The following is a 115,343-nucleotide window of genomic DNA, read 5'->3' on the forward strand; positions in this document are numbered from 1 at the left end:
ATTTTAGCGACTTGATGAACCGGATACGCTCCTTGACCGCCTCCTGCTGAAAAGGCTGAAGCCGTTCCCACCGGGCGAGATGGATGAGCGGGTACTTTTTGGCTTGGAGCTTCTCCTGCTGCCGGATATAAGCCATACCGTCCTCTTTCGGTACATACAAAGGACCCAGCACGCTCTGCAGCGATTCCTTCCGCCGGGGCGTCAGGCTGAGCCGCAGGTGATCCATCAGCGGTTTGATCAATGTCTGGTCGTAGAATACCGGTGCGCTGCCGAACTGGACAAAAGGAATCCCGCACAGCAGCAGCTGCTCCAGTACGGAACGGCTGCTGTCGGACGTCCGGTGCAAAATGGCGATATCGCCATAGTCCAGCCCATCCCGGCCGACATGCTCCTGGATATGCTGAACGACCCAGCGGGCCTCTTCATCCGGGGTTGCAGGGGTCAAGTACGCAGGCTTGAAGCCGCGCGCTCCCGCCGCGAGCAGCTCCTTGGGCCGGCGCTGCCGGTTATGCCGGACGAGGGCGCTCCCCAGGCCGAGAATCCGGCTGTCGCTCCGGTAATTGATGTTGAGATTCACGATTTTGGTGCCCGGATAGACGCGGTCGAACTCAAGAATCGATTCCTGCCGGGCCCCGTTGAACGAATAAATGGTCTGGTCATCGTCCCCGACGACCGCCAAATTGTGCCGGGGTTCGGCCAACCGCCGGACCAGGTCGTACTGGATTGCGTTGGTATCCTGAAATTCGTCGACCATCAAATAATGAAAGCGGTCCTGAAGCCGTTTCAGCGTAGCCGGGTTGTCGAGCAGCTTCCGGGCATGCAGGAGGATGTCGTCAAAATCCCACTGGTTCCGCTGTGCCTTCCAATCTTCATAACCGAGCAGAATGCGTTTGACGGCGGATTCTTCTTTGGTTGCCTCAGGCAGGTCAGCCGGCCATCCGCCCTGCATTTTCCAGGCGGACAGAGCCGCCAGCAGCGTCTCGGGCTGATAGGATCCGGTGTGATCCAGGCGGCGCAAAATCATTTTCATGATGGTGTGCTGGGCCGTGAATTCTCCAAAAATTTGCTCGGTATATCCGTGCTGGCGGAGCAGCAGCAGTCCGAAGGAATGGAACGTCCTCGCTTCTACGGCACGGGCCGCGGCTGCGGAAATGCCGGGCATGCGTCCGATTCTTTCCTTAATCTCCTTGGCGGCCTTGCTCGTAAACGTGACCAGCAAAATCCGGGAACCTGGGATGCCGCGGACCGCGATCAGGTAAGCCGTCCGGGCGGCCAGAACGGTCGTTTTGCCGCAGCCGGCGCCCGCCAGGGCGAGCATTGGCCCGTCGCCGTGGCGTACGGCATCGATCTGCGGTGCGTTCAGCAGGATGCCCATCCGCTCCAGTTCGCGAAAGAAAAACGCGTCCGCGTCGCCTGCGCCCACCAGCTCCCGGCTGGTGGAGAGGGATGCGGGGCGTGCTTGGGGAACCGGTGAGGAAGAGGGCACCTTCGCAGGCACGCTATGTATCGAAACATTCAGATGTATGGGGGGCTGAGCCATCGATAGGACCTCCTTTTATGGCTGTAAGGGATTGCCTTTTTCACAAGTGCACTGTAAATTTGGTATGATATATGCACATCCGGAAAGGATGCGCCTGCAGCCGCTCGATTTCAAGCTCCCAGATTCAAGGCCGTTTGACGGCAGGCCCGGATTTCACAGGAAAGCTCCGGCATGGTATCTTGGTAATAGGCAGCCCGGGCAGCGGCCTGGGCAGATGATATGAGCTCAAGGGCACAGATTACTATTGTAAATGATCATTTGGAATGAATAAATGGGATGACATGGAAACTGGAGGAGAGAACTCATGAACATTATTCAGCGCCTCAAAGAAGGGGCTAACCGCGCAACGGAAAAGGCTCAGGGAACGCTGGAGGTCAGCAAGCTGAACAGCCAGATTGCCGACATCGAACGGGAAATGGGCATTCACTACAGAGAGATGGGAAAAGTCTTCTACGAAGGCTACCGCATTGGCGATATGAGCAAGGCCGAGAAGGAAATGGTCGACCTGTGCAAATCCTGCGACCTGCTTCAGGAAGAAATCGATGAGCTGCGTACCCGGATTGCCGAGCTGAAAAACGAGCGGCTGTGCAAATGCGGATACGTCGCCACGCTGGATGCCAACTTCTGTCCGTCCTGCGGAAGAAAGCTGGCGGATGATGGGGTGAAGCCGAGCGAGCCCGCCAAACCGGTCGGTTTTGCTTTTGATGAAGAAGCGATTTTCGGGAGCAAGGCTCAAGATGAGCCATCCTACCGGGAAGAACCGGAGGAGCGGGAATATTCCGGCCAGCAGGAAGCCGCAGCCGCGGTGGAACAGGACTACGACTATGAGTTTCCGATGAGGGAAGCGTGGGATGATCTTGACCTTACCGACACCGACGAAAATGATCCGGAAGCGGAGCGGGAGCGTCGCCAGGCCGAGGAACTCGAACGCGAGCGGGAACGCCAGCTGGAGCTGGACCGCCGCATCCGCTATTGGAAGGAAAACAGCGGAGACGGCGATACGGGGGCGCGTGAAGAAGGTCCGCGCGATTCGGTGAAATGCCAGATTTGCCGTGCAGACCTGCCTAAGGGCTCGAAGTGGTGCCCGAGATGCGGTGCGGAACAGATTTAGGGGTGCGAGAAACAAATGATTGCGCTTAATAGAAGCTTTTTTGGCGGACAGCGGTTTTAGGCAGCTTTGGGAGGACAAAACGTAATGGAACAACTGCTACATCATCTGCGGAATCTGGGATTCACGGAGATGGAAGCGAAAATAATGGTGGAGCTGGCGGGCAAGGGCCCGTCCTCCGGATATGAGGTGGCCAAGGGGCTGGGCGTGTCCCGTTCCAATGTGTACTCTACGCTGCAGCGGTTATGCCAGCAGGGATATCTGCACCGCAGCGAAGGGGATCCGGTCCGCTACAGCATGCTGAAGACGGAGGAACTCACCCGGATGATCGCGGGGCAGATGAAGGAATCGCTTTCGTTCATCGAAAACCGGATGCCGCGGGTGGAGCCGGATCAGCAGCCCTTCTACAACGTGGAAGGGGACCGGAACGTCATGGAGGCGCTGGCCCGAGAGCTCGAGCGGGCGGAGCACGAGATCGTCGTCGACGTCTGGCGCGAGGAAGCGGCTTTGATGCGCAGCGAGCTGGAGCAGGCCGAGCAGCGGGGGGTGAAGCTGCTCTGGTCCTGTATCGGCAGCGATACGGGCATGGAGCGGCTGCTTCCCTGGCCGGCGTGGAATCAGGACGCAGGGGACCGGCACACCTTGAAAGGCCGCAAGTTCTCCTTTGTCATTGACCGCCGCTGGTGCATGCTGGGCATGCGCGGGGAGGACTGCGTGACGCAGGCGCTGGTCACCGAGCATCCCGTGATGGTGGAGCTGCTGCTTCACCATTTTACACAGGAAATGGTGCTCTACGAGGTGGAGCAGGACCTGGGCGGCGAGCTTGCGGAGCGGTACGGTCCGGCTTACGAGCGGATCTACCGCAAGTATGTGGAAGTCGATCCGCGTGAGGCTGACTCGGAAGCCATCGGGGATTTTGACGGTACTGAGGATTCGGAGGAAGTATAAAGCACGAAAACGGGTACCGTTGAGACGGGACCCGTTTTGTCTAATGAAATCCGGCGTTAGATGGTTCATGGCATGAACGATTCTCTGCGACGGATCGGCCGCACCGGGGTCTCGGGGTTTTGGGATGTGCTAATCCCGTTACAGTTCGCGCAGCTTCATAAAAACGGTGTGATAATAATCACTGTTATGCGGTACAAATTGCTGTAAGCTCACTGTACACGCAAAGGTTTCGGTGTCGGAAGCAGGCCGCGGTTCCGAAAGGATGCCGGTTGCCTGCATTTCCCAAATTCCGCCATTCGCCATTTTCAGGGCATCGTCCAGGCCGGCTTCGTAGAGACCAGTCAGTTCCTCGACCTGAAGCTTGTAGGCGGCTAACGGCAGATCCAGCTTGGCGCCGAAGATGAAGCATCTCTCCCTGTCGATAAAAGCTTTTCCCCCTGCTGTCCCCCGATTCTCGTAATCGGCGGTTCCGAGCGGGATCAGCTGGTCCAGGCTGACGGTGACGCCGAGTTCTTCCTCGAGCTCCCGGACTGCATCGGCGACGGTTTCTCCAGCCGCCAGATGTCCGGCTGCGGTAATATCGTAATAACCCGGGAAGGTGTCTTTGGACGTCTGGCGCTTCTGGAATAGAACCTTACGTCCATCCGGCGTATCGCGCACGATCCAGCAGTGGAACGTATGGTGGAGATAACCCTTGGCATGAACCTCTTCGCGCGGAGCGGTGCCGATCCATTCGTGGTCGTCGTTATAAATGTCGAAGAACTCTTTCTTCATGTGGCGAAAACCTCCATTCATATTTTTGAATTATGGAGGATTACCGGCAAAGTAGCAAGACTGGAGACAGGCTGCTGAAAATAAGCTTTTAAGTAGAGCGTTTTGATCATGAACAGAGAAAGGGGGGAGCATTGATGGAATGCATCGTACGGTTTGAGGTCAAATATCCGGAAGGGAACAAGCAGCTGCGAGGCTTGATCTGGACGGGGGAGGACGGACACCCCACCGAAGATCAGCTTATTCAAATGTTTAAGGACATGAAATATAACGTGAGGGCCTCCGAACGAGAACAGCTGCAATTTGTTCCGCTCGACCCGGGCGCGGGATATACGTCGATTCGGATCACGGAGCTGGACACCGGAAAAGAGAAGTACACGGAAGACCGTGATTTGAAAAACGTCATCAGCACGCTGATGCCAAAAGGACCGCTCGGCCTCTGATCCCGGAAGTGAATTCCGAAAGGGGCTGGCGGTCTTTTTTATAGGAAAGTATAACACCTGCAAACCATCAGGAGAGCAAGCTCTCCATCAAGTCCGCTCGGTCAGGTCTGTCTACTTGCTGGGACCCCTCAAGCCTGCTGCGGCTCAAGATCGGTATCCAGCACAGAGGTGCAGTGCGCACAGCGCGTAGCTGCTGCAGGAATTTCCGACAGGCAGTAAGGGCACTCTTTGGTCGTTTTCTCCGGCTCGGGCTTTTCGTGCTCCCGGTTTTTGATCCAATTGATGCCTTTAACGAGCAGGAAAATACAGAACGAGATGATCAGAAAATCGATCACCGTATTCAGAAACTGCCCGTAAGCAATGACGGGTGCTCCGACCTCTTTCGCCTCCGCTAGTGTGGTGACCTTGCTGCCGTCCTTCAAGGTTTTTCCGGTCAGGCGGATAATGAGATCGGAGAAGTTCACACCGCCAAGAAGCACCCCGATCGGCGGCATAATAATGTCGCTCACGATCGAGGAGACGATTTTCCCGAACGCTCCTCCTATTATGACCCCGACGGCCAGATCGATCACGTTGCCGCGCACTGCAAATTCTTTAAACTCATGAATAAATCCTTTCATTTCACCAAACCTCCTGAATGTCATGCATCTATTCTAGCAGATATTCTATAGGGCATTGTAACATTGAAACTGGTATTTGTTTCTGAAATGTTTTCAAATTGTCCATCAAATACCTCTTTATTTTTCAGCCTATTATGCGTTATACTTCATGCATTGTCATTTCATCAGTCTATGAATGAATATAGGTTTCTCGTATATGTGCAGGAATCGGCCTGCATGTCTCTACCCGATCACCGGAATGATCGGACTACGGGATGAACGATATTTTTCGGGCGCTTGTCCGGAATGTTTGAGTTTGTCCTGAGTCCGTCTGTTTCCGCCGATCAAGGCAGGGGATGAGATGGGCTTTTTTGTATTTTACAGAGGAATGGACGTCATCAAAGGGGGAAGCAAGTTGCAATTACTTAAGCAGAAAGTACTGGATGAAGGGATCGTGCTCAGCAATCAGGTGCTGAAGGTGGATTCGTTCCTGAACCATCAGATGGATCCTGTTCTGATGAAGGAAGTCGGCCGCGAGTTTACGCGCCGGTTTGCCGGGGAGGCCGTGAACCGGGTGCTTACGATCGAATCGTCCGGGATAGCCCCCGGAATTATGACCGCCTTGGAGCTGGAAGTGCCGATGATCTTTGCAAGAAAGCAGAAGTCATTGACGCTTCGTGACGATATTTTCGTGGAAAAAGTATATTCCTTCACCAAGCAGGAAACGAACGAAATTACGGTGGCCAAAAAGTTCATCCAGCCGGGGGACCGGGTGCTGATCATCGACGACTTTCTGGCGAACGGCGAAGCGGCCTTTGGACTGGCTCGGATCGTGGAGCAGGCAGGCGCGACCGTTGCCGGAATCGGCATCGTGATCGAGAAGGCGTTCCAGCCCGGCGGGCGGCTGCTGAAGGAAGCCGGCTACCGCGTTGAGTCACTGGTCCGCGTAGCGGCACTGGATGACGGCAAAGTGACTTTTGCGGATCAAGACTAGCTCATTTATAAACAATACACGGGAGGAATGAAACCGGCATGGAACAGAATCATCAGGCTGACACGACTCAATTTTCAGGCAAACGCCATCCGCTTAAAACCTTTTCGCTCGGGATTCAGCATGTGCTGGCGATGTACGCCGGTGCTGTTCTCGTCCCCCTGATTGTAGGAGGGGCCCTGGACTTTACGACCGAACAGTTGACCTATCTGATTTCGATCGACCTGCTGGCCTGCGGCGTGGCTACACTGCTTCAGGTATGGGGCAACCGGTTCTTCGGCATCGGGCTGCCGGTCATGCTGGGGTGTGCGTTCCAGGCGGTATCGCCGATGATCGCTATCGGTCTCAAGGACGGGGTCTCGGCCATTTACGGCGCGATCATCGCGTCGGGGATTTTCGTTGTTCTGTTCTCAGGGATATTCGGCAAGCTGATCAAGCTGTTCCCGCCGGTAGTCACCGGCTCGGTCGTCACGATTATCGGGGTGACGCTCATCCCGGTCGCGCTGAACGATCTTGGCGGCGGCCAGGGGGCCAAGGATTTCGGCAGTCCGCTGAATTTGTGCCTCGGCTTCGGCGTATTGATCTTTATCATTTTAATGAACCGTTTTGCTACCGGATTTCTGCGTTCCATCTCGGTGCTGATCGGCCTGATCGCCGGGACGGTCGCCGCGGCAATTTTCGGCCATGTGGATTTGGGGCCGCTGAAGGAAGCCGGCTGGTTCCATGCGGTCAAGCCGTTTAACTTTGGAAAGCCGACGTTCCATGCCTCCTCGATCCTGACCATGATTCTGGTGGCGATCGTCAGCGTGGCGGAGTCCACGGGCGTCTTTATGGCGCTCGGCAAAATCGTCGACAAAGACATTTCCTCCAAAGACCTGGCCCGCGGGTACCGCGCCGAAGGCTTGGCGATCGTGCTCGGCGGGATTTTCAATTCCTTCCCGTACACCACGTACTCGCAAAACGTCGGTCTGGTTCAAATGAGCCGCGTCAAAACGCGTGACGTCATTGTCGTGGCCGGCGGTCTGCTGATCGTGATCGGGTTTGTGCCGAAAATTGCGGCGCTGACCCAGCTGGTGCCGACATCCGTGCTCGGCGGGGCGATGGTCGCTCTGTTCGGGATGGTCGTCTCCTCTGGCATCCGCATGCTGGGCGGGCAGGTTGACCTGAACCGCTTTGAAAATCTGTTCGTTATCGCCTGCTCCGTCGGCATGGGGCTGGGCGTCAGCGTCGTGCCGGATCTGTTCAAGGCCATCCCGGAAGATCTCCGCATCCTCGTGGATAACGGCATCGTGGCCGGCAGCGTGACGGCGATTGTTCTGAATTTGATGTTCAACGGTTTTAAAGGCGGGGTCTCCTCAGCGGAAAAGGGAGAAGCCACCCGGAGTGAGCATGCTGCCTAATTCCTCAAAATAAAATAGAAGTTCAAAAGGCCCGCCCCGTGTTCTTACGGGGCGGGCCTTTGATTGTGCGTCGATAGACGGTTTTCTTTTAGATATCAGAAAGCGCCGAGAATACCCGGATGGCGCCAGGATCCGCCCGGAAATCCATCGGGAGGGCGGATACGTCTTCGCCGTCGCCCTGCGCCAGGCGTGGGCGGTCAAACCTGATGCCGACCGTGTCTCCGCGAAAGAGGGTCACGATCGGCAGCTTTACATGCGTTCCCTTCAGGACCGTCGGGAACAGGAACAGCAGATGCAGCCGGGAGCAGTCGTGGACTACGCAGACGTCCAGCATGCCGTCATCCGCCTTCGCCTGCGGATTGATGACCAGTCCGCCGCCGTAGCTGGGCACATTGCTGACAGCGGTCAGCCAGGCTGACGGATAGCTGACCGTCTGGCCGCCGCAGGTCACGCTTACGGGACCTGGTTTGAACGTGACCAGCGTATGCAGAACGCCGATGACGTAAGCGAGGCGCCCGGCACCGACGGCGTTGCAGATCTTTTTGTACCAGCTGCCGTTCACGTTCTCGCTCACCTGCGCATCGAAGCCGGCGGCCACCGCCGTCATGACGGGCACGCCCGCGACCGAGATGAGATCGGCTGCCTGGGCGCTGCCGGTTAGAATGAGCTCCAGCGCGGCGAGCGGATCGCGGGGGATGCCAAACCCCCGGGCGGTGTCGTTGCCCGAACCGGCGGGAATCACCCCAAGCGGGATGCCGGTCCGCTTCAATACCGGCAGGAGGCTGTGGATCGTGCCGTCGCCGCCGATGACGACGATAGCGTTCCAGCTGCCGTGCTGATCCAGCGTTTCCGTCACCATCGCATCAACTTCCTCCGCACTAGCAGTAAACAGCGATGCGTATGCAATCTTTTTCGAATCGAGAGCCTCGCGCACCCGTTTCCAGGTACGGAGGCTCCTGCCGTTGCCGGACTTTGGATTAATGATGAATAAGTACATTGCTTTTCCCCCAACGCCAACGTAAACCCTTCATTCTTATTGTAAGAAGTCCGGACCGAAAAGGGAACGGTTTAGTCGGGTCGTATCTATGCTGCATTAGACGGGGCATATTGATAGGGCTAGCTTAGCGATGGGGCATATTACAGGTGCCGCAGCTGCTTTTCTGCGATGTCACCGATCCAGGGGAGCTTCAGCCATTTTCCCTGCAAGGAGGTAAACAGCATAACCACCCACACGACGAGCGTCAGGATGGAGAGCAGGGCGGCAATGACCGGGCCGATCAGCGGAATCAGGCCGGACAGAATGTGGGCGATCATAATCGCGCCAAAAGTCAGAACGGACTGTAAGGCATGAAAGAGGACGAAGCGGCTGCGCTTCTCAACGGCAAGGAAGACGATGCCTCCGACAAAAGCGAACAGGTAGCAGAGCGTGGCGGCCATATTTTCCGGCAGACCGGTGGATGATTTGAAAGGGGACAAGATAGACCACTCCTTCTATACGGCAGGATTGTCTTCTATCATATGAACCCCGGAGACAAGTTATGAGCAGTGAAAAAGGCACCCGGCCGCCTGGGGTTCAGGTAGCGGGATGCCCTTAGTGATCCACTCTGTCCACTCAAGAGTCGGATCGGCTTAATAAAAGAGAGCATTAAACGAGTGGGGCTGCTCTCACGCCTGGCCTCCGTGGCCGCCTTGGCCGAACTGGCGCCGCGGGCCGACGATTTTCTCGCGTTTGTTGGTGTCGTTTTCTTTGGGAACCAGGCGCGGGTCCGTACGGCCCTCATGATGGTTATCGAATGTAAATTCGGTCAGCTTCCACTCCGTCGAACCCAAAATCAGGTCAGCCGGGAACTCGTCACCCCGGTGAAGCAATTCCTCTCTGCCCGATTCGTTGGTATATACGCCGTCGACCTCAACCTTATCGTGGGAAATCGGCAGCATGCGTTTATCTTCATTAGTCATGACAAGTAGTCCTCCTTCGTTCCATAGGAAATCCTTCAACGAACTGATTCTCATTTAAGTTACCCGGACCGGGAGCGGATTATCCCGCCGGGCCTAATCATTCCATACTGCCGAGAATATGCTGCTGAAGGAGGGACCGCGGGTTTCTCCAGCGGCTGACCTTGCTGTCCGCAGTGAACACCACTACCGCATCCAGCTCTGGAAAAAGGTAAATTTGCTGCCCACCGTGACCATGGGCACAGCTGAACGGCTGACCGCACATCCGGCCTGTCCACCACTGATATCCGTAGTCGCCAAAGGCAGGGTAACCGTCGAGCTGCCGGGTCAGCGCCTGTTCAAGCCATGCTTCGGGAATGACCGGGCGTTTCTGCCACCGGCCGTTATTCAGGCAGCACAGACCGAACTTGGCCATGTCACGGGCGGTCAGATACAAGCCGATATGGCCCATCGTATGGGCTTCGGGGCTGGAAGACCAGGCGGCATACTCGATCCCGAGCGGTCCGAACAGATGCTGGCGGGCGTAGCTGTATGCATCCGTGCCGCAGCATTCCGAGATCAGCACCGAGATCAGGTGCGAATCGATGCTTCTGTATTGGAAGACGCCGGCCATGTGCGCATCTATCGGCAGCGAGAGGGCGAACGATGTCCAGGCACGGCTGCGGTGAAATCGGTGGATCAACGGTTCGCCGAGCGTTTTGCCCGTCTGCCAGCGGAACCCCGTCGACATTGTAAGCAGGCGCCGAAGCGTCAGCACCTCCTCTAAGAGCGGGTCGGTCACTTTCCGCGCATAGTCCCGCAGATAAGGCATCAGCGGTTCGTCCAGGCCGGGAAGCTCTCGTCTGCTCACGGCAATCCCTGCGAGGGTGGACGTGATGCTCTTTGTCGCCGAGCGGAGATCATGCAGGGTGCCGGGTCCGGCTTCATTATAATACCGCTCATAAATAAGCCTGCCGTGCCTGACGACGAGAAAGCTGCGCATTTTCGGATAACGCCTCAAGATCTGGGCGTGTGCCTCTTCAAGCGGTTCAGGCCTGACGTCTTCCTGCTCCGGCGAGGAGGTGGGGAAGGCAGGCGTATGAAGCGGCGGGGAGGATAACAGCAGAACGGGACGATTCAATGGGACCGGCTCCTCTCTTCTGGATCGTTCTCCGGTACGGGCGATGGTTGACCGGTATCATTAACTTAACCCGAAATGCCGATATCCAAATAAACGGGCAGTCTGGAAAGTACTTTAATCCGGCAGGACTGCACTCGAAAAAAAGTAATTCCTTACATTTTTTTGGAAAGCTGTTTTCGCCATTAGAATATGATACAATGAAGGGAGTGATTCAATAACATCCTCTTAGGGTATTCTTAGTGTCAGATACCTTTAGCGGCAGCCGGGAGCGTTCAGCCCAAACCTATAACTGCAAATGACGACTTCACAGATGTCAGGTAAGGTCTTTTCGGCATTCTCAAACTGGAGCAATCCATTCAAGTGTTTTGGGAGGGAACTATCATGGCAACGAAAGGTCACAATGAAGTTAAAGAAAGTCTGCGCGAGATGACACGAATTTTCCGGCCCAAGGATCCGAAGAAGTTTGTTAAGGAGTACGTCCGGAAATATCATATTATGGGGGGATACGAAGAGGAATTAACCTCGGTTGTGGAACATGAGTTAGGGCGGATGAATTCGTCTGTTTCCTGACAAAGCTGGCCGTAACGAGCGTATCGCTTATTGAATTGCAGTTGAAGATTTGGACACGATTACGATGAAGCTGAAGAACAGCCTGATAACATGACCGTATTCCGCGGAAACTCGCGGGATACGGTTTTTTGTATTTCCTGTACCTGCCTGCATGGCTCCGGGCATATACTAAACCACGGTCTGATTCATCATTCTTTAGCATCGGAAAGGACGTGCGGCGCTTGGAGATTACGCTGAAGAGCAGAGAAGAGATCGGATACATGCAGGAAGCGGGACGTATCCTTTCGTCCTGTCATCGGGGAGTTGCGGACAAAATCACGCCCGGCTTAACGACAATGCAGATCAACGACTGGGTTGAGGAATATTTGGCCAGGCAGGGAGCCGTTCCTGAACAGAAGGGGTTTAAGGGATATCCTTATGCCACATGTGCTTCGGTGAACGATACCGTATGCCACGGCTTTCCGGACGAGGTTCCCTTGGCGGAAGGGGACGTGGTCACCATCGACATCGTAGTCAACAAAGACGGCTGGCTGGCCGACTCCGGATGGAGTTATCCCGTCGGCAGGGTCAGCAAACCGCTGGAGCGTTTGTTGAAGCGCACCGAAAAAGCGCTGTACAAAGGCATCGCGCAGGCCGTCGCGGGCAACACGATCGGAGATATCGGCTATGCGTTGGAGAAGGTGGCCAGGTGGGGCCGATACGGCATCGTCAAGCCATTGGTAGGCCACGGCATCGGCCGGTCGCTGCATGAGCCGCCGGACGTGCCGGCGTTTGGGAATCGTCGCGAGGGGCTGAAGCTTGTTGAGGGGCTGGTCATCACCATCGAGCCGATTTTTACCCTCGGGCCTTCGGGGGCGGTGCTCTGGAACGATGACGGCTGGAGCGTGCAAACGGCGGACGGAAGCAGGGGCGTGCAGTTTGAGCATACGGTTGCCGTTACCCGGGACGGCCCGTTGATATTAACGCAGCAGTGACCCGGAAGGATTCGCCACAATTTGTCATATTTCGATCGACAAAAAGAACCTGTCCCCAGGTTCTTTTTTGTTTGAATTTGACGATTCAAAAATTCCATAACAGGTAAAAATGAATGTAATCGTTGAAACTTGGGTATACGAAGGAGGATGAACCGGGTTGCACGTAAAGGGGCTGGCAAGCGGGATGTAAACCCACTGAAAACGATTGCAAAAGCTTTTGTGGCGCGACTTTCGGCACTTTTCGAACAATTTGTGAACTAGGTTGGAAACATTGACAAAATAGTACTGGAAACTTATATTTAATAGGTGATTGTTTTAATTGACAGTAGCAAATCATTCGTGATAGTGCAGGTGAATGGCCGTTGAATGTGCTTTCAGCGGAGCCTGCGAAAATGGAAAAAGTGGGGTAGATCAATGATGAAACGGTGGCAGGCTGTAAAGCGACTTCTTCCCTTGCTCGCAGTATTTTCTCTGCTTTTAGCCGGGTGCGGCCGCGAGGACTTGTCGGTTCTGAGACCACAGGGACCGGTGGCTCAAGAACAGCTGGGATTGATGAAGCTCGCAATCTCAATCATGATTGTGGTACTCGTAATCGTTTTCGCGATTGCGGCATACGTGCTTGTGAAGTTCCGCAGAAGAAAAGGGCAGAACGGTGTGCCTGAACAAGTTGAAGGCAACTTCAAGCTGGAAATCATCTGGACAGTGATTCCGCTCGTTCTGGTTATTATTTTGGCTGTTCCTACCGTACAGCAGATCTTTGCTTTCGGTGACGATCATTACAATGATAAGGACGCCGTACAGGTTAAGGTTACGTCGCACCAATACTGGTGGGAGTTCGAGTATCCGCAGTACGGTGTGAAAACAGCCCAAACCCTGGTCATTCCGACTGGGAAGAAGATTGCGTTTGAGCTGAAAACGGCGGATGTACTTCACTCGTTCTGGGTTCCTTCGCTCTCGGGTAAGATGGATACCAACCCGGATGGTACCATTAACAGATTCAGCTTCAGCGCCGATAAAGAAGGCGTTTACCGTGGTAAATGTGCGGAGCTCTGCGGACCTTCCCACGGTTTCATGGAATTCAAGGTTAAAGCGGTTAACGGAGATTCCTTCAATAACTGGGTAACTGCCATGAAGGCACCGGCTGTGCTTCCTGAAGATCCGGCTTTGGCAGAAACCTTCAAGAAACAATGCTTGTCCTGCCATGCTGTTGGCGACCAAGGCGGACCTGTAGGCCCTAACCTTACCGGCATCGGTTCCCGTGAATCGGTTGCAGGTATCTTGCTGAACGAAGGCCAAGATGGCGGGAAACCAGTCAAAGAGAACCTGAAAGAATGGCTGATGGATCCACAAGCCGTTAAGCCAGGCAACAAAATGCCTAATCCGAAGGATCTCGGTCTGACTGACGAACAAATCGATGGTATTGCCGATTACTTGGCCAACTATAAATTGAATTACTAGTAACAGCAAGATTGAATAAGAGGGGGTACCAACCTTGGCTCATGCTCACAGTGTCAAGCGTCATACGGGCTTGATGGACTGGCTCACCACCGTGGACCACAAGAAGATAGCCATCCTGTATTTGCTTGCAGGCGGCTTGTTCTTTGGATTCGGCGGCGTGGAAGCCTTGCTGATCCGTCTGCAATTGATTAAGCCTATGAATGATTTAGTATCAGCGCAAACCTTTAACGAATTGATCACGATGCACGGAACGACCATGATCTTCCTTGGTGTCATGCCAGTGATCTTTGCATTGATGAATGCGGTAATTCCGCTGCAAATCGGCGCCCGTGACGTCGCTTTCCCATTCGTCAACGCACTTGGCTTCTGGACGTTCCTGTTCGGCGGAATCCTGCTGAACCTGAGCTGGATTATGGGCGGCGCGCCTGACGCCGGCTGGACGGCCTATACGCCGTTATCGACTTCAACTTACAGTACAACGCACGGTGTCGACTTCTATACGGTCGGTCTCCAGATCGCCGGTCTCGGTACACTGATCGGCGGCATCAACTTCCTGGCGACGATCATTACGATGCGCGCACCGGGAATGTCTTTTATGCGGATGCCGATGTTCACATGGACATCTTTCATTACTTCCGCGATGATTCTGTTTGCTTTCCCTGCCATTACGGTAGGTCTGGTGCTGCTCTCATTTGACCGTATTTTGGGAGCGAATTTCTTTGAAGTATCCAATGGCGGTAACCCCGTTCTTTGGCAGCATATTTTCTGGATCTTTGGTCACCCTGAAGTATATATTCTCATTTTGCCTGCTTTCGGGGTTATTTCTGAAGTTATTCCGACTTTTGCACGCAAACGTCTTTTCGGATACAGCTCGATGGTGTTCGCGACCATCCTGATCGCCTTCCTGGGCTTCATGGTTTGGGCTCACCACATGTTCACAACCGGTCTCGGACCGATTGCGAACGCGCTGTTCTCGATCGCGACGATGCTGATCGCCGTTCCGACGGGGATCAAGATTTTCAACTGGCTCTTTACGATGTGGGGCGGACAGATCCGCTTTACGAGCGCGAACCTGTTTGCCATTGGTTTCGTTCCTACATTCGTTATGGGTGGTGTTACCGGGGTCATGCTGGCATCCGCGCCTGCGGACTACCAGTTCCATGATACTTACTTCGTCGTTGCCCACTTCCACTACGTAATCGTAGGTGGTCTGGTATTCGGTCTCTTTGCGGGTCTGCACTACTGGTGGCCTAAAATGTTCGGCCGCGTACTCAACGAAACGATTGGTAAATGGACGTTCTGGTTCTTTGCAATCGGCTTCCATTTGACATTCTTCGTACAGCATTTCCTCGGACTCATGGGGATGCAGCGCCGTATCTTTACGTATCTGCCTAACCAGGACTTCGATACATTGAACTTGGTAAGTACGGTCGGGGCGTTCCTGATGGCCGTCGGCGTTCTGCTGTTCTTGTTCAACTGCTTTATGACAGCCGCCAAGCCAAAAGGCGTGGCCAACGATCCTTGGGAAGACGGACGTACGCTCGAGTGGGCGATTCCATCGCCGCCTCCTGAGTACAACTTTAAACAAATCCCGCTTGTACGCGGACTTGACGCTTACTGGAAAGAAAAAATGGCAGGCAACAAAGAGATGACTCCTGCAGAACCGCTGGGATCCATCCATATGCCTTCGCCAACGATTTTGCCTTTTGTAATGTCCGTCGGTATTTTCATCGCCGGTCTCGGACTGATGTTCAGCAGTGAGAAATTCAACAATTCCTTTATGAGCATGATCTTCAACAACTGGATCGTCGTCATTATCGGACTTGTCATTACGTTCGGATCGATGCTGCTTCGTTCGCTGTTTGACGATCATGGCTGGCATATCGAACCGGAAGAACTGGAAGAAGAGGGGGTTAAAGCATGACATCGGCACACGCAGAATCGGTAAACGGCTCATTGCCGCATGAACCGGAGAAAGCAACCCTGGAAGGCCGCAACAAAGTGCTTGGCTTCTGGCTCTTCCTTGGCGGAGAGTCCGTGCTCTTCGGTACCCTGTTCGCCACGTTCTTGGCGCTTCGCAACCAGACCAATGACGGCCCGACAGCCCATGAGCTCTTCTCGCTGCCAACGACGGCTGCAGCCACGTTGATCCTGCTTGTCAGCAGTTTGACGAGTGTATTCGCCGTACAGGCGTTGCACCGTCATAAAGCAGCTGCACTCAGATTGTGGTTGATCATTACGGTTATTCTGGGCCTTGGCTTCCTTGGCCTCGAGATTTACGAGTTCCACGAGTATGTCACCGCCGAGAAATTCGGCATGACGACAAGTGCCTTCAGTTCGGCGTTCTACACGCTGGTCGGTTTCCACGGAGCTCACGTTGCATTCGGTGTATGCTGGATCGGTATTCTGATCGGCCAGCTGTACAAAAAGGGGTTAACGGTCGTAACGGCTCCGAAGGTTTACGTGTCGGCCATGTACTGGCACTTTATCGACGTCGTATGGGTCTTCATCTTCTCGGTCGTTTACCTGCTTGGAAAGGTGGGCTAAGATTATGACTACGGTTGAACAGCATCAAGATGATACGGTAAAACACGGTCATCGTCATGAAGGACCGCAAAAGCATGTCATCGTATTTATTTTCTCCATTATCCTGACCGCCATCGCTTTTGCTTCGGTTATGGCTGGCGGGGTGAACGTCGCCTTCACGGTTATACTTCTCGTCGTGATGGCGGTGCTGCAGGCACTGGTTCAGTTGGGATACTGGATGCACTTGAAGGATAAAGGACATTTGATGCCGATTATCTTCATGTGCGGTGGTGGCTTTGTCGCATTTACTGCGATCGTCACAGCATTGTATTGGGTTTGGTGGTAAAATAAAAAGAGGCGGGCCGGATGCCCCCTCTTTTTTTAAATGGCATCAAGGTGTCACAATATCGACAGAAATTCCGCCCGGCGGGAGGAGGTTTTCATATGCTGGGGTTAGAATATTTTAGCTTTGCCGCCTTGTTCAGTCCGTTGTTTCTGACGTTTATGCTGCTGGTAACGGCCGCCTATTTTGTTGTTATCGGCCCGCTCAGTGAAAAGTTCGCGGATGCCGAGCCCGTATCGATCGGCAAAAAGATCATGTTCGTCAGCGGTATGTTCTTCCTGTATCTCGCTCAGGGCGGACCGGTGAGTCTGCTGGGCCACATTATGTTTACGTTCCACATGACATCGATGGCTTTGTCTTACCTGGTGGCTACGCCGCTTATTATGCTGGGGATTCCAACCTGGCTGTGGCGTGCTTTTGACCGGATCAACCCGTTCAAGAAGCTGGGTTTTCTGACCAAACCGGTGGTCGCAGCTGTCGTATTTAACGGATTGTTTTCGTTCTACCATATCCCTGCGATCCACGACTATGTCATGCTGCATTTTGCGGTACACCGGCTGTACTATATTGTTTTGTTCATCGCTGCCGCGCTTATGTGGTGGACGCTCATTAATCCGCTGCCGGAGAAACACCAGGCATCGGGCCTTGCGAAGATCGGGTTTATTTTTCTGAACATGGTGCTGTTGACGCCTGCTTGCGGCCTGATCATTTTCTCAACGCAACCGATGTATGCGACCTACAGCGATCCCAATACGTGGGCCAAAGCGATGGGATACTGCGTATCGGGCGATACGTCGGCTCTGCTGCAGACTTTCGGCGGACCAAGCTTTTTCTATGGGCTGAGCACCAAGGTCGACCAACAACTGGGCGGCATCGTCATGAAGTTCATTCAGGAATTTATATTCGCTTCGATGCTGGCGAGGGTATTCTTCCGCTGGTACAAGAGCGAAAATAAAGAGGATGACGACGATATCATTCCAACCGATCTTTCTGACGGTTCTTTGAACCGGGCATGAGTTGGTCTAAGCGTTAAGGAGGATTTTCATGGATTTGTATACGCTGTTCCCTACGATCAGCACTTCATTCATCGTCATCAGTGCGATTCTGGTGGCCATCGGATGGGCCTTGATCGTTCAAGGCAAACGGGACGCCCATAAAAAAGTGATGATCTGGGGCGCGATCGCAGCGCTGCTGTTTTTCATTATTTACGTGTCCAGAACGGCCTTTGTCGGCAACACCTCATGGGGCGGCTCGGACGAAATGAAGATCTACTATCAGATCTTCCTGATCTTCCATATCGTTCTGGCGACGGTAGCCGCGGTATTCGGGATTACGACGCTGGTTCTGGCATTCCGGGAAAAGTTTGCGAAGCACCGGAAATGGGGCCGGGTTACGGCAAGTATTTGGTTTGTCACAGCCATCACCGGTGTTGTGGTATACGTGCTGCTGTACGTCCTGTATCCTGGCGGGCATACGAAGCCGGTATGGGATGTTATTTTGGGAGCATAACCCGAGTGGATCGGGTACAAAGAGAGTCCGGCGGATTAATCCGCTGGGCTTTTTTTATGAAAAGCCGCTGATTCCGCTGGAAAGCCAAGGTTTTTCGTGTTTGTTTAATAGGATGAAATAACGCCAAGTTTTCTTGGCCGGATGCCCGTTCCGAAGTGCTGTATTGCATTTTTTTGAGCACTGGCGTCGGATACAGGAAAATTGGTTAAAAAAAGTTCTAGAAAACGAGGTACATAGATTGAAGCAAAGTTTTGCATTGAACTTCCAGTTATGATGGTCCCATGCGGCCCTATTACAATTATTTCTTTAGTTCATTCAATCTAGCGGAAACTTTTGTGCTTCTTCTAACGTTATTCATATATAAGGTTCACTGAACGAAGCTAAGAGAAGGTATGGGGATGACATGAGGCGAAGAAGGAATTTTATACATAGTAAAAAAATGTTGTGGGTTTTCATCATGCTGCTCTTCTGCGGCTTCATTGTCATGTTTACCACTTCGCTCATCCCGAAATACATACCGGCTGTGACCGACGGTGACCGTACGGCCCAGGCCGGCGGAACAGACAGGGATCCGGCAGCGGGCCAAGGGACCGGCAGTGCCGGAGGCGGAACCACCAGCCAGCAGCAGGAGGCAGGCTTCAAACCAAGCCGCGTTCAATGCGGCGTGATGAAGCTGAGACATGGCGCTCGAAAGCCGCAGGATGATCAAATCCCGCTGTACTGCATCGAAGGGAATTATCATGTCGGAGACACACCCATGATGCAGCCGGCAAGCCCGCTTCAGGTGAAGATCGACACCGTCATCCCGGAGAAGATTCTGTCGGATCTGGGAGCGTTCTGGTTAAGCGATTCTTCCGGAACCTGGGGGCATCTGCTCCTCGCCCCGAAACACTGGGAAGTCGTCCGGGCCGATACCGGAGCCAACGGATCGGTGGGCCTTGAGCTTGCTGATCCGCAGCACCCGGACCGCAGGGCCGTTTACCTGGACGGCGGCCCCTGTCAGGGCTGCAACATTGCGTTAATCGGTTCCTATTTCACGGCATTAAAGAATTGGGCCGAAGAAAAGGGCTTTCCCGGGAAGACGATGAAGTTCCTGCATCATGCTTACGTTCGGAACCATGTCGTCACGTATGTTTTACCACCGGGCAGCACGGCTTATAAGACGGTCGGCGCTGCGTTTGAGCACCATGAACCCCAGGATGCGATGTTTACCCGTTACGAAATCAGCGTTCCGCCGGAGGATTTGGATATGGCGAACGTTATGCTTGATTTCTTTGCACGCTTTCCGAGTTCCGTTGCCGCCGATCTTTCGGTTCAGCCATACTTGGGAATGTCAAGCGTTTCCTAACTCAACATGCACTGCTTCAAGCAGCACCCGACAATGGGGTGCTGTTTTTTTGTTAATATTTTCATTTCGCCGTTGCATCTCCGGCAAGCACACTGTATACTGTGTATAAACATATACACAGTATACACACTGAGTGGTGAATAAGCACAGTGAACCTGTGCTGTATATACACCCTTATGGATTACGGAAAAAGCGAGGGCGATTGTTGTTGAACACAATAAAAGACGCTTGGATGATGGTACGAAAGGATCTGCGCAGCGAGAAAAGGTACCTCCTGTGGTCGATCATATTTGCTGCCTACATGGGAGGAACCACAGGGGTCATGATGCTGGGGCGAGAAGAGGCACGATCCCTTGGTCCGGTAGCTGATTTCATCCTGCTGATGTTAGTTCCGATGCTGGGGTTTTACTTCTCCCGAAGATCCTTCAAGTATTTAACGGAAGATTCCTATACGCGAATGCTGGCATTCTTCCGGGTGCTTCCGATCTCTAACGGCGTGGTCTTGGTATATCGGGTGATACAATCGGTGCTGGCCTTTGCCGTGAACGGCATCATTTTCTTTGTGATTATGTATTGCGTGCAGGGGACCTTGCTGGATCATATGCGGTTTGAACATTACCTGGCCTTTGCGCTGACGTGGGTCGGTTACGGGCTTATGATGACAGGACCCTATATCTATTTTGAGTTTTCCAATCATGGCAAAGCTTATCTGCTGTCGACCCTCATTTTCCTCGTTGGCTCCGTAGTGGCAGCAGCAGCCGTTTATGCGGCGGGAGGGAATCTGCTGGTGTACACGGTGGAGGTATCCAAACGATGGAGCCTGCTATCGCCGGCGATGTGGGGGATGCTGCTGGCCGGAGTCATCAGCCTCGTGCTGTGCTCGATCGGAACGCTCCGCAGGCTGGAATCTAGAGATCTGGTGTAAGCTTTGAAACCAATAAGAGGACTGACGAGTATAGCAAGGTGAGGTGCGAAAGGTGTGGATACCTATACAAGTGAATGAGAACAGCGCTGAACCGCTCTATCATCAAATCGAATCCCAATTAAGATCGCTGATCATCAGCGGACAGATCGAGGAGGGAACCCTTTTGCCGTCAATTAGAGAGTTTGCCAACGGGCTGAACTGCAGCGTAATTACGGTTCGAAGAGTGTATCAGGATCTGGAGAGCGAAGGACTTCTGCGCACGAAGCAGGGAACCGGCACATTTGTCGCCAAGGTTGGTACTTCACAGCGTGAAGTATTCCGGCGGGAGGCGGTAGAAGAGGCGCTCAGCCATGCGGTGGATGTCGGGATGTCCGTTAAATGCGAGGAAGATGAGCTGAGGGAGCTGTTTTTATCGATACTGAAAAGAAAGTACCATCCGGAGAAGGGAGAAGGTGAGGCATAAATGGAACAGCCCATCATACGAATGGAAGGCGTGACCAAGCAGAGACGGCATAAAACGATCGGACCGATCGACCTGGCCCTGCCGAAAGGCTATGTGTACGGGCTGATTGGCGAGAACGGCTCCGGCAAGAGCACGCTGATCCACATGCTGCTGCAGACGGTGTTTCCGGATTCGGGGCGCATTTCCTGGTTCGGCCACGCTTACAGTAACGGCATTCCTACGGAAGTGCGCAGACAGATCGGGTATGTGGCGGAAAAATCCAACCTGGAGGAGGATAACTTGACCGCCGAGGAAGCCGCGGCCTTTCGGGCGTACTGGTACCCGGAATGGGATCAGCCTTATTTTGAAAAGCTGTGCGATCTGTTTCAGGTACCGAAAGCGACGAGGCTGCGCAAAATGTCCAAGGGGGAGCGCCGCAAATACGAAATCGCCGCGGCCCTTGCACCGCATCCCAAGCTGCTGCTGCTGGATGAACCATCGTCGGGTCTGGACCCTTTTGCCTGGAAAATGATGATCGAGGTGCTTAGGGAATGCCTGCAGACCGAAGATACGACGATTGTACTGTCCACGCACATTATTGATGAGGTGAAAAGGCTGGCGGACTACGTCATGCTGATTCACCACGGCAAGTGGATGGGGATGGCGGAGAAGGACAGTCTGCTGGACAACTGGAAGGAAGTGTGGGCAGGGTGCCCCGAGACCGATTTGGAAGAACTGCCGAACATTGTTCAGACGCAGCAGGAATCCCATGGCGTTACGCGAGTGGTGACGACGTCATGCCGTGAGCTGGAACAGATCCTGTACGATTCGGGTATCAACGTGCTGAAGACACGGGCTTTGGAGCTGGACGAGATTTTAACGTTGTGGGTGCAAGGATATAAGCCTGCCGGCGTGCAGGAGGGGGAGGAGCAGACACATGGAACCATTAAAACTAGTTAATGTGGTAAAACAATACGGAGACAAAACCGCAGTCAACCAAATCTCGCTGGAGGTCGGCAGAGGAGAAATTTACGGGCTGCTTGGGGCGAACGGTGCCGGCAAAACGACGACGATGCGTATGGTGCTTGGCCTGATTTATCCGGACGGGGGAGAGATTCTGTATAACGGCAAGCCCTATCATGCGGGGCTTCAGCAAATCATGGGATACCTGCCGGAAGAAAGAGGGCTGTATCCGAAAATCAAGGTCAGCGAGCAGATCGTCTATCTGGCCCGTCTTCGGGGCATGTCGCAGCAAGACGCGGATAAGAGCCTTCGCTACTGGCTTGAACGTTTTGACGTTCCGGAGTATTACGATAAACGGATCGAGGAGCTGTCCAAGGGCAATCAGCAGAAAATGGGCTTTATCGCCGCCATCGTGCACAAGCCGCAAATCGTCATTTTGGATGAAGCGTTCAGCGGACTGGACCCGGTCAACGTTGAACTGCTGAAGGCGACTGTCAAGGAACTGCGGGACGAGGGAACCAGCATTCTATTCTCTACACACCGGATGGAGCATGTCGAGGAGTTGTGCCAGCGCATTACGATTCTGCACAAATCCAATACGGTCGTTCAGGGAAATATCCGGGATATCAAGAGCCGTTATCCGCGTGAGGAAGTGCTGCTTCATACGACAGGCAATGTCGGCGGCCTGGATGCGATTCCGGGTGTAACAGCAGTGGAACGCATTGATCGAGGATACCACATCCGGATCGCTGCGCCGGAAACGGCACAGGCCATTCTGCAGAAAGCGATGCAGGAAACCACGGTGGAGCGCTTTGAGATCAAGGAGCCGACGCTGAACCAAATCTTTATTCAAGAGGTGGGTGATTCGCATGAATAAGCTCGGGACGATTATCGGCTTTACGTTTAAAAATAAAGCCAGAACGAAATCTTTTCTGATTACTACTCTGATTCTTGCACTGCTCATTACGATCGGCATGAACGTGCCGTATATCATTAAGCTGATCAAAGGTGACGACGCATCCAAGGCCGAACAGATCGGGATTCTCTACGGCTCGCAGCCGGTCATTGCCGCGGAACTGGAGAAGTATGCCGCGCAGTCCGGCAATAAGGACTATACGTTCGTCAAATACGAAGGGACCGCTCCGGATCAGGCGAAAAAGGACCTGGAAGACGGGAAGATCGAGGGGTACCTCTCTTTTGACGGCGGGGAAGGGGCATTTCCTGCTGTCACTTTCACCGGCGGTGAAGACGGCATGGGGCAGGGAATCAGCAGCTTTCTGATGCCTGCGCTGCAGACGGTCAAAACGACCGTAATCGCCAAGGATGCGCTGTCCGCGGAGCAGATCGCCGCTCTGAACGAACCGGTCAAGCTGGATACGGTGCGGATTAACGCAGAGGGTAAGACGGAGGCGGGGGGAGACACCCACCGCGAAGACATGCAGAAAGCCATGAACTATGTGGTCGTTTATGTGCTGCTGATTCTGTTCTTTACCTCCAATATGATGACAGGCAACATGATCGCAGCCGAAGTAACGTCGGAGAAAAGCTCGCGGATCATGGAAATCCTCATCACCAGCGTTTCGCCGCTGGCCCAGATGTTCGGGAAAGTGATCGGTATTTTCCTGGTCGGGATTGTGCAAATTGCAGTGTTTGGCGTCGTGGTCGGGGCGAACCTGATGCTGCCGCATAACCAGGACATTCTGCAAGGATACAGCCTGAGCATCTCGGATATTAACCTGCCGGTGCTGCTCTACGGACTGGTGTTCTATATCTTGGGTTACTTCCTGTATGCTGTGCTGTACGCGGCCATCGGATCGATAGTCAGCCGTACCGAGGATCTCGGCCAAGCCGTGATGCCGATAACGATGCTGGGTCTGGCCTCGTTCTACATCGGACTGTTCAGCATTACTGCATCGGGCAGCATGCTGATCAAGGTGACGAGCTTCATTCCGTTCACCGCTCCTACCGCGATGCTCGTGCGGATCGGGATGGGGACGGTGCCGACCTGGCAGATTCTCATATCGCTCGTTTTGCTGCTGGTGTCCATACTGTTTTTTGGCTGGCTGTCCGCGAAAATCTACCGCACCGGCGTCCTGATGTACGGCAAGCGCCCATCCATCAAAGAGCTGCGCAAGGCCATGAAAGCTTACAAGATTTAGGCACGGATTCTAACTTGATAAGGAGAGAATCGGCATGAGTAAAAAGGCTTTTTCATACGTCATCGCGGCAGGTATGCTGCTGATCGTCGGTCCGATGGCCCTGAAGCATACGGGTGTGGTATTAAACGACTTTGCGGACGGCCTGCTGACTGGGGCGGGGATGGGCTGTATGCTGCTGGCGCTGATCAAGATGCCGCGGAAGACGGCAGAGCAGTAAGAATCTAGTCTATAAACTACAATAAGGGGAATTTCTAGAATGAAAAGTTGGAAACGAACGCTCTTATCTCTTATGATTTCTGCAGGAATGCTCGCTATATCGGCTCCGGCCATGGCTGCTCCGCTGCAGCCGGAACTCAAGGTCAATAACAAGACCATCGATTTTGCCACGAGTGCACCTATTGTTGATCAGGGCACTACGCTGGTCCCGCTGCGCACGACGCTTGAAGCGCTAAACGTAAAGCTGACCGATGTAGAGAACGGAACCATTCATGCCGTTGCGGGTGATCAGAAGATCACGCTGAGCAGCAAGACGAAACAGGTTAACGGCGTGACTTACGTGCCGGTCCGCACCATTGGTGAAGCCGCCGGTTACACGGTCTATTGGGATCCGGCAACCCGCACGGTATTCCTGCTCTCGAAAGCAACGAAAGAAGCGGGTCGCGGCTTCATGTGGGAAGTGCAAAATAACGGGAACACGGTGTACCTGGTAGGGTCCATGCATATTGCGGACGACAGCTTCTACCCGCTTCGCCCGGAATTCGAGCAGGCCTTTGCCGAAGCCGATTATTTGGGCGTTGAGATTGACCTCAGCAAGGCAGCCGACGAAGAGCAGCAGAACATGATCATGAAGCTCGGCATGTACCAGGACGGCACGACGCTGAAGGACCATGTTTCCAAGGAAACGTATGCAAAAGTGGGGGACATTCTGGAGCAAAACGGAATGAAACGGGATGCACTGGATGCATTCAAACCATGGGTCGTGGAGACGACCATCAGCAGCCTGAAATCAGTCATGGCCGGGTACGAGGCAACGGAAGGCATTGACCTGTACTTCATTCAAAAGGCGCTGGAGCGCAAAATTCCGATTGTGGAACTGGAATCCTACGAGTCCCAGCTGAGCATGTTCGATCAGTTCTCCAAAGAGCTGCAGGAGAAGAACCTCAATGCAGCACTGGACAATTTCGACGTCCTGGACGACGGCGTTGACCAAATGGCGGACATGTGGAAAAAAGGGGACGAAAAGGCGCTGCTGGAGCTGACGAACAGCATGGCGGGAGACGCGGAGTATAACAAAGCGATGCTGATCGACCGCAACAACGGCATGGCCGATAAAATCGACGGATACCTGAAAGGCGACAAGAAAGCGGAGTACTTCATCGTCGTCGGCGCAGCCCACTATCTGGGTGAACATGGCGTGATTAAACTGCTCGAGGATAAAGGTTATACGGTAGTACGTAAATAATCATCCTGTAATGCATGTTTCATGCGGCGACATTGCCGGCTAGCCGGTTAGTCTGGAAAAGAAAAAACTTAAGCCGGGGACTCCTGCGTCCCTACTGGCTTGAGTTTTTTTATATACCTAATGGACCTATTCATCTGTGTTATCCCTTAAAGGCAGTCTCAGATGAAATGTAAACAATCGATTCCTATGCTGGAGTGTCAAAGTTCCTCCGTGCAGCTCCACAATGTTCCGGGCAATGGAAAGGCCAAGACCGGCGCCGGATTGAATGCCTTCACTGCTTCGGGAATGATCTACTTTATAAAAACGTTCGAAGAGTTTATGCTCCTGCTCTTCCGTAAGGGGACTTCCTTTATTTTCGATTTCAATGATGATATGCAGATATTCCGACTTCATCATGACACGCACGCTCCCTGGTTTTTCCGAGTATTTCAAGGTGTTCATCAGCAGATTATCGATGGCTCGGGCTATCTTTTCACTGTCAATGAGGGTAATCGCAGGAGAGCTGCCAATCTCTTTCACGATGGTGATTTCATTCTCCTGGGCAATCGGCTCGAATTCAAAAAGCAGCTGATCGAGAAGCTGGAAAATATCGATCGGCTTTAAGTCGAGGCGAGGTTCGGTTGAGGTCAGCCGGGTATACTCAAACAGATCATCGAGCAGTTTTTTTAAATGCACAGCCTTGTTATAAGTGTTTTGCACAAACCGCGTGTACTCGTCTTGATCTTGGAAGGAATTTGTTCTTAAAAGCTCGATATAGCCGATAATGCTCGTAAGCGGCGTACGCAAGTCGTGGGAAATTCCCGTGATCATCTCCATCTTGGAGTTCTCCAGTTCCCGCTCCTTTTCAATCTGCTGCTGCAAACGCTGTGCCATCAAATTGATGTTGTGCGCAACCCTTCCGAGCTCGTCTTTTCGCTTCACATCCACGCGATAATTCAAATCGCCCTCAGAAATCTTTTGCAGTCCGTGTTCCAGATGAACCAGATCTTTCACGATCCGCCGTGTCAACATAAAGAAGGTAAGGATAAAGATGATAAAAAAGAGGGGGGTAAGAAAGTAAGGAAAGATATTTCGGAGGACGTTCCATTTCAATATCTTTAAAAATAATAAAATGCAGAGATCATTTATGGCCGTAGCGATGATCAAACTGAGCACCATGCGGATTAAAATATTGATTTGGATCTTTTTCTTCCTTTTTGGCTCCTGTCCATGTTCATTCAATTTTATAGCCAACTCCCCAAACGGTTTTAATGTATTTTGGCTCTCTTGGGCGATCCTCTATTTTTTCCCGTAAATTGCGAATATGAACCATCACGGTATTGTCCGAATAGCCGTACGGTTCTTTCCAGACGCTTTCGTAGATCTTCTCGGAGCTGAATACCTGCCCAGGATGAGTTGCGAGCAGCTCCAGAATGGAAAACTCCAGAGGTGTCAGCGAAATGTGGTTCCCTTTTAAGGTGACGGCATGCTTGGCCTTATCTATGACAAGGTCTTTAAGGATGATCAGAGAATGAAACTCTTCTTTTCCGATTAAGGATTGCCGCCGCAGTTGAGCTTTGACCCGGGCAAGCAGTTCCAGCGGATTAAAGGGTTTGACCATGTAATCATCCGCTCCGGTCGTAAGCCCCGTAATTTTGTCGATATCTTCTTCTTTGGCCGACAGCATGATGATGGGGGTGCTGGATATTTCCCTGATTTTCATGCAAGCTTTAATCCCATCCATTCGCGGCATCATCACATCCAGGATGACCAGATGAACTGGGGTGGTTTGGATGATACTCAGCGCTTCCAGACCATCTGCCGCCTCCAGAACATGGTATCCTTCATTGCGTAAATAAACGTGGATGACGTCTCGAATTTCCGGATCGTCGTCTACGACAAGCACGGTGTTCATGGTATGCTGCTCCTTTATTTTCGGATTACGGGTACTGCAGCCGCTCAACATTTGCGGCCCATATTTATTCTACATAACACTGGTTGGCCGAAACCAATTTCCAAGCTGATCCGGCGCCAAGATGTTTTACAGCATCTCCTTGTTGCGGCAGGTGTAAACAAAAGCCGGAGGGAAGTTGAGGGGGACAAACTCGATGTTTTCAATGGTGAATGCCTTGGCAAACTGCTTTTTCATTTGCAGGGAGTACTGGAAAGCGACAAAGACACCTCCTGGTTTTAGCGCCTCAACCATTTGATGAAGTAAGGTTTCGCGAATTTCACTCGTGAAATTAAAAAAGGGTAATCCGCTGATAATACAGTCAAGCTGGCCGATGCCTTCTTGATGGATGATTTTAACGAGCTGGCAGGCATTCGAATAACACGGGAAATCCGGGTACTCGATCCTTAAATGATTTCTCATCTTTTTATCTCTTTCGAACAATAACACTTTTGCAGATTCATGTAACTGCGGCTTTATGAAACGTGTGATCGCGCCTGTACCTGATCCGAGTTCCGCAACAGCCTTTACCTCGTTCCAGGGTACGGACTGAACCATTTTAGCGGCAAGGTAGCGGGAACTCGGGATGACGCTCCCTACCCGTTTGGGCTCTTTAAAAAATCCCTGTAAAAATAGCAGATGTTCATTGATATTCAAGCGGTGTTCCCCCCAATAAAGTGATCGGACAATTATGAAAAGTTATGATTCATCAAGCTGTATCGCTTGTTGTTGGCATGAACCATCATAACGAAAAAATCTGAGGACTTTATGGGGGGAAATCTAAAGAAAATCTGAAGATTGCAAAGATGGCGAAGGCAGGAAAACAAATAACCCTTGATCCGGAAGGGTACCGAACTAAGGGTGTAAGCGTTGTTCTTTCTATGGAAACATGAACTGACAAACATAAACCTGGGAAATACTTGAATTCCATTTTAAAAACATGCATTAATTCATGGGTGTATTCTTCCTCTTTTTTAAATAATGAGAAATCCAAGTTAAAATCCATTCTATAATATGATAAAAAACGGATATTGATAGGGCAGCTAAATAGCTTTTTATATAAATACCATTAAATATAAGTGCAATGAAATAAATTATAATACTATCTGCAGTAATAGTAATGGCATTCTTCGTGTAAGCAGACACTTGTTTGCCGGAAGTGAACCTTACAAAAGTGATTAACAAAGGATTTATTAGAGTTTCGAAAATTAGGAATCCTGAAATTATAAAGATAGAAAATACGAATAGGTCATCGTATTGCTTGAAGTCCAATAAATTAGTTATTTCAGCAAAAGAGTAAAAAAACAAACTGTATAACACTCCAAAAGCCATAAGTGGGGCTAGGATTAACACAGCTAATAAAGGTACAAGCCATATTTTTACTTTTCGCGGTGCTGGCTCATCATGATCTCGCCTATCTAGATACTTTATGATCTCGTTTAGGATACAACAAACTGCCAGAAATAATATCCCTACAATCACTAGATTAGTGATTTGTAATACACCTCCTTATTTAAAAAATGGGAATTATTTATAGATAAAAATATACTTTACTTCTTGTGAAGTAAAGTATATTTCTTAAATCATCGTTAATTAATTATAGACCTGCTAACCAAACAATAGCACTAGCAATTTCATATGCTTCAGCTGGTGGAATTCCAATTCCTACAAGCCCAGTTGCAATGATATTTTTCTGCCAGTTAGTTATTGAGTCCAGAAAATCTGCTATCTTACTAGAATATTTGGTAACAAAATTTCCTGCTGATGGGCTTAGCTTTGAAAGTAACTTTCCTAAATAGTCCCCGCCATATCGGAGAGCTGATGTTATTGCTTTTTTAATAACATTTGATATTAAATTATTTGTTCCAACTTCTCCATTAGAGGAGGCTGGTGTTATTGTCGAGGCATCTGGGTTAACAGTAATATTACTACTTGGGTTATTTAGAGTGGCAGTTGTTGTAAGTGATGTTACAGGTTTGGTTGCTGCACTTGCAAAAGTAGAGGCTGGTCCTAACAAAGCTCCTGCCAACAATGAAGCAGCAAACGTAGCTGTAATTGTTTTTTTAAAGGTATTCAATATCAAAACCCTCCGTTAACAAATTATGGATGATCACCCTTAATATATCAGCGCCTACTTTATTAATAACATATAATTGTGCATAATTTCCACTATATTACATTAAAATAGATAAAATTACCCAAATATTGGGTTGTATGAACTAGAGTGTTGTTCTTCAAAAGAAAGATATATTACTACTATTGATTTAATTTTATTGGTTAAAAATATGGGTTTTAAGAAGAGTCAAACTATCGCCCTAGTGTTAGCTTTCTATTTTAGGGAGGTTTGAAGAGTAGTAGTGAGTAGGCGAAAACGTTTTGAACGGTGTGGGCGGCCGGGACCACGGAAAAAATTTTGTTCTCGGCAGGTTAGAGCGTTATTTATCCCAATGTTCTCCGGCATCCGTTGTTTTATAGATGTATGTCCGGTTCTCCGTATCACTTACGAATTCTATGGCCAGGCTGCCGGTCTTGTTGTCAGCAGCATCGAATTGAGGAGGGGACACGTTCCCGTATTTAAAGCCTTCGGGGATATCGATGCGTTGCAGAGCCCAGCTTTTGCCCCCATTTTTGGTTCTGTATAGAGGGACGGATACGCTGCCGTGGTAGCTTGCGGCAATCCAGCCATGCTGGGCATCAGCAAAAGTAACGCCGGATACATAACCATCAACCCTATCGGACACGTCGGATACCAGGGAAAAGGATTGTAATTCATTGTCTGAAAGGTACAGCTTCTTCGTCATTAACCCCGCGCCAGGATCCGAAGTGAGCAAGAGCCATATCTGATTCTTCCCGCCTGCTTCAGCCATCGCGACAAAAATATTACTTCCGGTCATTTTTTGATTCAGGTCGGGGTCCAGCTTCCATGCGGACGATTTCCAGTTTGCTCCCCGATCCGGACTGTAAAAGGTCAATAAGCCGGCTTGGCCGCCTTGAAAGGCTGAATAGATAAACCAACCTTCCGAGCCTGTGGCATGGGCGTAAATCCGTTCGGCATTCTCCGGCACTTGGGCTGGTTCGGGGAAATCCTCAGTTGCTCGAGCTGTTGGTTCACTGCTGCGGTTGTCTTTTGTCGTACTTGTTTCTGCTGTGGCATCATCAAGAGTGCCCGAATTGGCATACTCTAACGCATTTGAATCAGGCGGGCCTTGTTCACTTAGCTTGCCTCCGGTTTCGTGTACAGCAGCCTCTTGGGGATGAGATCCGGGATCATCCGTCCCCTGGGAGCAGCCAACCATTCCGGAAAGGAGAGTCATGGTCAGAGCAAGAATGGATAAACACAGCATCTACATACCTCCTTTTTTAGCGATTATATCCAATGGATGCTCTGAACAAGTGACAGGATAATCATAAAGTTTTAATTTGACATGATTTTTCTGCTGATTTTTCGGGTATTTTTGTTCTTCGCGGTAAGGTAAAATTCAAACCATCTATGCAGATCTCATACAGAGGTGAACCCATGAAATATGATAACCCGGTCATCAAAGGGTTTTATCCCGATCCCAGCGTTTGCAAGGTGAACGATACTTATTATCTCGTTTGCAGTTCGATGCAGTATTTTCCCGGCGTCCCTCTTTTTGAAAGCAAGGATTTGATCAACTGGACCCAGATCGGCCATTGTCTGACGCGCAAGAGCCAAATTCAGCTGGATAAGGTCAACAGCTCGGGCGGTGTATTTGCTCCTACCCTCCGGTATAACGGAGGACGGTTCTACATGACCACGACCAACGATACGACGCGCCAAAACTTCTATGTATGGACGGACGATATCTACGGAGAATGGTCTGACCCGATCGGTGTGGATCAGGGCGGAATCGATCCGGATTTGTATTTTGAAGACGGCAAAGCTTATTTTATGAGCAACGGTGTGGACGATGAAGGCATCGGCGGCATCGTGCAGTGCGAAATCGACATCGAAACCGGACGGAAGCTGACGCCAAGCCGCTGCATCTGGCAGGGGACGGGAGGACGCTATCTCGAAGCCCCGCATTTATACAAAATCGACGGACGCTATTATTTAGTGGCCGCAGAAGGTGGCACCGAGTTCGGACATATGGTGACCTACGCGCGGGGAGATTCTCCTTCCGGACCGTTTGAACCGTATTCCCATAACCCTGTGTTAACCAACCGGAATATGGGCGGCTATGAAGTGCAGGCAGTGGGCCATGGCGATCTCATTCAAGACGGCAGAGGAAACTGGTGGCTGCTTCACCTCGGATTCCGGCAGATGGGACAGTGGATTCCTTATCATCATCTGGGGCGCGAGGTATTTTTGACACCGGTTACGTTCGGCGAGGACGGCTGGTTCACGGCAGGACATCATGGCACGACGCTGTCGTCCTTTGAAACCGACCGCATTCCGGATGAAGTCATGCAGCAGGAGAAGAAACGTTATACTTTTGAAAATATGGAATGGGACAAGGACTGGTGTTATCTGCGCCATCCGGATCTTGGCAACTACTCGTATGAGCAAGGCGTGCTGGAGCTGAGAGGCACCGAGATAACGCTCGATCAAGCGGATTCTCCCACTTTCATCGGAATTCGCCAAAAGGATTTTGAATCGGTGATTTCCTGCGACGTAAGCCTCACTCAAGGAGAGGCTGGCATTACGCTCTATATGGACGAGAACCATCATTACGATTTGGCAATACGTCAAGGCGGAAGCGGATATGAAGTCATTGAGCGCCTGAATGTTGGGGATATCAAGTCCATCGAGAAGGCTGTCGATTTGAAAAATAGCAGCCGCGCCTCCCTGGTGATTCAGGCCAGCCCTACGCACTACCGGTTCCTTCTGCGAGCGGACGGCCAGGAAATACAGCTTGGCACCGCACAGACGAAATACCTTTCATCTGAAGTAGCGGGAGGATTTACGGGTGTGATCATCGGTTTGTACGCATGCGGCAAAGACGCTGCTGCCCAATTTTCGAATTTAACATGCGAATATCTATAATTTTTCAATTGATAGGGAGGGCCGTAAGGTTCTCTATCTATTAAAAAACCGACGTGAAAACGTCGGTTTTTTGATTTTTAAATGCGTCGTCACAGCCCTCTTTGGGACACGGAAGCGCCGGCATGCACCGACGTCGAACGGCGCGGAATGAGGCGGGTCGGCAGCTTGATCTGCTTGTACCCGGGTGCGTCGTCTTCGATCTGCTCGACAATGAGCTTTCCGGCCTCCCGGCCCAACTCCCGTTCCTGCTGCACCACGGCCGTCGGGGGAACGATGCTGAAATCGGGGTATACGACGTCATCAAAGAAGACCACGGAGAGATCCTCGGGTACCCGCAGTCCCATAGCCAAGGCTGCCTGGATGACATGCGGGCTGAAATTCGAAGAAAGGGCCGCGGTCATATGCGGGTTGGCCTGCAAAAACTGCTGGATCATCTCGATGACCTCTTCGTCGCTATTGTCCATCCCCAAACGGGTCATCTGCAGGCTGCGGTCGATGAGAATGTGGCGGTCTTCCAGTGCCTGTTCATATCCGGCAAGCCGATCCTCAATACTCGAGGTTCCTTCCGATTTGGTGGAGATAAATCCGATATTCCGATGCCCCAGATCGTACAAATGCTGTACAGCCTGTTGGCCGGCTTCGTAGTTGTTGGAGCTGACCGAGTTGGTCTCCACTCCTTTCAGCAGCCGGTCCAACAGCACCAGCGGAAATCGGTTCAGTGTCAGCGACAGAATTTCGTTATTGTAATTTTCGCCTTCTACGGGATAGATGATCAGTCCGGCGACGCCGGCCTGCTTCATCTCGCGTATTTTCTGGATTTCACACTCCTGGGAGTCATTCGTTTTGGAGAATAGCAGATGATAGCCTTCCTCCGCTAAGGAATCCTCAATACCGCTGAGCAAATTAGCGGTAAAACGGTTGTCCAGGCGGGGCAGCAAAAAGCCGACGGTCTTGCTTGACGGCAGTGCCGCTTCGGTCGACAGCGGGGGAAACAGAGCTTCCGCTCTTTGTTCCGACACGAAGGTTCCTTTTCCCTGCATGCGGTATACGATGCCTCTGTCCACGAGGTTGGACAGCGCATTCTTGACCGTAATCCGGCTTACTCCGAATTGATCCGAGAGCTCATTCTCCGAGGGGATGCGGCTCATCGGCTTCCAGTTCCCGCTGCGGATCTGCTCCAGGATATAATTTTCGATTTTTTTATACATGGGAGTAAACTTTTTCGTCATGTTTGGCGCTCCATTCGAGAATAGGTCTGTTTAAAATATATTACAATTATCCAACCCGAACAAGTGAAAAATACAAGTTATTATATCGAATGGTATCTTTTTATATTTTCTTTCCTTAGATGATCTAGTGAAAAATACGAGTTATTTCAATGTTTTTTCGTGATATTGAACTTAACTCTAACTAAGTTGTAATAAAAAAATAAACATTTACATTAAAAAATAAGATGTTTATATTGTTATCATAAGTTGAGCCAAACATCGTGAAGGCATCGTGGAAGGAAGGCTGGAAGCGATGCGGGGCAAGGTTGGCACTTGTCATATTTTAACAAGGGGGTGGTATCCAAATCCGCCATATTGAAAGGGATTGCAATCCGTAGGATCCTTCAGAAATAAAAACCGATATTAACCGATTAAGCGAAAAGGTGGTTATCCCATGAAAAGAAAAGCAACCTTGATGGTAACGATGCTGTCCGTTCTTTGCTTGTTTGTAAGCGCTTGCTCAGGCGGACAAAAGCAGGAGGGCGGCAGCAGCGCGGAAGGCAGCAAGCATTTGACCATGTGGACCTGGAAGGTCGCTTACACGCCGGGAATCGAAGCGGCAGCCAAGCTGTACGAGGAAAAGACCGGAGTGAAAGTGGATGTCGAGACCTTTACGCCTGACGATACTTACAGACAAAAGTTTCAGGCGGCGGCCAACTCGAAAAATCTCCCCGACGTCGTCAACTGGTGGGCGACAGCGGGCGACTCCATCGAAGGCTCCGTGCTTGAGCTCTCGGGCGAAGTCGGCGACGACGTGCTGAGCAAGTATTACGGTACAGCCATGGATCCGATCAAAGTGACCCAAAGCCAAGTCGATTCCTGGCAGAAGGACAAAAACGCCACGACGGTGCAAAAGTCGTTGAAGGCGGGGCAGTTCTACGGACTGCCGCTCGATATCGGCGGATTCTTTACCTTTTACGGCAACAAGCAGCTGATCGAGAAGGCGGGACTTACCGCCGAAGCTCCGAAAACGTGGGAAGAGTTCGTCACGATGATGGAAACGATCAAGAGCAAGACGGGAACACCGGGACTTGTCTTTGGCGCCAAAACGTCCGACCTGTGGGAGAACTGGGCCGGATCCGCGCTAGCTATCATGTATGGCGGGCCTCAATCGTATATTGACCTGCTGGAACGAAAAGCGAAAATGAGCGACCCGGAGCATCTGCCGGTTGTTCAGGCGGTACAGACGCTCGCTGACAAAGACTTGCTGATGCCGGGCATTTTGTCAACAGATATCGACGGCGCGGACCAGGCGTTCGCCGCGGGCAAAGCCGCATTTGACCTTGGCGGTTCGTTCACGATGTCCACGCTGCTCGCGATGGGTATGAAACCGGAGGATATCGTCACGTTCCCTGTGCCGCCGATTGACGGCTCGAAAATCACTTCCTGGACGACAGATCCGTTCACACTGACGATGCTGTCCGTGAATAAAGACTCGAAGAACAAGGATGCCGCGCTTGATTTTATCAAGTATATGACCACGGATCCGGATGCGGCCGTTGCGTTCGCGAATGCGGCTTATACGGTTCCGGCCCTAAATTTGGGCGACCGTGCCAAAGATCTCGATCCGAACCTGAAGGCGATCGTTGACTCGTTCGCCACCGAGCCCGGACCGTATTCGGAAGCGCAGCCGGCGATCAGCGCTTACCGGGGCAAGAACAAGGAGTGGGAAGTGTATGCCCAGTCCATCCAATCCATGATCGAAAAGAAAATGACGGCCGAACAGGCTGCGAAAAAATTCGACGATACGATGAAGAGCCTGCAGGCCAGCGGCAACTGATAACCGGCTCTGGCTGTATGATGCAAACGGCGGCAGGGACACTCGCCTTTCCGCCGCTTGCTTAATCCAAATCCAAAGGTGATGGAAGATGATAACAACTAGAAATAAATGGGTACCGTATCTGTTTTTGCTGCCGGGTGTTCTCCTGTTTCTCGCCGTTGGCGTCTATTCGGTCGGCTTCTCGATAATGCTCAGTTTTTACAACTGGTCGGGGATCGACTTTTCGACGGCCCGGTTCGAGGGCCTTGCTAACTTCAGACAGTTTCTGCTCGGGGATGACCCGATCGTCACTCAGAACTTTTACAACTCACTGCTGCATAACGTCCTGATCGGTGCAGCCCAGGTCGTTATCGTCATCCCCATTGCGATTGTGCTGGCGTTCGTCCTGCAGAATACAAAGATGGCGTCGCTGTACCGCACGGTGTACTTCCTGCCGATGATCGCATCGGGCGTGGCGATTTTTTATGTATGGAAAGGACTGTTTGAGCCTACCGGCGCTTTTAACTCCCTGTTTCATGCGATCGGACTCGACTTTCTGACCGTACCCGGGGGAATGCTGGGAAGCTCGTCCACGTCGCTGATCGGCATCATTATTACCTCGATATGGGGCGGCCTTCCGGGCACGCTGATTCTGTATTATGCCGGCTTAACCTCGATCGATCCTACCTTGTATGAGGCCGCGAACGTTGACGGAGCCAGCAAGCTGACGATGATCACGAAAATCACATGGCCGCTTCTGAAGCCGATTACGCTGATCGCGGTCATCCAGATGGTCAACGGCGCGTTCCAGGCGTTCGAGAACGTGTTCATCATGACCGGCGGCGGACCCTCGGGCAGCTCGGAGGTTATCGGGACGCTCGTGTACCGGACGGCGTTCCTGAATAACGATTACGGACTGGCCAGCGCGATCGGATGGGTATCCTTCCTGATTACCGGAGCCATTGCCATGTTCAGTATCCGGTCGTTCAAAGTCGACATTTAGAGGAGGACCCGAGATGGTCAAGACTATCAAACACATCATTCTGGTTTTATATGGGCTGACCTGCGTGTATCCTTTCTTGTGGATGATCGGCACCTCTTTGAAAACATCCCAGGATGCACTGGCCAATCCGCAGTCACCCCTCCCCAAAGGGGCGCCTGAGTGGTCCACGTTTGCAGAAGTGTGGAACAAGCTGAACTTTTACCGCTTTTTCGTCAACAGTGTGGTCGTCAGCATCATCGTCATCATTGGAGTCGTTCTGATTTATACGATGATGGCGTATTCGTTCGCCAAGTTCAGATTTAGAGGCAAAAAATTCGTGTATTACACGTTCATCGCGCTGCTGCTCGTTCCTGGCGTGACGACGCTCATTCCGCTGTATATCAACATGACGAATCTCGGCCTGCAGAACACGTACGTCGGCATGATCCTGCCGATGATTAACGGGGCTGCGCCGTTTGCCATTTTCCTGTTTACGAGCTATTTCCGGACCATATCGCATGAGCTGTACGAGTGCGCCGTTCTGGACGGCTGCGGCAACTTCAAGATTTACTGGCGGGTCTATCTGCCGCTGGCCCTGCCGGCGATTGGAACGATCGCCATCCTCAACTTTATCGGAAGCTGGAACAACATCCTGTGGCCGATGATTATCGTCGACAAGCAGGAGATGTTCACGCTGCCGATGGGGCTGATGTACCTGGATTCCTCCTCATTTAAAAAATGGAACGAGCTGATGGCCGGAGCGCTGATCACCGTCATACCGATCCTGATCGCGTTTCCGTTTATGCAAAAGATGTACGTTAAAGGCATGACCGTCGGTTCGGTCAAAATGTAAAACGCATCATTCATGCCGTACCATCGATAGCGCACAGAAAAGAAAACATACAAGAATGGGATGAAAGAGATGACCATAAAAACAGCGCATATTATTGCGCATTCGCATTGGGATAGAGAGTGGTATTTGCCATACGAAAAACACCGGCTGAAGCTGGTCCGCCTGATGGAGGATTTGATCAAGGCCTTCGAGCGGGACCCGGAGTTTGCCAACTTCCATTTGGACGGCCAATATATCGTCCTGGAGGATTATTTGCAAATGATGCCGCACCGGGCGGAGCAAGTTCGTTCACTGGTCGAACAGGGGAAGCTGATCGTCGGCCCCTGGTACATTCTTCAGGATGAATTTCTGGTCAGCAGCGAAGCGAATGCGCGCAACCTGCTGATTGGGATCCTCCTTTCGAAAAAGATGGGGGGATACGCGAAAATCGGTTATTTTCCCGACTCCTTCGGCAATATGGGGCAGGCACCCCAGCTTATTCGCCAGGCGGGCATCGATGTCGCCGTATACGGGCGCGGCGTCAAGCCGGTGGGCTTCAACAACGAGGTCCAGTCCGGTAACGAACATACGTCAAAATACTCTGAGATGTACTGGGAATCTCCCGACGGGTCCCGAGTGTTGGCGATCCTGTTCGCCAACTGGTACAACAACGGGATGGAGATTCCGACGAACCCTGAAGCCGCAAAGGCGTATTGGGCGGAAAAGCTGGCGGCCGCCGAAGCGTTCGCCTCGGGACCGGAGCTGCTTTTCATGAACGGCTGCGACCATCAGCCGCTGCAGAAGGATCTGTCCAGGGCGCTGCGCACCGCCGGCGAGATGCTGCCGGACGTGGAGTTCCGCCATTCCAGCTTCCCCGAGTATATTGAAGCGCTTCGTCAGGCGAACCCGGATGCCCTCGATGTCGTGCGCGGCGAGCTTCGAAGCCAGTGGACGGACGGGTGGATCACGCTCGTCAATACCGCGTCGGCCCGGGTGTACATCAAACAGCAAAACGTGCGGAGCCAGACCTTGCTGGAAAAGGTGGTCGAGCCGCTCGTCGTCATGGCCCATTTGACCGGTTCGTCCTATCCGCGGCACGAACTGCTGTATGCATGGAAGACGCTGCTGCAAAACCATCCGCATGACAGCATCTGCGGCTGCAGCATTGACGAGGTGCACCGCGAGATGATGACGCGCTTCGCCAAGTCGCAGCAGGTGGCGGAGTCGATCGCTGCGGACAGCGCCGCGGCGGTAGCTGCTGCCGTGGACACCTCCGGCTTTGACCCGGAATCGGCGCGGCCTTTCGTCGTCTTTAACACGTCGGGCCATTCCCGTTCCGGCGTGGTTCGCACGACGGTGGACATAGAGCGCCGCTATTTCGATCATCAGGCTCCGCACGAGAAATACGAAGCGTTCAAAGAAGAGTACCACACTTTTGATCCGGAGGAATGGATCGTAACAGACGAAGGAGGCAAGCCGGTTGAGGCTAACATCGAGCCGCTGGGCCCGGTATTCGGCTATGACCTTCCGGATGACCGGTTCCGTCAGCCTTTTTGGGCTTTTCAGGTGGATGTGGAGCTCTACGTCAAGGATGTTCCGGGGATCGGTTATCGGACCTATGCCCTTGTCCGCAAGGATTCCCTGACCAAAGCCGAGTCCGTTTCGCCTGCTGCAGGCGGCGTGAAGGCAGATGGAAACGCGATGGAGAACCGTTATCTTCGGGTGGAGATCGCGGAAGACGGCTCATTTACGCTGTTGGATAAAGTGAATGGCCGGAAGTATGAGGGGCTTGGCATTTACGAGGACACGGGCGACATCGGGAACGAATACATGTACCGGCAGCCGGATGGAGAAGTGCCGCTGACGACGGAGGGCCTTTCGGCGGATATCCGGCTGGTGAAGCATACGCCGCTGGCCGCCGTATACCGGATCGAGCGCGTCTGGAACCTGCCGCTTGGAGCGGATGCGCTGCTGGACGAAGAAATTCGCTCCATGGTCCCTTTCCGGTACCGGAAATCCCGCCGCGTTAGCGAGACGGCCGGGGTGAAGATCGTCACGGAGCTCACACTGGGCAAGGACAGCCGCTCTGTCGGCATCCGGAGCATGATCGACAACACGGTGAAGGACCACCGCATCCGCATGCTGTTCAAGACCGGACTGGCAGCGGATCATGTGATGGCGGACTCCATTTATGAAGTGGCTCGGCGCCCGATTCAGCCTGAAGCCGCGTGGAGCAATCCGAGCAACGCCCAGCATCAGAACGCGTTCATCAGCTTGAGCGACGGCATCGCGGGCCTTACCGTTGCGAATCAGGGACTGAACGAATACGAGGTGCTGCCCGCGCATAACACGATGGCGGTCACGCTCGTGCGCGGCGTCAGAGAGCTCGGAGATTGGGGAGTATTTGCGACGCCCGAAGCGCAGTGCCTGGGAACGCATGTCCTGGAAATGGAGCTGATATCCCATGATGCCGATGTAGTTGAATCGGGCGCATTTATCGAGGCCTATCAATTCCCGGTTCCGTGGACGGTTCATCAGACGGGAGTCCACGGCGGCAAGCTGCCGGCGAATCATACGTTCCTCGAATGGGAGGGCGACCACCTTGCCTTCAGCGCACTCAAACTGGGCGAGGAGAATGAGGATCTGATGTTCCGGGTATTTAACGTTTCATCGGCAGCGCCGACGACTCTGTCATTCGCGCCTTCATTCCAGGTGAACGGCGTCTATGAGAGCACCATCATTGAAGAGCGCGGAGAAGAGATGGGAAGAAACGAGCAAAGCCGGTATACGGCAGAGCTGGGGCCGGCAAAAATTCAGACGGTCGGCATTCGTCCGGCTCTGTGATAATATAGTCCATTTTGGGGAGGGGAAAGCGGTATGGCCAAAATAACGGCAGTACGCTGCATTCGAACGAGACATGATGGAAGCTGGGTTATCGTTAAAGTCATGACGGACCAGGATGGGTTGTACGGCATCGGCTCGGCCAGTGATATTTACCAGCCGGGAGCCGTGGTCAGCATCATTGAGGAACTGCTGGCACCGGTGCTTATCGGACGGGATGCCGGCCAGATCGAGGACCTGTGGCAGACGATGTATACGAGCGGTTACTGGCGCAACGGCTCAACGCTCCATACCGCCATGGGCGGTATCGACATGGCGCTGTGGGACATCAAGGGGAAGGAAGCGGGGATGCCCGTGTACCAGCTTCTGGGCGGCGCGGTCCGTTCGGCCGTTCCTTGTTATGCGCATGCTAACGGTGCCACCTACGAGCAGCTGGAGGAAGAGGTGCATGCCTTTCAGGAGCAGGGCTTCGGCGTGATCCGCTGCCAGCTTGGGGGCTACGGCGGAGGCGGATTCGTCACTCCGCAGGGCGTATCGAAATTCCCTCCTGTCAATGTATTCGATGAAGCCAGCTACATCACGGCGATCCCGGACATGTTCGAAAAGCTGCGTGTACGGTTCGGCATGAGCCTGGGCTTTACGCATGACGTTCACGAGCATCTGACGCCTTCCGGCGCCGTCAGCTTATCGAGAGCGCTGGATCCGTACCGCCTGTTCTTCGTGGAAGACTTGCTGCAATCGGAGCATACGGGATGGTACCGGCGGGTCAAAGAAACGAGCACCACGCCTCAGGCCGTCGGCGAATTGTTTGTGCACCCGCAGGAGTGGCTCCCGCTGGTGCAGGAGCGCTTGATCGACTTTGTCCGGATGCGCGTCTCCAAGGCCGGCGGCATGACCCCATGCCGCAAAATTGCCGCCGTCTGCGAAGCTTTCGGCGTCCGCACCGCGTGGCAGGAAGGCGGGGAGAATGACCCGGTCAACCAAATCGCGGCCGCGCATCTGGACATGGCGATCATGAGCTTTGGCGTACAGGAGATCAACCATTTCCGCAGTGAAGAGAAGGAGGCCTTCCCGGGCCACGCGGTTTTGGAACACGGGCATTTAAAGCTGAACGATAAGCCGGGGCTTGGCATCGATATCGACGAGCATAAGGCGGCAGCCCTGGTCAAGGATCAAGGTTCCCTGGCAGCATACCATCACCCATACAAGCTGGACCGCAAGCCGGATGGAACGCTGATTCGTCCTTAAGGTCCGGCTGGAAGGAGGAAAAGATCATGAAACAAATCGTCGTGACCGGCTCGGAAGGAAAACTGGGCCACTACGTCGTTCAAGAGCTTAACCATGCAGGATACAGGGTCATCGGAACGGATGCCCGCCCGGCAAGCGGGAGAAACCGTTATGCCCGCTATGTCCAGGGGGATTTGACCCAGCTTGGCGAGGTGTACGGTATTTTGGCCGAATCGGATGCGGTGGTTCACCTGGCTGCCGTGCCGAATCCTATCAACTTTTCGCCGGAGCGGATCTTCGCCAACAATGTCATGGCGACATACAACATCCTGGAGGCTTCTTCGAAGCTCAGCATCCAGCGCGTCGTATTCGGATCGAGCGAATCGGCCTATGGATTCTGCTGGGCGAAGCATCCCTTTCCGCCGCATACGCTCCCCGTTGACGAGGAGCATGTGCTGCTGCCCCAGGAGAGCTACGGGCTGTCCAAGCAGGTGAATGAACAGACGGGCGATATGTTCGCCCGCCGTACAGGCATGGAGATCTATGCCCTCCGCTTCTCTTTGATTCTGGCGCCGAATGAATACGATCGGGAGATCGCGGCCTTCAGCGATACCGCCAGACATCACCGCATTCTATGGAGCTATGTCGACGCGCGCGACGCCGCTTCAGCCTGCAGGCTTGCGCTGGAAGCACCTGTGCAAGGCCAGGCAGAGGCATGCCGCCTGAACATCACATCCAGCGACTTGCTGAGCGATGCAAGCGTCAGCGAGTTGGCAGCCAAGTATTATCCGCAGGTGCCTTTTCCAGGCAAGGACCCAGGTAAGTTGACGGCGCTCGTGTCCAACGCCCGGGCGAAGTCGGTCCTGAACTGGGAGCCTGCTCATTCCTGGAGGAGCGCCGGCCGTTAAGGCCGGTTTTCCTTAAGGTTCATAGATGAAGCAAGCCGCCTGCTGAAAGGGGGAGGTGCCGCAAGCTAAATTGGATACGGGACAAGCTCGGGTGTATTGCCAATGGTTTTTTTGCTGCAAAATTGAAAGCGAATACAATCATGATCCCGCAGCGAAGCAGCGTTGCTTTCGTGCAGCTTGATAAGCAAATCAAGCATGGGAGGAATAATCGTGAACAATCGATGGAGCTTTAGGCGCTTTATCGCGCAAATAACCGTCATCGTGATGGTCGTCTCCTTATTCTGGATGGCCCCGGCTCCACTTAGAGCCGCCGCCGATGGTGAGGATGCAGATGGCGGAAGCCAGCTTCCGCCATCCGCCCCGGTAACGGTCACCGATTCCGTATACATTACGCTCGGGGAAACGCCGGAAGGGCAAGGCATGACCGCCCGTCCGGGGGACGGTCCGGAGGAAGGCCTGCAGGTGGGCGAAATGGACGGTAAAACGTACTGGAAAACCAATCAAGCGGTAAATCCGAATGATCCGGCACAGAACATCCTCTACTTTTATTTCAATGTGGATGACGACTTCGCGGGAGATCTTAGCGATCAGGACGTTTTGGTAACGGCCGAATATTATGACCAAGGCAATGGGGACATGGTGCTTCAGTATGATTCCAAGCAGTCCGCTTTTAAGGACGCCCCGCTGTTTTCGTACGAAAATTCGGGGACCTGGAAGACGCATACCTTCAAGCTGAGCGACGCGCGCTTTGAGAACCGTACAAACGGTGCGGATTTCCGGATCGGCGTCACCGGCGCCGGAGCGAAGGCGCAGAATCCCGAGCTGTATTTGGCGAAGGTGACCGTGACGAAGCAGCCCCGTGAATCGTCGGGGACCCACGAAACCAAGGTCTATGACACGGTATATCCGACGGACGATATCGTCATTGCCGACCGCAGTGTGACGGATTATGGCGCCAAAGGGGATGGGAGCACGGATGACACCCGCGCCTTCCAGGAAGCGCTGGCCGATGCGGGAAGCCAAGGCGGGGGCGTCGTGTACGTGCCTTCAGGCACGTACAGGCTGACAAGCGAGCTTGTCGTCCCGACAGGAGTCACGCTCCGCGGCGATTGGGCGAATCCGGAAGCGCAGGGTGGCAAGGTTCTGGGCACCGTTCTTGCTGTCTATGCCGGTAAGGGACAGGAGACAGGCACGAGCTTCATTAAGCTGCAGCCCTCCAGCGGCGTGACGAACCTGTCCATCTGGTATCCGGAACAAAACGCATCCGATCCGTCTCCATATCCGTGGACGATCGAACAGCTACCCGGCGACAGTGCGACCGTCAAGAATGTCACGCTGGTCAATGCATACCAGGGGATCAAGATCGGACCGGACTGGAACGAGCTGCATTACGTCAAAAATCTCTATGGTACCACGCTGAAGACAGGCATTTTCCTCGATTATACGACGGATATCGGACGGCTGGAGGGGATTCATTTGTCCCCGGATCTCTGGTCCGGCTCGGGCCTCGCGGGATCGCCCAAACGCGGCGAACTGCATGATTACATGACGAGCCATGCCGAGGGCATCGTCATGGGCCGCTCCGACTGGGAATACATGTCGGACATCCATATTTCCGGATATGAGACGGGCATGCGGATGACGACGAGAACCGGCAGCCTGGAGTCGGCCAATGCGCAGCTGTACAAGATCCAGGTCGAGGATTGCCATGTCGCGCTCAAGATCGAGGGCGTCAACAATTACGGCCTGCTGATTTCGGACAGCCGGTTTGAAGCCGGAGCCGGGCAGCATCCGATTGCCATTTACGCGACGCAAGGCTTCAATTCCATTGTTCAGTTTAACGGTGTCACGGTAGGCGGGCATCCCGATCAGGCGGTTCTAAACGAGGGCAGCGGCACCCTATCCTTCGAAAACAGCACGTTCGCAAACTGGGGGGACGGCAGTGAAGACTATGCGATCATCGCCCGCGGCGGATCGCTGATACTGGGGGCTTCCAGCTTTGCCAAATCCGATCGCCACCTCCTGCTTGAAGGGAATGTCGGAACGGTCAATTCCATCAACTCGGGATATGACGGCAAGCTGTCCGTAACCAATCACAGCCAATCGACGGACCTGAATATCCGCCAAGACGACAAGTATGTCCTGGACCGCCTTCCTGAGGTGCCATCCGTGGATATCGCCGCACGTCCCAAGCCGGCGACGAGCGGATTGTTTAATGTGGTGAATGCTCCGTACTCCGCCGATCCGACCGGGAATGAGGATGCCTCCCAGGTGATCCAGCAGGCTCTAAGCGATGCCGGTGACGCTGGCGGCGGCACGGTGTATATGCCCGCCGGGATCTACCGGGTCGAGCAGCCGCTCGTTGTACCGACCGGCGTAGAATTGCGCGGCAACTTTGATGTTCCGCATCATACGATTGGCGGCGGCACGGTCATTTTTACGAACTACGGGGAAAATGAACCGGACGCCCCGGCGTTGATCCAATTAAAAGCAGCGGCGGGCCTTCGCGGAATATCCGTATATTACGACCATCAAACCTGGACCGAAGCGAATCCGGTCAAGCCTTACCCATGGACCGTTCAAGGCCAAGGGAAGGACGTTTACCTGATTGATACGACGCTGGTCAATCCATACCAGGCCGTCGATTTTGGAACATACGATACGAGCGGGCATTACATCGATTACGTGGCCGGTTCCCCGCTGAAGGAAGGGATTTACCTGGGCGGAGGTGCGCAGGGCGGATACTTGCGGAACGTCCAGTTCAATCCGCATTATTACGGGCGCAGCAATTATCCGAACCATCCATCCACCGGTGCGGACTCCGACATGGTCTGGAGTTACCAGAAGGACCATCTGGATGCTTTCCGCATCGGCAACGTGAAACAGGAGACCATTTTTAACACATTCGTCTTCGGTTCGAAGTTCGGCATCCATTTCGAAGGACAGGACGGGCAGGGCCCTGAAGCCGTCGTGATCGGCCACGGCACGGACGGAAGCAAAAAAGGAGCCGTGCTGGAAGGCGCGGACGAGGCGGGACTCCAGTTTATTAACACGGAGCTGGTCTCGATCAGCACGACCGACAAAGTTTACGTTGAGGTCGGCAAAAACTTCGGCTCCAAAGCGGTGTTTTTCAATTCTTCGATGTGGGGTGATACGAACCGTTCCTTCGATATCTTCGGGGGCACCGTGCGGATTCAGCAGGCCAACTTCACCAAAGTCGGCGACATCGGCATTAACGCCGTCGGCGGTGACATTGGACTGTACGATTCCTACTTCCAGCAGTCCCAAACAACCCATGTGTATGCCGGGCCGGGCATCGACAAGATGGTCGTATCCAACAACCTGGCCAGCGGGGGACTTCAAATTCAGAACGATGCGCCGGGCAAAGTGTCGGGAAGCAATCTCTATCCTGTGACGCTGAAGTTAGAGAAGGCGCCCTTCGATCCTTCACACCCGGAAGATACAGGAACGGTGCTGTCGATAACCAATGCGGCCGGAGACGGAACGCTGAAGGGACAAGTCGAATGGGTCAGTCCCGGCATGTATCGGGAGGCGCTGAAGCCGATCCGTTTTGAGGATCTGAAGAAGGGGGAAACCCGCGGTGTGGCCATCCCGTACTTATCAGCCGATTCCCTGAAGTTCAGAGTTGCTCTGGACAACGGGGAACGTTATGAAACGTCGGTCAAGCTGTCCCAGTCCTTCGCATCGCGAAGCGAGACTGCGGACCACACGCCAACCATTGAAGTGTCCGGTCCGGAGCATTACTACAGCGTTGGCGGAAGCTGGGGAGGCGCCGATGATCTCGGGCTCACCTCCAAGGTCACCTGGGATGAAGCCCACTTGTACGTTAACGTAGATGTCAAGGACAACGTCCACAGCCAGACGTTTACAGGCGGCGATATATGGCAGGGCGACAGCCTGCAGGTCGGTATCGACCTGGCGAAGGAAGATGGTGCGGCCAGCCGCCAGGTGAACGAGCTCGGGTTTGCGCTGAACGAGGACGGCAGCGTGCAGAAATGGAGATGGCGTGCTCCGGATGGGATAACGCCGGGTCCGCTGGAATCCGTTCAGGCGGTCGTTACCCGCGACGAAACGGCCAAGGTGACGCATTATGAGCTGACCCTTCCGTTTCGGGCTCTCCACGGCGCCGGGTATGATTTCCACGTGGATAAACCGATAGGGCTTGCGCTGCTCGTCAACGAAAATGACGGGGACGGACGGTCCGGATTCATGGAGTTTAACGGAGGCATTGGCACAAGCAAGGATGCCGGATTATTCGGCAATCTGTACCTCCTCCAGGACGATTATGTGAAGCTGCTGGAGAAATCCGCTGAGGCCAGTGTGAAGTCGGCCATGCACAAGAGAGAAGTCAGCACCGTTGATGCCGCTGCCAATTTCGTGCTTCTCCTGCCGGAAGGCGGGCTGAAGAAATCCTTGCAGGCCCGGCTCGCTGCCATTGGTTCGAAGCTTGGGACAGTACCGGGCGGAGAGGGACATCCGGGAGGACCGGGATCGAATGGAGGAGGAGGGAACTCCGGTTCCGGCTCCGGCTCAGGTTCCGGTTCGTCAGGGAGCGGAACAAGTAAACCCGGCGGAGGCTCGAATCCGGATCCGTCCGGAAAGAATAGCTTAACGCTAACACCGATATTTGATCAAGCGTCCAAGTTGGCGAGCGTCCGCCTGGGCAGCAAGGAGGCTGAGCAGGCATTCGGCGGAATTCAGGCAGGCCAAGACGGGACGAAGACGCTGGTCGTCCAGCTGAAGGCTGCTGCCGGGGCTGAAAGGTATGCCCTAGAGCTGCCATCAGAGCTGGTTGCGGATAAGCAGGCAGCGCGCTCGCTGGACATTCATACGGAATTGGGGAATCTGTGGATTCCAGGCGATCTGCTGGCCGCATCCAAGGAACAGCTTGGCGAATCTATCGTCGTGAACATTAGCAAGGCGAACCATGCGGCAGCAGGCCAGGAAGCTGCGTCCGTCTTCGGCGAAAGACCGGCGATCTCGCTGCAGCTTGCTACTGCCAAGGGAGCCTCCCTCCAATGGACGGATGCGGCTTCGCCGATCAAGGTCATGCTGCCTTATCAGCCGGGCTCCGGCGAAGCGAAGAATCCGGAGAAGCTCGTCGTACGGCTGGCCGGAGAACAAGGGCAATATACACCGGTTCCAAGCGGCAAATACGTCCCGTCTTTGGGACACATCGTATTCAAGGCTTGGCAGCCTGGAGTGTACGCCGTTGGTTACGATGACCATACGTTTCAGGATATCGGGAACCTCGCTTGGGCCCGTCAGGCCATCGAAGCTCTTGCGGCCAAAGGCATCGTTCACGGCGTATCCGAGTCGGCCTATCAACCGCAAACGCTGATTCGAAGAGCGGACTTTGCGGCTCTGCTGGTTCAAGCTTTTGAACTCAACCGGAATCACACCGAAAGCGCGGAGCGGTTTGCGGATGTGCCGCAAGATGCTTATTATAACGAGGCCGTCGGCATCGCGAGAGCGCTCGGAATCGTTCAAGGGGGCGGGAGCCTTTTCCTGCCGGACGCTGCGATCAAGCGGGAAGATGCGGCCGTCATGATCTACTGCGCCATGGATGCGGCAAGCATCCTGCCGGCAGCGGCCGGAAGCCAGGCTTCCGGGGAAGGATTTTCCGACTCGGATGCGATCGAAGCTTACGCCCGCGATGCCGTCCAAGCTTTGGCGGATGCGCAGCTGCTGCAGGGAGATGGCGGCAAGTTCCAGCCGAAAGAACCGATCACGCGGGCGGAAACGGCGGTTCTGGTGTACCGTTTGTACAATCTGCTGCCTTAGGGCAGCAGATTGTATATATGAATTAACCTTCAATTTACTAGAATAGATTTTATGAACAGGGAGAGAACGTGCTATGACTACGCAAGGAATTCCAAAAGCCTTGATCAAATCGGCTGGCCAAAATCCGATCATCACCAGTATTTATACGGCGGACCCTTCTGCCCATGTGTGGGAGGACGGAAGAATCTACATATACGCTTCCCATGATATCGATCCGCCGCAGGGATGCGATCTGATGGACGCATACCACGTATTTTGCTCAGATGACCTGGTGAATTGGGTCGACGAAGGCGAGATTCTCCATTCGCGGGACGTGGCCTGGGGGCGCCCGGAAGGCGGCTTCATGTGGGCTCCCGACTGCGCCTACAAGAACGGTACGTACTATTTCTATTATCCGCATCCGAGCGGATCGGACTGGAACGATACCTGGAAAATCGGCGTGGCGACCAGCGACAAGCCGGCCAGCGGTTTTATCGACCGGGGTTATATCGAGGGACTCGGCGGTTTCGCTATGATCGACCCTTGCGTCTTTATCGATGACGATGGCAGGGCATATATGTATTATGGCGGCGGCGGCAAATGCCAGGGCGGGGAACTGGGCGAGGATATGATGTCTATCAAAGGGCCGATGCAGGACATGACGGGTCTGGAAGATTTTCATGAAGCCGCCTGGGTATTCAAGCGAAACGGGCTGTACTATCTCACTTACGCCGACAATCTGGAAGACAACAACCGGATGAGATACGCGACAAGCCGGTATCCGCTTGGTCCGTGGACTTACCAGGGCATCTTTTTGGAACCGACCGGCTGCTCGACGACACACGGCTCGGTAGTGGAGTACAAAGGGCAGTGGTACCTGTTCTATCATAATCAGGTCATTTCAGGACACGGGAACCTGCGCAGTGTATGCATCGATTACCTGCATTTTAACGAAGATGGAACCATTCAAACGGTGGTTCAGACCAGGGAAGGCGTTAAGTCCGTCGGTGAAACACCGGAAGCCGAAGTATCGGCCTACTATGCGGCAAATGAGAGTACCACAGGAGGCGGCGCCGAAGTTACGGGCGGATCGGGGGAAGAGGCGGTCATCCGCGGGCTGGATGCCAAGGGGGCTTATTGCGAATTCGGCAGCGTCGACGGAGGTAGCGGCGGACGGGCCGCACTGTACATCCATTACAGCACGGAAGAAGCCCTGGCCAAGCTGAACTTAACGGTCAACGGTTATGATTACACGCTGATCAACGCCCCCGGAACAGGAAGCGGCGAAGAAGCGTTGGGCGCCGCGTCGTTCACGGTCCGTCTGCAGCCTGGAACGCAGAATACAATCCGGCTGACGGGCGGGCACGGCCGCATTGCCGTAGGCGGTTTGTCGGTTAGCAGATTACAAGAGTAAGAAGTTTAGGCGTAGGAATCGTATCTCTTAAATTAAGCGGCCCCTGTGCACTGGCCAAGCTGGCGAGCTTACCTGTGGCAGGGGCTGTTTGTGGTTGTGTTATTTTTGGCCTCACTCACTCCCGATGATGAACATCCACCCGGAACACCTGATACCGTTTCCTGTACTCGCCGGGAGTGAACGAGGTTTGGCGTTTAAACAGACGCGTAAAATAGTTGTTGTCCCGGAATCCGCATTGTTCGGCGACTTTGACCAGGGGCAGCTCCGAATGCGCCAGCAGCCGCTTGGCCCGCTCCATCTGCAGATGATGCCGGTATTGCAGCGGACTCATCCCCGAATATTGTTTCAGGCAGCGCGCCAAGTAGTCAAAATGGTAATGCAGGTCGCGCTCCATGCCGGCGGAGTCGAAGGGAGCTTCAAGGTTGTCCGCCAAATAGGCTGCGACCTGCTCTCCAAGGAAAAACGAGCGGGCATGCGGACTGCCTTTTCTCATGCTTCCTTGCAGTTCGATCAGGAACTTGCCGAATAACATGTGCAGTTCGTAGACCCCGTAGGGCGTAAGCATGCCGTGCACTTTCAGCATGTCCTGCAGGATCGGCACCATCGTTCGCAAATCGATTTCGGCAAATTTGGGGATGTCCACCAGGCCCGGCTGGGCCTGGGTATCCTGATCCGACCGGTTCAGCAGCGGCTGATGCCAGTGGCTTTTCTCGGTCAAAACCGGCTGCTCATCCGCCGGGTATTCGAAATGGATCCAATACACCTCGGTTTCACGATCGGTCGGACGGCAGCCGCGGTGCGTTTTGCCAGGCTCCAGGACGAGCATCGTTCCTTCCCGGATATCATATGCAATCCCGTTCTCCTCCATATATAGCGTGCCCTTGGCGCAAACGATCAGGTCAAAGGCTTCGAATTGCCGCTCGGCGTGCATCACGCCCGCCTGCCACACCGTATGGCCGACCGCGGTCAGCAGCGGAAACGGCGGCACCTTGAGTTCAAGTACGAGCATATCGCTAAAGCTCCTTTTCGAAAAAACGAATGTAGAGATTGTACTATAAGAAGTCGCCATTGTCAGCTGTGTCAAGGGAGATGATCCTGTAGAGTGGTAGATATTATATGATTTAAGTGAAGTCAGGGAGGCAGTGAGTTATGGATCAACAGGCACTCATCCAAAGGCAGCAGTGGTTTGTGAATCAGAGGTTCGGGATGTTTATCCACTTCAACAGCGCGACGTTTCAGTTTGCCGATTCGGACATTATCGATTGGGAATACGATCACGAGAACGGGGATGAGCCCCGCCGGTTCCCTTTTGACCCGAAGGACTGGAATCCGGAGCAGCTGGACTGCTCGCAGTGGGCGAAGGCCGCCAAATCGGCGGGGATGAGCTTTGCGGCATTGACCGCGAAGCATCATGAAGGCTTCAGCTTGTGGCCGACCGAGCATACGGAGCATTGCGTACGCAACGCAGCGAGCCGGCGCGATGTCGTCAAGGAATACCTGGACGCGTTCCGGGCGGAAGGGATCGAGGCGGGGCTGTATTTTTCCATGCTGGACCTGCATCACCAAATCGGCCGGAGAAAATGCACGCCGGAGGATAAGCAGTTCATTAAAAACCAGCTTGAGGAGCTGCTGACGAACTACGGCGAGCTTCCATTTCTCATTATCGACGGCTGGAACGCCCATTGGGGCGGCCCTTCGTACGAGAACCTTCCGTTCGAGGAAATCGACGCATGGGTGAAGTCGCTGCAGCCTCAGTGCTTGCTGATGAACATCAGCTGTGAGACCAACCTGAATCATACGGACGTCGTTTTTTATGAAAATGCGGCAGGACAGGAAGTGGAAGACGGCTTTGTGGGGCCGGGCGCCAGCTGTAACGTGTTAACGAAAACCTGGTTCTGGAGAACGACGGATACGGCCAGAGAGCTGAAATCAGTCGATTGGGCGCTGGACATGGTTCAGGACTGCAACCGCCAGAACGTGACCTTTCTGTTGAACGGGGCTCCCAACCGGCAGGGACTACTGGACGCGAACGTGCTGGAGCGCTTCCGGGAGATCGGACAGCGGTACCGGAAACCGGATGATCTGACCGTCATTCCCGAAGGATGGCTAACCCGGGGGTAAGCTGCTGCAGTCCCTTGAAGCGGTTTAATGGAGCAGCATGGGATGTCGTTTGGCGGATGGAGCGCAGCCCAGTACCTTTTTATACGCACGGAAAAAAGAAGAATAATCATGGAAGCCGACGGCGGCGGCCGCCGAACTCGCGGTATGGCCCTGAAGCATCAAATTTTGCGCCATCACGACCCGTTTATGGATGATATAATTGCCGATGGTTGTGCCCGTCGCTCTGCGGAACATTTTGTTCAAATGATGCTTGCTGATATAAAAGGCGGCGGACAGATCGTCGAGCGAGACCGATTCGGTGATATGGTCGTTGACGTAAGCGATGATTCGCTGGATCGACGGAGCGGAAGATGAGGTCTCCGATGTGCCTTTCAGCGCATAGCTGTGGATCAAGATCTGCGACAACAGCGCCTCAAGGCGCACCCGGAGCGCAAGATCGCGGATGGCGGCATCAGCGTGCCGGGCTTCCATCAGCTGCTTGAAAAAAGTAAACATGACGCGGTTACCGTCATCCTTGTAATAGATCCCTGCCGGACCATCATCAGGATGGAAGGGAGACAACAATGCGGACTGGTTTTCGGGCGGAAGAAATCCGGGCACAAAATGGAGCGATATCCTTTCATAAGGGATGTCGCTTTCGATTTTTACGCCGTGGAACACGTGAGGGGCGATGAGCAGCAGGCTGTGCGGTTCCGGAACGTAGCGCTTGCCCTCGACCAGATAGCTGACTTCTCCGGCGATAAAATAGTACACCTCGTAAAAATTGTGGCAGTGCAGCGCATATTGGTCCGTTTTGCGCCGGTCGGCCGCATGGTGGAAATTCAATGAGTCGGTATGGATATTGGCGTACAGCATCCGTTCGCCCCCTCAAGCAATGTTGGGTTTAGTCTAGCGAATGACCGCTATATTTGCAATGTTATGGCTTCGATTTACAATGGTGATTCCGGGTGCCGGGACTATAATTAAGGGGAGAATGCACTTTTGGAAATCTTGAAGGAGGGGCCATATTTCATGATTTTAGGCGCACAATTGTACACCGTCCGATCCTTTCTCCAGACGGAAAAAGATATTCGGCGAACATTGCAAAAAATTGCGGCTATGGGCTATACGTCGGTCCAGATTTCGGCCATCGGTTCCATCCGTCCCGAGACGCTTCGCGCCATTTGCGACGAGCTGTCGCTTCAAATCGCGCTGACGCATACGAGCCCGGACCGGATTCTGAACGAAACGGATCAAGTCATTGAGGAGCATCATATTCTGGGCTGCGATTACATCGGCATTGGATCGATGCCTGATAAATACCGTGGTCTCGACTGGTACGGGTATTTCGCGGAAGACTTCCGGGAAGCGGCAGGTCGGATCGCCAAGGCAGGCAAGCTGTTCATGTACCACAACCATCATTTTGAGTTTGAAAAAATCGGCAGCAAGCGCCTGATTGAGCGGCTGGTGGAGGATTTCGCGCCGGAGGAGATGGGCATTACGCTCGATACATATTGGGTACAGGCGGCCGGCGCCGACGTATGCGAATGGATCGGCAAGTTGAAGGACCGCCTTCACTGCGTGCATTTAAAGGATATGGCCGTCCAGGGGACGCAGCAGCTGATGGCCCCCGTCATGGAAGGGAACATGAATTTTCCGGCAATTTTGAAAGCGCTTGAACAAGCGAATACAAAATATCTGCTGGTCGAGCAGGACGTGTGCCAGACGAGTCCGTTCGACTGCCTGCAGACGAGCTACAACAATTTGGCTTCCCTTGGCTACCGCTGAGGAGAATGGAGGGTCTAGATGTCAAAATTACGGATCGGCGTCATCGGGATGGGCAATATGGGATCGGATCATGCCAAAAAATTAAACAAGGGTATCGTGCCGGAGGCTGAACTGACTGCGGTGTCGGAAATGGACGGCATGCGGCTGGAGAAAGCCAAAACGTATTTGCAAGGCGATATCGGCTACTTTGCGACTCCGGATGAGTTGATGGACAGCGGCCTATGTGATGCCGTGATTATTGCAACGCCGCACTACGACCATCCAAGGCTCGCCATTATGGCTTTCACCAAAGGGCTGCATGTTTTATGCGAAAAGCCGGCCGGCGTCTACACGAAGCAGGTGCGGGAAATGAACGAGAAGGCGCGGGAGAGCGGCCGCATCTTCGGCATGATGTTTAACCAGCGGACCAATCCGATGTACCGCAAAATGCATGAGCTCGTGCACAGCGGCGAGCTTGGCGCGATTAAGCGGGTGAACTGGATCATTACTGACTGGTACCGGTCGCAGGCCTATTATGATTCGGGAAGCTGGCGCGCCACCTGGGCCGGGGAAGGCGGAGGCGTGCTCATCAACCAATGCCCGCACAACATCGACCTCCTCCAATGGATTTGCGGCATGCCGGCCCAAGTCCGTGCCTTTTGCCATGAGGGCAAGTGGCATAACATCGAGGTGGAGGATGATGTCACGGCATATATGGAATTTCCGAACGGAGCCACGGGCGTATTCGTCACGACGACCGCCGACCTGCCGGGAACGAACCGTTTGGAAATTACGCTGGAAATGGGCAAGCTGGTGTGCGAAAACAATACGCTGACGCTGCACAAGCTGAGCCAGAACGAGCGTGAATACTGTTTTACAACGAAGGATGGCTTTGCCAAGCCTCCCGTGGAAGTGTCCGTCATCGAGACGCAAGGTGACAACAGCCAGCATACCGGCGTCATCGCTTCGTTTGCCAAGGCCGTCCTGGACGGTGAGCCGCTGATCGCTGACGGTGAGGAGGGCATCAACAGTTTAATGCTGTCCAATGCGATGCATCTGTCGAGCTGGATCGGCGACACCGTAGCGCTCCCCATCGACGAGGATCTGTTTTTGGAAGAGCTGAATAAGCGGATAGCGGCATCGAAACATAAGGTGACTGCTGGTAGCTAACGATAGATAAGGTTTGGCGAGTTGAAAACGGCGGAAGGATTGGACAATGTTTGAGATCCGGACTGAATTCCAGCTGCCGTACCTCGCTAAGAGTTCAAGCAATATCCAAGCGATAAGCCTAATCCGCTATAGCTTCAGCATGTTTCGAATACAACCGCATCCAGCAACAATCGAAAAGAGCCGACGCCAGCGTCAGCTCTTTTCGTGTGTAAACGGAGCAATATGAAATCGATCGAGGTACGCCTGAATCGCACCGGTATCCTGGTGAGGTTCCGCCAATGCGACGTATCCGTCCGGCCGGACCAGAAATGCAGAATCGGGATGCATGCCGGCTGCTTTCATGGATGGCGTCCACCCCATTTCATGCAAGGGGATGCCTGTCGTTTCGCTGAGCTGACGCAGACTTTGCGATGCCTGGCCGTACACATGCAGCTGCCAATCGACGGATTGCAACGGTTCGAAGTTGTCCCCATGGGCAGTCTGAATCCAGGGCAGACGGTCGCCGCCGTGAACGGAGCCGGAAGCACCGCTGCTCAGCATGCTGTCCCGGTAACGGATTTGCGTTTGCGACAGCCGCTCAAAGGCCATTTTTCGTATAGGCGGGACGTCCAGAAGCAGGGGAACGATATGGGGAATCACCATGTCCTGAACCAGAGAGGTCATGATGCCGCCCCCTACGAGCGATTGGAACAGCCGGTCTGTGGTGGCCACGAGCGTCCGGGCAAAAGCAATCCGCTCCGTCTCGTAGGAATCGAGAACGCCGGCGTCCGCTTTGTCCAGAAGAACCGCGGCAAGCTTCCAGCCCAGATTCACGGCGTCCCCAATGCCGGTATTCATGCCTTGCCCTCCGACCGGGCTGTGCACATGGGCCGCATCCCCGGCGATAAAGACCCGCCCTTTGCGGAAGTGCTCGCATACCCGGTGATGGCTTTTATAAGTCGAATACCAGTTCACCTGGCTGATGTGCACTCCCGTATTTCTTTCCACATAAGGAATCAGAGGCTCCAAATTCGCGGGAATTCCCTGATTTAGGATCTTGGGCGGAATCAGTCCGATGAGCCGGACCTGTCCGCTCGTGCGGATCGGGAAGACCAGACAGAAGCCTTCTTCAAAAAAGTTCATTGTCACGTTTGTCACGGGCTCTTTACTCCCCACATCAGCCACGAAAAACATCTGCTCATACGTTCCTCCGGGAAACTCCAGTCCCATCTCCTTGCGGACCGTACTATGCGCCCCATCGCATCCGCACACATAGGCATACGCTTGTTTCTCTTCGATCCCTTGCCGGGTCGTGATGGCATGCACCCCTTCATTCTCTTCCTGAAGGGAAACGAGCTCGGTATTCCATTCCACATGGATTCCTTTGGAGTCGAGATGCTCGATGAGAAGGGCTTCATGCTCGTCCTGAGGCAGGCTGAGTACATAGGGGTAGGGGCTAATTTCTTCTCCAAAATCACCAAAGTTGATGGTTCCCTTAAGCTTGCCGTTCTTCATAATTTGGCCGGTATGCATGGGGATGCCGCGCTGCACAAATGAATCCGCTATGCCGAACTGCTGGTAGAACTCCAGGGTTCTGGCATGAACGACCATGGCTCTGGAGGCTTCTCCCGGTCCGGACCGTTGATCGATGAGCCGAAAAGGGATTCCCTGCTTCTCCAGGGCCAGAGCCAAAACGAGACCGGTCGGACCGGCGCCGACAATCAAAACCTGAGGTTGCATGATCGCTGCCTCCTTTTTTTGGAGCTTATGTGTACATTATAGTTTTTATCCTTTGAAACGCCATCAACAAAAGGGCTGATTGTGATCAGTAAGCGGCACAAACCGGTGGAGTGTTCAGGGAGCCGGGGAATATGGTTTGGAAGCTGGGGCTGTTAAATCAGATGATATCGGAAGAGAGAGGCATTTTTAATGTGAAATGAGAGGATCAGGTGTCCGGATAAGTGAGAGAATTAGCAATTAGCAAATGGTAGATTGTGGTATAATCGAGAAGACAAAGTAACCGGTGGTGGACGCGGCGAAGCGAACCCGAAAGGGGGTGACGCCGTGTCCATTCTTGAAGTGGCCTTAAAGCTTTTGGACGGACTGCTGAAGCTGGTCGGTATGATTACTGGCCTGAAAACTTTGGTCAGTGCCTGGAAGCAAGCACGGCATAACAAGAAAAACCACCGGGATTAGGTTGGGAGCCTAGCAATCCGGTGGTTCTTCGGTTCTTGAACTGAATTCTCGCCGTGGTCGCCCGCCGGCCTTTGTCAAAAGTCACGATGTTACCAGCATCGTGGCTTTTTTAGTTTACGCTTGATCTATTTCAAGTATACCACAAAAAGCGGATCGCTACACAGTTAAGCCTTAAGGTAACGGAGGTACAGATCGTAGAAGTTACTCACCCATTGTGATTTTCTGATTGTATTCTACCGTTTTATAATTAGGTTGAGAGGGGTCCATATTTATGACGGTTCCCGGTTGAATGAGCACTTTATACACACCGTTGCTTTTATGCACGATGATTTGGAGTTCGGGCAGTTCCCCGTTACCTCCAACACCTTCATATTTAGTTAGAACGTGAAAAATGACATGATCCGGATTGGACTGATCAACAGATACAATTTTATAGTCTAAAAGTGTTTGATTTATTTTTAAAAATTTCAAGTAATCTGCCCTATTTTTGAACCGACTATCCTCCGATAGATCCGCGATCTTTTCATAATCATTGCTCATTTGAGCCTGCATATAACCATTCAAGACTTCTGAAGGGGTTAAGTCTCCGAGCTGGCCCGGGGAGTCCCCATGGACAAAATGGGCACTGGTCGGTAATAGCAGACAAACAACAGCTGGGAGCAACCACCTGGCAATTCTATTGAATTTCATATTATCTGCTCCTTTCTCATTTTAAATTAACTAGCAAATTAGATGGTTGTTCTCCTCCTTAATATTGATGCTCTGAACTAGAATACGCCTTGTAGTAACAAGACGCTCTCAGTATAGGAGTAGTTACATATAAAACGGTAAATCCGAAAGAATTAAACTTTTTCTAATAACAGGGGTTTTAAATATGAACGAAAAGTGAGTCGAAGCCTGCTGTCCTTCGTGACTATGGTTAATGATCCTAATTAAAAATGGGGTATAAAAATGACCTTTAAACGAGTGGTTGTGGCGATTAGTGTGATAGTGATCCCCTTGCTCGTTGCGTTCCTTACTTTGAAAAATTTCGGAAATCATCTAGGGAATGTTATGGAGCAAATGGATTAACAGCCAGAGCGAGACCAGCGTTGTGGTTTCATGAATCCTATGAGTAGATTTATTTAAATAGAGAGGATAATACAAAATGTTCAAAAAAATTGTCATTCCTGTTTTCCTAACCAGTCTCCTAACCATTTTTATGAGTATTCCCGCGTATGCTTCTCCTCCAAGGATCATTTATTCTTTGTACGTCCAATTAAATGGTGCTCCAATTGAATCAGATTCGACACCCCCATATATAAACACGGCTACAAATACCGCATATGTTCCGCTAAGGGTTATTTCAGAAGGAATGGGACAATCGGTAAGCTGGGACAAGAATAAACAGCAAGTGACCATTCAATCGAATGACGGAACCGTCATGACCATGACAATCGGGAGTACGACTGCTTATGTAAATGGTGAGGCGAAAATTCTGCCAAGCGCTCCTGAAATGCCTTTTATGAGAGTCATGGTGCCCATCAGATTTGTCTCTGAAGTGTTAGGGGCAACTGTCAATGCATCCGCCAAGGATGGCGCGACGTATGTTGATATTTCCTTCAAGCCGTAAAATATCAACGATATGAATATTTCCTTTACATTTGCTAGGGGCATAAGCATCTTGAAGAATAGTCCTTAGAACCTCCCCGGAATACGGCTTCATATAAAAAAGGAAGGCGGCCATACACGGCCGCCTTCCTCATTTTAATTTTAATCCTGCAGCGCCTGCTCCGGCAGGAGCCGGTCAAAGGCGTAGATGCTGGCGAGCCGGTTAGGCGTAAAGGCGGACGCAAAGCCGAAGCACAGCTCGGCTTTCTGCGGGTGCCTGATGTCCGGAATCCGGATCGACATCCCCTCAGGCTCCCGGTACGTCAGTTCCGGCGCGGTAAGGATCAGCTGCCGGTCCACGACCTCCCCGGTGCTCAGCTTCACGACGGTGATGTACGTATTGCCGGTGCCTTCGACCGAGCCGGCCGAACCGTAGGCGCTGCCCTCCAGGAGATATAGGTAACCGCCGTTGGAGGCGAAGCCCTGGAACGTGCCGAGGGAAGGCTGGAGGACGTCCGCCACCGGCTCGTAGATGTGCTGCTTAACTTTCTCCAGCTCATATACGCCAAAATGGAAGGCTCCGTTCAGACGGTAACGCATCGTCAGCAGCCCGTTCGCCTGGTCGATATGGACCGTCGTCCGGTCGGCCCCGGGGATCAGCCGGTACTTCTCAAGCTCCGGAGACTCCGGCGTCAGGATAGCGCCGTCCTGGAAGGCGAACCGGGTCAGCTGGGTTCCCCAGCCGCTGCCCGACTCCGTCACCGAGTCGGTCTCCGTCCATAAGTAGGCCTGCGACCCGTCCGCCTCCACGCCGATCTGCACGCCGTGGCCAAATCCCTTCAGGAACATGTGCCCCAGCTCGTTTCCGTTCATATCCAGCTGGGTCAGGGCCAGATCGCCGCTGCTGGAGCGGGCGGCTCCGCTGACCGGCGCGGATTCGCCGGGGAGCTGCTGTCCGCCGGCCATGAGCTGAACGGTATAAATGCGCCCGTTCGCATTATCGATGGCAAAGGACTGAAGCACGGTCCCGTTATGCAGCGGCTTCTCGCGGATCACTTCCTTCGCCTCCTGCGACAGGTCGAACATTTTGGACATCAGCGGCGACGGCTGCGCATGAGCGCCGGAAGCGGAGAGAGGCAGGAGGGCGGCGATCAGGAAGCCTGCCGTTAATTTCATGAGTGTGCGGCGGGCCAATCCCTTCACGGCCCAACGGCTGTTAAATTTCGAATGATCCATGAACATCAATCCTCCAATCAAGGGTTGGGATGAAACAGGACATTCACGGCTGCGGCATGAAACTTGTGGGGGAGAGATCCATCTGCTCCCGAATCCGCATGGCCGGGAGCGGGTTGTTCACCGTCATCAGCAGGGAACCGCAGCCGAGCGCGTAGTAGACCTGCTGATCGTCGTCCGGGCAGTAGCACCACGGCAGGATGCCCAGATCTTCGTATTCCTTCACCCGGGCAGGCGTCAGCAGCTTCATGCTGAGTCCCACCGCCCACATTTTCGAAATCGTCCCCTCGGGTCCCGGCACATAGTTGTGCATCTGCTCACCGGGAAAGCCCTGTGTCTTAAGGCCATGCTTGTCGTGGATATGCACCAGAACCGTGGCGTCAAAGCTGGTAAATACACACCGGTGAAGCTCCCCGCGGGATGCAAGCTGGACAATGGCGGCGTCCGCGGTTTCCAGAGCCCGTTCGTCCGGTTTGATCTCCACGTTCAGCAGAACGTCCGGATAAGGGGCGATCAGCTCGCAGAATTCCTCGAAGGTCGGAACTTTAAGTCCCTCGAACACTTTGCCGAACCAGCCGCCGGCATCCAGCCGCTTCAGCTCCTCCAGCGTATAATCGCCGACCGGGCCCGATCCGTCTGTCGTCCGGTCGACGGTGGCGTCATGGATGACCACCACGACGTCGTCGCGGGTCATGCGCAGGTCCAGCTCCAGCATATCGACGCCGAGATCCAGCGCCTGTTGAAAAGACAAAAGCGTATTTTCCGGATAAGCGGACTTCCAGCCGCGGTGTCCGGACACCACGATGGACTGCAGCTGCTGCAAATGCTCTAGCATAAGACAGTGTACCTCCTTGTTATTGGCGGGAATGGGATCACGTTAATTTTTCAAGATCCGGTCCACTTCTTCCTTGTAGCTGTTCAGCGTGGCATCAACGTCTTTGTTATCGTACATGATCGCTTGGATCGCCTTGTTAAACTCCTGCTCGACCTGCGGCCACTGGACGCTCTTGTTGGTATCAACGGCATATTGGAGCTGCTCAAAAGCCACCTTCCGGTTCGGCTCCTTTTCCCACAGCTGCTTGATGGCGTCCGATTCGACCATCTGCTTCGTGAAAGGCAGGTAGCCTGTATCGATAACGAACTGCTGCGCGCCTTCCGGACTGGTCATCAGCCAGTGCATGAACTCCCAGGCCGCATCCTTATGCTTGGAGGCCGCCATCATGGCCACGTTGCCGCCCCCGGTCGGAGTAGCGTACTGCTTATCCTGCGGAAGGAATGCCGTCACGTAATCGAACTTCGCACCTTGAGTCAGGCCGGAGATCGAACCGGTCGATTGGAAAAGAATCCCCACTTTACCGCTCGTAAACATTTGATTCGTAATGTTGCCGGAGTCCTGGCTTGGCGGATAGTAGAGGGCGCCGGCATTTTGCAGCTCCTTCAGATACTTGAATGTCTTGGACGCCTCGGTCGTATAACCGACGGACGTGCCCTCATCGTTGAAGAACTTGCCTCCGGCCTGCGTAATCATGGCGATTGGATACCAGGTATCGTACGGCATCGTCAACCCGTAGCGTTTCACCTCGCCGTTTTCCTTGACGACCAGCGCTTCGGCTGTTTTTTTCAATTCGTCCCAGGTTGTCGGGATGGACAAGCCTTTTTCGTCCAGCATCGACTTGTTGATGTGCATCACCGGCGTGGAGCGGTTAAACGGAAGGGAGACCAGCTTATCGTTAAAATAGGAATGCCCCATCAGCCCCTCTTCAAAATCGTCCTTGCTGAGGCCGGACTTTTCCATGTAGGGGGTCAGGTCTTCCAGAACTTCCGCGTCCGCGAACAGCTGCACGTTGGAACGCTCAAGCATCGTCACGTCCGGCGCGGTCTTGGCCGCAACGGCCTGCTGCAGCTTGGTTACCGTTTCCTGGTAGCTGCCCTGGAACGTTCCGACGACCTCGATTTTGTCCTGGGAGCTGTTGAACCGCTTGATCATGGCGTCCAGAAACTCCCCGTTCTTGCCGCCGATCGAGTGCCAGAACTGGATGGTCTCCTTGCCAGAGCCGGAATTACCGGAATTGCTGGATGCCTCTCCCGAAGCGGCCTTGCTGTCCGTGCCAGCCGTTTCGCCTTCGGACCCGCTTCCGCCTCCGCTGCATCCTGCCAATAAAGTCATGATCAGCGCCAGTGTCAGCGCGATGAATGGAAACTTGTTCTTCACAGAAACTCCTCCATTTTCAGGTGATTTAAATCGTTATAGCGACAGCTTATTTAATACCGGAGTATACAAAAGCCTTGACGATCTGCTTGGAAGCAAACAAATACACGATCAGGATCGGCAGGACAAGCACAACGTTGCCCGCCATGATGATATGCCAGTTGGATACGCCCTCGGATTCCCGGAGCATGGCGATCCCGATCGTCAGCGGCCGGACGGCGGTCGAGTCGGTGACGACGAGCGGCCAGAAGTAGTCGTTCCAATGGCTCACAAAGCTGAACAAGGCGACAGTGGCCAAGGCGGGAACGGCCATGGGGATCATGATCTTCTGCATGATTTTGAACTCGCTGGCATTGTCCAGCCGGGCGGACTCAATGATCTCCTGCGGGATTTGCATAAAATACTGGCGGAGCAGGAAAATTCCGAAGGCATTGGCCATGAACGGAATGATCTGGGGCAGAAGGGTGTTGTTGATGCCCCAATCCGCCATCATCAGGTAGACGGGAATGAACGTCACCTGCCCTGGAATCATGAAGGCGAGCAGCACGATGCCGAACAGCAGGTTCCGGCCCCAGAAGCGGTATTTGGCAAATGCGTACGCCGCCGGAATCATCACGATCATTTGCAGCACGATGACGGAGACGGTGATGATGACCGAGTTTTTTGCATAGGTTACGAAGGGAGCCGACCTCATGGCCTCGGCAAAGTTATGCCACTGCGGTGCGGCGGGAATCCACGTTGGCGGAAAGGCCAGCGTCTCCTCAAAGGTTTGCAGCGAAGTGGATATCATCCACAGGAACGGGAAAATAAACACGATCAGCACGGCGAGCTTGGCCACGAAGCCGAGAAGCCGTTTCAGAAGCCGGAGGGACGCATGGTCCCGGATCCGGTAACGCAGCTTCCCGCCGACTTGTTTCTTTTCCTGGATCAGCACGGGAAAAGCACCCCCTCAGGTTGTTGTCTGCCCATGGTGCGGCTCATTGGTAGTGAATCCGCTGGGCAAGGACTTTGAAGTAAACAAAGGTCAGCACCGCGATGATCGCCATCAGCACGACACCGGTGGCCGAAGCGAAGCCGATGCTGGTCGTTCTGAACTCGTAGATGTAGTACACGAGCGTTGTCGTTGAGCCGTTGGGGCCGCCCCCGGTCATGATTTTGACCGTATCGAACACCTTGAAGGAGCCGATCGTCATGATGACGAGGATGAAAAACAACTGTGGCGAGATCAGCGGCAGCGTAATTTTCCAGAACACCTTGAACCTGCTGGCATTGTCCAGCGCAGCGGCTTCGTAGATGGTCGGGGGAATGCTCTGCAGCGCCGCCACCATAATGAGGGCGTAATAGCCGATGCTGTGCCACACCGAGACCAGGATCACGGAGATCATGGACGTGCTGGAGCTCTGCAGCCAGGGTGATCCCGGAAGTCCGAAGGCCTTCAGCACATAATTGAGCAGGCCATGCCCCGGCTCCATCAGCCACATCCAGACGAGCGCGATGGAGACGATCGAAATGATATGCGGTGTAAACAGGCCGGCCTGCAGAATGGCGTTGAACCGCGACCGCTTCCGCAGCCATACGGCCACGCCGAGCGAGAGCAGCATGGTGCAGAGCACGACGCCCACCGTGTAGACGGCGGTGTTGGCCAGGGCATGATAGAAATCGTCCCGGGTGAAGATTTCCCGGTAGTTGTCAAGACCGATGAACTTGCTTTTGTCCTTATTGAGCAGGTTGTATTTATACAGACTTAATTTAATGAGGTAAAAGACCGGGTAGACCACGAACAGGAACAAGGCGATCATCGCCGGCAAAATGAGCGCGTACGGCCTGGTCGTCTCCCATACTCTGCGCCGGTTCATTGGAAACGACCCCTTAGCGCATGAAGGTAGGTGTTATGCCGTCGGTCATCGCGGTAAATCCGCTTGTCATCCGCTCCGAAGAGAAAAAGCTTGGATTCGTCCACGGAGAGATAGATGTCCTGGTCTACGCTGAACAGGTCTTCGGTGCATTTGATCATAAAGGAATGGTCCCGGGTACGGACCTGGTAGATGGTCTCTGAGCCGAGCATTTCCCGGGTGGAGATGACGCCCTTGGCCGTAAAATGGGCATCCGCCGGCTCGGTGGACAGCAGCCCGTGCTCTGGACGAAAGCCAAAGCGGACTCCGTCCTGCCCCATGTCGCCGACGTTCATCGGAGGGACCCCGATAAACTGCGCGGCAAACAGATTATCCGGTTCGCGGTAAATTTCAGCCGGCGAAGCCTCCTGCTGAATCTCTCCCTGATTCATCAGCACGATGGTGTCGGCCATGGACATCGCTTCGACCTGATCGTGCGTGACGTAGACGAAGGTGGAGCCCAGCTTCTTGTGCAGCTCGATGAGCTCGACGCGCATCTGCACCCGGAGCTTGGCGTCTAAGTTGGACAGAGGCTCGTCCATCAGGAACACCGAAGGTTTCTTGACCATCGCCCGCGCGAGCGCCACCCGCTGCCGCTGGCCGCCCGAAAGGGTGGAGGGCTTGCGGTCAAGGTAAGGGCGGAGTCCGACCGTCTCGCTGATGCTTTCCACGAGCCGTGTCCGTTCCTCCTTGGGTACTTTGTTGTTTTTCAGGCCGAATTCGATATTCTCGCGTACGGACATCGTCGGATAAATGGCGTAGTTCTGAAACACCATCGCTACGCCCCTTTGGCCCGGGGCAATGGCGGATACGTCGCTGCCGCCGATCAGAACCGACCCCGAAGTCTGGCGGTCGAGCCCGGCGATCATGCGGAGCAGGGTGGTCTTGCCGCAGCCCGAAGGACCGACCAGGACGGTGAATTTGCCGTCTTCGATCTTCAGGTTCAGACGGGGGATGATGGTGTTTTTGTCAAACGATTGGGATACATCGACCAACTCAATGGATGCCACACGGATTCCTCCTTCACCAGCGGTTGCTATGTGTTGTTTGGGTTCATCGTCCACGGCAAGCGCTTTCATATGATGAAGAACGGAGGGAGGAATGCCTGGGCATCCTCCAGCCGTTTTTACTTCAACCCGCTTGTGTGGTACACTATTGAACAAGATTTTCGCTCTCTCACCAGCGAAAATCGAGGTACATCTTTTTCCAGTCTCTGTGAGCCAGGGCAGATTCCATTGCGCCCGCAAAGTCTTCTGCCTTGCTCACCGGGATATAGTCATCCGGCACCAACTGCCGGAGCGTCTCCTGACATTCCTCCTGCTGCATCACTTCAAGCACCTTCCGAAAATCGCTGTGCGAGCTGCGGCTACTGCCGTGGATCGTAATGCCTTTCTCCAGCACATCCCGCGTATTGATAGGAACCAGCTCCTCGCTGACGCCCATGGCGATCAGATGGCCCCCAGGGAGAAGTAAGTCGATCCCTTGATTGATGGCGCTTTCACTAAATCTTCCGCCTGTGCATTCCAGCACGACATCAACCTTCCAGCCGCCTTGAAAATCGTATTCCTGCACCATTTCGGTCCGGGCAAACGTGAAATGCTCCAGCTTCTCCTGAATGGCGCCGAATACCGTCAGGCGCTCCGTGCTGACGCCAAAGGCGTAATGGAGCATGGCGGCGGTCAGGAAGCCGACCGGGCCGTCTCCGAAAACGGCGACCTGTGCGCTGTCCAGCAGATCGGCCACGGGGCGGATCGCCCGGTAGGATACGCTGCACAGCTCCGCCAGCACGGCAATGTCATCCGGAATCGAATCCGGGATCGGAATGGCGCATGCCTCCGGAATAACGAGCCGGCTCTGCGCGATACCGTCGATCGTACTCCCAAGAAACTTGCCGTTGTAGCAGTAATTCTCCGGAATGTCTCCCCGGCAGGCCGGACAGCACTCATCGTGCTTGATGCCGTTCAGCAGATAGCCCGGCAGGTTCGGCGCGATGGCGACCCGCTGTCCCGCTTGAAGCTTGGAGGAACCGCCGACGACTTTCCCGATGCCTTCATGAAGCAGGGCCATCGGCAGCTTGCGGGCAAGGACTTCGGGTTTCCGAAGGCCTCCGAAATACCGCAGGTCGGCATGACAGATGCTGGCCAAAGTGGGTTCAATGACGACGAAACCTTCCGTGACGGTCCGATCCATCGTCATTTCTTCGACATGGTGGGGGTGGGTGAGCCGGAGCGACCGGGAGTCCACCGTTTGCGTAGTCGTACTCAAATCAGGGAACACCTCCATGTGAGCGTTATTTGGTTTTTTTAAATACTGGATTTCCTTATCATCGTTCGGGTCTGACGTCATCGTCAGCTCCCCTGAAAGGAGCTGCGTTCCGTCAGACGGTTAAAATTTGAATGCCGGCGTCCTGAAACTGTTTAATGTCGTAATCCGCAACTTCTTTGCCCGTGATCAGGGTATGGATCGAGCTATTCGGAGCGACATTATACAGCGAAATTTTGCCGATTTTCGTTTCGTCGGCGACGACGATGACTTCCTGGGCGGCCGCGATCATGCCCTGCTTGGCGACAACCAGCTGGGCTTCCGGAAGCGTAAGGCCGTATTTGGGATGGATCGCGGTGGTCGCGATAAAAGCTTTGGATACGTGTACCGAACGCAGCACGTAATCCGTAAACATGCCGTTCAGCATGAAGCTGGACGGATACAGTTCCCCGCCGGTGACCGTCACTTTGACGCCGGGAGCGTCCCGAAGCTCGGCCGCCACGTTCATGTCATTGGTAATGACGGTGATGTTGGAGCGGTGGACCAGGTTGCGGGCGATGTGCAGCGTGGTCGTGCCGGAGTCCAAAATGATGTGATCCCCGTCTTCCACCAAGCTTGCCGCCTTCTGGCCGATGCGTTCCTTCTGATCGAGCTGGATGCCCGATCTTTCGTTGAACGAAGGCTCGTGGTGTGTGAGCTGTTCCACAATAACGCCGCCGTGCGTCCGTTTCAGAAGCCCTTCCTGCTCGACCTCGGCCAGGTCGCGCCGGATCGTCGCTTCATGAACGCCGAATTCCTTGGCTAACGTGCCGACAGAAGCCGACCGATGCTGTCTGACAAATTCGACGATTCTCATTTTTCGTTCAGCTGCCAGCAATATAACCATCCTTTCCGCCAAATCGCATATGCGTTTGCTTACATTTGTTCATTTTTGCTCATTAGTCAGGCTTGCCGTCAGTTCGATTACATCTTGAAATTGGAATACTTGTTGTTTGCGGAAAATTTTTGTGCGAATTCTGAGGAGATTCCCGACGATTCAATGCCAAGCACGTCGGGCAGGGAAGATATTTTGTCCATGGCGGCAACCACCTGCATCGGATTTGGGGAGCGGATATGGAATTTCAGTTCGACCATGGCATCCGCCAGCCCGTCGGGCGTGCGGATTTCGATATTGTTGATCTTGATGCCAAGCACATCCAGCTCGCTGGCGACCGTCACGAGCATGCCCGGCTTGTCGGGCACCCGGATGAGGAAATCGAAGTTCCTCTTGCGGTGCATGATAAGCTTTTCCCATTTGTTCAGGGCAAACAGGCTGATAAAAGCAAGTCCGGTCGTCAGAAGGGCCGAGTAGAGAAATCCGGCGCCGATCGACAGTCCGATCGCGGCCACGACCCATACCGAAGCGGCGGTCGTCAGTCCGGATACCGTCTGTCCCGAGCGGAGAATGGCTCCCGCGCCGAGAAAGCCGATCCCGCTGATCACCTGCGCAGCGAGCCGCGCCGGATCCAGGCGGACGTTCGTTTCGTCCACGAAGGCTTCAAAGCCGTACATAGACAGGATCATGATGGACGCCGAGCCGAGACAGACCAGGATATGGGTCCGAAAGCCGGCGGCGTGATTGTTCCATTCGCGTTCCATGCCGATCAATCCGCCCATGGCGACCGATAACAGCAGCCGGAGCGTCAAATCCATATTGCTGATATGCCACACACTGTCGATTCATCATTCCCCCTTAACTCAAGCGAAAATGAACATTCAATGCCCAAACCAAACATAAATGAGTATTATTTGCGCAATATATGCTCGTTTATGTTCACAATTTGTTCATTTGTCGCTATATTAACACGCAGATTTGCGGAAGACAATATATCTGGAGGAAATTTTTGAAATATTTTTTTAGAGGGGGGCGTGGGCGATGATGGGCAACTGAGGTTAGGGGAAGCATTTTCGATTTGCCCGAGATCGTTTGGGGAACAGACAACAAAAACAGCGGAACGCTGTCGTTATAGCGTACCGCTGGATCGTTAAAGGCCTCCCGGATAATTAATGAATCTTCGTCCATCTTTGTTTGTTTTGCAGCCGTAACAGTACCAAGCCAATCCCGTTGACTAACAGCAGTCCGAAGAGGGTATTGCCAATGGGAGCCCATCCGTTATCTCCGGTCAACATCAACGACAATACGACCTTTCCAATCAGGGTCACATTCAGAATAGCCAGGCCGATTTTAAAAGAATGCTTCCAGAATGCAACGCCCATGGATACGACAAAAGCCATCATAAATGCTAGCGTAAATACGGCCGAACCTGGATCACTCAAAAGCATTTTTTCATAATCCAATACGGCCTCCATCTGGGGATTGATCGTTTTCGGTGCAGGAAACCAAACCATGCTGCTCATCATAAGTAAGAAAGTGATCATCATACCTTTCCAGTTTCGTTTGTAAGCGAAAAAAGCCAATACGATTAAAAAAATGGGGCGGATATACCAACTTAACGGATTCAAGTGTCTTTGGAAAGCCCAATCTAAGAGTTGATGGAATTCCAATTGGATCACTCCTTTGTGGATACTGGCGATAACGTTAAAGCACTGGCAACCGCATGGAACATCATTTCTTCAATTTCGTCGTAAAGCTTCTCGTCAAATTCCTGTTTATGGACTTCGATCAGCATGGCTGCCCGCATCATACCTATAATGACTCCCGAGTCTTTGTTGATGATTTCTCCTTTGATTTGCTGCTGCTCGATATAATTCATTAAAGGGACAACGTTGCGCTGCAGTTTTCTTGCGATGAATTCAGGGGGCACCCTTCGACGCAATAGCTCCATTTCTTGGGGATGCATAATGAGCTTTTTGGTCAGCGGGTTGGTTTTTAACTCGAGAACCATTTGGCGCAGATATGCGATAATTCCGCTATAAGCATCGGACTGTTTCCCTACAGCGGCCCACACTCTTTCCTCCATCCCGGCAGATTCCAACTCCAGGAGATCCAGGTACATGGCTTCCTTGCTGTCGTAAAAAGCGTAAAAGGTGCTTTTGGCGATCCCGGTTGCGGCGGTTAACTGTTCCAGTGAAGTTTTTTTAAGACCCTGGGCCGCAAACAACTTTTTACCGGCATCGATTAAATCCTGACGTAGTTTTTCTTTTTCAGCTGGAGAGAATTGAGGCATTTTAAAACCTCCTATAAAAACAAATTGTATTTTTGTTTTTATAATAATTCGCTTATCATCATTTGTCAACGATTTCCACCAGAATACTTTGCTCTATTCCATCCATAATAAGGAGAATGATCGGGTCTAAGTATGCCTCGCAGCATGGAGCCGAAAACGTAGGGAGGAATCGCCCATGAGTCAAGAAATGAAGGATGAGAAGCGGGCCCTTTCGACAGACCTGTCGACCGTGGAGTCGCAGCGCAACGATCTGGCCTTCGAGGAGTTTCCAGACGGGCCCTACGGGTCGCCGGTCAACGCCGAGCAGCTGGGAAAAAGCACGCCATGGCGGGTGGACCAGCGCAGCTCGGGCCGATTCGACTACGAGAATCATGAGCTGCACGAAGGCCATGTCCGGGATTTCCCGGGCCAGGACGTTTTCGATGAGCGGATTCCGGATGACGTGAATAAGCCGAGGGTTCCGGAGGAATGAAATGAGCGAAGAAGATATTTTTAGGTTTATGAAAAATGCGCTGAGCTAATCGAAGGACCCCTAAATGAGCCGATACGGACAGCCGGCTTTCCTTGGGGGTTCTTTTTGTTTTGTTCCATTTGCTGCACCCTTGACTTCAGGTATGTTTTGACCGGGCCCCGAACATAATGGGATCATGCTCATTTTCTCACAGGAAAGGAAATCGTCATGAAGCCTGATGCACCCAAGACCCTCCGTGAAATATTGGAGCAAGCCGCCAAATCCAGCGACTTCCGGCAGTTTTCGCCCTTTGCGGAGGACGACCGGATCCGGATCAGCTACTATTCTTCTCTTGTGGATGCGGAGAAGATCAACCGTTATCTTATCGCTGAAATCCAGCAGCATGTTGATGACATTCATCGGCTGGCAGACATTCAGAACCGCATCCCGTTCGATGAAGCGCAAATCACCGAGGATACGTCGGAAGTCGAGTCCAAGCTGGTCAAAGGGTATGTGATCCTCCAGATCGCGTCGGAAGAGCCGGCTTTTTTGATCGTTAATATCAACCAGACCGAACAGGGACACCGCCAAAGCAACGAGACCGAAAATGAATTCAGCGTCGTGGGACCCAAAATCGGCTTTGTGGAAAACATTCATGTCAATGTCCATTTGCTGAGACAGCAAATCGCGGTCACGAGGCTGGTGATCGAGGAGGTTTCGGTCGGCAGTCTGTCCAATACGAAGGTCATGATCGCTTACCTTGACGGAGTGACGAATCCGCAGCATATCGAAACGATGAAACAGCGGCTCGGCAAGATCGACTTCGAGGTCGTATTCGACACATCGATTCTCGATCAGATTATATCCGATCATACCAACTCCCCGTTCCCGCTTTATTTGTCGACGGAAAGGGTAGACCGGGTGGCTTACGCCATTACTTCCGGACAGGTCGCGGTGTTCGCGGACGGATCACCCTATGTCTTTACGGGCCCTTCCACGTTTTTGGACTTTTTCGTATCGCCGGAGGACTATTATTTGCCCTGGATTATCGGGTCTTTCTTTCGTATCGTCCGCATTCTCAGCGTCATCTTCTCCATTTTTGTTACGCCAGTCTATGTCGCCGTATTAACGTATCATTTCGAGGTTATTCCGGAAAATATACTGGAGCCGTTGATCATGTCCCGAACCCATGTCCCGCTTCCTCCCGTGCTGGAGGCGCTCTTCCTGGAAGTGACGATCGAGCTGCTGCGGGAAGCCGGAGCCCGGCTCCCGACCAAAATCGGCCAGACGCTCGGCATCGTAGGCGGGATCGTCATCGGCCAGGCCACGGTGGAAGCCGCCCTGGCGAGCAGCATCCTGCTGATCATTGTGGCGCTGTCGGCGCTGGCCTCGTTTACGACTCCGATTTTTAAAATGGCCAATACGATCCGCCTCCTGCGTTTCCCGCTGATCCTGCTGGCCGGCCTATGGGGCGGGCTCGGGATTGTGGCCGGGCTCTTTTTGCTGCTGGGCCACCTGCTGCGGCTCAAATCCCTCGGCACCCCGTACTTGCTGCCGCTGTTCCCGCTGCGGACGGGCAATTTCGGTGACAGCTTCGTACGGCGATCGTACCGGTATATCACCAACCGGAACGTTTACCTGAGGCCCCTGGATTCTAAGCGGTATACCCCGAGTGAAGACAAGGAGGATATTGAGCATGAGTAGCCTCGCAAGAAGGCTGGGGGCTGTCGGTATCTTCTTGGTGCTCGCGGGATGCGGCAACGACCGAATGGTCGATAATATCCGTATCGTCACGGTGCTCGGATTTGACGACGGCCGCCCAGGTTATATCGGGACCGCTCTCTACAGCGATTTTACGCAGAGGGGGAAGGTCGGCACGCTGCAGGGGCGGGCGGAGCAGACCCAGCTCGTCCTGAATGAAATGAACGGCCAGTCGGCCCAGCCGGTCAAAATCGAGAAGCTGCGGCTGCTCCTGTTCAGCCGGGAGCTCGCGGAGAGCGGCCTTTCGTATTTCATCAATTCGATCTGCCGCAACCCGCTGATCAGCAATTATTTGACGGTGGCCGTATCGGAGGAGCCGGTCACGTCCCTGGCCAAGGTCATAGCCGAGCAGGGCAGCCGAGAGCTGCCGTACCATCTCATTGAGCAGAATATGAAATCGGGGAATATTCCGAGGTCCAACCTCTCGACGATGTTGTTTGATTACCATGGCCTGGGAAGGGATGTTTCGCTTCCGGTCATCCGGTTAAACGCTGCGGGCAGATTGCAGGTATCGGGATTTGGCATTTTCAAGGAGGACCGGTTAAAACTCACCTTGAATCCGGAGGAAATGTTCTATTATAAGCTGCTTCAGGGATATTCCATGCGCGGGGAAATTCCGTTTACCCTGAAAAAGCACGGGCAGGAAGGGACGGCCCTATTTTCAGTGAGCTATGGAAGGGAATCCAAGCATGCGGTCATGAGGGCAGATGGCTTGCATATTCAAGTCCAGCTCGCGATCAGCGGAATGGTGAAGGAGTATCCGAGATGGATGGACTTAAGAAAGGACTCCAATGATCGCGAGGTAGACCGCCAACTGGAAAAGCAGATACGGGAACGCCTGATGTCGCTGCTCGCCAAACTGAGGGACAGCGGCGTGGATCCGCTGGGCGTAGGGGATTTGGTCAGGGCATATTCCCGGGACTGGGACGAGAAGGAATTTTACGAAAGGATATATCCGAAAACGGCCTTCGATATCGCTATCAACCTTCAACTGACCAAATCGGGAATCGGAGAATGACAAGGACAGGTGGTCGAAGATGCCCAGACAGATCAAAGAAAGCTTAACCGTATCCCCCTATCTGCTGTGGTTTATGATTCACGGAACGCAGACAGGCATTGCCATGCTGAACTTTCAAAGCCGGAACATTAAGGGGGCGCAGCAGGATTCTTGGTTATCCTTACTGCTCGTCGGCCTCAGCCTGCACGCGGTCGTGTGGATCATTTATGCGATCATGAAGCACGCGGATGGAGGCGATATCCTCCACCTGCATCGGCAGTTGTTCGGCAAATGGCTGGGAGGAGGGATGAATCTCCTGTTCTACGGTTATATGCTGCTGTTTATTGTCTATCAAATCCGGTCTTATATGGAGGTCATCCATATTTGGGCGTTTCCCACGACGCCGTTCTGGTTCGTATGCCTGCTCATTTTGCTGACCGCCGTATATATCGTGACCGGGGGGCTGCGGGTGATCACGGGAATCTGCTTTTTCTGCGTCGTCATTCCCACCCTGCTCCTGGTATCGATTTATTTTCCGCTGCAGTATGCCCATTGGACGAATTTCCTGCCGCTGCTGAACCATTCGCCGCGTGAATATGCCCAGTCGGCGTTTCATTCGCTCAATTTATTTTACGGGGTGGAGTTTCTGCTTCTGCTGCACCCCTTTATCAAGCATCCGGAAAAGTCCCGGAAATGGGCTCATATCGCCGTAGCCCATTCCACAGTACTTTACTTAATCGTCGCTATAGTCACATTGGCGTTCTTTAACGTTCAGCAGCTGGAGCATACGATCTGGCCGACGCTGATCCTGTCGAAAGTGGCCCGGCTCCCGTTCATCGACCGGTTCGATTACGTGTACGTGTTCAATTGGTTTATCGTGATTCTGCCGCCGGTATGTATGGCAATGTGGGCAGGAACCAGAATTTTGAGGCAGGTCACCCCACTGAGATCCAAGCCGCTGGTATGGTTCACATGCGGGATGTCATTTGTCATTATCGCCGTATTACAAGGACCCAAGACGATTGACAAGCTGGATTCTGTGGTAACCTGGGCCGGATTGACCCTGCTGTACGTCTATCTTCCGCTGCTGTGCCTCTGGGTGCATATTGTCCAACGGTATCAAAATCGAAGGGCGGCAGTAGAAGGGGGGTGAAATCGTACCCATGCCTGGTTGGGATTAAAATGATAGAAATGGCATATTGATTTACTGTAACTAAATTGTGTACAATTTAGTTACAGAAGAAAGCTTACAACCGAAAGGCTTGCCGAAGGCCTTCACTGACTGATAAAAAAGGATGGGATAAATGATGACAAATACAACGACATTAACATTGGAACAGGCATTGAACCAGCAGGTGGCAAACTTCAGCATACTTTACGTGAAAATTCATAACTATCACTGGTATGTAAAAGGAGAACAGTTCTTTACGCTGCATACGAAATTCGAGGAACTGTACAACGACGTTACGCAAAAAACGGACGAAATCGCCGAACGCCTTCTGGCGATCAAGGGCAGACCGTCTGCTACATTGAAAGAGTACCTGAAAATCGCCACGATTGCGGAAGCTACAGGAAAAGAGGACGCGCGCGGCATGGTGCAGTCGCTCATCCATGACTTCTCGGCGGTAAGCAAGGAACTGCATGACACCATCAACTTGGCGGAAAGCGCCGGTGACCACCCAACCGCGGATATGCTGATCGCGATGCAGGCGGACCTGGATAAGCATGTATGGATGCTTGAATCCTACCTTGGCTGATCTCAACGATTTCCAATGAACGAGGGGCTCGCGCCCCTTCGTCGGTTATGTCAGAAGAGAAGGGGTGTAATTATTAATGGAAGCTAAATTCGCCATGGAGCATGAGGTTGCCAAAATTCTGGATCACCACGAATACGCCGCCGTTGCGACGGTGGAGAATCAGAAGCCGCGGCTGCGCCGGATGCCGAAGTACAACAAAGGACTGAGCATCTATCTTGTTGCAAATCGGAAAAGCCAAACCTGGGACCTGGAAAGCAAGACGCCGGTGTCGCTGCTGGTAGGGCATGGGGAGAATGATTCCCGGGAAACGGTGGAGATCGACGGAAAATTATCCGTGAACACGGAGGAAGCTCTCCGCCAGCAGATTTGGCGGGAAGAGTTCAGCGCGGACTTTTCCGGCCCGGATGATCCGGATTATGTGATCCTTCAGGTTAAGGCCATTCGTGTGGAGTTAACCGACAAGGACGGACAGAAGCACGAGTGGTTCGATTATTGATTGAATCCCGCGGCAGCGGTGAGAGCCGCCTTATCAGATTGAAATCTGATGAGGCGGCTTTTTGGTGTGCGCAAATATCTTTCGAAGAAGCATTAAGGATGATTGATGTTGCCATGCGTCTTGTCCGAAGTGCATCCGGCGATAATGATTATCGGGCAACAGCATCCAAAAGGGGGAAGTGAGATGACCGAACGCCATTGTCAGCCGGTTGCGCCGGCAAAATCGATGTAAACGCATACATGTTATTTTTGACCTGCCGCAAAACCGCGCCGCATAAGGGCTCATGCGGGAATTGTCATTTTTGATATATACACCTTAAAGGCTATCGAAATCATCAAAAATGACATATTCGGGCTCCTGAATCCCAAGTGAATGTAAGCACCGGAGCCAGATTTCAAGCCGATTTGATGGGGGAGCGAAAACGACATATTTACGCATGGCGGGGGCTCCGATATGTTTAGTGTAAGCGTTATCACTCGCAGCTGAAGCGAGATGCGGGGGAAACGGGCAGGCTTAACTAACGATCAAAAACCGTGGCCGAGAAACAGGGACATTTGGTGGAGGATCGGCCGCCGATAGATGCGTTGAAGATGGAAGCTTCACCGAAGAAGGATGTTTCATCTAAGGAGAAGGTTTCATGGAAGAGGCATGTTTCTTCATTGTACGAAACCATCGGAACCGATCGGAAGCTCTCTCAGGATTCTGTTCGAAACGAGGACGCTATGCTGCTTGCCTGGTTTGTTTAATTGCCCTAATGAGAATGGGCTATCGCCTAGATGCTGGTCAGCCGAAATTTTTGTTCCCTTAGTAAAAAGGGAGGAAACAATGCGAGACAGTTTGCAGGGCACATCGTCTTAGGGCTCACAAGAGGAAGTTTAACCAAAACTCTTCCTTGTTCAGATAGTATACAACACATGACTGTGTAAGTTAATTTATCATTATATGTTAAGTGTAGCCAGATTCACCCGAATTCGATGCAAAAACAACATATTCCTCTGGCCAAAACCGGTCGATTTTCTTCTTGTTCGTACGGGTTTTGCCCTGAATTTCAGGTTCATGTGGAAAATGACATATTTACGAAGGTTTTACCGATCGAATACGTTTAGATCACAAACCTTGTTCACCCGCCTTTTTCGGGCTTTAACATCCGTCATCACGGAGAGATAAAGGCAACAAACAACCTACCAGAGAAGGAGTGATACGATGCATGAGACAAAAGCTGCCATCGCAGGCCCGCCGGCTGTGATGCCGAGAAAGAAAACCCACAAAAGCTTGTGGAAGCGCATCATTCTGAACTGGGAGCTGTACCTGTTTATTGCGCCGGCCTTTTTCTACTTTCTTATTTTCTGTTACGGGCCGATGTACGGCATCCAGATCGCGTTCAAAAACTTCATTCCGACAAAAGGAATTACGGGAAGCCCGTGGGTCGGCTTCGACCACTTCGTCCGCTTCTTTCATTCCTACTACTTCTGGGACCTGCTCTGGAACACGCTGAGCATCAGCTTGTACTCGCTGGTCGTCGGGTTTCCGATCCCGATCATTCTGGCGCTGGCCTTCAACGAAGTCCGAAACGGCTTCTTCAAGAAGCTGTCCCAGACGGTTACGTACGCACCGCACTTTATTTCCATGGTCGTCATGGCGGGGATGATTATCACGTTCCTTTCGCCTTCGACGGGGATCGTCACCCACATGATCGAGGGGCTGGGCCTGAAAGCGCCGGACTTCCTTACCGACCCGCGCTGGTTTAAGACGATGTACGTCTTCTCGGACGTGTGGCAGAGCGCCGGCTGGGGCACGATCATCTATCTCGCCGCGCTCTCGGGCGTTGATCCGGGGCTGCATGAGGCGGCGATTATCGATGGGGCCACGCGCTTCCAGCGCTTGCGGCACATCAACATCCCGGTGCTGGTGCCGACGATGACCATTCTGCTCATCCTCAACATGGGTAGCCTGCTCGGGGTCGGCTTTGAGAAAATCTTGCTGCTGCAAAACCCGCTCAACATGAGCTCGTCGGACGTCATTTCCACCTTCGTCTACCGCTCGGGTCTGGTGGATGCGCAGTACAGCTTCTCGACCGCCATCGGCCTGTTCAACTCGGTCATCAATGCGGTATTGCTCATCGTTGTCAATCAGATCGTCCGCCGTACGAGCGAGAACAGTTTATGGTAGAGAGGAGGGGCTTCGATGTTATCCGGAGTCAGAGAAACCCGGCGGGATAAAGTTTTTCTCGCCTTCAATTACCTGTATGTGTTTCTGGCGTTTCTAATCGTGTTCTACCCGCTGGTGTACATGGTCAGCGCCTCCATCAGCGACCCGAAAGCGGTCGGGTCCGGGGAGATGTGGCTGTGGCCGAAAGGCATTACGTTTGACGGCTACAAGCGGGTGTTCGAGAACACAAGCATCTGGACGGGGTACGGCAACACGATTCTGTACACCGTGGTCGGGACCGCGATCAACCTGCTCGTGACGCTGCCGGCGGCGTATGCGCTGAGCCGCAAGGACTTTGTCGGCCGCAACTTCTTTATGGGTATGTTCATGGTCACGATGTTTTTCGGGGGCGGCCTGGTGCCGACGTACCTCCTGGTGAAGCAGCTGGGCATGGTCAACACGATGTGGGCGATCGTCATTCCGTCGGCCGCGTCGATCTGGAACATCATCGTCTCACGGACGTTCTTCCAGAGCTCGATTCCGAAGGAGCTGCAGGAAGCAGCGCAGATCGACGGATGTACAAACATGCGGCTGTTCGTGAAGATCATCCTGCCGCTGTCGATGCCGATCATCGCGGTCATGGCCCTATTCTACGGGGTAGGCAACTGGAACAGCTACTTCTCGGCGCTCATTTACCTGAACGACTCGGCGAAATACCCGCTGCAGCTGGTGCTGCGCCAGATTCTGGTGCTGCAGGAAATGGCCGCGCAGGGCGGAGGAGCGATCGACGCCTCCACGGCGGCCGCGATGAACAACAAGGCGGAAATCGCCGCCCTGGTGAAGTATTCCGTGATTATTGTCGCCACCATTCCGGTGATTGTCATTTACCCGTTCCTTCAGCGTTATTTTGTGCAAGGTGTCATGATCGGTTCGGTTAAGGGCTGATCTTGCCATAGATCAATAACTTTAAAAGGGGAGTTGTTGTCATGAAAAATCTTCGCAAAGCATCATCCATTCTGCTCTGCCTGACGATTTCCGCCAGCCTGCTTGCAGCCTGCGGATCTTCTAAGGGAGACGGAGGAAGCGGATCCGCATCATCCGATAGTTCGGCGACCGTGGAGGGAGTCAAGAAGGAAGGCTTTCCGATCGTGGATAAGCCGCTCACGCTGAAAGTCATGTCCCAGGACGCGGGCGTGGCCGACTGGAACAAAATGCCTGTGCTGCAAGAAATGGAGAAATTGTCGGGCATCCATCTGGAATACCAGCTTTCGCCGATCGACAGCTTTGAAACGAAGAAGAATCTGATGTTCGCCAGCGGCGATCTGCCGGATATGCTGTATGCGGCTGACCTGAAGCCGTCGGAGCAGGTGACGTACGGAACCCAGGGCGTCCTGATTCCGCTCGAAAAGTACATCGACGAAGGCTATGCGCCGAACATCAAGAAAATTCTCGACGAGCATCCGGATGTACGCAAGTCGTTTACGACGCCTGACGGTCATATGTATGCCCTGCCGTTTATCGACACGGCCGCCGTCTGGTACCGCAGCCCGATGTGGTATAACGGCAAGTTCCTGAAGGCGCTGAACGTAACCGAGCTGCCGAAGACGACCGACGAGCTGTATACGCTGCTCAAACGCTTTAAGGATGAAGACCCGAACGGCAACGGCAAGAAGGATGAAATTCCGCTGACTTCGGTTAAGCTGGATGATTTGCGGATGTATTTCTTCGGATTCTGGGGCATGTATGACGAGAAGATTTACGCAGACAAGGACGGCAAGGTACACTACTCCCCTCAAGAAGAAGGCTACAAGGGTTACTTGACCTTCATGAACAAGCTGTGGAAGGAAGACTTACTGGATCACGAGACGTTCTCGCAGACGGCCGACCAGAAAAAGGCCAAAGGACAAAACAACCAGATTGGCCTGTTTAACGACTACTTCCCTTACTTCACGCTGGGCGGCGAGCCAAGCTCGGACAACCCGCTCATGACACCGGTTGCCAGCGAAATTGCGGGAACGCCGGTTTACGGCAAGCATCCGGGCATGTCGGCTAACGGCACGTTTGCGATCACAAGCAAGGACCCGGCGCCGGAAGCGACGATGCGCTGGATCGACTATCTGTACAGCTATGAGGGTTCGACGCTGTTTAACCAAGGACCGGAAGGCGTGCTGTGGAAGTACAAAGACAAGGAAAACCACGTCAAAGAATGGCTGCCGGTACCGGGTGGCGGCGACCGCGAGGAATACCGAGGCAAAATTACGCCGAACTTCGGCATCCTGACGCCGGGCGTCAACGATCCGGAAGTGACCAAAGGCCTCAGATCTGAGTTCGACGACTGGATTGACAAGGAGAATGCGGAGAAGCTGACGCCAATCGGCAAATCGCCGTTCCCGAACGTCTATCTGACGAACGAACAGCAGAGCGAAGCGTCCGCCTTGATGTCTGACCTCGATACCTACGTGCAGCAGATGGAAGCGAAGTTCATTACCGGGCAGGAGCCGCTTTCCAACTGGGATAAATACGTGGCCCAAGTGAAAAAGATGGGGTCTGACCGCATCGTGGAACTGTACCAAGCCGCATACGACCAGTGGAACACCGGCAAATAAGCCGATTCATACCAAGTGCAAGGAGCCAACATATCCCGGCCGCGAGGCCGGGGGTTGGCTAATTGTCATTTAAGACGGGGACGAGGCAGCTTGCCCCATTATCCATTTCAATTTTCAACTTATATGAATACATAAAAAAACCGAAGCATTTCTGGAAGAAGGCCAATGAGATGCTGCAGCTTGCGACCCAACGATTCCGTTTACAGGTCGGCGCAGCCCTTGTAACCGTCGGAGCCCAGAGGATGCAGCGGGACGAAGGGATATGGAGGGAGATCCAGTGAGTTATCAAGATTCTGCTTTGAGCAGCGAGACGAGAGCGGAGCATCTGCTCAGCCTCATGACGCTGGAGGAAAAGGTCGGGCAGCTTGTGCAGCTGTTCGGCTGGAAAACGTACCGGCGGGAGGAAAAAGGCATCGCGCTGGACGAAGCGTTCAAGGAGGCAGTTGAGCGAGGCGGCATCGGTTCGCTGTACGGCGTGCTGCGCGCCGATCCGTGGACGGAAGTAACGCTGGCGACAGGACTGTCGCCAAAGGAAGGCGCGGAGACGATCAACGCGATCCAGCGGTACGCGATCCGGCACTCGCGTCTCGGCATCCCGATCCTGTTCGGGGAGGAGTGCTCGCACGGTCATATGGCGATCGGGGCGACCGTGTTTCCGGTGCCGCTGACGCTGGCCAGCATGTGGAACCCGGAGCTGTATGAGGAGATCTGCCGGGCGATCGCCCTGGAGACGCGCAGCCAGGGCGGAGCGGCCACGTATTCCCCTGTGCTCGACGTCGTCCGGGACCCCCGGTGGGGGCGGACGGAGGAGACGTACGGGGAAGATCCGTGGATCGCTTCCGTGATGGCGGAAGCGGCGGTGCGGGGGCTGCAGGGCAAGCGGCTGGACGCCGCGGACAGCGTCATTGCGACGCTGAAGCATTTTGCCGGCTACGGCAGCTCGGAAGGCGGACGCAACAGCGCGCCGGTTCATATGGGGCTGCGCGAGCTGCACGAGGTGGACCTTCGGCCGTTCAAGGCGGCGGTCCGGGCCGGTGCAAAATCGGTCATGACCGCGTATAACGAAATCGACGGCGTGCCGTGCACCTCCGATAAATATCTGCTTACAGACCTGCTGCGAAAGGAGTGGGGCTTCGACGGATTCGTCATTACCGATTGCGGTGCCATCAACATGCTGGTGTGGGGGCATGACACGGCGGCAGACCCGCAGGAGGCGTCAGCCATGGCGGTGAACGCCGGCGTGGATATGGAAATGTCCGGCGACATGTTCCGTGCGCACTTGGCAGCGGCTGTGCAGAGCGGGCGCACCCGGATGCAGACACTGGACCAAGCGGTACTTCGCGTACTGAAGGCGAAGTTTGAACTGGGTCTGTTCGAGCAGCCTTATGTCGACCCGGAACGGGCAGCCCGCGTCATCGGCAGCGAGGAGCACATCCGGCTCGCCCGCCAGGCGGCCGTCGAAGGCATCGTCCTGCTGAAGAATCAGGGAGACACGCTGCCGCTGTCCAAGGAGTCGGGGACGGTCGCGGTCATCGGACCGAATGCCGACAACGTGTACAATCAGCTCGGCGACTATACCTCCCCGCAGCCGCGGGAGCAGGTGTCAACCGTGCTGGACGGCATCCGGGCCAAGCTGGCGCACGCGCCGGAGCGGGTGCTGTACGCGCCGGGCTGCCGGGTCAAGGATGACAGCCGGGAAGGCTTCGACCTGGCGCTGAAGACGGCAGCCGCCGCGGACACGATCGTGCTCGTGCTCGGCGGGTCGAGCGCGCGCGATTTCGGCGAAGGCACGATCGACCTGCGCACGGGTGCGTCGGTCGTGACGGACCGCCCGCACAGCGACATGGACTGCGGCGAGGGCATCGACCGCTCCACGCTGGGGCTGTCCGGCGTGCAGCGGGAGCTGGCGGAGGAGCTGGCCAAGCTCGGGAAGCCGCTGGTCGTGGTGTACATCAACGGCCGGCCGGTCGCGGAGCCGTGGATCGACGAACATGCCGATGCTATCCTGGAGGCATGGTACCCGGGACAGGAAGGCGGCCACGCGATCGCCGATATCGTATTCGGCGACGAGAACCCTTCCGGCCGGCTGACGCTCTCCGTTCCGAAGCATGTCGGCCAGCTGCCGGTCCGTTATAACAGCAAGCGTACGACAGGGCGGCGCTACCTGGAGACGGATTTGGAGCCGGCCTATCCTTTCGGGTTCGGGCTCAGCTACACCGAGTTCGAGTACGGCCCGGTGACCGTCTCGCCGGCGGAAATTACGCCGGAAGGACGGGCGGAGGCTGCGGTAACGGTGACCAACACCGGCAGCCGGGCCGGAGCGGAAACGGTCCAGCTGTACATCTCCGACAAGGTCAGCACGGTGACCCGGCCGAAGAAGGAGCTGAAAGGCTTCGCCAAGATTTGGCTGCAGCCGGGTGAGACGAAGACGGTCACGTTCGGGATCGGGCACGAAGAACTGTCTTTCATTGACCGTGATCTGAATCCGGTCGTCGAAGCCGGCGAATTTGAAATTCAGATCGGCCGGCATGCCCAAGACGTGCAGTCCGCTGTACTGACGGTCCGGGGAAAAGAGTAAGGTCGCGGGAAACAAGCCCTTGTTTGCTGGATGACCCGGCTCAAGCTCTCAGAAGTGCCGAGCCGGATCGCGTCGCGGCTGAACGGAAGCCGCCGGTTCCGGCTGGAGCTTCAGGCCGATGAAGGCGGGATCGCGCTGTATGGCCGGAATGCCGGCCGTTATCCGCTGGATATCGTGATTCACTGCCAATAACGCAGTCACTTAATAAAGCAATCGCACGATGAAATAGTCGGGAGGCCTGTCAGCATGATGCTGCCAGGCCTTTTTTGTGCCCGACATCCCGGTGCATCCTTATGTATTTTTTTACAGATAAATATTGACAAAGGGGGCGGCCGAGAGTAAATTAAACAACGTATTAAACACTGTTTAAATTTGCTGCATGACAGGAGAGGGGGGGCAGGTGAAAGAACCGATGAAGGAAGACACCGCAGGTCATACCTCAGGAACCGACACCAAACACGATATATTAAAAGCCACCGTCGAGCTGATTCGGGATGAAGGCATTGAGTGTGCCACTTTGCGCCGGATCGCGACCAAGGCGGACACCAACCTCGCGCTGGTCAATTATCACTTCGGCTCGAAGGAAAAGTTGATCACCCAGGCCATCCGTTCCCTTGTGCTGACGTTCGAGGACGTGTTTAACGCGCTGGAAGACGACACGATGCCGGCGAGGGAAAGGCTGAAGCAGTTCTTTTACCGCTATGTCCGCCATCTGCAGGAATACCCGGGGCTGGTGAGACAGATGATCGATCAGACCCGCGTTATTTTCGAGTCGCAGCATGAGTACTCGCATTATTGCAAGGTGATGAAGACCCGGCGGCTGATCGGGACGGTCCGGGAAATTACCGGTGAGGAAGACGACGATAACATCCGGAAGATGCTGATGCAGCTGTACGGGGCGATCTTTTTCCCGGTCATCATGAAGTCCTTTCTGGCCGAAGGCGACGAGGATATGGCCTCAACCATCCATATCGCGCCGCTTGAAGAGCAGATTGACACGTTGTTTGAGCACTATTTTCACCAATACAGCTAGAGTGGAACGGGAAACCAAACTATATATAGAAATGAGTGGAGAGATTTATGTCTAAAACCTTGGCGGGCAATCCCGCCGCAGAAGTTCCATTCTCGCTGAAAAAGATCATTCCGCCCATGCTGGCCATTATCGTCGGTATGATCATGGTCATTCTGGACAGCACCGTGGTCAACGTGGCGGTGCCGAACCTGGTGAGCTACTTTGACACCGACCTGAAGACCATTCAATGGGCGATTACCGGTTATACGTTGGCCCTTTCGGCAGTCATTCCGCTGGCCGGCTGGATGACCGACCGTTTCGGCTCCAAACAGGTTTTCATTGCCACCATCATTATGTTTGTCATCGGATCGGCGCTCTGCTCCATGGCGCAGACGTCGACCCAGCTGATTATTTACCGCGTCATCCAGGGGATTGGCGGGGGCATGGTCGCGCCGATCGGCATGGCGCTGGTCTTTAAGCTCGCTCCTCCGGAGCGCCGCGGCTCGATCATGGGGCTGCTCGGCATTCCGATGCTTCTCGCGCCGGCGCTTGGCCCGATTCTGTCGGGCTGGCTGGTGGAGTATGTGAACTGGCATTGGATCTTCCTGATTAACGTTCCGATCGGGATTGTCGGCGTCATCCTGGGCGTGAAGTTTCTGCCGACAGCGGATCGGCAGCAGACTCCGCACCTCGATTTGATCGGCATGATTCTGGCTCCGATCGCCTTCGCCATGCTGGCTTACGGCGTCAATGAGGGAGGCAGCGTGAGCTGGTCCTCGACCGGCGCATTGACCGGGCTCATCGTCGGCGGGGCAGCCCTGCTGATTTTTATCGCCGTGGAGCTTCGGCAGAAGAACCCGCTGCTGGAGCTGCGCGTCTTCGGCTCCTCGGATTTTACCCGGGGCATCATTCTCTCCTGGATCATGCAGGCGGCCTTGTTCGGCTCGATGCTGTTCGTTCCGCTGTACCTGCAGCAGATCCGCCAGTTTACGCCGCTGGAGACCGGCTTCATCCTGCTCCCGCAGGCGCTGGCTTCCGGGATCGGCATGCCGATCGGCGGGAAGTTCTTCGATAAATACGGCGCCCGTCCGGTGGCGATTATCGGCCTTCTCCTCATTTCGGCAGCGCTGTTCAGCCTGTCGCATATTACGGCCGACACGTCGCTGTGGAGTATCATGCCGCTGCTCTTCATGCTCGGATTCGGCATGGGCTTGTCGATGATGCCGCTCAATACCCACGTGCTGAACGCCGCACCGCGCAAGCTGGTGAACCGGGTGACGCCGCTGACCGCCGCTGCCCAGCAGGTCGTCGTGTCCTTTGCGGTCGCCGGCATGTCAGGCTACCTGATCAGCCGCACCACCGCTCATGCGAGCCATGGAGGCAATCCGCTGAACGCGGCAGTGCAGGGTTTTGACGATGTGTTCTTCCTGGCCTCCTGCTTTGCGATCGTCGGCGTGGTGCTGTGCCTCATTCTGCGCAGACCGAAGCCGGCCGCCGCGGATGCCACAGACGGAAGCCAGCCGGATCCGTCGCTGATGATCAGCCACTGATCGGCAAATCTTCGAATACATGTCTATACGGGAACCCGGAATTCTCCTTGATGAGAGAGGCCGGGTTCCCTCTTTTTTGGAAAAATTTGATGTTCACCCGTCGAATTCTGTCGTATCATGAAGCTAGGGCCCTTTACGGGCACGGAGCGTGCTGCGATATCCCTTACTTCTATACTTACGATAAAAAGGAGAAATCGATCATGTCTGAACGTTTTCATATCGTGGGGATTTCCGGAAGTCTCCGCAAGCATTCCCACAATACACAGCTGCTTCATAACGCTGCAGCGCTTCTGCCGGAGGATTTTCGCTTCACGCTTGCCGATATTTCAGTACTTCCTTTATACAATCAAGATTTGGAAAGTGAACTGCCGGAAGCGGTGAAGCAGTTTGCCGAGCTGCTGCATTCGGGGAATGGCTTTTTGATCAGCTCGCCGGAATATAACGGGCAGCTGTCAGGCGCGTTGAAGAATGCGCTGGATTGGGCTTCAAGACCGGCCCTTCAAACGCCGCTGGCCCAGAAACCGGTAGCGCTTATGGGCGCCACGCCGGGCATGGGTGGTACGGGCAGAGCCCAGGTTGGCATACGCTCGCTTTTGTTTGCGCTCAATATGGATTCGGTGAACCGGCCGGAATTTCTGCTCCCGCAATCGCATACCAAATTTGACGAGTCCGGTGCGCTGACGGACCCGATGGCCCAGCAGATTATGCAGCAGCTCGTGGACAATTTGGTCACCAAAATCAAGAAGCATGCCAACGAACAGTAAGTAAAGCCAGCCGGCCTTGCACGTTGATTGCAAGCAAGCTGATATCGGCCTATTCCCGGTAAGCCTTCCCGTTCAACGGAGCTTCGGGTTTCTACGCTGCGGTCAAGCATCGGGGACGGAATACTTAACAACGGGCCGCTGACAAAGGCCTGTCCAATAAGGGATATGGATGAATCGCTTCGTGCACGCCGTAGGGGTGTCCGTTTACAGGGCGGGAATGGCTTCGGTACACGGGGAGCGCCGTGATGGTTGGAGCCTTTTGTTTTTTAGGAGTCGCTTGAAACCTGAACCCGGGTTTCTGCGTATTACCTAGTTATCCAGCATTTTGCGATGAACCTGTTTCAGCGGGCCGCCACATGGTAAATGAATGGGAGGGCATAGTTCTGCCCCGTTTGCTGCCTTAGCGGCAGAAGGTGAAGCTTCCTGCAGAATGCCGGATGGAATCATCGAGACTACTTTATAAGGAGAAGATGTAGAAGTGGAAAGTGACAGGTATGTGTTAAATTTGGTTTTGGTTGCATTACTGATCGGTTTGTCGGCCTTTTTCGTTGCGGTGGAGTTTGCCGTGATCCGTGTGCGGGGAAGCCGGGTCGATCAGCTGATCGCCGAAGGGCGCAAGGGCGCAAAGGCTGTGAAGAAGGTTATCGACAATCTGGACGGATATTTGTCCGCGTGCCAGCTCGGGATTACGATTACATCACTCTGTCTTGGTTTCCTCGGGGAGCCGACCGTAGAGAAGATTCTTACCCCGGTGTTTGAGAAATGGCATATGCCTGAAGCGTTAGGCCATTTTCTGTCTCTGCTGATTGCCTTTACGGTCATTACGTACCTGCACGTCGTTATTGGCGAATTGGCGCCGAAAACAGTGGCCATCCGCAAAGCGGAGACCGTTGCCCTGCTGACGGCGACACCCATTATCTGGTTTAACAAAATCATGTACCCGTTCATTTGGCTGCTGAATGGATCGGCGAACCAGCTGGTCCGATTGTTTGGCGTAAAGCCCGCTTCCGAGCATGAGGAGGCCCACTCCGAGGAGGAGCTTCAGATTATTCTGAGCGAGAGCCATGAGAGTGGAAAAATCAACGATAACGAATTCGGTTATGTCAGCCGGATTTTTGCGTTCGACAACATGCTGGCTAAGGAAATTATGGTACCGCGTACGGACATGATCTGTTTGGACAAAGACAAGTCGCGGTCTGAAAATATGAAAATTATTAAAGAACAGCAGTACTCCAGATTTCCGCTTATCGACGGAAGCAAGGATAATGTTATCGGCATCATTAATACGAAGCAATTTTTCCTGGCTTATGAAGAAAACGAAGAGCTGGATGTGGCGAACCTGATCCATCCGGTGATGGCGGTATCCGAAGTGACGCCTGTCAATGTGCTGCTGCAGCGGATGCAGAAGGAAGCGACGCATATGGCGATTCTGATCGATGAATACGGCGGAACTTCCGGTCTTGTCACGATCGAGGACATTATTGAAGAGATCGTCGGCGAAATTCGCGACGAGTTCGATAAGGACGAAGTCGAGGACGTTCAGGAGATCGGCGAGCAGCATCTGATTGTGGACGGCAAAGTATCAATTTCAATGATCAATGATTATTTCTTTATGGATCTGGATACAAAGGAATGGGATACGATCGGCGGCTGGCTGTACAGCCAGATCAGCGAAATGGCGGAAGGCGAGACGTTCGTGTACGATGGAACGGCCTTCACTCTGCTGGAGCGGGATCATAACCGCTACTGCCGCATCGAAATCAAGAAGATCAAGATGAGTGAGGAATAAATATGGACAATCCGGTGAATTGGGCAAGCCGTTTTAAGCGGTTTTTACTAAATAACAGATTTGTATTGTTTATGCTGGTGCTGTTGCTCCTGGGACTGAACATTCTGGTTCTCACCAAGATTTCATTCGTATTCGAGCCGGTGATCGTCCTGGTCAAAACCGTCGTGCTGCCGCTCATTCTCGCCGGAATTGCGTATTATTTGCTCAATCCGATTGTGGATTTTATGGAAAAGCGGAAGGTGAAGCGCCTGCACACCATTCTGCTGCTGTACGTCTTCATTATCGGCATGCTTGCCGCGCTCGTGACGCTGGTCATCCCGGTCATCCGGGAGCAGATCATGGATTTGGTGAACAATTTCCCGGGCTACGCCGAGATTGCCCGCATCAAGGTCGAAGAACTGATGGGAAGCAATCTGGTCAGCGATCTGCAGGAGACCGTGTCGTTCGATCCGCAGGAGCTGATGAAAACCGTCTCGGAGAAAGGCTCGGAATTTCTGAACCGCACCTGGACGGGGCTTGGCGGATTCGTGGGCGGTCTGATTGAAGTGGTTCTGGCCATCGTGACACTGCCGTTCATTCTGTTCTACCTGCTGAAGGACGGCAAACGGCTGCCGGGTTACATTTTACACTTTGTGCCGACGCGGCTGCGCGGGGAAACCTCGCGGGTCATGAAAGAAATGAACCATCAGATCAGCTCTTATATCCGCGGGCAGATCATCGTCAGCTGCTGTATCGGGGTGCTGCTGTTTGCCGGGTATATCATTATCGGCTTGAAGTATTCGCTGATTCTGGCGATCATCGCTGCATGCACCAGCGTCGTCCCGTATCTGGGACCGGCGATCGCCATTACGCCGGCACTCATCGTTGCGGTCGTCACCTCGCCGATCATGCTGCTCAAGATGGTGATCGTCTGGACCGTCGTCCAGCTCATCGAAGGGAAGTTCATTTCCCCGCAAATTATGGGCAAGACGCTGAAAATTCATCCGATCACGATTATTTTCGTCATTTTGACGAGCGGCAACTTGTTTGGCATCGTCGGCATTCTGCTTGCGGTGCCGGGATATGCCGTGCTGAAGGTCGTCGTATCCCATTTGTACCGCTGGTTTCGGGTGCGCTCGGGGCTTTACGAGCCCGAACCCCCGCCGGCGGTTGCAGCGGGGGACTCCCGGGAGCCGTGATGGCGAGAGCCGCTCGAGAGCCGCTATAAAAAATCAAGTTTTGCTGCAGATGACGTACGTCATAAGGCGTGGAACGACTTTGCTTGCCTAAATCAAAGAAATGGGCCGTCCCCCGGATGTATGGGTCCGAAGGGGGCGGCTTTAATTTTTTGACCGCCCCATTGTAATTCGGGAGGGAGCATGTGATAATGGGTTGTTCGCCTTCCCGAAAGTGGAGGCGGCTGCATTTATGAGTAGCTTGGAGGGAACCAAAAGACGTGGAGCGGTATCCTTTTACGTATGATCCAAAGCGGCCTTTCGTCCAGCAAGCAGGCGAATGGGTCGCCGATGTGTTTTATGATGTGCTGCCGGAAGCGGGCTTTGAAATCCGCGACGAGCAGATTTATATGGCTTTTCAGCTGGAGAAGGCTTTTGCCGAGAAGAAAACGATATTTGCCGAGGCAGGGGTCGGAACGGGCAAGACGCTGGTGTACTTGCTCTATTCCGTATGCTACGCGCGGTATACCCGCAGACCTGCGGTTATCGCCTGCGCCGACGAGTCGCTCATCGAGCAGCTGGTGAAGCCGGAGGGCGATATTGCGAAATTGGCCCGCCACCTGGGGCTTCATATCGATGCCCGGCTGGGCAAGTCGCCTGACCAGTACCTCTGCCTGCGCAAGCTGGACGATGTCCGGCTGCGGGACGAAGAAGGGGTGCGCTGGGACGACTTGGCCGCCGGCCTGCCGGATTTCGTGTATTCTACCGCGCCGATGCAGTCCTTTCATGCTTACGGGGACCGGAAGGGATACCCGGAGTTAACCGATGAGGAATGGAGCCGGATTAACTGGGATCCGTTCCAGGACTGCTTCACCTGCGACCGCCGCCACCGCTGCGGCCAGACGCTGTCGCGGGATCACTACCGCCAGGCGGCGGACCTGATCATCTGCTCGCATGATTATTACATGGAGCATGTATGGACTTACGAGGGCCGGAAGCGGGAGGGGCAGCTGCCCCTGCTGCCGGAGCACTGCGCCGTCGTCTTCGACGAAGGGCATCTGCTCGAATCGGCCGCCATGAAGGCCCTCAGCTACAAAATGAAGCATGTCGTGTTTGAGGAACTCATCACGAGGCTGCTTCAGGGCGAGATCCGCGAATCGCTGGCGGTGCTGATCGACGAGGCGATCGTGCAGAGCGAAGCGATGTTCGCGGCATTCGGCCGGCAGAGCCGCAGCGTGGCCGGCTCCGACCGGAAGGAAATCGTGCTGGACGGCGCGCTGCTCACCGAGGTGCACCGGTTCCGTTCGCTCCTCACCTCGATCGAGGAGGAGCTCGTGTTTGAGAGTGAGCTGTACACGCTGAACGAGTACGAGCTCCGGATCGTGGAGGAGCACCTGGAAATGATGCAGAAGGCGCTCCATCTGTTCGAGCGCTCCGAGGCGCTGATCTGCTGGGCCGTCGACGGACCGGACGGGCTGACGCTGTCGATCATGCCGAGAACGGTCAAGGAGGTGCTGCAGGAGGAGGTATTCGGCGCGAAGATGCCGATCGTGTTCTCCTCAGCTACCTTGTCGGTTCAGGGCTCGTTCGATTACGTGGCGGACAGCCTTGGCATTGAGAGCTTTCTCTCCTTCTCCGTACCGTCCCCGTACGATTACACGGATCAGATGAAGGTGCTGACCCCGGCGGATTCCAGGTCGACGGCCGATTTTAACGGAAAGCTGGAAGCCGCCGCCCGCCTTCTCCGCGAATCCGGGGGCCGGGCACTGATCCTGTTTAACGGCAGGGAGGAGCTGCGGCGGTTTAAGAAGGAGCTTGCCGCAGGCACGGTTGAGGTGCCTGACGTTCCGTTTTACTTCGAAGGGGACCAGGAGATCAGCCATCTGATCTCCGCCTTCCAGCGCGAGGAGACCAGCGTGTTATGCGCGGTCAGCCTGTGGGAGGGACTGGACGTGCCCGGACCGGCGCTCTCGAACGTGATCGTCTGGTCGCTGCCGTTCCCGCCGCATGATCCGGTGTTTACGGCCAAGCGCAAAGAATCGGCAGCGCCATTCGAAGAGGTGGACATGCCGTATATGCTGCTTCGGCTACGCCAGGGCATCGGCCGGCTGATCCGCTCCCGCGAGGACCGGGGCGTCGTCGCCATCCTGGGCGAAGAGCTTGCCGGCAGCACGCCCGTACGGGAGCAAGTGCTGGCAGTGCTGCCCGAAGGCGTCACGCTGCAGGCGTTGTCTTAACCTGCAGAGTCTTAGCCGGGTTCAAAGTCGCTCCGGAAACGCCAATTGCCTCATGTTGTTGATCCCGTTAATTTTTCATGAGGTGAACCAACTGCCCATGTTTAAAAGCCAACCCCAGCTGATTCTGGAAGGGGTTGGCTTTTTTGTCTGGTGCGCGAGCCGGTCATTCGGGATCGTTCACCGAGCCGATAAACAGCCAGGCATGGGTCTGTGTGTCCTCAATAGCTAGGAAGAACGGCCGGTTCACCGTCATTTCGTGAATTTTTACCGGCATAGAGCCGGATTCTTCGCTGATGACCGTTGCCGCAGCAGCCTCGGTTCCCTTTTCGTTTACGTCGAGCACCATCCGGTGCAGAACCTTGGACAGGAAGAGGGGGCGAATGTCGGCCATATGGGAAAAGTCGGCAGCATCCGGCTGGAAGGCCTGCTTCATGCCGAGCCGGATGAGCGGATCATTCAAGTCGCTTCCGTACTCGGCCTTGAACCGGGGCAGCCCAAGCTGCACGGATGCCTCGTCAAAGGGCTGCTGCCACGGAGCGGGGTCTGCCCATAGCTGCTGCTCCAATTGGTCCAGCGAAGAGCTGGCGGCGGGGAGGATGACCAGCATATCCATGCGGCCGTCTCCGTAAGGAAGGCGGACGGCCTGCCAATCGGGTGTCTCCTTGTACGGCAGCATGTTGGCGGTATGCATCATCGGCAGCGTCCGGACGCCGCCGTCAGCCAGCGTAAACGGTTCGTCTTTTGTGTATTCCGGATTAAACGGATCGGTCCATGATCCGTTGAAATAAATCGCGTTGGCTAGCACTGCAATGGTCGTTGGCGACAGCGGCTGCCCCAGCATTTTCTCGATTTTGCCCTCGGTTTCCTTGCTGATCCAGCGGTTGATCGTCTGCACGGACTTGTCGGAAGCGAAATCGACCTCCTGAACCTCGGCCCCGTAGCTCTCCTTTCCTGCCTGGATAAAAGAGTCCTTGAACGGAACGCCCTGCTGATGCCAGATCGCATTGGCGATGTTCAGCCGGACGCCGGAATCTTCCCCTTCCAGCAGCCTGGACAAAATGGCGTTCCCCTCGTTCATTTCGTTAAGCGGCATGTCCTTCAGCCCCAATACGGAGGCCATTTCGCGTGCCGTCGTGCCGGCGCTGCCGTTGTATGCGATGGACAGGGCCGTCCAGATGCTGTAGGGGGAGAGAAGGACATTGTCTCCGGCTTCGGCCTGCCCGGCCAGTTCGCGGTGGAGCTGCAGTCCCAGGCGGTTGTGGGCGGAGATGAGGGCAGGATCGATTTTGCCTGCCTCCTGCTTCCGGGCCGTTAGCGAGATCGGAGGAGTCGGATTGCTGCGTTGGTCCCGGCCGCCTTCTTCCTGCTTCGAGCATGCTGATAATGCCAGCAGGAGCAGGGCGAGCAGCAGCGGCAGCGTTTTGGTCTTTGGCATGGATGGTTAGCCCCCTTATCGGTGGAATCAGCAACCTTTGCACTAAAAAGTGGAAAAAACCGGCGTTACCTACCAGACGTTTCCGGGCCAGTGGAAGTTGCGCCCAAAGCCCATTTCATGATGGAAGCGGTGCCACTTCCCGGAATTTGATTCACGCATCTCGGGAACGGTATAATGGGAATGCTTTGAAGTCAATCTAACTGACCAATTTATTCCTTTAAGACAGCAAGGAGTTGTACAACCATGTCCAAAACGTTCCCATATAATCAAGATTTGGCTTCCCTGTTATCGCTCTCCTTCAGCGCGATGAACCAGGAGCTCCATAACCGCCTGAAGGAGGCGGGGTTCGGCGATGTGCGGCCGGCGCACAGCTTTTTGTTCCAAGGCTTGATGCCGGATGGGGCGACAGCCAAGACGCTCGTAGCGCACCTGGGCATATCGAAGCAGGCGGTCAGCCAAATGCTCGACTACCTGGAAGAGTGCGGCTATGTCGCACGCAAGCCCCACCCTTCCGACGGCCGGGGCAAGATGGTTGTCCTGACCGAACGCGGCTGGTCGCTGGTACGGACGAAAGAGAACATCTACAAAGAGATTGAGCAGCGCTGGGCCCGGATGATCGGAAGCGACCATATGAAGACGCTGCAGCAGGATTTGAAGCACATTATCGAAAACGTCAACGAAGAGGATCTACAGCACCCACTGCGCCCCGTGTGGTAGGCGATGGCGAAGAGGGGAGCGGTGCTGCTGCTGTTGGTCATTCTTTGCGTGTATGAATATATCCGCACCGATACGCCGGACCAGAACCCTTATCTCATTACCGACTACAGCCGGCTTCATCCCGTTAAGGTTGACAGGGTGGTCAAAGGCAAGGAGGAGGAGCAGCTGGTCCGGCTGCTTCAGGAGGCAAAGGAGAAGCACCTTACCGTATCCATTGCGGGCCAGCGTCACAGTCAGGGAGGGCATACCTATTACAAGGACGGGATTGTCATCGATATGACCGATTACAACCGGGTCCTGTCGGTCGATCCGGATCAGCGGCAAATCCGTGTACAGGCCGGGGCCACATGGGAGCAGGTTCAGAAAGCCGTTAATCCGTACCATTTGTCCGTGAAGACGATGCAGTCGCAAAATATATTTACCGTTGGCGGCTCCATTAGCGTAAATGCGCATGGACGCGACATCCGAAGCGGTTCCCTGATCGGCAGCGTGGATTCGTTTCGGCTGCTGACCGCAGACGGTCAAATCCGCAGTGTCAGCAGAGAAGAGAACCCGGAATTATTTCGGCTGGCGCTCGGCGGGTACGGCCTGTTCGGCATTATCCTGGATGTGACGCTGAATTTGACGGAAGATGAAGTTTACCGGATGGAGAATGAGGCGATAAAGGTTGAGGATTACAGCCGGTATTTTCAGGAGAATGTACTTGGCGATCCCGATGTGACAATGCATATTGCTAGAATTTCAGTTGCCCCGGACCGCTTCATGACGGACATGTATGCGATCAATTATACGGCAGATCCTGCGCTTCCGCTGGAAGATTACAATAAGCTCCGGACCCGCGAGCAGGGCGTCATTCCTAGCAAAATGATGTTCAGTCTGAACCGGAGCAGCGATTGGGGAAAGAACGCATTCTGGTCTTTGCAGAAGCTGTATTTTACCAAGCAGCAAAATAAGGCGATCAGCCGAAACAATGCCATGCGCTCCGAGAGCGAATTTATGGAATACGGCCAGCCCGGTGCGAATGATCTGCTGCAGGAGTATTTTATTCCGGTGAATCAGTTTGCGGATTTCGTTCACGGGATGAAAGATATCGTGCGCGATCACAAGCTTAATTTGCTGAATATTACCGTCCGTTATGTCCAGGAAGATCGCGAAGCCGTTCTCTCCTATGCCCAAAAAGATATGTTTGCCCTTGTATGCCTGTTTCACGTACCGTTATCGGAGCAAGGGCAGGCGCAAGTAAGGGAAGGAATTCGGGATCTGATCGATGAAGTGGAGTATGAGGGGGGAACCTATTATCTGCCTTATGCGGCATACCCTACGGTCGAGCAGTTTAGACGGGCCTATCCGGAGTACGACGATTTTTTTCGGAAAAAGGATGAGTATGATCCACAGCACCTTTTTATGAACTATTTTTATGAACAATACAAAGGGGAGTAGGCCATGAACATGAGGTGGCTGATCCGTTCCCAAAGCATGGTGACGCTTGCTTCCGGCATGATTTATCCTTATTATCTCTTGTTTCTGAAAAATCTGGGCAACAGCTATGCCAAATACGGCCTGGCTTTTGCGGTGTTTACGATCAGCTCCGCGGCGTTCTCCCAATGGTTAGCTCCAAGGATCGACCATAGCGGACACCGGGTGCTGCTCATCAGCTCCCTTGGCATGATGCTGGCGATGCTGGCATTCCCCTGGGTCGAATCTTATGCGTGGGTACTGTTTCTCCAACTGGTAATGGGGTGCTGCAGCGCGATGCAAAAGATGAGCGAACGCCTGCTGCTTGCCGATCATACAGTCCAAGGGGAGCGGGGGCCTGTGATTGGTTCCTATCATTTCTGGACCTCAGCCGCATCCGGCTTCGCTGTCATTCTCGGCGGTTACCTGATCGACTGGCTGACGATCGACGCCTTATTTTATGCCAGTGCCTTCATGTATGGAATCAGTGCCTGGGCGGTTTGGAAAATGCGAAAGCCATGACGCTTAACCCAGCAAATGCGTCATGGCAATCATGGAGAGCAGGCCGAAAATAAAAGAAAAGGTCGAAGCCCGCTCGTTGCCGTCCCCGTGGCTCTCCGGAATGAGCTCTTTGTATACGACGAACAGCATGGCGCCGGCGGCAAAAGCCAATCCGTACGGGACGATACCGGCGAAGGAAGCGGTAAATTTCAGCCCGGCCCAGCAGGAGAGAAACTCCAGCCCGCCCGTAAGCGCGGCGAGAAGAAAGGCGTACCGCCTTCGCATGCCGTGCGTAACGAGGTAGAGTGCGGTCAGAAAGCCTTCGGGGATGTTTTGCAGGCCGATGCTCAGCGCCACGATCGTCCCCAGCTCCTGGTTGGGACTGCCGTAGCTGACACCAACCGACAGCCCTTCGGGTAAATTGTGCAGCGCCATGGCCGACAGAAACATCCAGGATCCCGTCTGCGTGCTGTCGCTCCGCTTGATATCATGGGCCGGGTCCGTGTGTGGGATGAGCAGCTCCATCAGGGTCAAGGTCATCGTACCAAGGAGGATGCCGATCGTCAGCACCCATAGGTTCGACAGCTTGAGGGAGGACGGAATCAGCCCGTACGTCGAGGCGGCGACCATGATACCTGCCGTGAAAGCGAGCAGGCTGTCTCTGCCCCGGTGGCTGATATTCGAAAACAGCAGGGCGGGAAGGGCTCCCGCCGCCGTACATAGGGAAGTCGCGAGGCTTCCCAGAATCATTGCGTTCACACAGGCCTCCTGCTGCCAGCGGCTGAGATGCTTTGGTTTCTCCCGAGTTTTAATCCGGTTAACCTCCACAGCCGTCGGGCTTGTTCTTGTTTAATTTACAATATGAACAAGCCTGCTGAAGCATGACCTGGACAGGAGATTTATGCGCGGTCAAACAAAGAACCGTCCACCCACAGGGGCGAACGGTTCTTTGTTGTATCATGATGTGCTGCGCCGTACAAGCGTACGGCTTCGCACAGGTTTATTTTTCAGTAATCGTGACGCCGTCGATCGTAACTTTTTCGGTCGGGGTGCTTTCCTCGCCGCTAGGTCCGACGGTGACCGGGGTTTTGGCGATCTTCATCACGACATCCATACCCTTTGTGACTTTACCGAAAATGGTGTAGTTCGGCTGTTGGTTCAGATAATCGCTGTCCGCACCGGTACAAATAAAGAACTGGCTGCCGTTCGTATCCGGTCCGGCGTTTGCCATGGCGACGATGCCCGGCTCGTATTTATAATTCGTTTTCTCATCCTCAAAAGAGTATCCCGGTCCGCCGGAGCCTGTTCCGGTCGGGTCACCGGTCTGTACCATGAACGTTTCGATGATCCGGTGGAAAATGACCCCATTGTAAAAGCCTTCCTTGGACAGGAACACGAAGTTGTTGACCGTCTTCGGCGCGTCCTTGGCGAACAGCTCGATCGTAAACGTGCCTTTGGACGTTTTGACTTCTGCCTCGTACTTTTTGTTCTGGTCGATCTGCATGGCAGGCGGGCTTGTCCAGCTCTTCTGCTGCTGACCGGAAGCCGAGGTCGAGCTGTCCGTGGAGGAATCCGATCCTGTCGTGCCGGACGATGACGAATTGCCGGCAGTCTGGTCCGTCGTCTGCTCTGTAGCTTGTCCTCCGGATGTGTCCTTCGATGCGTCCTCGTCGCTGTTTTTCTTGCCGCATCCGCCAAGCGCAAGCGCCGCTGTCAGCACGAGCACGAGCGGAAGCGTAAATGTCTTCAGTTTCATGAAATTGAGGTTCACTCCTTTGTGCAATCTGGTTTAATCATAGCGATTTTTGCGGATAAAATCCACTTTGGCAGAGCTTGGTCACGTAAGGCTTTTGCTGCATGCTGAACATTCCATGAAACTTCGCGGCGCGCTATGACGTTTATTACATATAACAACTGATCGCAAGACTGGAAACGGAGGGAACGTGATGTTTGAAGAAGCCAACCGTCAGTTGACCAAGCTGAAAGAGGACATCCGGAACAAAACGAAGTATGAAAGCCGGATACAGGAACTGTCGCGGGAACTGAGAGAACAGCAGGACGAAGCCGAGCGCTGGAAGCTCAGGCTTGCCGATGAGGAGAAGGACGTGGAGCGTCTGACAGGGACTTCGCTCTCCGGTTTGTTTTACAGCATGATCGGCCGGAAAGAGGAGAAGCTGGAGCGGGAGCAGCTGGAAGTGCTGGAGGTCAAGGCGAAATACGATATGGCTGCACGCAGCGTGGTTGATATCCAAAACGAACTGCAGGAGCTGGAGCGGAAGTTCCAGGAGGTTCGTTACGCGGAGTTTGAATATGAGAAGATTCTGGACGAGAAAGAAAAAGTGATTTTACAGAACAACGCCGAACTGGCGGGACTCGCCGAAGAGCAGGCCGACCTGTCGGTCCAGCTCAAGGAATTGAAAGAAGCGGTGCGTGCGGGCGAGGCCGTATTGGAGGATCTGGAGCGGGCGGATGACAGTCTGGGCTCGGCCGGGAATTGGGGCACCTACGACATGCTCGGCGGCGGCATGATCTCCACACATATGAAGCACAGCCGTATTGACGAGGCGATGGAGCACATTGAATCAGCGCAGTTCAGCCTGCGCCGGTTCGGCAAAGAGCTGAAAGACGTGCAGATGGCGCTGGATATCGAAATCGGGATCGGAAGCTTTCTGAAATTTTCCGATTATTTCTTCGACGGCTTTATATCCGACTGGCTCGTGCAGGGGAGAATCCGGGATACTCAGGACGAGGTGCAGGAGAAAATATCCGAGGTTGAGCGGATTGTCCGCCGCTTGGAGGGGGAGTATTCACGCCTCGATACCCGGCTGACCGATACGAAGCGGAAATACGAGTCGATCATTGAGTTGGCGGATTAGCATCACACGCTGTAAAAGAGCGCTATGTTGAACGAAATATCATAAGCGCATGAAAAGAAGCCGCCGGTCTCTGCTCGAAAGGAGCAGGCCGGGCGGCTTTTCATTTGACTAACGTATTAACCTTGGCATAAAAGGCGCTGCCACATTTCCAACATAGAAGTAAATGTGAAGTACATCTATTTTGCAGCAGCCAATGAATAGATCAACAGCGAATGCACCGCCAGCGCTAAAAGCTCTAAGGTGAAGGCTTCCACTCCACACTCTGCAGCAGCTGATGCTTCATCAGCGCCAGCACGAAGTCCACGTAGTATTCCTTCCGTACGATCGCACCGTACTCGTGATTTTTATAGACATAAAACAAGGCGTCCGTGTAGATATCATTGTCCTCGAAAAAGCGTCTGATCTGCTTGAGCCGAGCCAGATAAGGCTCTTCCTGCAGCAGCCGGATGCGGAACTCCGCGTCCTGCTCGTTGACGCTTTCCGTAATCTGAATGATGCTCGGGTCGTAACGATACTCCAGCATAAGTTGATCCTCCTTCGCACGTGTCAATTTGCGCTGCTTCCAGGGGCTGTCATGTCCTTGCCTAGAAGCATCTGTGCCACCAGCTGCCCCCAATCTGCAGCAACACCAACGCCCTACTGCCTTCGGCCGCTACATCAAATACCGAAGATACACGTATGCGCTGGCCAGAACGATGGACAGCAGCATCATCGGGAAACCGAGCTTCAGAAACTGGGCGAACTTGATCGGATATCCTTCCTTGGCAGCCATGCCGGCCACGATCAGGTTGGCGCTCGCACCGATCAGGGAGCCGTTGCCTCCCAGGCAGGCGCCCAGGGCCAAGCTCCACCACAGCGGCTCCAAATTGCTGATGCCAAGGCTGCCCATGTCCTGGATCATCGGGATCATGGTCGCGACAAACGGAATGTTGTCGATAAAAGCGGACGCGATTGCGCTCATCCACAGGATGAGCATCGACGTTGCCGCGACGTCACCGCCGGTGAGATCGGTAGCTTTTTCCGCCAGGGTGGCGATGACCCCTGTTTCGATCAGGCCGGCCACCAGCACGAACAATCCCACGAAGAAAAAGATCGTCGGCCATTCAACCTTGGCAAAAGCCTCCTCCAGCATATGCTCGCCCGTCAGCAGAAGCAGCAGGAAAGCACCGGCGAGGGCGACGGTAGCCGACTCAAGGTGAACCAGCTGGTGAAGGAAGAAGCCGATGATCGTCAGACCCATCACCGTCAGGCATTTGATCAGGAGCTTGCGGTCGGTGAGCAGCTCTTTTTCATCCAGATCCATAATGCTCTGCATCAGCTCCGGCGTCGTCTTGATCTGCTTGCGGAACATGAGAATAAATAGCGGAATAAATACGGCGAGAATGATCACCGCAATGGGCGCCAAATTATTGATAAAGGCGACAAAAGTCAGCTCCTTCACCGCGCTGCCGATCATAATGTTTGGCGGGTCACCGATCAGGGTGGCGGTGCCGCCGACGTTGGACGCCATGATCTGGGTGATCAGAAATGGCGTCGGGTTAACCCGCAGCTGCCGGGTAATGCTGAGCGTGACGGGAACCATAAGCAGAACGGTGGTCACGTTGTCGAGAAACGCCGATCCGATCGCGGTAATCAGAATCAGCGCCACCATGATGGCGACAGGCCGGCCCTTGGCCTTTTTCGCGGCCCATACGGCAATGAATTTGAATAATCCCGTCTCAGCTGTAATATTGACGATGATCATCATGCCGACGAGCAGGCCGAGCGTGTTGAAATCGATATGATGAATCGCGGACTCCTGGCTCACGATGCCGAATATGACCATGAGCGCACCGCCGATCATTGCCACGATCGTCCGGTGAATTTTTTCCGCGATAATAAATGCGTAAACAATGAGAAAAATACCAATAGCCAGTATTGCTTGCTGTTCCATAGCGTGCCTCCCCATCCTGTATATGTGTGAGTCATTAAAGTCTGCAGCCCGGGCCTGGATGAATGAAAAAGATCGGCATGCCGTATAGCGTATCCAGATCTCTACATTTTTTTACCGGGACTTCAAAATCGACGTGTCTATCCTCCTTTACATCAAGATGGAGGGGTGCATGGCGGACCCGCACAATGAATGAGAGGGAAAAAAAGACAAAAGGAGCCCGCACATGGCAGGCTCCTCCAATTGAATTCTATTTGATTGAAATGTAAAAACTTGCTCTCATTCTGAAAGGTAAACCGGAAATCGGTTTACAATAATTATAAAGTGTTCGCGCGATCTTGTAAACAACCGTCGGATATCCGGCACAAAATGGAGCACGTAAGGAGCAGATTATGAACAAAAAATGGTGGAAAGAAGCCGTAGTGTATCAAATCTATCCGATCAGCTTCCTCGACACGAACGGTGACGGCAAGGGGGATCTGCTCGGCATAATATCGAGACTGGATTACTTGAAGGATCTGGGGGTCGACGTGATCTGGATCTGCCCGATCTACAAGTCCCCCAATCACGATAACGGGTACGATATCAGCGACTACTGCGACATTATGGAGGAGTTCGGCACGATGGAGGAGTTTGACCGTCTGCTGCGGGAGGCGCATGCGCGCGGTCTCAAAATCATGATGGATCTGGTCCTGAACCATACCTCGGATGAGCATCCATGGTTTGTCGAGTCGCGGTCGAGCAAGGATAATCCGAAACGGGATTTTTATATATGGCGCAAAGGCAAAGACGGGCATCCGCCGAACAACTGGGAGTCCTATTTCAGCGGCTCGGTCTGGGAATACGACGAGAAGACAGGCGAGTATTATCTCCATCTGTACTCCAAGCATCAGCCAGACCTGAACTGGGAAAATCAGAAGGTAATCGACAGCATGCATGAAATGGTGGAATGGTGGCTCAAAAAAGGCGTGGACGGATTCCGTTTCGACGCGATCGCGCATATTGTCAAAGCGGTCGGCCTGCCGGACGGGGACAACCCGGACCAGCTGCCGACGGTGCGCGCCTATGAATTGTTTTCCAACCTGGAAAACGTGCACACCCTCCTGAACAACCTGTATGAACGGGTACTGTTCCACTATGACATCATGACCGTCGGCGAGACGTCGGGTCTGGGTCCGGAGCAGGCGCTCAGCTATGTCGGGGATACGCGCAACGAGCTGAACATGGTATTCCAGTTCGAGCATATGCAGCTCGATGCAGGTTCTTCCGGCTCCGGCAAGTGGGATATTCGTCCCTGGAACCTGCTGGAGCTGAAAAAGGTCATCAGCGGGTGGCAGACGGTGCTGCACGGCAAGGGCTGGAATGCGAATTATTGGTGCAACCACGATCAGCCGAGATCGGTGTCCCGGTTCGGGGACGACCAGAAGTACCGGGTGGAGTCGGCGAAGATGCTGGCGACCTTCCTGCACATGCTCGAAGGCACGCCGTATATTTACCAAGGCGAGGAGATCGGCATGACGAACATCTCCTTCGCCTCGATTGACGATTACCGTGACGTGGAAACGCTGAATTACTATGAGGAGCAGCTGGATCAGGGCGTGCCCGAAGAGCAGGTCATGCAGGCGATTTGGAAAAAAAGCCGGGACAACGCCCGTACGCCGATGCAGTGGACCAATGGGGAGCATGCAGGCTTTACGCGGGGCACGCCGTGGATCGAAGTGAATTCGAACTATCCGCTGATCAATGTGGAGGATGCGATTAAGGATCCGAATTCGATCTACCATTACTATAAAAAGCTTATCGCCCTCCGCAAGCAGCATGAAGTCATCGTGTACGGCGAATACAAGCTGCTGCTTCCGCTCGACAAGGAGTTGTATGTGTATACCCGGACGCTGGAGGACCAGTGTCTCCTGGTCATCCTGAACTTTTTCGGAGGCGAGCCGGTGCTGAAGCTGCCGGCGGAGCTCGTGCCGGAGGCCAAGCAGCTGCTGATCTCCAACTACCCCGTCAAGGGGGAGGAGGACCTCGGGAATTTGAAGCTGCGGCCGTATGAAGCGAGAGTCTACCTCATGAAGACACCAGCCCCTTGACTTCATGGCGCAAACTTGGTAAATTTACTTCATCCTATAACAAGGGAGAGATTTTGATGACGGTGGTTGTTCTTAACTAATCAAACTCCATATCGGCTGTATGACACGAAGACAGGCGAGGAATGCCCGGGAGGGCACTCTTTCTTTCAATGCGCCTCTTTGCAGAATGCAGTCTTGGAAATAGTTAAGAACACGCGAAGCATCAAACGACAATCCCTTGCGGACTGTTTGAAACCTTTGTGATCCGAATCGGTGGAGCGTTGGCCGCTCGACCGTTGTCATGCCGGATAAGGGCCGCCGCCTAATGGGCGGCTGGCTCTCCGGCGTACAGGACCGTGCTCTTTGCAGCACGGTTTTTTTGCGTACCGCAAAGGCAGCAGACAAAGGCAGTCCGGCAGACCAGGGGCAGGAATCGCATGCGCGTATTCTCTGCCCCTTTTTGCGTTGCCATAGGAAGATATAACAAGAAACAGGAGGATGAACTACCAATGGATCAAACGACGATGATCATGCTGGAATACGACAAAATGAAGGAAGCGTTGAGGGACTACGCGGTTTCGTATGAAGGACGCAGGCATATCGATGAATTGGAGCCGCTGACCACGGCCAGTGCAGTCCGCAGGGCGCTGGATGAGACGGCGGAAGCCAAGGCGCTGCTGGATAAAGGGGCCAGCGTCCCGCTGCCATCCCTGGAAGGGGTTGACCGGATCGTCTCCCTGCTGCATACAGGGTACCTGTTCGACGAGCAGGATTTTACCGCGGTCCATACGTTTCTGCACAGCTGCGGGCAGCTGCGTAAGTACATGGCCGGGAAGCGCGACATCGCGCCGGGCATCAGCTCCTATGTTTCCTCGATGCAGGAGCTTGCGAAGCTGAAGAGCGAAATTGAGCGCTGCATCCGGTTTGGCCGGGTGGACGACCAAGCCAGCAAAAACCTGGAGCGCGTCCGCAAGAAGATCGCCATCGTGAAGGAGCGCATTCAGAAAAAGATCGCCGCGATTCTGTCCAGGCACGGCTCGATTTTGCAGGAAAACCTGGTCAGCGTCCGGGGCGGCCGGTACGTCATTCCGGTCAAGCGGGAGTATCACAAAACGATCAAGGGCTCGGTGCTCGACCAGTCGACGAGCGGGCAGACCGTCTTTGTGGAGCCGGAGGAGGTCGCCCATCTTCAAAGCGAGCTTGGCATGCACGAAGCGGATGAGGCCCGGGAAGAAGGCATCGTGCTGAGCGCGTTGACCGGGCTGCTTGAAGCGGCATCGGCCGATCTGCTGCTGAACATCGATATCACGGGAACGTACGATTTTATTTTTGCCAAAGCAAAATACAGCCGCACCTTGGGCGGGAACAATGTTCTTCTTAGCGACAGCGGGCGCATCAAAGTAAGCGGAGCGCGGCATCCGTTCATGCTGAAGACGATGGTGCCGCTGCGGCTGGAGCTGGGCGGCGGTTACCGCTCGCTGATCATTACCGGGCCGAATACCGGCGGCAAGACGGTGGCGCTCAAGACGCTCGGGCTGCTCACCCTGATGGTGCAGTCGGGTCTGCTCGTGCCGGTGGAGGAAGGCAGCACGTTCACCGTATTCACTAAAGTGCTGTCGGCGATCGGAGACGGGCAGAGCATCGAGCAATCGCTCAGCACCTTTTCCGCCCAAATTAAGCGCCTGATCGGGATGGTGGATGCGGCGGACCGCCATACCCTACTGCTGATCGATGAGCTGGCGGCCGGAACGGATCCGGGGGAAGGGATGTCCCTGTCGATCGCCATTCTGGAAGAGCTCAGCAACAGAGGCGCCATGATCATGGTCACGACGCATTTTAACGAGCTGAAGACGTTTGCGGCACGGACGCCGGGTTTCCAGAACGCCCGGATGGAGTTCGATGTCGAGACGCTGGAGCCGCTTTACCGGCTGACGATCGGGGAGGCGGGGCAGAGCTACGCGATTCAAATCGCCACAAAGCTGGGGATGACAGCAGGTATTATCGAGCGGTCGCAGGAAATTTTGCAGAGGCAGAAGCCACTGCCTGCCCTGCAGCCCGATGCAGCCGAGGAACATCCCATTGTTCAAACGGAGTCTGAGCAGATGGAGGAAACAGCTCAGTCCTTCGACCCACTTGAAGCCAATGAGGGCGATGGAGCCGGGAGCCGGGATCAGGCGGATGAGGATCAGGAACAAGCATCGGCCGCGCCCGTGCGCAAGCTTGAGGTAGGTGACGCTGTCTATGTCAGCTCCTATGGGCGAACCGGCATCGTCTACGAGCCGGAGGACGCCATGGGCATGGTAGGGGTCATGATCCAGAAGGAGAAGATCCGGATCAACCAGAAGCGGCTCAAGCTGTTCATTGAGAAGAGCGAACTGTACCCTGAGGACTATGATTTCGACATTATTTTTGAGTCCAAGGAGAACCGGAAGAAGAGCAAGCTGATGAACCGCAAGCATGTCGAAGGGCTGTCCATCATTCGCGATTCCGACTCGAAGCCCTAAATTGTGAATCGGGTTACGGAAGAAAAAAATGTTAAAAAAAGCGGATAAATGCCCTTCCGGTAGCGGTTAAATTCCTGCGAAACGGGTAATTGGAAGATGACAAGACCTGACATCATTCGTGCAGACCATGAGGCAAAAGATATAGATCAGAAAGTCAAGTGGAGGGAGAAACGATGGAACCAGACAAAAGAGGCCGGGACTCAGGCCCGGCCGGATCCAATGTGACCGAGCAGGACGTGCTGACCCAGCTGGGAGGCGAGTCCGAAACGCAGGAGAGCAAGTATAAAATGCAGCTGTGGACCAAGGAAGACTACCTGCGGTCCCAGCGGGAAATCGATCAGATTAACCGGGATTTAAAGGCGGCCATCGAGGAAGGCCATCACCCGGGTGCTCCGCAGGTTCAGCGGATCATCCGCAGGCATTATGAATGGATGAGCCGTTATTATACGCCGTCGGCAATGGTATATATCGGATTGGGAAACTTATATGTGGAACAGACCGAGCACAAGCAGCTGTTTACGGCATACCATCCGCAGCTTCCCGTTTTTTTACGGGACGGGATGATCATATTCGCCGAGCGCGAGCTGAAGTAAGGAAGATGAACAAGGGTGAGCAAAACAAGCCCGCCTGGCCGATGAATGGCCGGGCGGGCTTCTGCCGTATACGGAGGAGCATTTGGTTCATTTCATGGGGGCGGATCCGAGAACTGAATTTACCAAAAGGCGTTAATTAATGGCCGCTTCAACCGTCTCGTCCGGCTCGAGCAGCACGTAAATGCCCGGGTTCAGCTGCAGCGCCGTTCCTTCCGGAAGGTTCGAATATGTCTCCACTTTGGTAAACGGCCCGCTCGAGGGCGGCGCAGGGACGTAGTCCGGGAGGATCTCTTTTCCGCCGGCACGGATCACCGATTGCGATACCCCTTTAAAAGTCGGGTCCTCAGAGGAAGACTTCACGATCAACTGGCTGCCCTTCAGATAGTAGGTGAACGTGACCTTCCGTCCGTCCAGATCCATCTGCACCTGCTGTTCAGTGGCAGTCGGCTCGGCCAAATCGTACCAATGCTTCGAAAGGTCCCTTTTTGTAATTTCCAAACCTGAGAAGATAAGCTTCATCGGTTCCCCCGACCAATCTTTGAACCATGTCGGCGACTCAAAGCGCAGGTAGCCTTCATCCAAATATTCCCGGTGCCGGACCTTCTCGTACATGCCGGTATGATAGTCACCGCCTTCGATGCGCCGGTCCCCCAGCTGCAGGGATACTTTCGTAAAGCGTCTCACGCCCTCAGTCCAGTCATTGGAATACTGCCTGTATGGGATTCGGATCTGAAGCGGCGTGATGACCAGCTGTTTCAGGTTCAAATTGACGTTTGCGGCCTGTTCCTCATTTGCCGGAAGCGGTTTGCTGTAAATGGCTTCGCTGGCCTTGCTGCCGTCTGCGTTGAAGTCAAAAGCCCAGGTTCCCGCTACTCTCTTGATCTCCTGCAAATAGGTCAGGTGAAGCTTGGCTCCCTTCCAATCCCGTTCCGGAATGGTGAAGGTCGACTGGCACAGCAAATCGTTACCGTCCGGGGGCAGGACCGCCCGGGACACGCTTTGATACGTGTGCGAACCGGAGGTGATCACCAGGTGGGGGTCCAGATCGCCTGGATCCTCAAGCGGTGACGTCAGGGCATACCGGATGGTCAATTGGTCGTTTTTCCGGACGATCGATTGGATCTCCACAGCCGCGAAGCCGCCTGCAGACGACGATGGAGCCAGCATGGAACCTTCGGCAATATTTCCCGCAAGAGGCAGATCGTCATATTGGTAAAATACCAGGTTGCTGGCGTCCAAGTGCATGCTCCGTTTAGACTTCTTCAGCTCATCCTGCAGCTCGAACATCCCTTTCAGGGTATCTTTCTCCTCATCGCGCTTGAGCAGAACGTTTGGCTTGGCATCTGTTCCCTTGGAATCGGACAGGGAGACGGATTCGAAATCGACGGCGTCATAATCCGGAAGGCTCGGAACCTGCATCGTAAAAAGCACATCCATCTGCTCGCCGTCGGTCACGACGCCGTGCAGCTTCATCGTTGTGCCCGACTGCCGGGCACTCAAATCCAGCGGCTCGCCAAAGCCGTGCTGAATGGCATTGTTCACACCCGGCCGTCCCCACAAGTCCCAGCTTGGGTTTATGGCTGCAAACACGGGAACGGCTACCGCCAGGAAGACCACAGCGGAAGCGGCCGCCGGAACCCACTTGCGGGTCACCGATGACCTATTTACAGTTGAAGACTGGCCTGAACGCCGTCGCCCAACCTCTTCCTCGATCGTGCTCCACATCGCTTCAAAATCGGGAGCGGGCTCAGGCTTTCGTGAAATGGCCCGTTCCATCTGTTCCAAGCTGAATCGGTTCATCGTCGTTCTCTCCTTTCATGAGGGGGCAGGAGGGCTTAGCGATATATTTTCTCATGAGCGAAAGCCCCTTATTGATTCTGGATTTGACGGTCCCCAAGGGAACGCCGATCATGTCGGCGATCTCCTGCTGGGACAGCCCGTTAATGTAACGGAGAATCATCACCATCCGAATGTTCGCAGGAAGCCGTCCGTAGAGCCGGGACAGCTCTAAGGCCAGTTCCCGCCCTTCGACGGTTTCCTCGACCGAATGCGGGACAGCCGCCAAATGCCGATAGGAAAAGAGCTTTTCCTTGATGACGCCCGCTTTCGAGCGGCGAAGCGAGTTTTTGCACAGATTCGCGGCGATTTGAATAAGCCAGCGCCGGATATCCTGAATAGAGCTCCGGTCCGCGAGCAGTGCCCGGATAAACGTCTCCTGGCAGAGGTCTTCGGCATCTTCCCTGCGCTGCATCATATAGTAGCAAAAGCTGTAGACATCCCGGTTAAAGGTCTCGAACAGCTCTTTGTCCGTCATTGCTTCACCTTCCTTGACATGCAAAGATCCATGGAACCGATGCCGGCCGGCGGTTGTTCCATCTGACCATAAGACAAACAACGCCGTGTTTTCGTTCATTATCTTATCATGCAGGAATGGAAAAAAGCGGTCTTCCGCATTATAAGCAGAAGACCGCTTTATTTTCCCAGGATCCTATATTACAGCTGTGCCGTCAAAATACCGGCAAACTGTTCGAGAAACTGCCGCTCATCTTGGTCAAAACGCCCTTTCAGCGGGCTGTCGATATCGAGTACGCCGATCAGGCGCTCTCCCTGGACCAGCGGAACGACGATCTCACTGTTCGAGGCGGCATCGCAGGCGATATGCCCGGGAAACTCATGCACGTCATCGACCACAATCGTTCTCCGCTCGGCTGCCGCTGTACCGCATACCCCTTTACCCAAAGGAATGCGGATGCAGGCCGGGAGCCCCTGAAACGGTCCGAGAACCAGCTCAGTTCCATCGAAAAGATAGAAACCAACCCAATTTATGTCAGGAAGGAAGCTATTCAGCAGGGCCGAGGCGTTGGCTAGATTGGCAATGGAGCTGGGCTCATCATGGATGAGCGACTTAAGCTGTTCGAGGACGGCTGCAAATTGGTCATTCCGGTTTCCTTCGTAGGGAAGGGCTTGAAACATGACGATCCACCTCATTTCTGTCTTTTAACCGTTGGTTAATTATAAAAGATAGTATACAGGAATTCCTCCCACGTCAAGTAAAATTCCTCCCTCTAAAAGTAATGGTCATTTCCTGTGAAGCTTGCTGATTCCGGCGTCCGGCATGGCTTAAACAGGGATTCGTATTGTTTCCCGGCAGCGGAAGAAGGGTAAACAATGGTAATGACAGGCTCATTTTTACAGGCGTTCGCCGGAAGGAGAGGAATCTATGCGTGCAGACGTACAAAATTTATTCATGAGTATCCACATGCTTTACCATGCCCATCACCATGACTTGACCATCCGTGATATGCAGCCCGTGCTGGAGGCGCACGGCTACAAGGTGGGGGAACGGGAAGTGAAGCAGCAGCTGGAGCGCCTGACCGAATTGAACTTTCTGACGGCTCACGGCGATGAATACAGCTTGACCGGAACGGGAATCGGGGAGTTCAAGGAAATTCAGGTCATGCTTCAGAAGCTGTGCGGGGAAGTGCTGGCACCACTTGAAGAAACGGAGAGCGCGAATGCCGGTGCATAACGCCCAGGCTTCCAAGATCAACTTCCTGCCACCTAGAATCGTTACCGCATCTTAGAATGGAGGGAATGAATATGCACAAATGGTTGACTACGGTTTCGACGACAAGCCCGGTGCGGGTGCTGGCGGCGGAGCTGCCCGATGCAGGGACTGAGCACAGCGCGCACGGGGCATGGTATTGGTTGTCCTATGCGCTGGCGATTCTTGTGTTCGGATTTGCTATATATGTCATGATTGGAGCGCGTTTGAAGCGCCGGCTCAGTCGTTTGAAGCATACGCTGTCGGATGAATTGGTAAAGGTCAACGGCACCCTGGTAGCCGAAAAATCCTCGGAATTAACAGAGGAAAGAGCCGGCCAATATGCGCAGTCCCATATCCGCAGGCTGACGGATTTGAGGGACCGGCTGAGATCGGATGTGGATGAACTGAGCGAGCTGGACGTTTCCGTATTCGACCTGAAGGGATTAAACCAAGCGATCAGTCATTACAACGCGGAGAAAATGAGCATCCAGGAAGACTTCGCGGCAGAGGAGAGCAAGCAGTACAGGATGCGATAAGGCTGGCTTCATGTTCAGAAAATGGAAAAGCCCCTTGGTCCGAAGGAGAGGAGTCCGGAGTCCAAGGGGTTTTTTTGAGTTGTAATTAATGTTGTGAGCTGGTACAGAAGTCTTACATATTAAATTCCGGCTGAGGAAGCCCCGCCTGCACAGGCTCTTCCACAAGCTCCTCGGCCTGTTCCGGCTGCATGGCAGGTACGGCGCCTTCCATCACGTCGCGGACAAATTCCTGCACGGCTTTTTTATACAGCTCCGGGTTGACCCCCAGCGCATTGCCGTGGGAGGCTCCTTCAACGAGAAGAAGCCGTTTCATTCCCTCTTTGGCGGCAAACAGTTCCTCGCTCATCTCCGTCGGGATATAGCGGTCCCGTGTACCATGGATAAACATGACGGGAACGTGGCTGTACCGGGCGGAACGGACAGGGCTGACCTGATTCAGCGTAAAGCCTGCTTTCCGGAACAGTCTGCGGTCGACGAGCGGAAGGAACACAACCGCGGGTATACGGTTCAGTGCCTGCATTTGATGATGCATCAGGCGCGTGAGATCGGAATAAGGGCAGTCGGCGATGACAAAGGCGGCGTCCGTGTGAGGCAGCGACAGGTATTCCAGCACGGTGCCTCCTCCAAGCGACATGCCGTGCAGGCCGACGACCGAGTCGCTGCCGTACGTGGCGCGTATCCACCGGATCCAGGAGTCGATGTCGTGCTTTTCGTGGAACCCGTAGGTCGTATATTTGCCTTCGCTTTTTCCGTGCCGGCGCAGGTCGATCAGAAGTGTGTTGAACCCATCTTCCCGGAAAATGTCCATAAAGGGAATCGATGCCGGAAGCGAGGCGGTATATCCATGGACGAGAATGACGAAACGGTTGGAGCCCGAAGGGTGCGGTATGAGCATGCCGTTCAGCTTCAGTCCGTCATAGCTCGTAATTTGAACCTCCTCCTTGGGCAGCGACTCAAAGTAGTCTTGCTTGAACAGCCCGACCTGCTCCATGGCTTGAAAGGTCTGCTCGTACGTGAGGGCTTTCATCTGCGTCATTTGATAAAAGGCGTAACGTGTAATTCCCATCGCGGCCAGAACAGCGGCAAAAACGACAATAACGGCAGTCTGCCACTCCATAAGATATTCCCCCCTTATTTTCATACAATTACGGTAAAAGTAGTATCACCGGAACGTTTCAAGTCAACTCATATTTTCATGAAAAAGATCACTACGGGCTGTCATGTAATTGATTTTGTTACAATTTATTTAACAATTCCCGATTTGACCGGTTTTGGAAGCGGTTCTTTCTGGTCATCGGCGGGGGGAGATGCTAGAATAACCTAGAGAAGAAGTGTTAAGTAACTTACATTAAGGAAGAACTAAAGACCCAAATGCCAAGGCGCCTCAGCTTTAGTTCACAGGAAAGGAGACGTCAGGCTTCGTGAAACCGAAGAAGAAGCAAGTCAACACCGTGGCCCAACGTAAAGCCCAGCGGGCAGCGCAGGAGAAACGCATGAAGCGGATCATGTGGATTACAGGTGCATGTATCGTCGTGCTGGTCCTGCTGCTGGTGTTCATTCGGCCGCAATCCAAGGAAGCATCGTTTGATTACAGCTCGCTCCCGGTGCTGGGAAATCCGGAAGCCCCGATCAAGATCGTGGAGATGGGCGACTATAAGTGCCCGGCCTGCCAGTATTTCAGTCAGGACATCGAGCCGAGCCTGCAGAAGGATTTTATCGATTCCGGTAAAGCCGCGCTCTATTTCATGAATTACCTTATCATCAGTCCAAATGCGGACTCCAACACGGCTGCATTGGCCGCGCAATCGGTGTTCCATCAGAACAAGGATGAATTTTGGAAGTATTACCACGTACTCTTCGACAACCAGCAGGATGAAAAAACCGAGTGGGCAACGCCCGAGTTTCTGGTGAAGCTGGCCCGCGACAATAACATCAAAGTGGATTACGATCAGCTTAGCAAGGACATCGAGGAGAAGACGTACCAGGATGAAGTGGACAGCCATATGGCTACCGGCAATAAGCTTCGCGTGAACAGCACGCCAACGCTGTACGTGAACGGCGAGAAGGTAGCGGAGAATGTCACGCTCGATTACAACGCACTCAAGAGCTATTTGGATAAAAAGTCGGCTGACACCGACAAGTAAGGGGAGTTTCGGATGGAAGGCAACCGTTTCATTGCGTTCATCAAGCCCTACAGCCTGTATTTTGCCTGGATCGTGTCCCTTATCGCCACGGGAGGCAGCCTGTATTTAAGCGAAGTGATGCACTACGAACCGTGCAGGCTGTGCTGGTTTCAGCGGATATTCATGTATCCGGAAGTGATTCTGCTCGGAATCGCCAGCTATAAAAATGACCGTAAAATCATTCCTTATGCGGTGACCCTCAGCGCGATCGGCGGCTGCATCTCGATCTATCATTATGCGGAGCAGAAGATTCCGGCGCTTGCCAATGCACTGCCGTGCAAGGTAGGCATTCCCTGCAATTTCGATTATTTGAACTGGTTCGGCTTCATTACGATCCCGCTTCTGGCATTGATTGCTTTTATTTTTATCATTGCGTTTCTGCTGTTGGGAAGAACGGAAGCACAGCAATAATGGTGTAAAATACAGCGATGGACAAGCACTCCGGCTGCAGCCCTCCTCACGGACACAGGGGAAGCGCCGAAGTGCTTTTTGCGTTCATATGGCAGAAACCGGGAGGGCAGTCGCTCTTGTGCTGCAGGGGGCAGGCGTTGTACATTGATAATATTGCAAAGTACACGAAAGGGGCGTTGGGATGAGCTATCAATGCAGCGGGCATATTCCCGAGCTTGAAGGGCCGCGGATCCGGCTGCGTCCGCTCGAGGAAGGCGACGCCCCGGCACTGTATGCGTGCTGGTCGGACGAGGAGGTTCGGAAGTACTCGGATCTTCCGGACCTGCCGGACGAAGCGGCGGCAGCGGAGCTCATTCGGCTGCTGAACCGTTTGTCGGCCACCGAGGATGGGCTCCGCTGGGGAATTCTCCTGCCGGAGGCCGGGATCATCGGCAGCTGCGGTTTTAATTGGTGGCAGTTGGAGGGTGCCTACCGGGGAGAAATCGGCTGCGAGCTTGCGAGGCCCCATTGGGGAAAGGGCTACATGCGCGAAGCGATCGGCCTGATGCTCGGATTCGGCTATCGGACCATGGGCCTCAACCGGATCGAAGCGCTGACCGATCCGCGGAATGAACGAGCCGTCCGTCTGTTCGGGTCCCTCGGATTCACGGACGAAGGACGGCTGAGACAGTACCGCCATACGGCTTCAGGCTTTCACGATGCACTGCTCCATTCGCTGCTGCGTGAAGAGTGGGAGCAGGCGGAGTATAACAAGTTTTAGATCAAGGAGGAGCGATCAAACGATGATCCTATCGTATCAAGGGGGAGGCTCGCCGCTGCACCGCATCGACCCGCTCAGCAAGCTCGTGGTCCTTCTATGCATCGCCGTGCTGACGATGCGTTTGCACACATCGGCAGGGCAGGCACTGCTGCTGCTGGCGGCCTCGTTCATGGCCCGAACGGCAGGCGGAATCAGCTGGAGAAGGCAGTGGAAAGCGATGGCTTTCCTGATCGGTTTTGCGGTTCCGTACTTTGTACTGACCCTGCTGACCGTACCCGGCAGCCATACCATCTGGCAGTTCGGCGTGCTGCACGTCACGACGGAGGGAGCCGATGCGGCCGGTTCGGTCACGCTGCGCATGTTTACGGTTTTTCTCTCATCCTTTGTCTACATGGTCACGACCGATCCCGGCGATCTCGTCACCGCGTTAACCCGGCGGATGAAGGTTCCTTACCGGTTCGCCTTCGGCATTTCGATGGCGCTCACGTTTTTGCCTTTGCTGCAAGAAGAAGGGAGAAGCATCTCGGCTGCCCATCAGGTCAGGGGAGCGGCACGCCCCAAGGGAATCAAGCAGCGTTTAGGCTGGTGGAAGGTGTTTGTGTCCGCCATTTTGCATAATGCTGTGCGCCGGATTCAGCAAACCGCGGGAGCGATGGAAGCCAAAGGCTTTGGCGCATATCCAGAGCGTACGTTTCTAAGGGAGCAGCAGCCGTCTGCAGCCGGGCAAATCATGGCGGTTGGGGCCGTGCTGATTACCGCGGCATTGTGGTGGTATATCCATATTGTTAACCTGTAATTTATTTTTAGGTTGACGTTTCGAATCCGATCATGCACAATAGCAGGGAGGCCTGGCCATGCGAGTCCTCAAGGGTGAGAAATCCCACCATTTTCCTGATTAGGAGTTGACATGAGATGGAAACTTTATCACAATCAAAGAGACGTGTTGTCCCGTTTACGACGCTGGACATCGTGCTGATGGCGATGCTGGCCACAGCGAACGCGGTATTGACCTTTTATTTATCTTACATTAATAAAATGCTGAACAGCCTGGGCGGGCCCGTGGCGACCTCTACCATCGTCGGCGTGTACATGGTGTACGGCCTGCTGGCCTATTACATTATCCGCAAGCCGGGAACCGCGGCAATTACATACGGAATCGGCGGCGCGATCCAGTGCTTCGTAGGCAATACGTACGGGATTGCGGCGAGCATCGTGGCGGCGCTGTGCTATCTGGTTGTGGCGGAGGCCGTATTTTTTCTGCTTCGCTACAAACGCTGGAATGCCGGTGCGATGATGCTGGTCGGCGGCGCGATGGTGCCGATCTGGTTCATTTGCGCGGCGAACATGTTCGGGTATACGTCCTGGAGCTTTCAGGTGCTGGCAATAACGATGGTGGTGCGGATCATCAGCGGTATCGTGCTGTGCGGCCTGCTCACGAAGGTGCTGGGGGATATGCTTCAGCGGAGCGGACTGCTTAAACGTTTTGCCATTGGCAGAAAGGCTTCTGCGGATGCAGGGAACTTCCATTGAGCTGACGGAGCTTTCTTATTGGTACGAAGATGTGGAGCAGCCTGCGCTCCGCGGCGTGTCGCTCACGATTCCCGCAGGACAGTTTACGGCGGTGATCGGTCCGGGCGGCAGCGGCAAGTCTACCCTGTGCCAGCTGCTTAGCGGCTATCTTCCACGGAGCGGAGGCGGCCGCCGGGAAGGGAAAGTGCGGCTGGACACGATTGACCCGGCGGAAGCTCCGATCGCTGAGATCGCCAAGGTGGCCGGCATCGTGTTCCAGGATCCCGACGCCCAGCTGGTGAGGGGCGTCGTCGAGGATGAGGCCGCGTTCGGGCCCGAGAATCTCCGCGTGCCGCCGGCGGAGATCGAGTCCCGCGTGGCCGAAGCGCTGGCGGCGGTGAACCTGACCGCCCGCCGCCGCTCCCCGGTGCGCGAGCTGTCCGGCGGACAGCGCCAGCGCACCGCCATTGCCGCGGTGCTGTCGCTGTCGCCGCGGATGATCGTCTTCGACGATGCATCCGCCAGCCTCGACCCCGCGGCGCAGGCGCAGTTCGTGCAGCTCTGCCGCAGGCTGCACGCCGAGGGCCGGACCGTCGTCACGGTGTCCGGCCGCTTCGACGATGCCGCGCGCGCTGCGGAGCGCGTCATCGTCCTGGACGGCGGCGCAGTCCTGATGGACGGAGCGCCGCAGGAGCTGCTGCGCACCAGCCGGGACCGGCTGGCGCAGCTCGGCGTGCTGCCCCCATGGGAGGGGGCAGCGGAAGCCGGCGGCCCGGCAGGTGGCCGCCGCGAGGTCCCGGAAGCCGGCGCGCATGCAGCCGAGCCGGCCGCCGGGACCCTGCAGAGCGCCGGCATGGTGACGGCGCCGGCGCAGAGGCCGCCGGATGCGGATTGCCCCGGCGGTGACTCGGCTTCCGGACCGCTGCTGGAGGTCCGGAACCTGAGCTACACTTACCCCGGAGGGCAGGAAGCGCTCCGGGACGTCTCGTTTGCGATGCATCCGGGAGCGTGGGGCATGCTGACCGGTGAGAACGGTTCGGGCAAAACGACGCTCACCCGCCTCCTGATGGGCCTGCTGCCGGTTCCTTCCCGTTCGGTATATTGGAAGGGGCGGGACGTATCCGGTATGCCGGTTCATCATCTGGCCGGGGACATCGGATACGTGTTCCAGCAGCCGGAGCATCAGTTCGTGGAGCATACGGTGTGGGATGAGCTCGTGTACGGCTTGCGGACTCGAAGCGGCTGGCGCCGGCGGCAAGCTGAACTGACGCCTGAGCAGACCGAAGCGGCCGAGGCGCTGCTTGCGGCTGCCGGGCTGAGCGGACGTCGTCAAGACTCTCCATACCTGCTCAGCCAAGGTGAGAAGAAGCTGCTCAGCGTCATCGGCCAACTGATCCAGCCGAAAGCCCTATACATTCTCGATGAGCCCACCTCAGGCATCGATTACCGCGCCGCGCAGCGGCTGCTGAATCTGTGCCGGGGTGCCGCCGCCCGGGGGGCTGCCCTGCTCATGATTACCCACGACCCCCGCCTGGTGGAGGAGGATGCTTCTTTCGTGCTGCGGCTCGATCAAGGCAAGGTCGAAGATTACCGGCAGTTGGGCCGGAATCACGGACTTATTCATGTATGATCATAGGCAGGAAAATTTCATTTGAGTGACGGTCGAAGGATCGTCTACGCATGAAACTTCTTGCCCTTCTATTTTAATAAACCCTATGCATCCGCCCAGTCTGAAAAGCGGTCTCTTTGCCAGAGGCCATTTTTCGTGCACTGGGTGGATACGTTTCGTTATAAGGAAACTTTGTCAAAACGGGAGAAAGGATACAAATAACGTGAATCGATCTGACCATTTGCCTGGAAAGCAGAGCCGGAACTGGATTCTGGCCGGAATCCTCGTATCCACGTTCTTGTCGGCCATCGAAGGAACCGTAACGGGACCGGCCG

At 54.1% G+C, this 115,343-nt stretch carries 105 protein-coding genes and 1 riboswitch (2 of these 106 running past the window's edge); of the genes, 68 read left to right on the forward strand and 37 right to left on the reverse strand.

The annotated features are described in order from the left end of the window. Nucleotides 1-1,540, reverse strand: partial view of an ATP-dependent helicase gene (locus ABID47_RS20490; RefSeq protein WP_354499451.1) — the 5' portion only. 587 nt of this gene lie to the left of the window's left edge; 1,540 of the gene's 2,127 nt are visible here — the first part of the coding sequence; its start codon is at nt 1,538-1,540; the stop codon falls past the left edge of the window. 304 nt (nt 1,541-1,844) lie between these two features. Between ABID47_RS20490 and ABID47_RS20495 the strand changes: the two genes are divergently transcribed. Beyond that, nucleotides 1,845-2,651 (forward strand): zinc ribbon domain-containing protein, encoded by an 807-nt coding sequence (locus ABID47_RS20495; RefSeq protein ID WP_354499453.1) that lies wholly within the window; start codon nt 1,845-1,847, stop codon nt 2,649-2,651. A gap of 84 nt (nt 2,652-2,735) precedes the next feature. Next, the gene (locus ABID47_RS20500; RefSeq protein ID WP_354499455.1) at nt 2,736-3,596 is read left to right on the forward strand and encodes a TrmB family transcriptional regulator; all 861 of its coding nucleotides are present in this window, start codon (nt 2,736-2,738) and stop codon (nt 3,594-3,596) included. Between the two features lie 138 nt (nt 3,597-3,734). Here ABID47_RS20500 and ABID47_RS20505 read toward each other — a convergent pair whose 3' ends face one another. Beyond that, nucleotides 3,735-4,370, reverse strand: coding sequence for an NUDIX hydrolase (locus ABID47_RS20505; RefSeq protein ID WP_354499457.1), 636 nt, complete (start codon nt 4,368-4,370; stop codon nt 3,735-3,737). Between the two features lie 134 nt (nt 4,371-4,504). Here ABID47_RS20505 and ABID47_RS20510 point away from each other — a divergent pair, with 134 nt between their 5' ends. After that, the gene (locus ABID47_RS20510) at nt 4,505-4,810 is read left to right on the forward strand and encodes a hypothetical protein (protein ID WP_076172867.1); all 306 of its coding nucleotides are present in this window, start codon (nt 4,505-4,507) and stop codon (nt 4,808-4,810) included. Nucleotides 4,811-4,938: 128 nt separating this feature from the next. Here ABID47_RS20510 and mscL read toward each other — a convergent pair whose 3' ends face one another. Then, complete coding sequence (gene mscL, locus ABID47_RS20515) at nt 4,939-5,430, reverse strand: large conductance mechanosensitive channel protein MscL (protein ID WP_354499459.1); 492 nt, start codon at nt 5,428-5,430, stop codon at nt 4,939-4,941. 170 nt (nt 5,431-5,600) lie between these two features. After that, nucleotides 5,601-5,700: riboswitch (purine riboswitch) on the forward strand. Between the two features lie 124 nt (nt 5,701-5,824). On the opposite strand from mscL, the gene ABID47_RS20520 reads away from it, so the two are divergent. Both ABID47_RS20520 and ABID47_RS20525 read left to right on the forward strand, forming a co-directional pair. Further along, nucleotides 5,825-6,403 (forward strand): xanthine phosphoribosyltransferase, encoded by a 579-nt coding sequence (locus ABID47_RS20520; protein ID WP_076172869.1) that lies wholly within the window; start codon nt 5,825-5,827, stop codon nt 6,401-6,403. Nucleotides 6,404-6,441: 38 nt separating this feature from the next. Beyond that, nucleotides 6,442-7,800, forward strand: a complete 1,359-nt coding sequence (locus tag ABID47_RS20525; protein WP_354499461.1) for a nucleobase:cation symporter-2 family protein — start codon at nt 6,442-6,444, stop codon at nt 7,798-7,800. A gap of 88 nt (nt 7,801-7,888) precedes the next feature. Here ABID47_RS20525 and ABID47_RS20530 read toward each other — a convergent pair whose 3' ends face one another. The 4 genes from ABID47_RS20530 to ABID47_RS20545 form a co-directional block, all read right to left on the reverse strand. Further along, nucleotides 7,889-8,797 (reverse strand): diacylglycerol/lipid kinase family protein, encoded by a 909-nt coding sequence (locus ABID47_RS20530; RefSeq protein WP_354499463.1) that lies wholly within the window; start codon nt 8,795-8,797, stop codon nt 7,889-7,891. A gap of 140 nt (nt 8,798-8,937) precedes the next feature. Continuing rightward, on the reverse strand, nt 8,938-9,276 hold the full coding sequence (locus ABID47_RS20535) for a DUF4870 domain-containing protein (RefSeq protein WP_076172872.1): 339 nt from the start codon (nt 9,274-9,276) through the stop codon (nt 8,938-8,940). 189 nt (nt 9,277-9,465) lie between these two features. Then, nucleotides 9,466-9,759: a transposase gene (locus tag ABID47_RS20540; protein ID WP_116232722.1), complete on the reverse strand. Its 294-nt coding sequence runs from the start codon at nt 9,757-9,759 to the stop codon at nt 9,466-9,468. A 97-nt stretch (nt 9,760-9,856) separates the two neighbouring features. Further along, a complete protein-coding gene (locus tag ABID47_RS20545; protein ID WP_354499466.1) occupies nt 9,857-10,876 on the reverse strand; it encodes a serine hydrolase domain-containing protein in 1,020 nt (339 codons plus the stop codon). 381 nt (nt 10,877-11,257) lie between these two features. On the opposite strand from ABID47_RS20545, the gene ABID47_RS20550 reads away from it, so the two are divergent. The 16 genes from ABID47_RS20550 to ABID47_RS20625 all read left to right on the forward strand — a co-directional run bounded on the left by ABID47_RS20550 (nt 11,258) and on the right by ABID47_RS20625 (nt 25,555). Then, nucleotides 11,258-11,446 carry a hypothetical protein gene (locus tag ABID47_RS20550; protein ID WP_036651115.1) on the forward strand — a complete coding sequence of 63 codons (189 nt, stop codon included), beginning with the start codon at nt 11,258-11,260 and terminating at the stop codon, nt 11,444-11,446. Between the two features lie 221 nt (nt 11,447-11,667). Continuing rightward, nucleotides 11,668-12,420, forward strand: coding sequence for a type I methionyl aminopeptidase (gene map, locus ABID47_RS20555; protein ID WP_354499468.1), 753 nt, complete (start codon nt 11,668-11,670; stop codon nt 12,418-12,420). A gap of 414 nt (nt 12,421-12,834) precedes the next feature. Then, a complete protein-coding gene (gene coxB / locus ABID47_RS20560; protein ID WP_076172876.1) occupies nt 12,835-13,878 on the forward strand; it encodes a cytochrome c oxidase subunit II in 1,044 nt (347 codons plus the stop codon). A 73-nt stretch (nt 13,879-13,951) separates the two neighbouring features. Further along, complete coding sequence (gene ctaD / locus ABID47_RS20565) at nt 13,952-15,802, forward strand: cytochrome c oxidase subunit I (protein ID WP_152403048.1); 1,851 nt, start codon at nt 13,952-13,954, stop codon at nt 15,800-15,802. Continuing rightward, entirely contained in the window at nt 15,799-16,425 is a 627-nt protein-coding gene (locus tag ABID47_RS20570; protein WP_116232721.1) for a cytochrome (ubi)quinol oxidase subunit III, read from the forward strand. The genes ctaD and ABID47_RS20570 overlap by 4 nt, the downstream gene beginning before the upstream one ends. Nucleotides 16,426-16,429: 4 nt before the next feature. Next, a complete protein-coding gene (locus ABID47_RS20575; RefSeq protein WP_116232720.1) occupies nt 16,430-16,750 on the forward strand; it encodes a cytochrome C oxidase subunit IV family protein in 321 nt (106 codons plus the stop codon). Between the two features lie 98 nt (nt 16,751-16,848). Then, the gene (gene ctaG / locus ABID47_RS20580) at nt 16,849-17,763 is read left to right on the forward strand and encodes a cytochrome c oxidase assembly factor CtaG (protein WP_354499471.1); all 915 of its coding nucleotides are present in this window, start codon (nt 16,849-16,851) and stop codon (nt 17,761-17,763) included. A gap of 28 nt (nt 17,764-17,791) precedes the next feature. Continuing rightward, entirely contained in the window at nt 17,792-18,256 is a 465-nt protein-coding gene (locus tag ABID47_RS20585; RefSeq protein ID WP_089549090.1) for a DUF420 domain-containing protein, read from the forward strand. Between the two features lie 403 nt (nt 18,257-18,659). Beyond that, a complete protein-coding gene (locus tag ABID47_RS20590) occupies nt 18,660-19,604 on the forward strand; it encodes a DUF4850 domain-containing protein (RefSeq protein WP_354499473.1) in 945 nt (314 codons plus the stop codon). 208 nt (nt 19,605-19,812) lie between these two features. Further along, nucleotides 19,813-20,529, forward strand: a complete 717-nt coding sequence (locus tag ABID47_RS20595; protein WP_147306294.1) for a hypothetical protein — start codon at nt 19,813-19,815, stop codon at nt 20,527-20,529. A gap of 52 nt (nt 20,530-20,581) precedes the next feature. Further along, nucleotides 20,582-20,992, forward strand: coding sequence for a GntR family transcriptional regulator (locus ABID47_RS20600; protein ID WP_116232716.1), 411 nt, complete (start codon nt 20,582-20,584; stop codon nt 20,990-20,992). Then, nucleotides 20,993-21,931 carry an ABC transporter ATP-binding protein gene (locus tag ABID47_RS20605; RefSeq protein WP_354499476.1) on the forward strand — a complete coding sequence of 313 codons (939 nt, stop codon included), beginning with the start codon at nt 20,993-20,995 and terminating at the stop codon, nt 21,929-21,931. Next, entirely contained in the window at nt 21,909-22,811 is a 903-nt protein-coding gene (locus tag ABID47_RS20610) for an ABC transporter ATP-binding protein (RefSeq protein ID WP_251678090.1), read from the forward strand. Before ABID47_RS20605 ends, ABID47_RS20610 begins: the two co-directional genes overlap by 23 nt. Next, on the forward strand, nt 22,804-24,093 hold the full coding sequence (locus ABID47_RS20615) for an ABC transporter permease (protein ID WP_089549085.1): 1,290 nt from the start codon (nt 22,804-22,806) through the stop codon (nt 24,091-24,093). Before ABID47_RS20610 ends, ABID47_RS20615 begins: the two co-directional genes overlap by 8 nt. 34 nt (nt 24,094-24,127) lie before the next feature. Then, nucleotides 24,128-24,310, forward strand: a complete 183-nt coding sequence (locus ABID47_RS20620) for a hypothetical protein (protein ID WP_354499479.1) — start codon at nt 24,128-24,130, stop codon at nt 24,308-24,310. 39 nt (nt 24,311-24,349) lie between these two features. Beyond that, nucleotides 24,350-25,555, forward strand: a complete 1,206-nt coding sequence (locus ABID47_RS20625; protein ID WP_354499481.1) for a TraB/GumN family protein — start codon at nt 24,350-24,352, stop codon at nt 25,553-25,555. A gap of 126 nt (nt 25,556-25,681) precedes the next feature. Here the strand turns inward: ABID47_RS20625 and ABID47_RS20630 are convergent, their stop codons facing one another. The 5 genes from ABID47_RS20630 to ABID47_RS20650 form a co-directional block, all read right to left on the reverse strand. Further along, complete coding sequence (locus ABID47_RS20630; RefSeq protein ID WP_354499483.1) at nt 25,682-26,776, reverse strand: sensor histidine kinase; 1,095 nt, start codon at nt 26,774-26,776, stop codon at nt 25,682-25,684. Then, nucleotides 26,769-27,449, reverse strand: coding sequence for a response regulator transcription factor (locus ABID47_RS20635; protein WP_105445633.1), 681 nt, complete (start codon nt 27,447-27,449; stop codon nt 26,769-26,771). The genes ABID47_RS20630 and ABID47_RS20635 overlap by 8 nt, the downstream gene beginning before the upstream one ends. 126 nt (nt 27,450-27,575) lie before the next feature. Further along, nucleotides 27,576-28,142 (reverse strand): class I SAM-dependent methyltransferase, encoded by a 567-nt coding sequence (locus ABID47_RS20640; RefSeq protein WP_354499485.1) that lies wholly within the window; start codon nt 28,140-28,142, stop codon nt 27,576-27,578. A 940-nt stretch (nt 28,143-29,082) separates the two neighbouring features. Next, the gene (locus tag ABID47_RS20645; RefSeq protein WP_354499487.1) at nt 29,083-29,562 is read right to left on the reverse strand and encodes a hypothetical protein; all 480 of its coding nucleotides are present in this window, start codon (nt 29,560-29,562) and stop codon (nt 29,083-29,085) included. 358 nt (nt 29,563-29,920) lie between these two features. Further along, nucleotides 29,921-30,829, reverse strand: coding sequence for a WD40/YVTN/BNR-like repeat-containing protein (locus ABID47_RS20650; RefSeq protein ID WP_354499489.1), 909 nt, complete (start codon nt 30,827-30,829; stop codon nt 29,921-29,923). A gap of 173 nt (nt 30,830-31,002) precedes the next feature. Between ABID47_RS20650 and ABID47_RS20655 the strand changes: the two genes are divergently transcribed. Continuing rightward, entirely contained in the window at nt 31,003-32,493 is a 1,491-nt protein-coding gene (locus ABID47_RS20655) for a glycoside hydrolase family 43 protein (RefSeq protein WP_354499491.1), read from the forward strand. 89 nt (nt 32,494-32,582) lie between these two features. Here ABID47_RS20655 and ABID47_RS20660 read toward each other — a convergent pair whose 3' ends face one another. Next, nucleotides 32,583-33,722, reverse strand: coding sequence for a GntR family transcriptional regulator (locus ABID47_RS20660; protein WP_354499493.1), 1,140 nt, complete (start codon nt 33,720-33,722; stop codon nt 32,583-32,585). 433 nt (nt 33,723-34,155) lie between these two features. On the opposite strand from ABID47_RS20660, the gene ABID47_RS20665 reads away from it, so the two are divergent. The 8 genes from ABID47_RS20665 to ABID47_RS20700 all read left to right on the forward strand — a co-directional run bounded on the left by ABID47_RS20665 (nt 34,156) and on the right by ABID47_RS20700 (nt 49,508). After that, complete coding sequence (locus tag ABID47_RS20665) at nt 34,156-35,541, forward strand: ABC transporter substrate-binding protein (RefSeq protein WP_076172896.1); 1,386 nt, start codon at nt 34,156-34,158, stop codon at nt 35,539-35,541. An 88-nt stretch (nt 35,542-35,629) separates the two neighbouring features. Beyond that, nucleotides 35,630-36,523, forward strand: a complete 894-nt coding sequence (locus tag ABID47_RS20670) for a carbohydrate ABC transporter permease (protein ID WP_251678096.1) — start codon at nt 35,630-35,632, stop codon at nt 36,521-36,523. A gap of 13 nt (nt 36,524-36,536) precedes the next feature. Continuing rightward, nucleotides 36,537-37,355 (forward strand): carbohydrate ABC transporter permease, encoded by an 819-nt coding sequence (locus ABID47_RS20675; RefSeq protein WP_076172898.1) that lies wholly within the window; start codon nt 36,537-36,539, stop codon nt 37,353-37,355. 69 nt (nt 37,356-37,424) lie between these two features. Then, nucleotides 37,425-40,178 carry an alpha-mannosidase gene (locus ABID47_RS20680; protein ID WP_354499497.1) on the forward strand — a complete coding sequence of 918 codons (2,754 nt, stop codon included), beginning with the start codon at nt 37,425-37,427 and terminating at the stop codon, nt 40,176-40,178. A 33-nt stretch (nt 40,179-40,211) separates the two neighbouring features. Continuing rightward, on the forward strand, nt 40,212-41,423 hold the full coding sequence (locus tag ABID47_RS20685; RefSeq protein WP_354499499.1) for an enolase C-terminal domain-like protein: 1,212 nt from the start codon (nt 40,212-40,214) through the stop codon (nt 41,421-41,423). Nucleotides 41,424-41,449: 26 nt separating this feature from the next. Beyond that, nucleotides 41,450-42,310, forward strand: a complete 861-nt coding sequence (locus tag ABID47_RS20690; protein ID WP_354499501.1) for an NAD-dependent epimerase/dehydratase family protein — start codon at nt 41,450-41,452, stop codon at nt 42,308-42,310. Between the two features lie 210 nt (nt 42,311-42,520). Beyond that, the gene (locus ABID47_RS20695; RefSeq protein ID WP_354499502.1) at nt 42,521-48,115 is read left to right on the forward strand and encodes a glycosyl hydrolase family 28-related protein; all 5,595 of its coding nucleotides are present in this window, start codon (nt 42,521-42,523) and stop codon (nt 48,113-48,115) included. Nucleotides 48,116-48,188: 73 nt separating this feature from the next. Then, complete coding sequence (locus ABID47_RS20700; RefSeq protein WP_354499504.1) at nt 48,189-49,508, forward strand: family 43 glycosylhydrolase; 1,320 nt, start codon at nt 48,189-48,191, stop codon at nt 49,506-49,508. 115 nt (nt 49,509-49,623) lie between these two features. Here ABID47_RS20700 and ABID47_RS20705 read toward each other — a convergent pair whose 3' ends face one another. Then, the gene (locus ABID47_RS20705; RefSeq protein ID WP_354499506.1) at nt 49,624-50,517 is read right to left on the reverse strand and encodes an AraC family transcriptional regulator; all 894 of its coding nucleotides are present in this window, start codon (nt 50,515-50,517) and stop codon (nt 49,624-49,626) included. Between the two features lie 140 nt (nt 50,518-50,657). Between ABID47_RS20705 and ABID47_RS20710 the strand changes: the two genes are divergently transcribed. Continuing rightward, nucleotides 50,658-51,629, forward strand: a complete 972-nt coding sequence (locus ABID47_RS20710; protein ID WP_354499508.1) for an alpha-L-fucosidase — start codon at nt 50,658-50,660, stop codon at nt 51,627-51,629. 24 nt (nt 51,630-51,653) lie between these two features. Here the strand turns inward: ABID47_RS20710 and ABID47_RS20715 are convergent, their stop codons facing one another. Next, nucleotides 51,654-52,484 (reverse strand): AraC family transcriptional regulator, encoded by an 831-nt coding sequence (locus ABID47_RS20715; RefSeq protein WP_116234541.1) that lies wholly within the window; start codon nt 52,482-52,484, stop codon nt 51,654-51,656. 156 nt (nt 52,485-52,640) lie between these two features. On the opposite strand from ABID47_RS20715, the gene ABID47_RS20720 reads away from it, so the two are divergent. Both ABID47_RS20720 and ABID47_RS20725 read left to right on the forward strand, forming a co-directional pair. Then, nucleotides 52,641-53,396: a sugar phosphate isomerase/epimerase family protein gene (locus tag ABID47_RS20720; protein WP_354499510.1), complete on the forward strand. Its 756-nt coding sequence runs from the start codon at nt 52,641-52,643 to the stop codon at nt 53,394-53,396. An 18-nt stretch (nt 53,397-53,414) separates the two neighbouring features. Continuing rightward, nucleotides 53,415-54,545, forward strand: a complete 1,131-nt coding sequence (locus ABID47_RS20725) for a Gfo/Idh/MocA family protein (protein ID WP_354499512.1) — start codon at nt 53,415-53,417, stop codon at nt 54,543-54,545. 192 nt (nt 54,546-54,737) lie between these two features. Here ABID47_RS20725 and ABID47_RS20730 read toward each other — a convergent pair whose 3' ends face one another. Then, on the reverse strand, nt 54,738-56,264 hold the full coding sequence (locus ABID47_RS20730; protein ID WP_354499514.1) for an FAD-dependent monooxygenase: 1,527 nt from the start codon (nt 56,262-56,264) through the stop codon (nt 54,738-54,740). 324 nt (nt 56,265-56,588) lie between these two features. Between ABID47_RS20730 and ABID47_RS20735 the strand changes: the two genes are divergently transcribed. Further along, nucleotides 56,589-56,720 carry a hypothetical protein gene (locus ABID47_RS20735; RefSeq protein WP_354499516.1) on the forward strand — a complete coding sequence of 44 codons (132 nt, stop codon included), beginning with the start codon at nt 56,589-56,591 and terminating at the stop codon, nt 56,718-56,720. Between the two features lie 201 nt (nt 56,721-56,921). Here the strand turns inward: ABID47_RS20735 and ABID47_RS20740 are convergent, their stop codons facing one another. Next, nucleotides 56,922-57,410, reverse strand: coding sequence for a hypothetical protein (locus tag ABID47_RS20740; protein WP_354499518.1), 489 nt, complete (start codon nt 57,408-57,410; stop codon nt 56,922-56,924). A gap of 457 nt (nt 57,411-57,867) precedes the next feature. Here ABID47_RS20740 and ABID47_RS20745 point away from each other — a divergent pair, with 457 nt between their 5' ends. Continuing rightward, nucleotides 57,868-58,332 carry a copper amine oxidase N-terminal domain-containing protein gene (locus ABID47_RS20745; protein ID WP_354499520.1) on the forward strand — a complete coding sequence of 155 codons (465 nt, stop codon included), beginning with the start codon at nt 57,868-57,870 and terminating at the stop codon, nt 58,330-58,332. A 140-nt stretch (nt 58,333-58,472) separates the two neighbouring features. On the opposite strand, the gene ABID47_RS20750 is transcribed toward ABID47_RS20745, so the two are convergent. The 11 genes from ABID47_RS20750 to ABID47_RS20800 all read right to left on the reverse strand — a co-directional run bounded on the left by ABID47_RS20750 (nt 58,473) and on the right by ABID47_RS20800 (nt 69,073). Beyond that, complete coding sequence (locus tag ABID47_RS20750) at nt 58,473-59,546, reverse strand: phage baseplate protein (protein WP_354499522.1); 1,074 nt, start codon at nt 59,544-59,546, stop codon at nt 58,473-58,475. A 43-nt stretch (nt 59,547-59,589) separates the two neighbouring features. Further along, nucleotides 59,590-60,378 (reverse strand): glycerophosphodiester phosphodiesterase family protein, encoded by a 789-nt coding sequence (locus tag ABID47_RS20755; protein ID WP_354499525.1) that lies wholly within the window; start codon nt 60,376-60,378, stop codon nt 59,590-59,592. 42 nt (nt 60,379-60,420) lie between these two features. After that, nucleotides 60,421-61,755, reverse strand: a complete 1,335-nt coding sequence (locus ABID47_RS20760; RefSeq protein WP_354499527.1) for an ABC transporter substrate-binding protein — start codon at nt 61,753-61,755, stop codon at nt 60,421-60,423. A 46-nt stretch (nt 61,756-61,801) separates the two neighbouring features. Then, nucleotides 61,802-62,542 carry a carbohydrate ABC transporter permease gene (locus tag ABID47_RS20765; RefSeq protein WP_084204006.1) on the reverse strand — a complete coding sequence of 247 codons (741 nt, stop codon included), beginning with the start codon at nt 62,540-62,542 and terminating at the stop codon, nt 61,802-61,804. A gap of 187 nt (nt 62,543-62,729) precedes the next feature. Next, nucleotides 62,730-63,608, reverse strand: a complete 879-nt coding sequence (locus ABID47_RS20770; protein ID WP_089549057.1) for a carbohydrate ABC transporter permease — start codon at nt 63,606-63,608, stop codon at nt 62,730-62,732. After that, the gene (locus ABID47_RS20775; protein WP_076172927.1) at nt 63,605-64,654 is read right to left on the reverse strand and encodes an ABC transporter ATP-binding protein; all 1,050 of its coding nucleotides are present in this window, start codon (nt 64,652-64,654) and stop codon (nt 63,605-63,607) included. Before ABID47_RS20775 ends, ABID47_RS20770 begins: the two co-directional genes overlap by 4 nt. Before the next feature lie 166 nt (nt 64,655-64,820). Beyond that, nucleotides 64,821-65,909, reverse strand: coding sequence for an alcohol dehydrogenase catalytic domain-containing protein (locus ABID47_RS20780; protein ID WP_354499530.1), 1,089 nt, complete (start codon nt 65,907-65,909; stop codon nt 64,821-64,823). A gap of 112 nt (nt 65,910-66,021) precedes the next feature. Continuing rightward, the gene (locus ABID47_RS20785) at nt 66,022-66,783 is read right to left on the reverse strand and encodes a DeoR/GlpR family DNA-binding transcription regulator (protein ID WP_116234532.1); all 762 of its coding nucleotides are present in this window, start codon (nt 66,781-66,783) and stop codon (nt 66,022-66,024) included. Between the two features lie 86 nt (nt 66,784-66,869). After that, nucleotides 66,870-67,598: an MgtC/SapB family protein gene (locus ABID47_RS20790; RefSeq protein WP_076172979.1), complete on the reverse strand. Its 729-nt coding sequence runs from the start codon at nt 67,596-67,598 to the stop codon at nt 66,870-66,872. Nucleotides 67,599-67,949: 351 nt separating this feature from the next. After that, nucleotides 67,950-68,450, reverse strand: a complete 501-nt coding sequence (locus ABID47_RS20795) for a hypothetical protein (protein ID WP_354499532.1) — start codon at nt 68,448-68,450, stop codon at nt 67,950-67,952. Between the two features lie 5 nt (nt 68,451-68,455). Then, nucleotides 68,456-69,073: a TetR/AcrR family transcriptional regulator gene (locus ABID47_RS20800; protein ID WP_354499534.1), complete on the reverse strand. Its 618-nt coding sequence runs from the start codon at nt 69,071-69,073 to the stop codon at nt 68,456-68,458. Between the two features lie 175 nt (nt 69,074-69,248). Between ABID47_RS20800 and ABID47_RS20805 the strand changes: the two genes are divergently transcribed. The 17 genes from ABID47_RS20805 (at nt 69,249) to ABID47_RS20885 (ending at nt 90,373) form a co-directional block, all read left to right on the forward strand. Beyond that, nucleotides 69,249-69,545 carry a hypothetical protein gene (locus ABID47_RS20805; protein ID WP_076172932.1) on the forward strand — a complete coding sequence of 99 codons (297 nt, stop codon included), beginning with the start codon at nt 69,249-69,251 and terminating at the stop codon, nt 69,543-69,545. A 207-nt stretch (nt 69,546-69,752) separates the two neighbouring features. Further along, entirely contained in the window at nt 69,753-71,228 is a 1,476-nt protein-coding gene (locus ABID47_RS20810) for a spore germination protein (protein ID WP_354499536.1), read from the forward strand. Then, entirely contained in the window at nt 71,221-72,303 is a 1,083-nt protein-coding gene (locus tag ABID47_RS20815) for a Ger(x)C family spore germination protein (protein ID WP_251678126.1), read from the forward strand. The genes ABID47_RS20810 and ABID47_RS20815 overlap by 8 nt, the downstream gene beginning before the upstream one ends. Nucleotides 72,304-72,322: 19 nt before the next feature. Next, nucleotides 72,323-73,435 (forward strand): GerAB/ArcD/ProY family transporter, encoded by a 1,113-nt coding sequence (locus tag ABID47_RS20820; protein WP_354499538.1) that lies wholly within the window; start codon nt 72,323-72,325, stop codon nt 73,433-73,435. 154 nt (nt 73,436-73,589) lie between these two features. Next, on the forward strand, nt 73,590-74,039 hold the full coding sequence (locus tag ABID47_RS20825; protein ID WP_354499724.1) for a Dps family protein: 450 nt from the start codon (nt 73,590-73,592) through the stop codon (nt 74,037-74,039). 76 nt (nt 74,040-74,115) lie between these two features. Continuing rightward, nucleotides 74,116-74,535 (forward strand): pyridoxamine 5'-phosphate oxidase family protein, encoded by a 420-nt coding sequence (locus tag ABID47_RS20830; protein WP_326105872.1) that lies wholly within the window; start codon nt 74,116-74,118, stop codon nt 74,533-74,535. Between the two features lie 1,245 nt (nt 74,536-75,780). Further along, nucleotides 75,781-76,704, forward strand: coding sequence for an ABC transporter permease (locus ABID47_RS20835; RefSeq protein ID WP_354499726.1), 924 nt, complete (start codon nt 75,781-75,783; stop codon nt 76,702-76,704). A gap of 15 nt (nt 76,705-76,719) precedes the next feature. Further along, the gene (locus tag ABID47_RS20840) at nt 76,720-77,628 is read left to right on the forward strand and encodes a carbohydrate ABC transporter permease (RefSeq protein ID WP_076173532.1); all 909 of its coding nucleotides are present in this window, start codon (nt 76,720-76,722) and stop codon (nt 77,626-77,628) included. A gap of 41 nt (nt 77,629-77,669) precedes the next feature. Then, entirely contained in the window at nt 77,670-79,289 is a 1,620-nt protein-coding gene (locus ABID47_RS20845; protein WP_105444387.1) for an extracellular solute-binding protein, read from the forward strand. Between the two features lie 277 nt (nt 79,290-79,566). After that, nucleotides 79,567-81,867: a glycoside hydrolase family 3 N-terminal domain-containing protein gene (locus ABID47_RS20850; RefSeq protein ID WP_435530648.1), complete on the forward strand. Its 2,301-nt coding sequence runs from the start codon at nt 79,567-79,569 to the stop codon at nt 81,865-81,867. A gap of 30 nt (nt 81,868-81,897) precedes the next feature. Beyond that, complete coding sequence (locus ABID47_RS20855) at nt 81,898-82,059, forward strand: hypothetical protein (RefSeq protein WP_354499543.1); 162 nt, start codon at nt 81,898-81,900, stop codon at nt 82,057-82,059. A gap of 208 nt (nt 82,060-82,267) precedes the next feature. Next, nucleotides 82,268-82,900 carry a TetR/AcrR family transcriptional regulator gene (locus ABID47_RS20860; protein WP_354499545.1) on the forward strand — a complete coding sequence of 211 codons (633 nt, stop codon included), beginning with the start codon at nt 82,268-82,270 and terminating at the stop codon, nt 82,898-82,900. Nucleotides 82,901-82,947: 47 nt separating this feature from the next. Further along, entirely contained in the window at nt 82,948-84,429 is a 1,482-nt protein-coding gene (locus ABID47_RS20865; protein ID WP_354499547.1) for a DHA2 family efflux MFS transporter permease subunit, read from the forward strand. A gap of 200 nt (nt 84,430-84,629) precedes the next feature. After that, nucleotides 84,630-85,193: an NADPH-dependent FMN reductase gene (locus tag ABID47_RS20870; RefSeq protein ID WP_145950330.1), complete on the forward strand. Its 564-nt coding sequence runs from the start codon at nt 84,630-84,632 to the stop codon at nt 85,191-85,193. Nucleotides 85,194-85,671: 478 nt separating this feature from the next. After that, a complete protein-coding gene (locus tag ABID47_RS20875; RefSeq protein WP_354499549.1) occupies nt 85,672-86,982 on the forward strand; it encodes a hemolysin family protein in 1,311 nt (436 codons plus the stop codon). Between the two features lie 2 nt (nt 86,983-86,984). Then, nucleotides 86,985-88,160: an AI-2E family transporter gene (locus ABID47_RS20880; protein ID WP_354499551.1), complete on the forward strand. Its 1,176-nt coding sequence runs from the start codon at nt 86,985-86,987 to the stop codon at nt 88,158-88,160. Nucleotides 88,161-88,417: 257 nt separating this feature from the next. Continuing rightward, complete coding sequence (locus ABID47_RS20885) at nt 88,418-90,373, forward strand: ATP-dependent DNA helicase (RefSeq protein ID WP_354499553.1); 1,956 nt, start codon at nt 88,418-88,420, stop codon at nt 90,371-90,373. A gap of 163 nt (nt 90,374-90,536) precedes the next feature. Here ABID47_RS20885 and ABID47_RS20890 read toward each other — a convergent pair whose 3' ends face one another. Beyond that, complete coding sequence (locus tag ABID47_RS20890; RefSeq protein WP_354499555.1) at nt 90,537-91,808, reverse strand: serpin family protein; 1,272 nt, start codon at nt 91,806-91,808, stop codon at nt 90,537-90,539. Nucleotides 91,809-92,051: 243 nt separating this feature from the next. Here ABID47_RS20890 and ABID47_RS20895 point away from each other — a divergent pair, with 243 nt between their 5' ends. Genes ABID47_RS20895 through ABID47_RS20905 form a run of 3 tightly spaced genes read left to right on the forward strand, consistent with a single transcriptional unit; the run spans nt 92,052 to nt 94,502 of the window. Continuing rightward, entirely contained in the window at nt 92,052-92,525 is a 474-nt protein-coding gene (locus ABID47_RS20895; RefSeq protein ID WP_076175964.1) for a MarR family winged helix-turn-helix transcriptional regulator, read from the forward strand. A 3-nt stretch (nt 92,526-92,528) separates the two neighbouring features. After that, entirely contained in the window at nt 92,529-93,965 is a 1,437-nt protein-coding gene (locus tag ABID47_RS20900; protein ID WP_354499558.1) for an FAD-binding oxidoreductase, read from the forward strand. A gap of 3 nt (nt 93,966-93,968) precedes the next feature. After that, nucleotides 93,969-94,502 carry an MFS transporter gene (locus ABID47_RS20905; protein WP_116234282.1) on the forward strand — a complete coding sequence of 178 codons (534 nt, stop codon included), beginning with the start codon at nt 93,969-93,971 and terminating at the stop codon, nt 94,500-94,502. 3 nt (nt 94,503-94,505) lie between these two features. Here ABID47_RS20905 and ABID47_RS20910 read toward each other — a convergent pair whose 3' ends face one another. Both ABID47_RS20910 and ABID47_RS20915 read right to left on the reverse strand, forming a co-directional pair. Beyond that, entirely contained in the window at nt 94,506-95,240 is a 735-nt protein-coding gene (locus ABID47_RS20910; RefSeq protein WP_145138193.1) for a ZIP family metal transporter, read from the reverse strand. Nucleotides 95,241-95,481: 241 nt separating this feature from the next. Continuing rightward, nucleotides 95,482-96,237, reverse strand: a complete 756-nt coding sequence (locus ABID47_RS20915) for a peptidylprolyl isomerase (RefSeq protein WP_354499560.1) — start codon at nt 96,235-96,237, stop codon at nt 95,482-95,484. A gap of 190 nt (nt 96,238-96,427) precedes the next feature. On the opposite strand from ABID47_RS20915, the gene ABID47_RS20920 reads away from it, so the two are divergent. After that, complete coding sequence (locus ABID47_RS20920; RefSeq protein ID WP_354499562.1) at nt 96,428-97,357, forward strand: hypothetical protein; 930 nt, start codon at nt 96,428-96,430, stop codon at nt 97,355-97,357. Nucleotides 97,358-97,592: 235 nt separating this feature from the next. Here ABID47_RS20920 and ABID47_RS20925 read toward each other — a convergent pair whose 3' ends face one another. Together ABID47_RS20925 and ABID47_RS20930 are read right to left on the reverse strand one after the other, a co-directional pair. Continuing rightward, nucleotides 97,593-97,880, reverse strand: coding sequence for a hypothetical protein (locus ABID47_RS20925; protein ID WP_076175948.1), 288 nt, complete (start codon nt 97,878-97,880; stop codon nt 97,593-97,595). A 129-nt stretch (nt 97,881-98,009) separates the two neighbouring features. Beyond that, nucleotides 98,010-99,350, reverse strand: coding sequence for an ArsB/NhaD family transporter (locus tag ABID47_RS20930; protein ID WP_354499728.1), 1,341 nt, complete (start codon nt 99,348-99,350; stop codon nt 98,010-98,012). 329 nt (nt 99,351-99,679) lie between these two features. On the opposite strand from ABID47_RS20930, the gene ABID47_RS20935 reads away from it, so the two are divergent. From ABID47_RS20935 to ABID47_RS20945, 3 genes are all read left to right on the forward strand, one after another. Further along, the gene (locus ABID47_RS20935) at nt 99,680-101,377 is read left to right on the forward strand and encodes a glycoside hydrolase family 13 protein (protein WP_354499564.1); all 1,698 of its coding nucleotides are present in this window, start codon (nt 99,680-99,682) and stop codon (nt 101,375-101,377) included. A 488-nt stretch (nt 101,378-101,865) separates the two neighbouring features. Then, nucleotides 101,866-103,860 carry an endonuclease MutS2 gene (locus ABID47_RS20940; RefSeq protein ID WP_354499566.1) on the forward strand — a complete coding sequence of 665 codons (1,995 nt, stop codon included), beginning with the start codon at nt 101,866-101,868 and terminating at the stop codon, nt 103,858-103,860. A gap of 173 nt (nt 103,861-104,033) precedes the next feature. Continuing rightward, nucleotides 104,034-104,453 (forward strand): TipAS antibiotic-recognition domain-containing protein, encoded by a 420-nt coding sequence (locus ABID47_RS20945; protein WP_354499568.1) that lies wholly within the window; start codon nt 104,034-104,036, stop codon nt 104,451-104,453. A 132-nt stretch (nt 104,454-104,585) separates the two neighbouring features. Here the strand turns inward: ABID47_RS20945 and ABID47_RS20950 are convergent, their stop codons facing one another. The 3 genes from ABID47_RS20950 to ABID47_RS20960 all read right to left on the reverse strand — a co-directional run bounded on the left by ABID47_RS20950 (nt 104,586) and on the right by ABID47_RS20960 (nt 107,426). Next, entirely contained in the window at nt 104,586-106,253 is a 1,668-nt protein-coding gene (locus ABID47_RS20950; RefSeq protein WP_354499570.1) for a hypothetical protein, read from the reverse strand. Beyond that, complete coding sequence (locus ABID47_RS20955) at nt 106,201-106,767, reverse strand: RNA polymerase sigma factor (protein ID WP_116234289.1); 567 nt, start codon at nt 106,765-106,767, stop codon at nt 106,201-106,203. Before ABID47_RS20955 ends, ABID47_RS20950 begins: the two co-directional genes overlap by 53 nt. 179 nt (nt 106,768-106,946) lie before the next feature. Then, nucleotides 106,947-107,426 carry a GAF domain-containing protein gene (locus ABID47_RS20960; protein ID WP_076175928.1) on the reverse strand — a complete coding sequence of 160 codons (480 nt, stop codon included), beginning with the start codon at nt 107,424-107,426 and terminating at the stop codon, nt 106,947-106,949. Between the two features lie 247 nt (nt 107,427-107,673). Between ABID47_RS20960 and ABID47_RS20965 the strand changes: the two genes are divergently transcribed. Further along, a complete protein-coding gene (locus tag ABID47_RS20965; protein WP_076175925.1) occupies nt 107,674-107,982 on the forward strand; it encodes a hypothetical protein in 309 nt (102 codons plus the stop codon). 71 nt (nt 107,983-108,053) lie between these two features. Next, nucleotides 108,054-108,536: a hypothetical protein gene (locus ABID47_RS20970; RefSeq protein ID WP_116234290.1), complete on the forward strand. Its 483-nt coding sequence runs from the start codon at nt 108,054-108,056 to the stop codon at nt 108,534-108,536. A gap of 112 nt (nt 108,537-108,648) precedes the next feature. Here ABID47_RS20970 and ABID47_RS20975 read toward each other — a convergent pair whose 3' ends face one another. Further along, nucleotides 108,649-109,653, reverse strand: a complete 1,005-nt coding sequence (locus tag ABID47_RS20975) for an alpha/beta hydrolase (protein ID WP_354499573.1) — start codon at nt 109,651-109,653, stop codon at nt 108,649-108,651. 304 nt (nt 109,654-109,957) lie between these two features. Between ABID47_RS20975 and ABID47_RS20980 the strand changes: the two genes are divergently transcribed. The 7 genes from ABID47_RS20980 to ABID47_RS21010 form a co-directional block, all read left to right on the forward strand. Continuing rightward, nucleotides 109,958-110,680, forward strand: coding sequence for a thioredoxin domain-containing protein (locus ABID47_RS20980; protein ID WP_240913486.1), 723 nt, complete (start codon nt 109,958-109,960; stop codon nt 110,678-110,680). Nucleotides 110,681-110,692: 12 nt separating this feature from the next. Further along, nucleotides 110,693-111,130: a disulfide oxidoreductase gene (locus tag ABID47_RS20985; protein WP_354499575.1), complete on the forward strand. Its 438-nt coding sequence runs from the start codon at nt 110,693-110,695 to the stop codon at nt 111,128-111,130. Nucleotides 111,131-111,311: 181 nt separating this feature from the next. After that, on the forward strand, nt 111,312-111,890 hold the full coding sequence (locus tag ABID47_RS20990) for a GNAT family N-acetyltransferase (protein ID WP_354499577.1): 579 nt from the start codon (nt 111,312-111,314) through the stop codon (nt 111,888-111,890). A gap of 22 nt (nt 111,891-111,912) precedes the next feature. Continuing rightward, the gene (locus ABID47_RS20995) at nt 111,913-112,686 is read left to right on the forward strand and encodes an energy-coupling factor transporter transmembrane component T family protein (protein WP_116234293.1); all 774 of its coding nucleotides are present in this window, start codon (nt 111,913-111,915) and stop codon (nt 112,684-112,686) included. A gap of 116 nt (nt 112,687-112,802) precedes the next feature. Continuing rightward, a complete protein-coding gene (locus ABID47_RS21000; protein WP_089549034.1) occupies nt 112,803-113,420 on the forward strand; it encodes an ECF transporter S component in 618 nt (205 codons plus the stop codon). Then, nucleotides 113,401-115,029: an ABC transporter ATP-binding protein gene (locus ABID47_RS21005; RefSeq protein WP_354499580.1), complete on the forward strand. Its 1,629-nt coding sequence runs from the start codon at nt 113,401-113,403 to the stop codon at nt 115,027-115,029. The genes ABID47_RS21000 and ABID47_RS21005 overlap by 20 nt, the downstream gene beginning before the upstream one ends. Before the next feature lie 202 nt (nt 115,030-115,231). Next, nucleotides 115,232-115,343: the 5' end (the start) of an MDR family MFS transporter gene (locus ABID47_RS21010; protein WP_354499582.1), read on the forward strand. The gene runs 1,430 nt beyond the window's last position; 112 of the gene's 1,542 nt are visible here — the first part of the coding sequence; its start codon is at nt 115,232-115,234; the stop codon falls past the right edge of the window.

This window comes from Paenibacillus favisporus, from assembly GCF_040545415.1.
Lineage (GTDB): Bacteria > Bacillota > Bacilli > Paenibacillales > Paenibacillaceae > Paenibacillus_AQ > Paenibacillus_AQ favisporus.

Excerpts from the sequence above, each read along its gene's own strand:
- ABID47_RS20955 (WP_116234289.1), bottom strand. The coding sequence starts at position 106,767 with ATGACGGACAAAGAGCTGTTCGAGACCTTTAACCGGGATGTCTACAGC.
- ABID47_RS20605 (WP_354499476.1), top strand. The coding sequence starts at position 20,993 with ATGGAACAGCCCATCATACGAATGGAAGGCGTGACCAAGCAGAGACGG.
- ABID47_RS20700 (WP_354499504.1), top strand. The coding sequence starts at position 48,189 with ATGACTACGCAAGGAATTCCAAAAGCCTTGATCAAATCGGCTGGCCAA.
- ABID47_RS20615 (WP_089549085.1), top strand. The coding sequence starts at position 22,804 with ATGAATAAGCTCGGGACGATTATCGGCTTTACGTTTAAAAATAAAGCC.
- ABID47_RS20950 (WP_354499570.1), bottom strand. The coding sequence starts at position 106,253 with ATGAACCGATTCAGCTTGGAACAGATGGAACGGGCCATTTCACGAAAG.
- ABID47_RS20635 (WP_105445633.1), bottom strand. The coding sequence starts at position 27,449 with ATGAACACCGTGCTTGTCGTAGACGACGATCCGGAAATTCGAGACGTC.
- ABID47_RS20935 (WP_354499564.1), top strand. The coding sequence starts at position 99,680 with ATGAACAAAAAATGGTGGAAAGAAGCCGTAGTGTATCAAATCTATCCG.
- ABID47_RS21000 (WP_089549034.1), top strand. The coding sequence starts at position 112,803 with ATGGAAACTTTATCACAATCAAAGAGACGTGTTGTCCCGTTTACGACG.
- ABID47_RS20920 (WP_354499562.1), top strand. The coding sequence starts at position 96,428 with ATGTTTGAAGAAGCCAACCGTCAGTTGACCAAGCTGAAAGAGGACATC.
- ABID47_RS20650 (WP_354499489.1), bottom strand. The coding sequence starts at position 30,829 with ATGCTGTGTTTATCCATTCTTGCTCTGACCATGACTCTCCTTTCCGGA.
- ABID47_RS20960 (WP_076175928.1), bottom strand. The coding sequence starts at position 107,426 with ATGTTTCAAGCCCTTCCCTACGAAGGAAACCGGAATGACCAATTTGCA.
- ABID47_RS20805 (WP_076172932.1), top strand. The coding sequence starts at position 69,249 with ATGAGTCAAGAAATGAAGGATGAGAAGCGGGCCCTTTCGACAGACCTG.
- ABID47_RS20770 (WP_089549057.1), bottom strand. The coding sequence starts at position 63,608 with ATGAACCGGCGCAGAGTATGGGAGACGACCAGGCCGTACGCGCTCATT.
- ABID47_RS20810 (WP_354499536.1), top strand. The coding sequence starts at position 69,753 with ATGAAGCCTGATGCACCCAAGACCCTCCGTGAAATATTGGAGCAAGCC.
- ABID47_RS20975 (WP_354499573.1), bottom strand. The coding sequence starts at position 109,653 with ATGGAGTGGCAGACTGCCGTTATTGTCGTTTTTGCCGCTGTTCTGGCC.
- ABID47_RS20970 (WP_116234290.1), top strand. The coding sequence starts at position 108,054 with ATGCACAAATGGTTGACTACGGTTTCGACGACAAGCCCGGTGCGGGTG.
- mscL (WP_354499459.1), bottom strand. The coding sequence starts at position 5,430 with ATGAAAGGATTTATTCATGAGTTTAAAGAATTTGCAGTGCGCGGCAAC.
- ABID47_RS20995 (WP_116234293.1), top strand. The coding sequence starts at position 111,913 with ATGATCCTATCGTATCAAGGGGGAGGCTCGCCGCTGCACCGCATCGAC.
- ABID47_RS20845 (WP_105444387.1), top strand. The coding sequence starts at position 77,670 with ATGAAAAATCTTCGCAAAGCATCATCCATTCTGCTCTGCCTGACGATT.
- ABID47_RS20685 (WP_354499499.1), top strand. The coding sequence starts at position 40,212 with ATGGCCAAAATAACGGCAGTACGCTGCATTCGAACGAGACATGATGGA.
- ABID47_RS20740 (WP_354499518.1), bottom strand. The coding sequence starts at position 57,410 with ATGAAATTCAATAGAATTGCCAGGTGGTTGCTCCCAGCTGTTGTTTGT.
- ABID47_RS20610 (WP_251678090.1), top strand. The coding sequence starts at position 21,909 with ATGGAACCATTAAAACTAGTTAATGTGGTAAAACAATACGGAGACAAA.
- ABID47_RS20690 (WP_354499501.1), top strand. The coding sequence starts at position 41,450 with ATGAAACAAATCGTCGTGACCGGCTCGGAAGGAAAACTGGGCCACTAC.
- ctaD (WP_152403048.1), top strand. The coding sequence starts at position 13,952 with ATGGACTGGCTCACCACCGTGGACCACAAGAAGATAGCCATCCTGTAT.
- ABID47_RS20495 (WP_354499453.1), top strand. The coding sequence starts at position 1,845 with ATGAACATTATTCAGCGCCTCAAAGAAGGGGCTAACCGCGCAACGGAA.
- ABID47_RS20905 (WP_116234282.1), top strand. The coding sequence starts at position 93,969 with ATGAACATGAGGTGGCTGATCCGTTCCCAAAGCATGGTGACGCTTGCT.
- ABID47_RS20730 (WP_354499514.1), bottom strand. The coding sequence starts at position 56,264 with ATGCAACCTCAGGTTTTGATTGTCGGCGCCGGTCCGACCGGTCTCGTT.
- ABID47_RS20590 (WP_354499473.1), top strand. The coding sequence starts at position 18,660 with ATGAGGCGAAGAAGGAATTTTATACATAGTAAAAAAATGTTGTGGGTT.
- ABID47_RS20790 (WP_076172979.1), bottom strand. The coding sequence starts at position 67,598 with ATGGATTTGACGCTCCGGCTGCTGTTATCGGTCGCCATGGGCGGATTG.
- ABID47_RS20900 (WP_354499558.1), top strand. The coding sequence starts at position 92,529 with ATGGCGAAGAGGGGAGCGGTGCTGCTGCTGTTGGTCATTCTTTGCGTG.
- ABID47_RS20655 (WP_354499491.1), top strand. The coding sequence starts at position 31,003 with ATGAAATATGATAACCCGGTCATCAAAGGGTTTTATCCCGATCCCAGC.
- ABID47_RS20675 (WP_076172898.1), top strand. The coding sequence starts at position 36,537 with ATGGTCAAGACTATCAAACACATCATTCTGGTTTTATATGGGCTGACC.
- ABID47_RS20965 (WP_076175925.1), top strand. The coding sequence starts at position 107,674 with ATGCGTGCAGACGTACAAAATTTATTCATGAGTATCCACATGCTTTAC.
- ABID47_RS20880 (WP_354499551.1), top strand. The coding sequence starts at position 86,985 with ATGGACAATCCGGTGAATTGGGCAAGCCGTTTTAAGCGGTTTTTACTA.
- ABID47_RS20815 (WP_251678126.1), top strand. The coding sequence starts at position 71,221 with ATGAGTAGCCTCGCAAGAAGGCTGGGGGCTGTCGGTATCTTCTTGGTG.
- ABID47_RS20835 (WP_354499726.1), top strand. The coding sequence starts at position 75,781 with ATGCCGAGAAAGAAAACCCACAAAAGCTTGTGGAAGCGCATCATTCTG.
- ABID47_RS20940 (WP_354499566.1), top strand. The coding sequence starts at position 101,866 with ATGGATCAAACGACGATGATCATGCTGGAATACGACAAAATGAAGGAA.
- ABID47_RS20725 (WP_354499512.1), top strand. The coding sequence starts at position 53,415 with ATGTCAAAATTACGGATCGGCGTCATCGGGATGGGCAATATGGGATCG.
- ABID47_RS20755 (WP_354499525.1), bottom strand. The coding sequence starts at position 60,378 with ATGCTAGAGCATTTGCAGCAGCTGCAGTCCATCGTGGTGTCCGGACAC.
- ABID47_RS20715 (WP_116234541.1), bottom strand. The coding sequence starts at position 52,484 with ATGCTGTACGCCAATATCCATACCGACTCATTGAATTTCCACCATGCG.
- ABID47_RS20540 (WP_116232722.1), bottom strand. The coding sequence starts at position 9,759 with ATGACTAATGAAGATAAACGCATGCTGCCGATTTCCCACGATAAGGTT.
- ABID47_RS20670 (WP_251678096.1), top strand. The coding sequence starts at position 35,630 with ATGATAACAACTAGAAATAAATGGGTACCGTATCTGTTTTTGCTGCCG.
- ABID47_RS20745 (WP_354499520.1), top strand. The coding sequence starts at position 57,868 with ATGTTCAAAAAAATTGTCATTCCTGTTTTCCTAACCAGTCTCCTAACC.
- ctaG (WP_354499471.1), top strand. The coding sequence starts at position 16,849 with ATGCTGGGGTTAGAATATTTTAGCTTTGCCGCCTTGTTCAGTCCGTTG.
- ABID47_RS20865 (WP_354499547.1), top strand. The coding sequence starts at position 82,948 with ATGTCTAAAACCTTGGCGGGCAATCCCGCCGCAGAAGTTCCATTCTCG.
- ABID47_RS20925 (WP_076175948.1), bottom strand. The coding sequence starts at position 97,880 with ATGCTGGAGTATCGTTACGACCCGAGCATCATTCAGATTACGGAAAGC.
- ABID47_RS20550 (WP_036651115.1), top strand. The coding sequence starts at position 11,258 with ATGGCAACGAAAGGTCACAATGAAGTTAAAGAAAGTCTGCGCGAGATG.
- ABID47_RS20665 (WP_076172896.1), top strand. The coding sequence starts at position 34,156 with ATGAAAAGAAAAGCAACCTTGATGGTAACGATGCTGTCCGTTCTTTGC.
- ABID47_RS20525 (WP_354499461.1), top strand. The coding sequence starts at position 6,442 with ATGGAACAGAATCATCAGGCTGACACGACTCAATTTTCAGGCAAACGC.
- ABID47_RS20500 (WP_354499455.1), top strand. The coding sequence starts at position 2,736 with ATGGAACAACTGCTACATCATCTGCGGAATCTGGGATTCACGGAGATG.
- ABID47_RS20830 (WP_326105872.1), top strand. The coding sequence starts at position 74,116 with ATGGAAGCTAAATTCGCCATGGAGCATGAGGTTGCCAAAATTCTGGAT.
- ABID47_RS20530 (WP_354499463.1), bottom strand. The coding sequence starts at position 8,797 with ATGTACTTATTCATCATTAATCCAAAGTCCGGCAACGGCAGGAGCCTC.
- ABID47_RS20895 (WP_076175964.1), top strand. The coding sequence starts at position 92,052 with ATGTCCAAAACGTTCCCATATAATCAAGATTTGGCTTCCCTGTTATCG.
- ABID47_RS20945 (WP_354499568.1), top strand. The coding sequence starts at position 104,034 with ATGGAACCAGACAAAAGAGGCCGGGACTCAGGCCCGGCCGGATCCAAT.
- ABID47_RS20620 (WP_354499479.1), top strand. The coding sequence starts at position 24,128 with ATGAGTAAAAAGGCTTTTTCATACGTCATCGCGGCAGGTATGCTGCTG.
- ABID47_RS20985 (WP_354499575.1), top strand. The coding sequence starts at position 110,693 with ATGGAAGGCAACCGTTTCATTGCGTTCATCAAGCCCTACAGCCTGTAT.
- coxB (WP_076172876.1), top strand. The coding sequence starts at position 12,835 with ATGATGAAACGGTGGCAGGCTGTAAAGCGACTTCTTCCCTTGCTCGCA.
- ABID47_RS20765 (WP_084204006.1), bottom strand. The coding sequence starts at position 62,542 with ATGATATCCACTTCGCTGCAAACCTTTGAGGAGACGCTGGCCTTTCCG.
- ABID47_RS20840 (WP_076173532.1), top strand. The coding sequence starts at position 76,720 with ATGTTATCCGGAGTCAGAGAAACCCGGCGGGATAAAGTTTTTCTCGCC.
- ABID47_RS20505 (WP_354499457.1), bottom strand. The coding sequence starts at position 4,370 with ATGAAGAAAGAGTTCTTCGACATTTATAACGACGACCACGAATGGATC.
- ABID47_RS20990 (WP_354499577.1), top strand. The coding sequence starts at position 111,312 with ATGAGCTATCAATGCAGCGGGCATATTCCCGAGCTTGAAGGGCCGCGG.
- ABID47_RS20820 (WP_354499538.1), top strand. The coding sequence starts at position 72,323 with ATGCCCAGACAGATCAAAGAAAGCTTAACCGTATCCCCCTATCTGCTG.
- ABID47_RS20720 (WP_354499510.1), top strand. The coding sequence starts at position 52,641 with ATGATTTTAGGCGCACAATTGTACACCGTCCGATCCTTTCTCCAGACG.
- ABID47_RS20705 (WP_354499506.1), bottom strand. The coding sequence starts at position 50,517 with ATGCTCGTACTTGAACTCAAGGTGCCGCCGTTTCCGCTGCTGACCGCG.
- ABID47_RS21005 (WP_354499580.1), top strand. The coding sequence starts at position 113,401 with ATGCAGGGAACTTCCATTGAGCTGACGGAGCTTTCTTATTGGTACGAA.
- ABID47_RS20660 (WP_354499493.1), bottom strand. The coding sequence starts at position 33,722 with ATGACGAAAAAGTTTACTCCCATGTATAAAAAAATCGAAAATTATATC.
- ABID47_RS20890 (WP_354499555.1), bottom strand. The coding sequence starts at position 91,808 with ATGCCAAAGACCAAAACGCTGCCGCTGCTGCTCGCCCTGCTCCTGCTG.
- ABID47_RS20915 (WP_354499560.1), bottom strand. The coding sequence starts at position 96,237 with ATGAAACTGAAGACATTTACGCTTCCGCTCGTGCTCGTGCTGACAGCG.
- ABID47_RS20855 (WP_354499543.1), top strand. The coding sequence starts at position 81,898 with ATGACCCGGCTCAAGCTCTCAGAAGTGCCGAGCCGGATCGCGTCGCGG.
- ABID47_RS20570 (WP_116232721.1), top strand. The coding sequence starts at position 15,799 with ATGACATCGGCACACGCAGAATCGGTAAACGGCTCATTGCCGCATGAA.
- ABID47_RS20510 (WP_076172867.1), top strand. The coding sequence starts at position 4,505 with ATGGAATGCATCGTACGGTTTGAGGTCAAATATCCGGAAGGGAACAAG.
- ABID47_RS20870 (WP_145950330.1), top strand. The coding sequence starts at position 84,630 with ATGTCTGAACGTTTTCATATCGTGGGGATTTCCGGAAGTCTCCGCAAG.
- ABID47_RS20575 (WP_116232720.1), top strand. The coding sequence starts at position 16,430 with ATGACTACGGTTGAACAGCATCAAGATGATACGGTAAAACACGGTCAT.
- ABID47_RS20750 (WP_354499522.1), bottom strand. The coding sequence starts at position 59,546 with ATGGATCATTCGAAATTTAACAGCCGTTGGGCCGTGAAGGGATTGGCC.
- ABID47_RS20710 (WP_354499508.1), top strand. The coding sequence starts at position 50,658 with ATGGATCAACAGGCACTCATCCAAAGGCAGCAGTGGTTTGTGAATCAG.
- ABID47_RS20680 (WP_354499497.1), top strand. The coding sequence starts at position 37,425 with ATGACCATAAAAACAGCGCATATTATTGCGCATTCGCATTGGGATAGA.
- ABID47_RS20625 (WP_354499481.1), top strand. The coding sequence starts at position 24,350 with ATGAAAAGTTGGAAACGAACGCTCTTATCTCTTATGATTTCTGCAGGA.
- ABID47_RS20800 (WP_354499534.1), bottom strand. The coding sequence starts at position 69,073 with ATGCCTCAATTCTCTCCAGCTGAAAAAGAAAAACTACGTCAGGATTTA.
- ABID47_RS20585 (WP_089549090.1), top strand. The coding sequence starts at position 17,792 with ATGGATTTGTATACGCTGTTCCCTACGATCAGCACTTCATTCATCGTC.
- ABID47_RS20825 (WP_354499724.1), top strand. The coding sequence starts at position 73,590 with ATGACAAATACAACGACATTAACATTGGAACAGGCATTGAACCAGCAG.